The 111,623-nt window shown below is 71.7% G+C and carries 109 protein-coding genes (2 of these 109 only partly in view); 50 read left to right on the forward strand and 59 right to left on the reverse strand.

Annotated features, from left to right (window positions below):
- Both KIK09_RS09180 and KIK09_RS09185 read right to left on the reverse strand, forming a co-directional pair.
- Positions 1-278, reverse strand: partial view of a hypothetical protein gene (locus tag KIK09_RS09180; protein ID WP_214318298.1) — the beginning only. Its footprint begins 1,183 nt before the window's first position; 278 of the gene's 1,461 nt are visible here — the first part of the coding sequence; the start codon lies at positions 276-278; its stop codon lies off the left edge, out of view.
- 25 nt (positions 279-303) lie between these two features.
- Positions 304-2,055 (reverse strand): hypothetical protein, encoded by a 1,752-nt coding sequence (locus KIK09_RS09185; protein WP_214318299.1) that lies wholly within the window; start codon positions 2,053-2,055, stop codon positions 304-306.
- Positions 2,056-2,095: 40 nt separating this feature from the next.
- Between KIK09_RS09185 and KIK09_RS09190 the strand changes: the two genes are divergently transcribed.
- Positions 2,096-2,323, forward strand: coding sequence for a hypothetical protein (locus KIK09_RS09190; protein ID WP_214318300.1), 228 nt, complete (start codon positions 2,096-2,098; stop codon positions 2,321-2,323).
- A 2-nt stretch (positions 2,324-2,325) separates the two neighbouring features.
- Here KIK09_RS09190 and KIK09_RS09195 read toward each other — a convergent pair whose 3' ends face one another.
- Genes KIK09_RS09195 through KIK09_RS09230 form a run of 8 tightly spaced genes read right to left on the reverse strand, consistent with a single transcriptional unit; the run spans position 2,326 to position 9,240 of the window.
- A complete protein-coding gene (locus KIK09_RS09195) occupies positions 2,326-3,135 on the reverse strand; it encodes an MFS transporter (RefSeq protein ID WP_214318301.1) in 810 nt (269 codons plus the stop codon).
- A gap of 32 nt (positions 3,136-3,167) precedes the next feature.
- Entirely contained in the window at positions 3,168-3,623 is a 456-nt protein-coding gene (locus KIK09_RS09200; RefSeq protein ID WP_214318302.1) for a DMT family transporter, read from the reverse strand.
- On the reverse strand, positions 3,617-4,618 hold the full coding sequence (locus KIK09_RS09205; protein ID WP_214318303.1) for a hypothetical protein: 1,002 nt from the start codon (positions 4,616-4,618) through the stop codon (positions 3,617-3,619). The genes KIK09_RS09200 and KIK09_RS09205 overlap by 7 nt, the downstream gene beginning before the upstream one ends.
- Positions 4,619-4,625: 7 nt before the next feature.
- The gene (locus KIK09_RS09210) at positions 4,626-5,141 is read right to left on the reverse strand and encodes a chorismate pyruvate-lyase family protein (protein WP_214318304.1); all 516 of its coding nucleotides are present in this window, start codon (positions 5,139-5,141) and stop codon (positions 4,626-4,628) included.
- A gap of 29 nt (positions 5,142-5,170) precedes the next feature.
- Positions 5,171-6,196, reverse strand: a complete 1,026-nt coding sequence (locus KIK09_RS09215; protein ID WP_214318305.1) for an alpha-hydroxy acid oxidase — start codon at positions 6,194-6,196, stop codon at positions 5,171-5,173.
- A 25-nt stretch (positions 6,197-6,221) separates the two neighbouring features.
- Positions 6,222-6,422, reverse strand: a complete 201-nt coding sequence (locus tag KIK09_RS09220; RefSeq protein WP_214318306.1) for a hypothetical protein — start codon at positions 6,420-6,422, stop codon at positions 6,222-6,224.
- 15 nt (positions 6,423-6,437) lie between these two features.
- The gene (locus KIK09_RS59000) at positions 6,438-8,309 is read right to left on the reverse strand and encodes an MFS transporter (protein WP_214318307.1); all 1,872 of its coding nucleotides are present in this window, start codon (positions 8,307-8,309) and stop codon (positions 6,438-6,440) included.
- 4 nt (positions 8,310-8,313) lie between these two features.
- A complete protein-coding gene (locus tag KIK09_RS09230; protein ID WP_214318308.1) occupies positions 8,314-9,240 on the reverse strand; it encodes a hypothetical protein in 927 nt (308 codons plus the stop codon).
- A gap of 210 nt (positions 9,241-9,450) precedes the next feature.
- Between KIK09_RS09230 and KIK09_RS09235 the strand changes: the two genes are divergently transcribed.
- Positions 9,451-10,365: a terpene synthase family protein gene (locus tag KIK09_RS09235; RefSeq protein ID WP_214318309.1), complete on the forward strand. Its 915-nt coding sequence runs from the start codon at positions 9,451-9,453 to the stop codon at positions 10,363-10,365.
- Positions 10,366-10,454: 89 nt separating this feature from the next.
- Here the strand turns inward: KIK09_RS09235 and KIK09_RS09240 are convergent, their stop codons facing one another.
- A complete protein-coding gene (locus KIK09_RS09240; protein ID WP_214318310.1) occupies positions 10,455-12,647 on the reverse strand; it encodes an ATP-binding protein in 2,193 nt (730 codons plus the stop codon).
- Positions 12,648-12,857: 210 nt separating this feature from the next.
- Between KIK09_RS09240 and KIK09_RS09245 the strand changes: the two genes are divergently transcribed.
- Together KIK09_RS09245 and KIK09_RS09250 are read left to right on the forward strand one after the other, a co-directional pair.
- Complete coding sequence (locus KIK09_RS09245; RefSeq protein ID WP_214318311.1) at positions 12,858-13,322, forward strand: hypothetical protein; 465 nt, start codon at positions 12,858-12,860, stop codon at positions 13,320-13,322.
- A 361-nt stretch (positions 13,323-13,683) separates the two neighbouring features.
- Positions 13,684-14,565 carry a helix-turn-helix domain-containing protein gene (locus tag KIK09_RS09250; protein WP_214318312.1) on the forward strand — a complete coding sequence of 294 codons (882 nt, stop codon included), beginning with the start codon at positions 13,684-13,686 and terminating at the stop codon, positions 14,563-14,565.
- 45 nt (positions 14,566-14,610) lie between these two features.
- Here KIK09_RS09250 and KIK09_RS09255 read toward each other — a convergent pair whose 3' ends face one another.
- Complete coding sequence (locus tag KIK09_RS09255; RefSeq protein ID WP_214318313.1) at positions 14,611-15,429, reverse strand: oxidoreductase; 819 nt, start codon at positions 15,427-15,429, stop codon at positions 14,611-14,613.
- Positions 15,430-15,432: 3 nt separating this feature from the next.
- Positions 15,433-16,617 (reverse strand): cytochrome P450, encoded by a 1,185-nt coding sequence (locus tag KIK09_RS09260; protein ID WP_214318314.1) that lies wholly within the window; start codon positions 16,615-16,617, stop codon positions 15,433-15,435.
- 115 nt (positions 16,618-16,732) lie between these two features.
- Between KIK09_RS09260 and KIK09_RS60550 the strand changes: the two genes are divergently transcribed.
- Positions 16,733-17,437 (forward strand): GbsR/MarR family transcriptional regulator, encoded by a 705-nt coding sequence (locus KIK09_RS60550; protein WP_214318315.1) that lies wholly within the window; start codon positions 16,733-16,735, stop codon positions 17,435-17,437.
- Here KIK09_RS60550 and KIK09_RS09270 read toward each other — a convergent pair.
- Genes KIK09_RS09270 through KIK09_RS09285 form a run of 4 tightly spaced genes read right to left on the reverse strand, consistent with a single transcriptional unit; the run spans position 17,427 to position 21,522 of the window.
- Positions 17,427-18,014, reverse strand: coding sequence for a cytochrome P450 (locus tag KIK09_RS09270; protein WP_250572871.1), 588 nt, complete (start codon positions 18,012-18,014; stop codon positions 17,427-17,429). The two genes, KIK09_RS60550 and KIK09_RS09270, sit on opposite strands and share 11 nt — an antisense overlap.
- Before the next feature lie 4 nt (positions 18,015-18,018).
- Entirely contained in the window at positions 18,019-18,429 is a 411-nt protein-coding gene (locus KIK09_RS09275; RefSeq protein WP_214318316.1) for a TetR/AcrR family transcriptional regulator, read from the reverse strand.
- 19 nt (positions 18,430-18,448) lie between these two features.
- Complete coding sequence (locus tag KIK09_RS09280) at positions 18,449-20,791, reverse strand: FtsX-like permease family protein (RefSeq protein ID WP_214319577.1); 2,343 nt, start codon at positions 20,789-20,791, stop codon at positions 18,449-18,451.
- Positions 20,791-21,522 carry an ABC transporter ATP-binding protein gene (locus KIK09_RS09285; protein ID WP_214318317.1) on the reverse strand — a complete coding sequence of 244 codons (732 nt, stop codon included), beginning with the start codon at positions 21,520-21,522 and terminating at the stop codon, positions 20,791-20,793. The genes KIK09_RS09280 and KIK09_RS09285 overlap by 1 nt, the downstream gene beginning before the upstream one ends.
- A 91-nt stretch (positions 21,523-21,613) precedes the next feature.
- On the opposite strand from KIK09_RS09285, the gene KIK09_RS09290 reads away from it, so the two are divergent.
- Positions 21,614-22,222, forward strand: a complete 609-nt coding sequence (locus KIK09_RS09290) for a response regulator transcription factor (protein WP_214318318.1) — start codon at positions 21,614-21,616, stop codon at positions 22,220-22,222.
- Here the strand turns inward: KIK09_RS09290 and KIK09_RS59955 are convergent.
- The 8 genes from KIK09_RS59955 to KIK09_RS09330 form a co-directional block, all read right to left on the reverse strand.
- Complete coding sequence (locus tag KIK09_RS59955; RefSeq protein WP_214318319.1) at positions 22,219-24,198, reverse strand: sensor histidine kinase; 1,980 nt, start codon at positions 24,196-24,198, stop codon at positions 22,219-22,221. The two genes, KIK09_RS09290 and KIK09_RS59955, sit on opposite strands and share 4 nt — an antisense overlap.
- 9 nt (positions 24,199-24,207) lie before the next feature.
- Positions 24,208-25,266, reverse strand: coding sequence for a hypothetical protein (locus tag KIK09_RS09300; protein ID WP_214318320.1), 1,059 nt, complete (start codon positions 25,264-25,266; stop codon positions 24,208-24,210).
- Between the two features lie 159 nt (positions 25,267-25,425).
- Positions 25,426-26,574 (reverse strand): type III PLP-dependent enzyme domain-containing protein, encoded by a 1,149-nt coding sequence (locus KIK09_RS09305; RefSeq protein ID WP_214318321.1) that lies wholly within the window; start codon positions 26,572-26,574, stop codon positions 25,426-25,428.
- Positions 26,574-28,274 (reverse strand): endo alpha-1,4 polygalactosaminidase, encoded by a 1,701-nt coding sequence (locus KIK09_RS09310; RefSeq protein WP_214318322.1) that lies wholly within the window; start codon positions 28,272-28,274, stop codon positions 26,574-26,576. The genes KIK09_RS09305 and KIK09_RS09310 overlap by 1 nt, the downstream gene beginning before the upstream one ends.
- A gap of 65 nt (positions 28,275-28,339) precedes the next feature.
- Positions 28,340-29,149: a carbohydrate ABC transporter permease gene (locus KIK09_RS09315; protein WP_214318323.1), complete on the reverse strand. Its 810-nt coding sequence runs from the start codon at positions 29,147-29,149 to the stop codon at positions 28,340-28,342.
- Positions 29,149-30,081, reverse strand: coding sequence for a carbohydrate ABC transporter permease (locus KIK09_RS09320; RefSeq protein WP_214318324.1), 933 nt, complete (start codon positions 30,079-30,081; stop codon positions 29,149-29,151). Before KIK09_RS09320 ends, KIK09_RS09315 begins: the two co-directional genes overlap by 1 nt.
- Positions 30,081-31,370, reverse strand: a complete 1,290-nt coding sequence (locus tag KIK09_RS09325) for an ABC transporter substrate-binding protein (protein WP_214318325.1) — start codon at positions 31,368-31,370, stop codon at positions 30,081-30,083. The genes KIK09_RS09320 and KIK09_RS09325 overlap by 1 nt, the downstream gene beginning before the upstream one ends.
- Before the next feature lie 75 nt (positions 31,371-31,445).
- Positions 31,446-32,219 carry an IclR family transcriptional regulator gene (locus KIK09_RS09330; RefSeq protein ID WP_214318326.1) on the reverse strand — a complete coding sequence of 258 codons (774 nt, stop codon included), beginning with the start codon at positions 32,217-32,219 and terminating at the stop codon, positions 31,446-31,448.
- 74 nt (positions 32,220-32,293) lie between these two features.
- On the opposite strand from KIK09_RS09330, the gene KIK09_RS09335 reads away from it, so the two are divergent.
- The 5 genes from KIK09_RS09335 (at position 32,294) to KIK09_RS09355 (ending at position 37,228) form a co-directional block, all read left to right on the forward strand.
- A complete protein-coding gene (locus tag KIK09_RS09335) occupies positions 32,294-33,049 on the forward strand; it encodes an SDR family NAD(P)-dependent oxidoreductase (protein ID WP_214318327.1) in 756 nt (251 codons plus the stop codon).
- Between the two features lie 79 nt (positions 33,050-33,128).
- Positions 33,129-34,070, forward strand: coding sequence for a zinc-dependent alcohol dehydrogenase (locus tag KIK09_RS09340; RefSeq protein WP_214318328.1), 942 nt, complete (start codon positions 33,129-33,131; stop codon positions 34,068-34,070).
- Positions 34,071-34,081: 11 nt separating this feature from the next.
- Positions 34,082-35,371, forward strand: coding sequence for an alpha-galactosidase (gene melA / locus KIK09_RS09345; protein ID WP_214318329.1), 1,290 nt, complete (start codon positions 34,082-34,084; stop codon positions 35,369-35,371).
- Positions 35,368-36,411, forward strand: coding sequence for an amidohydrolase family protein (locus KIK09_RS09350; RefSeq protein WP_214318330.1), 1,044 nt, complete (start codon positions 35,368-35,370; stop codon positions 36,409-36,411). The genes melA and KIK09_RS09350 overlap by 4 nt, the downstream gene beginning before the upstream one ends.
- On the forward strand, positions 36,401-37,228 hold the full coding sequence (locus KIK09_RS09355) for an SMP-30/gluconolactonase/LRE family protein (RefSeq protein ID WP_214318331.1): 828 nt from the start codon (positions 36,401-36,403) through the stop codon (positions 37,226-37,228). The genes KIK09_RS09350 and KIK09_RS09355 overlap by 11 nt, the downstream gene beginning before the upstream one ends.
- On the opposite strand, the gene KIK09_RS09360 is transcribed toward KIK09_RS09355, so the two are convergent.
- The 3 genes from KIK09_RS09360 to KIK09_RS09370 are packed head-to-tail and all read right to left on the reverse strand — an operon-like array spanning position 37,179 to position 40,578.
- Complete coding sequence (locus tag KIK09_RS09360) at positions 37,179-39,614, reverse strand: ABC transporter permease (RefSeq protein ID WP_214318332.1); 2,436 nt, start codon at positions 39,612-39,614, stop codon at positions 37,179-37,181. The two genes, KIK09_RS09355 and KIK09_RS09360, sit on opposite strands and share 50 nt — an antisense overlap.
- Entirely contained in the window at positions 39,611-40,357 is a 747-nt protein-coding gene (locus KIK09_RS09365; protein WP_214318333.1) for an ABC transporter ATP-binding protein, read from the reverse strand. Before KIK09_RS09365 ends, KIK09_RS09360 begins: the two co-directional genes overlap by 4 nt.
- Complete coding sequence (locus KIK09_RS09370; RefSeq protein WP_214318334.1) at positions 40,354-40,578, reverse strand: hypothetical protein; 225 nt, start codon at positions 40,576-40,578, stop codon at positions 40,354-40,356. Before KIK09_RS09370 ends, KIK09_RS09365 begins: the two co-directional genes overlap by 4 nt.
- 109 nt (positions 40,579-40,687) lie before the next feature.
- Here KIK09_RS09370 and KIK09_RS09375 point away from each other — a divergent pair, with 109 nt between their 5' ends.
- Entirely contained in the window at positions 40,688-41,893 is a 1,206-nt protein-coding gene (locus KIK09_RS09375) for a sensor histidine kinase (RefSeq protein ID WP_308163994.1), read from the forward strand.
- Positions 41,881-42,519: a response regulator gene (locus KIK09_RS09380; protein WP_214318336.1), complete on the forward strand. Its 639-nt coding sequence runs from the start codon at positions 41,881-41,883 to the stop codon at positions 42,517-42,519. Before KIK09_RS09375 ends, KIK09_RS09380 begins: the two co-directional genes overlap by 13 nt.
- Before the next feature lie 2 nt (positions 42,520-42,521).
- Here the strand turns inward: KIK09_RS09380 and KIK09_RS09385 are convergent, their stop codons facing one another.
- Positions 42,522-43,061, reverse strand: a complete 540-nt coding sequence (locus tag KIK09_RS09385) for a DinB family protein (protein WP_214318337.1) — start codon at positions 43,059-43,061, stop codon at positions 42,522-42,524.
- Between the two features lie 11 nt (positions 43,062-43,072).
- Entirely contained in the window at positions 43,073-43,630 is a 558-nt protein-coding gene (locus KIK09_RS09390; protein WP_214318338.1) for a TetR/AcrR family transcriptional regulator, read from the reverse strand.
- 91 nt (positions 43,631-43,721) lie between these two features.
- Between KIK09_RS09390 and KIK09_RS09395 the strand changes: the two genes are divergently transcribed.
- From KIK09_RS09395 to KIK09_RS09435, 9 genes are all read left to right on the forward strand, one after another.
- Positions 43,722-44,711, forward strand: coding sequence for an agmatine deiminase family protein (locus tag KIK09_RS09395; RefSeq protein WP_214318339.1), 990 nt, complete (start codon positions 43,722-43,724; stop codon positions 44,709-44,711).
- An 11-nt stretch (positions 44,712-44,722) separates the two neighbouring features.
- Positions 44,723-46,300 carry an ABC transporter substrate-binding protein gene (locus tag KIK09_RS09400; protein WP_214318340.1) on the forward strand — a complete coding sequence of 526 codons (1,578 nt, stop codon included), beginning with the start codon at positions 44,723-44,725 and terminating at the stop codon, positions 46,298-46,300.
- On the forward strand, positions 46,297-47,229 hold the full coding sequence (locus KIK09_RS09405; RefSeq protein ID WP_214318341.1) for an ABC transporter permease: 933 nt from the start codon (positions 46,297-46,299) through the stop codon (positions 47,227-47,229). Before KIK09_RS09400 ends, KIK09_RS09405 begins: the two co-directional genes overlap by 4 nt.
- Entirely contained in the window at positions 47,226-48,029 is an 804-nt protein-coding gene (locus KIK09_RS09410; protein WP_214318342.1) for an ABC transporter permease, read from the forward strand. The genes KIK09_RS09405 and KIK09_RS09410 overlap by 4 nt, the downstream gene beginning before the upstream one ends.
- On the forward strand, positions 48,026-48,922 hold the full coding sequence (locus KIK09_RS09415) for an ABC transporter ATP-binding protein (RefSeq protein ID WP_214318343.1): 897 nt from the start codon (positions 48,026-48,028) through the stop codon (positions 48,920-48,922). Before KIK09_RS09410 ends, KIK09_RS09415 begins: the two co-directional genes overlap by 4 nt.
- Positions 48,915-49,694: an ABC transporter ATP-binding protein gene (locus tag KIK09_RS09420; protein WP_214318344.1), complete on the forward strand. Its 780-nt coding sequence runs from the start codon at positions 48,915-48,917 to the stop codon at positions 49,692-49,694. Before KIK09_RS09415 ends, KIK09_RS09420 begins: the two co-directional genes overlap by 8 nt.
- 9 nt (positions 49,695-49,703) lie before the next feature.
- Positions 49,704-50,399 carry an urease subunit gamma gene (ureA, locus tag KIK09_RS09425; RefSeq protein WP_214318345.1) on the forward strand — a complete coding sequence of 232 codons (696 nt, stop codon included), beginning with the start codon at positions 49,704-49,706 and terminating at the stop codon, positions 50,397-50,399.
- Positions 50,396-52,051: an urease subunit alpha gene (locus KIK09_RS09430; RefSeq protein WP_214318346.1), complete on the forward strand. Its 1,656-nt coding sequence runs from the start codon at positions 50,396-50,398 to the stop codon at positions 52,049-52,051. The genes ureA and KIK09_RS09430 overlap by 4 nt, the downstream gene beginning before the upstream one ends.
- Before the next feature lie 150 nt (positions 52,052-52,201).
- Positions 52,202-53,635 (forward strand): serine/threonine-protein kinase, encoded by a 1,434-nt coding sequence (locus KIK09_RS09435; protein ID WP_214318347.1) that lies wholly within the window; start codon positions 52,202-52,204, stop codon positions 53,633-53,635.
- 147 nt (positions 53,636-53,782) lie between these two features.
- Here the strand turns inward: KIK09_RS09435 and KIK09_RS09440 are convergent, their stop codons facing one another.
- Positions 53,783-54,982 (reverse strand): RNA-guided endonuclease InsQ/TnpB family protein, encoded by a 1,200-nt coding sequence (locus tag KIK09_RS09440; protein WP_214318348.1) that lies wholly within the window; start codon positions 54,980-54,982, stop codon positions 53,783-53,785.
- A 22-nt stretch (positions 54,983-55,004) separates the two neighbouring features.
- Between KIK09_RS09440 and tnpA the strand changes: the two genes are divergently transcribed.
- The 4 genes from tnpA (at position 55,005) to KIK09_RS09460 (ending at position 57,965) form a co-directional block, all read left to right on the forward strand.
- Positions 55,005-55,421, forward strand: a complete 417-nt coding sequence (gene tnpA, locus KIK09_RS09445) for an IS200/IS605 family transposase (protein ID WP_214318349.1) — start codon at positions 55,005-55,007, stop codon at positions 55,419-55,421.
- Between the two features lie 278 nt (positions 55,422-55,699).
- Positions 55,700-56,977, forward strand: a complete 1,278-nt coding sequence (locus tag KIK09_RS09450; protein WP_214318350.1) for an alpha/beta hydrolase — start codon at positions 55,700-55,702, stop codon at positions 56,975-56,977.
- A gap of 8 nt (positions 56,978-56,985) precedes the next feature.
- Positions 56,986-57,489 (forward strand): RNA polymerase sigma factor, encoded by a 504-nt coding sequence (locus KIK09_RS09455; protein ID WP_214318351.1) that lies wholly within the window; start codon positions 56,986-56,988, stop codon positions 57,487-57,489.
- Positions 57,486-57,965 carry an SRPBCC family protein gene (locus KIK09_RS09460; RefSeq protein ID WP_214318352.1) on the forward strand — a complete coding sequence of 160 codons (480 nt, stop codon included), beginning with the start codon at positions 57,486-57,488 and terminating at the stop codon, positions 57,963-57,965. The genes KIK09_RS09455 and KIK09_RS09460 overlap by 4 nt, the downstream gene beginning before the upstream one ends.
- On the opposite strand, the gene KIK09_RS09465 is transcribed toward KIK09_RS09460, so the two are convergent.
- On the reverse strand, positions 57,937-59,844 hold the full coding sequence (locus tag KIK09_RS09465; RefSeq protein WP_214318353.1) for a fumarylacetoacetate hydrolase family protein: 1,908 nt from the start codon (positions 59,842-59,844) through the stop codon (positions 57,937-57,939). The two genes, KIK09_RS09460 and KIK09_RS09465, sit on opposite strands and share 29 nt — an antisense overlap.
- A gap of 71 nt (positions 59,845-59,915) precedes the next feature.
- On the opposite strand from KIK09_RS09465, the gene KIK09_RS09470 reads away from it, so the two are divergent.
- Both KIK09_RS09470 and KIK09_RS09475 read left to right on the forward strand, forming a co-directional pair.
- Entirely contained in the window at positions 59,916-60,467 is a 552-nt protein-coding gene (locus KIK09_RS09470; RefSeq protein ID WP_214318354.1) for a TetR/AcrR family transcriptional regulator, read from the forward strand.
- A gap of 88 nt (positions 60,468-60,555) precedes the next feature.
- Positions 60,556-61,716, forward strand: a complete 1,161-nt coding sequence (locus tag KIK09_RS09475; RefSeq protein ID WP_214318355.1) for a cytochrome P450 — start codon at positions 60,556-60,558, stop codon at positions 61,714-61,716.
- Here KIK09_RS09475 and KIK09_RS09480 read toward each other — a convergent pair.
- Both KIK09_RS09480 and ilvE read right to left on the reverse strand, forming a co-directional pair.
- Entirely contained in the window at positions 61,699-62,073 is a 375-nt protein-coding gene (locus KIK09_RS09480) for a cupin domain-containing protein (protein WP_214318356.1), read from the reverse strand. The two genes, KIK09_RS09475 and KIK09_RS09480, sit on opposite strands and share 18 nt — an antisense overlap.
- Positions 62,073-63,011, reverse strand: coding sequence for a branched-chain-amino-acid transaminase (gene ilvE, locus KIK09_RS09485; RefSeq protein WP_214318357.1), 939 nt, complete (start codon positions 63,009-63,011; stop codon positions 62,073-62,075). The genes KIK09_RS09480 and ilvE overlap by 1 nt, the downstream gene beginning before the upstream one ends.
- A 99-nt stretch (positions 63,012-63,110) precedes the next feature.
- Between ilvE and KIK09_RS09490 the strand changes: the two genes are divergently transcribed.
- The 3 genes from KIK09_RS09490 to KIK09_RS09500 are packed head-to-tail and all read left to right on the forward strand — an operon-like array spanning position 63,111 to position 66,526.
- Entirely contained in the window at positions 63,111-64,022 is a 912-nt protein-coding gene (locus tag KIK09_RS09490) for a LysR family transcriptional regulator (RefSeq protein ID WP_214318358.1), read from the forward strand.
- Positions 64,023-64,061: 39 nt separating this feature from the next.
- A complete protein-coding gene (locus KIK09_RS09495) occupies positions 64,062-65,369 on the forward strand; it encodes an ATP-binding protein (protein WP_214318359.1) in 1,308 nt (435 codons plus the stop codon).
- Positions 65,366-66,526: a tetratricopeptide repeat protein gene (locus KIK09_RS09500; RefSeq protein ID WP_214318360.1), complete on the forward strand. Its 1,161-nt coding sequence runs from the start codon at positions 65,366-65,368 to the stop codon at positions 66,524-66,526. The genes KIK09_RS09495 and KIK09_RS09500 overlap by 4 nt, the downstream gene beginning before the upstream one ends.
- Here KIK09_RS09500 and KIK09_RS09505 read toward each other — a convergent pair.
- From KIK09_RS09505 to KIK09_RS09515, 3 genes are all read right to left on the reverse strand, one after another.
- Positions 66,523-67,980, reverse strand: a complete 1,458-nt coding sequence (locus KIK09_RS09505; protein ID WP_308163995.1) for a serine/threonine-protein kinase — start codon at positions 67,978-67,980, stop codon at positions 66,523-66,525. The two genes, KIK09_RS09500 and KIK09_RS09505, sit on opposite strands and share 4 nt — an antisense overlap.
- A 170-nt stretch (positions 67,981-68,150) precedes the next feature.
- Positions 68,151-69,392 (reverse strand): MFS transporter, encoded by a 1,242-nt coding sequence (locus KIK09_RS09510; RefSeq protein ID WP_214318361.1) that lies wholly within the window; start codon positions 69,390-69,392, stop codon positions 68,151-68,153.
- 514 nt (positions 69,393-69,906) lie between these two features.
- On the reverse strand, positions 69,907-70,512 hold the full coding sequence (locus KIK09_RS09515) for a TetR/AcrR family transcriptional regulator (RefSeq protein ID WP_214318362.1): 606 nt from the start codon (positions 70,510-70,512) through the stop codon (positions 69,907-69,909).
- A 45-nt stretch (positions 70,513-70,557) separates the two neighbouring features.
- Between KIK09_RS09515 and KIK09_RS09520 the strand changes: the two genes are divergently transcribed.
- Positions 70,558-70,860, forward strand: a complete 303-nt coding sequence (locus tag KIK09_RS09520) for an antibiotic biosynthesis monooxygenase family protein (protein ID WP_214318363.1) — start codon at positions 70,558-70,560, stop codon at positions 70,858-70,860.
- Here KIK09_RS09520 and KIK09_RS09525 read toward each other — a convergent pair.
- From KIK09_RS09525 to KIK09_RS09540, 4 genes are read right to left on the reverse strand one after another with little or no spacing between them, the layout of a single operon-like run.
- Positions 70,846-72,018: an ABC transporter permease gene (locus KIK09_RS09525; RefSeq protein ID WP_214318364.1), complete on the reverse strand. Its 1,173-nt coding sequence runs from the start codon at positions 72,016-72,018 to the stop codon at positions 70,846-70,848. The genes KIK09_RS09520 and KIK09_RS09525 overlap by 15 nt on opposite strands.
- Positions 72,015-72,677: an ABC transporter ATP-binding protein gene (locus KIK09_RS09530; RefSeq protein WP_214318365.1), complete on the reverse strand. Its 663-nt coding sequence runs from the start codon at positions 72,675-72,677 to the stop codon at positions 72,015-72,017. The genes KIK09_RS09525 and KIK09_RS09530 overlap by 4 nt, the downstream gene beginning before the upstream one ends.
- Positions 72,674-73,675: an efflux RND transporter periplasmic adaptor subunit gene (locus KIK09_RS09535; protein ID WP_214318366.1), complete on the reverse strand. Its 1,002-nt coding sequence runs from the start codon at positions 73,673-73,675 to the stop codon at positions 72,674-72,676. The genes KIK09_RS09530 and KIK09_RS09535 overlap by 4 nt, the downstream gene beginning before the upstream one ends.
- Positions 73,672-74,124, reverse strand: a complete 453-nt coding sequence (locus tag KIK09_RS09540) for a hypothetical protein (protein ID WP_214318367.1) — start codon at positions 74,122-74,124, stop codon at positions 73,672-73,674. The genes KIK09_RS09535 and KIK09_RS09540 overlap by 4 nt, the downstream gene beginning before the upstream one ends.
- 89 nt (positions 74,125-74,213) lie before the next feature.
- Between KIK09_RS09540 and KIK09_RS09545 the strand changes: the two genes are divergently transcribed.
- A complete protein-coding gene (locus KIK09_RS09545) occupies positions 74,214-74,867 on the forward strand; it encodes a response regulator transcription factor (RefSeq protein ID WP_214318368.1) in 654 nt (217 codons plus the stop codon).
- The gene (locus KIK09_RS09550; RefSeq protein WP_214318369.1) at positions 74,867-76,015 is read left to right on the forward strand and encodes a sensor histidine kinase; all 1,149 of its coding nucleotides are present in this window, start codon (positions 74,867-74,869) and stop codon (positions 76,013-76,015) included. Before KIK09_RS09545 ends, KIK09_RS09550 begins: the two co-directional genes overlap by 1 nt.
- On the opposite strand, the gene KIK09_RS09555 is transcribed toward KIK09_RS09550, so the two are convergent.
- Genes KIK09_RS09555 through gadC form a run of 4 tightly spaced genes read right to left on the reverse strand, consistent with a single transcriptional unit; the run spans position 75,942 to position 80,388 of the window.
- Positions 75,942-77,201 (reverse strand): ion channel protein, encoded by a 1,260-nt coding sequence (locus tag KIK09_RS09555; RefSeq protein ID WP_308163996.1) that lies wholly within the window; start codon positions 77,199-77,201, stop codon positions 75,942-75,944. The genes KIK09_RS09550 and KIK09_RS09555 overlap by 74 nt on opposite strands.
- Positions 77,198-78,532 carry a dipeptidase gene (locus tag KIK09_RS09560; protein ID WP_214318370.1) on the reverse strand — a complete coding sequence of 445 codons (1,335 nt, stop codon included), beginning with the start codon at positions 78,530-78,532 and terminating at the stop codon, positions 77,198-77,200. Before KIK09_RS09560 ends, KIK09_RS09555 begins: the two co-directional genes overlap by 4 nt.
- Positions 78,533-78,535: 3 nt before the next feature.
- A complete protein-coding gene (locus KIK09_RS09565; RefSeq protein WP_214318371.1) occupies positions 78,536-78,979 on the reverse strand; it encodes a hypothetical protein in 444 nt (147 codons plus the stop codon).
- The gene (gene gadC, locus KIK09_RS09570; protein WP_214318372.1) at positions 78,976-80,388 is read right to left on the reverse strand and encodes a glutamate/gamma-aminobutyrate antiporter GadC; all 1,413 of its coding nucleotides are present in this window, start codon (positions 80,386-80,388) and stop codon (positions 78,976-78,978) included. Before gadC ends, KIK09_RS09565 begins: the two co-directional genes overlap by 4 nt.
- A gap of 137 nt (positions 80,389-80,525) precedes the next feature.
- On the opposite strand from gadC, the gene KIK09_RS09575 reads away from it, so the two are divergent.
- The 3 genes from KIK09_RS09575 to KIK09_RS09585 are packed head-to-tail and all read left to right on the forward strand — an operon-like array spanning position 80,526 to position 83,781.
- Positions 80,526-81,374, forward strand: coding sequence for a fumarylacetoacetate hydrolase family protein (locus KIK09_RS09575; RefSeq protein ID WP_214318373.1), 849 nt, complete (start codon positions 80,526-80,528; stop codon positions 81,372-81,374).
- Positions 81,374-82,291 carry a VOC family protein gene (locus KIK09_RS09580; RefSeq protein WP_214318374.1) on the forward strand — a complete coding sequence of 306 codons (918 nt, stop codon included), beginning with the start codon at positions 81,374-81,376 and terminating at the stop codon, positions 82,289-82,291. Before KIK09_RS09575 ends, KIK09_RS09580 begins: the two co-directional genes overlap by 1 nt.
- Before the next feature lie 5 nt (positions 82,292-82,296).
- Positions 82,297-83,781 (forward strand): FAD-dependent monooxygenase, encoded by a 1,485-nt coding sequence (locus KIK09_RS09585; protein WP_308163997.1) that lies wholly within the window; start codon positions 82,297-82,299, stop codon positions 83,779-83,781.
- On the opposite strand, the gene KIK09_RS09590 is transcribed toward KIK09_RS09585, so the two are convergent.
- Together KIK09_RS09590 and KIK09_RS57545 are read right to left on the reverse strand one after the other, a co-directional pair.
- The gene (locus tag KIK09_RS09590) at positions 83,735-84,169 is read right to left on the reverse strand and encodes a hypothetical protein (protein WP_214318376.1); all 435 of its coding nucleotides are present in this window, start codon (positions 84,167-84,169) and stop codon (positions 83,735-83,737) included. The genes KIK09_RS09585 and KIK09_RS09590 overlap by 47 nt on opposite strands.
- A gap of 153 nt (positions 84,170-84,322) precedes the next feature.
- Positions 84,323-85,588, reverse strand: a complete 1,266-nt coding sequence (locus KIK09_RS57545) for a TetR/AcrR family transcriptional regulator (protein ID WP_250572873.1) — start codon at positions 85,586-85,588, stop codon at positions 84,323-84,325.
- Between the two features lie 82 nt (positions 85,589-85,670).
- Here KIK09_RS57545 and KIK09_RS09600 point away from each other — a divergent pair, with 82 nt between their 5' ends.
- The 4 genes from KIK09_RS09600 (at position 85,671) to KIK09_RS09615 (ending at position 93,212) form a co-directional block, all read left to right on the forward strand.
- Positions 85,671-86,858 (forward strand): cytochrome P450 family protein, encoded by a 1,188-nt coding sequence (locus KIK09_RS09600; protein ID WP_250572874.1) that lies wholly within the window; start codon positions 85,671-85,673, stop codon positions 86,856-86,858.
- A complete protein-coding gene (gene clpX / locus KIK09_RS09605) occupies positions 86,855-88,024 on the forward strand; it encodes an ATP-dependent Clp protease ATP-binding subunit ClpX (RefSeq protein WP_214318377.1) in 1,170 nt (389 codons plus the stop codon). Before KIK09_RS09600 ends, clpX begins: the two co-directional genes overlap by 4 nt.
- 129 nt (positions 88,025-88,153) lie before the next feature.
- The gene (locus KIK09_RS09610) at positions 88,154-91,930 is read left to right on the forward strand and encodes a Pls/PosA family non-ribosomal peptide synthetase (RefSeq protein WP_214318378.1); all 3,777 of its coding nucleotides are present in this window, start codon (positions 88,154-88,156) and stop codon (positions 91,928-91,930) included.
- A gap of 4 nt (positions 91,931-91,934) precedes the next feature.
- The gene (locus tag KIK09_RS09615; RefSeq protein ID WP_214318379.1) at positions 91,935-93,212 is read left to right on the forward strand and encodes a M1 family metallopeptidase; all 1,278 of its coding nucleotides are present in this window, start codon (positions 91,935-91,937) and stop codon (positions 93,210-93,212) included.
- Here the strand turns inward: KIK09_RS09615 and KIK09_RS09620 are convergent.
- Entirely contained in the window at positions 93,206-93,580 is a 375-nt protein-coding gene (locus tag KIK09_RS09620; RefSeq protein ID WP_214318380.1) for an SgcJ/EcaC family oxidoreductase, read from the reverse strand. The two genes, KIK09_RS09615 and KIK09_RS09620, sit on opposite strands and share 7 nt — an antisense overlap.
- Before the next feature lie 70 nt (positions 93,581-93,650).
- Positions 93,651-94,064 carry a MarR family winged helix-turn-helix transcriptional regulator gene (locus KIK09_RS09625; RefSeq protein ID WP_214318381.1) on the reverse strand — a complete coding sequence of 138 codons (414 nt, stop codon included), beginning with the start codon at positions 94,062-94,064 and terminating at the stop codon, positions 93,651-93,653.
- Between the two features lie 56 nt (positions 94,065-94,120).
- On the opposite strand from KIK09_RS09625, the gene KIK09_RS09630 reads away from it, so the two are divergent.
- From KIK09_RS09630 to KIK09_RS09645, 4 genes are all read left to right on the forward strand, one after another.
- Positions 94,121-94,447, forward strand: coding sequence for an antibiotic biosynthesis monooxygenase family protein (locus tag KIK09_RS09630; protein ID WP_214318382.1), 327 nt, complete (start codon positions 94,121-94,123; stop codon positions 94,445-94,447).
- A 52-nt stretch (positions 94,448-94,499) separates the two neighbouring features.
- Positions 94,500-95,786 carry an MFS transporter gene (locus KIK09_RS09635; protein ID WP_214318383.1) on the forward strand — a complete coding sequence of 429 codons (1,287 nt, stop codon included), beginning with the start codon at positions 94,500-94,502 and terminating at the stop codon, positions 95,784-95,786.
- The gene (locus KIK09_RS09640; RefSeq protein WP_214318384.1) at positions 95,783-96,766 is read left to right on the forward strand and encodes a hypothetical protein; all 984 of its coding nucleotides are present in this window, start codon (positions 95,783-95,785) and stop codon (positions 96,764-96,766) included. The genes KIK09_RS09635 and KIK09_RS09640 overlap by 4 nt, the downstream gene beginning before the upstream one ends.
- A 144-nt stretch (positions 96,767-96,910) precedes the next feature.
- Positions 96,911-98,440 (forward strand): alkaline phosphatase family protein, encoded by a 1,530-nt coding sequence (locus KIK09_RS09645; protein WP_214318385.1) that lies wholly within the window; start codon positions 96,911-96,913, stop codon positions 98,438-98,440.
- Here the strand turns inward: KIK09_RS09645 and KIK09_RS09650 are convergent.
- The 7 genes from KIK09_RS09650 to KIK09_RS09680 all read right to left on the reverse strand — a co-directional run bounded on the left by KIK09_RS09650 (position 98,394) and on the right by KIK09_RS09680 (position 106,261).
- Complete coding sequence (locus KIK09_RS09650; protein WP_214318386.1) at positions 98,394-99,557, reverse strand: Cmx/CmrA family chloramphenicol efflux MFS transporter; 1,164 nt, start codon at positions 99,555-99,557, stop codon at positions 98,394-98,396. The two genes, KIK09_RS09645 and KIK09_RS09650, sit on opposite strands and share 47 nt — an antisense overlap.
- 50 nt (positions 99,558-99,607) lie before the next feature.
- Positions 99,608-100,168 (reverse strand): TetR/AcrR family transcriptional regulator, encoded by a 561-nt coding sequence (locus tag KIK09_RS09655; RefSeq protein ID WP_214318387.1) that lies wholly within the window; start codon positions 100,166-100,168, stop codon positions 99,608-99,610.
- 39 nt (positions 100,169-100,207) lie between these two features.
- Positions 100,208-102,121 (reverse strand): CBM35 domain-containing protein, encoded by a 1,914-nt coding sequence (locus tag KIK09_RS09660; RefSeq protein ID WP_214318388.1) that lies wholly within the window; start codon positions 102,119-102,121, stop codon positions 100,208-100,210.
- A 115-nt stretch (positions 102,122-102,236) separates the two neighbouring features.
- Entirely contained in the window at positions 102,237-103,250 is a 1,014-nt protein-coding gene (locus KIK09_RS09665; protein WP_250572875.1) for a fatty acid desaturase family protein, read from the reverse strand.
- Positions 103,251-103,356: 106 nt separating this feature from the next.
- Positions 103,357-104,517, reverse strand: coding sequence for a glycosyltransferase family 4 protein (locus KIK09_RS09670; RefSeq protein WP_214318389.1), 1,161 nt, complete (start codon positions 104,515-104,517; stop codon positions 103,357-103,359).
- Between the two features lie 31 nt (positions 104,518-104,548).
- Positions 104,549-104,926: a nuclear transport factor 2 family protein gene (locus tag KIK09_RS09675; protein ID WP_214318390.1), complete on the reverse strand. Its 378-nt coding sequence runs from the start codon at positions 104,924-104,926 to the stop codon at positions 104,549-104,551.
- A 48-nt stretch (positions 104,927-104,974) separates the two neighbouring features.
- Positions 104,975-106,261: an FAD-binding oxidoreductase gene (locus tag KIK09_RS09680; RefSeq protein WP_214318391.1), complete on the reverse strand. Its 1,287-nt coding sequence runs from the start codon at positions 106,259-106,261 to the stop codon at positions 104,975-104,977.
- 134 nt (positions 106,262-106,395) lie between these two features.
- Here KIK09_RS09680 and KIK09_RS09685 point away from each other — a divergent pair, with 134 nt between their 5' ends.
- Both KIK09_RS09685 and KIK09_RS09690 read left to right on the forward strand, forming a co-directional pair.
- The gene (locus KIK09_RS09685; protein WP_214318392.1) at positions 106,396-106,863 is read left to right on the forward strand and encodes a hypothetical protein; all 468 of its coding nucleotides are present in this window, start codon (positions 106,396-106,398) and stop codon (positions 106,861-106,863) included.
- Positions 106,860-107,414 carry an O-methyltransferase gene (locus KIK09_RS09690; RefSeq protein WP_214318393.1) on the forward strand — a complete coding sequence of 185 codons (555 nt, stop codon included), beginning with the start codon at positions 106,860-106,862 and terminating at the stop codon, positions 107,412-107,414. Before KIK09_RS09685 ends, KIK09_RS09690 begins: the two co-directional genes overlap by 4 nt.
- On the opposite strand, the gene KIK09_RS09695 is transcribed toward KIK09_RS09690, so the two are convergent.
- The 3 genes from KIK09_RS09695 to KIK09_RS09705 are packed head-to-tail and all read right to left on the reverse strand — an operon-like array spanning position 107,411 to position 109,568.
- The gene (locus KIK09_RS09695; RefSeq protein WP_214318394.1) at positions 107,411-108,415 is read right to left on the reverse strand and encodes an RICIN domain-containing protein; all 1,005 of its coding nucleotides are present in this window, start codon (positions 108,413-108,415) and stop codon (positions 107,411-107,413) included. The two genes, KIK09_RS09690 and KIK09_RS09695, sit on opposite strands and share 4 nt — an antisense overlap.
- Before the next feature lie 46 nt (positions 108,416-108,461).
- The gene (locus KIK09_RS09700; protein WP_214318395.1) at positions 108,462-108,914 is read right to left on the reverse strand and encodes a MarR family winged helix-turn-helix transcriptional regulator; all 453 of its coding nucleotides are present in this window, start codon (positions 108,912-108,914) and stop codon (positions 108,462-108,464) included.
- 27 nt (positions 108,915-108,941) lie between these two features.
- Complete coding sequence (locus KIK09_RS09705; RefSeq protein WP_214318396.1) at positions 108,942-109,568, reverse strand: DJ-1/PfpI family protein; 627 nt, start codon at positions 109,566-109,568, stop codon at positions 108,942-108,944.
- 60 nt (positions 109,569-109,628) lie between these two features.
- Between KIK09_RS09705 and mads6 the strand changes: the two genes are divergently transcribed.
- The 3 genes from mads6 to KIK09_RS09720 all read left to right on the forward strand — a co-directional run.
- A complete protein-coding gene (gene mads6, locus KIK09_RS09710) occupies positions 109,629-110,972 on the forward strand; it encodes a methylation-associated defense system protein kinase MAD6 (protein WP_214318397.1) in 1,344 nt (447 codons plus the stop codon).
- A gap of 2 nt (positions 110,973-110,974) precedes the next feature.
- Positions 110,975-111,487, forward strand: coding sequence for a GNAT family N-acetyltransferase (locus KIK09_RS09715; protein WP_214318398.1), 513 nt, complete (start codon positions 110,975-110,977; stop codon positions 111,485-111,487).
- An 83-nt stretch (positions 111,488-111,570) separates the two neighbouring features.
- On the forward strand, positions 111,571-111,623 hold the start of the coding sequence (locus KIK09_RS09720) for a cupin domain-containing protein (protein WP_250572876.1). The gene runs 715 nt beyond the window's last position; only the first 53 of its 768 coding nucleotides appear in the window; it begins with the start codon at positions 111,571-111,573; its stop codon lies beyond the right edge, outside the window.

A 111,623-nucleotide genomic window follows, 5' to 3' on the forward strand; every position in this document is an offset into this window, starting at 1 on the left:
AGGCACGTGATCGCCTGCGAGCAACCCGTCCCCAGCCGGTACTTCTCATCCACGTACATACCGGCCTCCTTGCAGAACCGCACCGGGGCCACCCGGTCGGGCGCCTTCAGGCCCGAGGAGGGAGGAGCGGGCGGAACCACGTCCGCGCCGGGTATCAGGTTCTCCGCGCTGGCCAGGAACGGCGTGAAGATCAGGGCGCAGACGATGACGGCTCCCGCGGCGATCTTCTCCTTGCGGGACAGGCGTAGCCTGCGGAGCCGTTCGACGATCCTTTTCATGGTGAACCTCATCTCGACTCGTGGGCTAGCACTTGCCGGTGCCGGAGTTGTTAATGGGCGAACCGTCGTAGACCCGGTAGCCGCCGGTGGCCGGGTTGACCGCCTTGTAGGTGACCGTGAGCGTCAGCGTTCCCGAACCGCTGGTGGTCCCCTGCGTGGTCTTGCCGTCGCCCGTCGCGGTGCCCGTCCAGCTGACCGTCACCGTCCCCTGCTGCGTGACGAAGGAGCAGTCGGGCGCGGGAGCCTTGGCGGAGACGGAGACGCTCGTCCCCGACACCGAGACCCCGTCCGTGCCCGAGGACGAGGTCACCTGGCAGCTGGCGCCCGGGCACTCCAGCGAGAACGAACCCGAGCGGCTCAGGCCGAGGTCCAGGTGGGAGGGTGACAGGCTCGCCTCGGGCGCCGCCGGTTTGGGCAGCGCGGCCACGGCCAGCGGCTTGGAGCTCGCGCGCTTGGCGCTGGACTGGGGAGGCTCACTCGGGCCCTGGCGTACGGGCTGGTCGGACACGGGCTGCTTGGTCGGGGCGGGAGGCGGGCTCGAGGGGTGCTTGGTCGGCCGGGCGGTGCTCGGCGGCGTGGTGGGCCGTGCGGTGTTCTGCGGTGAGGCGGCGGGCGTGGTGGGCGGGTCGTCCAGGCCCACCGGCGTGGTCGTGGCGGGCAGCGTGACGACGGGCTGGCCGACCGGGAGCGTGGGCTGGCCGACCGGGACGCTGGGCTGCGGGTCGAGCGGACCGGTGGCAGTGCGGGACGGATCGAGTGGCACGCCCGTGCCGGACGGTGCCAGGCCCGCGCCGTCGCGTTCGGGGCCCGCGAGCGACGTCGGCCGCACGGCCTCCCGTCCCGACCAGGCGACGGCCACCCCGAGCACGACGGTCACCACCGTGCCCGCGATCAGGATCACCTTCACCGCCGGGCCGAGCCGCCTGGCCATGCCCATCAGCCAGAGCGGCGACAGGCGTGCCTCGGGATCGCTCTCGTCCGGGCGCTTGTCCCAGACCTCCTCCCAGGCGCGGAACGGCATGTCCTGGCGTACCTCGGTGAGCGCGTCGTCCTGCCGGGGAAAGCCGTCAGGCCGCCACTGCAGCTCGACCTCCTCGGCCTCGGCCAGGTGACCGGTCAGCGAACCGGGCGCCTCCTCGATCGGCAGGCCCTGCAGCAGCTCGGCGGCCGAGCGCTCCCGTGGCGCGGCCTGGCAGGTGGAGCAGCCCTCGATGTGGTGGCCGATCTGGGTCCTGGCCAGGCGTCTTGGCGCTCTCTCCCAGGCGGACACGAGCTCGGCAAGCACGTGGCACCCGCGGCCACCGCGGGCGAAGCTGACGGCGGCGTACCACCGTTCCAGGCTCGCGGCCGCGTCGTCGACCAGGATCTCGACCTCCACGAGCCCCGCGTCGAAGATCAGCGCGAGCTCGGGGAGTGTCAGCCCGTGCCGGTGCACCAGGTCGAGCGCCTCCCGCTGCGGTTTGCGCAGGCTCGCCAGTCCCTCGGGCAGCAGCTCGAGCGCGGCGTCCTGGCCGGGACGCACCCACGACCCGGTGCTCGTCGCGCAGGCCGCCGCGCTGCGGTGCGCGCGCAGCAGCCCGTACAGCCACGGCCGCAGGTTGTCCAGGTCGGTGAGCCTGGCGGCGTGGATGACGGCCGCGACCAGCGTGGCCGCGACCACGCGTTCGGCCTCCCCCTGCGGGAGCGTCGTGCGGGCGTAGTCGTACAGGAGGGAGCCGTACTCGCGGCCCGCGTCTTCGACGAAGTCGATCGCCTCATCGGGTAACGATTGCCACATGTGTCGGATACCTTCCGGTGGAAGCGGACAGAATCATCGGGTGGCGGACGATCGGGAACGAAACGACGGCTACCGGCCCCGGCATGGCCGCGAACTGCCGCCGCCTGACGAGACGGACGACGACGAGCCCACGCTGCGGCTGCCGGCCGTACCCGATGCCGTGCCGTTCCTGGAACAGCAGGTGGCGGCGCTGCGCAAGGTCGCGCAGGCGGCCAGGCACAGCGCCGACGTGCTGGGCGAGAAGCTCGACGAGACAAGCGACCACTGACCTCACCGCCTCCCCCGCCGCAGCGCACGGAAGGCCTCCGCCGCGTGCCCGTCCGCCCGCTCGTACGGCCGGCGTCGCACCTGCCCGCTCGCCCCGGCCAACGCCAGCCGGGGCTCCCGCTCGGTCACGGCGGGAAGGCTCGGCTGGGCGGCGAGCCCGGCAGGCCCTGAAGGGAGCGCGGGCGGACGGCCGGTGAGGGTGGCGATCGCCTGTTCGGTGCAGTCGGCGGCGATGTCGATGCCGTCGGCGAGTTCGACCAGTCGCCGCTGGACGAGCACGACCAGCGCGCGCGGCAGCAGGATCATGCGCTCACCGGACGCGAGCCGCAGGGGCACGCCCAGGCTGAGCACCGCCGAGCACGCCGCGAGCACCAGGCCGGGAGCAAGCAGCACCCGCCAGCCCACCACGGGGACCAGCCCCGCGGCCAGGGTGTGCGCCAGCAGCGCCCCGGCCAGCGCGGCCCCGCTGTTGGCCCGCAACGCGGCACCGCGCCGCGGGCCGTGGTGCAGCAGCAGCCCGAGCGCGAACGTCAGCATCACCGCGCAGCAGCACCCCTGCACCGCCCGCGCCGCCAGCAGCAGCGGCCAGGAGCCGGTGAACATCACCACGCCACAGGCGAGCGCGAACACGGCCTGCGCGAGCGCGGTGAGCACCCGCCACGACGCCACCCGGGCCAGCGGGCGGCACAGCAGCATGGCCGCCGCCCAGGATCCGACATAGGCCAGGCTCGCCCACGGCAGATCCTCGGATCGCAGCATGGGCAGCGCCGCGGTGAAGCCGACCAGGTCCGACAGCGCGGCGCCCTGAGCCATCAGGCTCACGCTCAACGCCGGCCCGGGACCGTTCATGCGACCCGCCGAACCCGCGCGGGATCGAGCCTGGCCAGCTCGTCCAGCGCCGTGTCGAGCCCGGACAGCGCCTCGACCAGCCGGTAGGTGGACGAGTGCGGGCGTCTCAGCGCGGCGGTCTGCGGGTCGGGGGCGAGGTTGAGCATCGCCACGCCCACGATGATCAGCGCGATCCCGATCATCTTCGCCGGGTGAAGCGACTCGCCGAACCCGAGGGCCCCGATGATCGCGATCGCCGTGGTCCCGACGCCCGACCACACCGCGTACGCCACCGACGCCTCCAGCTGCAGGCGCAGCGCCCCGTCCATCAGCAGGTAGGAGACGATCACCCCGGCCAGCGCCGTCGCCGTCCACCCCAGGTGGGAGTCGCTGCTCGCGGCGGCCTTGAGCGCGGTCGTGGAGGCCACCTCGACCGCGATCGCGGCGCACATCAGCAGCCAGGCCGTCACCATGGCTCGGACTCCACCAGGACGTGCCGCGCGTGGTCGATCCAGCGCTCGCACTGCTCGGCGTCGCCGCCGACGACGATCACCTCCGCCTCGCCGTCGTGCCAGATGACCGAGTCCACCCAGGCCATGCCACGCAGCCGGTCCCGGGATTCCGGCCGGTCCGGGGCCGGGACCCAGGCACGGCGGGCCGTCGTGCACCTGGTGGAGATCAGCTCCCGCGGCCCGCGTACCCCGTAGGCGAGCCAGGCGGCCTCGCGGACCAGGTCGAGCCCGGTGGCCAGGCGGACCGTCCTGCCCAGGTCGTCGCCGAGTCCCGGGCTCGCGCCGGTGATCGCGTGGGAGCGGCCGAGGTGCAGCCGGGTGATCCCGCTCTGCACGCCGAGCGCGCGGATGGCCTCGGCCGCCAGCCGGTGCACCTCCGGGTCCGCCGGCGCCGGGTCCTCCACGTCCACCAGCTCGTCGGCCCGCAGCCCCGGATGGGGCAGGAACCTCGTGACGGCCGCGACGACCGTGTGGTGCGGCGGCGCGGTCACGCACCAGGCGACCAGCTCGGCCGGTTCGCCCGGCGCGATCGGGAGGCCCGCGTTTCCCAGCCGGTCGAAGGTGCGGATCGGGTGGGCGACCACGTCGGCCGCGGCCATGCCGTACCCGGGCAGGCCCAGCTCGCTGGCCAGGCGCGTGGCCACCGCGCACAGGCGCGACTCCGGCGCCAGCACCGCGCGCACCGGCGGCAGGAACTCGCAGGTGGCCAGCGCTGCCATGATGGCCTGCCTGGTCATCGTCTCCGGCCTGATCTGCCGGTGCACGACGGTACGGCCGGCGGGTTCCGCACCGGCGAGCAGCAGCGGCCAGCGTTCCGCCAGCTCGGCCACGGCGGCCTGCTGGTGCTGGGTGAGTGTGCGGCCTGCCGTACCGATCAGCACGAGCAGTCCGCCCGGCGTGGCCGTGGCGCGGCGGCTGCGGCCCCAGGCGGCCGGTGATGCGGCGGTCGGATACATGGGAGCCTCACAGCGCCAGGGGTTCGACAGGACGCACGTCCACGGGGGCGATCTCGGGGTGGAAGGTCTCGCGGATGTAGAGCGCGGGCCTGCCGGAGACCGTGATCAGGTAGTCGCGCCAGCAGCTGGGCAGATGGCCGTGACCCGGCCAGTACCAGGAGGTGGTGCCCGCGGCGAGCTGATCGCGGTGCTGCTCCAGCCGGTGCGCGCGCAGCACCAGGCCGAGCGGCCGGTCCTGGGCGGCGAGCGCGAGCTGGGCGGCGGGGTGGAGGGGATTTCCGACCACCTTGTTGGAGGTGACGATCCAGCCGGAGCCGGTGACGAGCTGCGAGCGCCGCAGCACGACGAGGTCGGCGGGGTCGACCTGTAACCGCGCCTGCAGGCGCCTGGGCAGCACGGCGTGCGCCTCCCTGAGCGTCTGCAGCGTGGTGCGCAACGCCAGCGGCTCACGCAGCAGCTCTTCCAGCAGGCGGGTCGTGGACCCGTCATGCGACAAGATCATGCGCGTGATGGGGTGTTCCATGATCGGGCGATCCTTCCTGGTTACTGCGGTCACCCCGGAGCACCGTTGGCCGGGGTGATGAGACTGCGGTCGATGGCGGCGAGCGCCGGGCGGCCACACTGGCCCATCGCGTCGTGCAACTCGTCGGCGAGGATGCCCAGCACCTGCTCCACCCCCTGGCGGCCCGCGTACGCCAGCCCGCACAGGACCGGCCGGCCCACCAGCACCGCCCGCGCCCCGAGAGCCAGCGCGACGAGCACGTCGCGGCCGGTGCGGATGCCGCCGTCCACCAGCACGGGGACCCTGCCGGCGACCGCGTCGACCACCTCTGGCAGGGCGTCCAGGCTGGCCAGGGCGCCGTCGAGCTGGCGTCCGCCGTGGTTGGAGACGATCACCGCGGCGGCGCCCGCCTCGATCGCCTTGTCCGCGTCGCCGCCGGTGCCGATGCCCTTGCAGATGACGGGCAGATCCGTCTGCTCGGCCAGCCAGGCCACGTCGCGCCAGGTGACGGGGACGACGTCGCCCACGTTCCCCGATCTGAGGTGGTCAGGGATCCGGAAGCCGCTGCGCATGTCGCCGAGCCGGCGTCCCGTCCACGGCACGTCCATGGTGAGCACCAGGGCGGTGGCCCCCGCGGCCTGGGCGCGCCGCGCCACCGACGCGGTCACCGTGCGGTCGCGCAGCAGGTAGAGCTGCTGCCACAGCACGCCTTGCGGGCCTGCGACCGCCTCGATGGAGTAGGAGGCCAGCATGCCGAGCGTCATCGGCACCCCGGCCGCCGTCGCCGCCGCGGCGCACGCCACCTCGCCATCGCGGTGACACAGCCGCATCGGCGCCAGGGGCGCGACCGCGACCGGCATCCGCCAGTGCGAGCCGAGCAGCTTCATCTCCAGGTCGATCGCGGAGACGTCCACGCCGACGGACGGCCGTAGCCGCCACCTCGCGAACGCCGCCGTGTTGGCCCGCACGGTGTCGCCCGCTCCGCCCTGCACGAAGTCCCACACGGCACGGTCCAACCGGGCGCCGGCAGCGGTCTCGACGTCCGCCAGGGTCAGCGGCTGCATCCTGGTGTCCATGGCGGGCCTGGTGCTCGTGCGCATCTCAGCCGGCCCGCCCGAGCGCTTCGTCGATCTTCGTCATCGCCTGCGCAGACAGGTGGCGCATCCGCTGCAGCTGGTAGACGGTGCGGGCCGAGGCCGCGGGGATCCGCGGCAGCGGAGTGGTCAGCACCTCGTTCGGGTCGTTCCGCGCCTCCGCCGCGGCGTACGGGCGCCGATGCATCGGTCTGCGCGTGTCGGGCATGCTCGTCCTCCTTTGCTACGAACGCTCGAAGAGATCGCGGTTGGCCCACCCCTCGGGCAGGCGGGGCCGCGGCAGATCCACCTGCAGGCGGGCCAGCTCCAGCTCGGCCCCGTCGCGCACCTGGGCGAAGGCCTCGCGCAGCTCCACCAGCAGCCGCCGCAACACCACCACCTCCTGCTCCGCCGACATGCCCGCCTCGACTGCTCTGTCGGGCGTACGGCGGGCCGGCTCGACCGCGCTGCCGGGTGTTCGGCGTGCGGACTCGGCCGGTCTGTCGGGCGTACGGCGGGCCATCCCCTTCCGGCCGGGTGGCTCGATCGGGGTGCGGCGTGGCGCCGCCGTACTCATCGGCGTGCGGTGGGGGCGACCGCGAATGAGTACGGCGGCGCAGATCAGGGCGGCCACCGCCAGGAGCCCGGCGGCGACCGTGGCGAAGGCGGGCGTGGGGCCGATCGGCAGCGGGCGCTCCATCGCGGCGGAGGCCGCCGCGACGCCGAGCGCGCCGCCCAGCATGCGGGCGGTCGTCACCGCCCCCACCGCGGCGCCGTACTGCGCGGGCTCGGCCGCCAGCGTGCCCATCATCGACGTCGAGGCGGCCAGCGCGCCGAGCCCCAGCCCCATCACTGTGGCCACCAGCACGCTGCGCGCCCCCGGCTCGCGCTCGCCGAGCATCAGCAGCGCGGCCACACCCACGATCACCCCGCTGAGCAGGATGACCGGCGCGGGCCCGCGCCTGCGGGCGAGCATCGCCGACAGCGGCGCGGCCACGATCACGGCCAGCGACATCGGCGCGAGTCCCAGCCCTGCCTGGCGGGCGTCCAACCCGTGCGCGCGCAGGTACAGGGGCGCGACCATCAGCACGGTGAAGCTCTCCACCCCGTAGAACAGCGTCGTCAACCACCCGAACCCGAACCCGGGCCGCCGCCACAACCGCAGATCGATCGCTCCAACGCCACCGTGACGGACCGACGTGGCCACCGCCCCGCCCAGCGCGACCACGGCGAACCCGGCCAACGCCAGCGTCCGCGGCGCCGTCCACCCCCACCGTCCCCCCAGCGAGAGCACCAGCACCGCCCCACCGATCGCCGCCACCAGCAGCAACGCCCCCGCCAGATCGGGCCGGGCCGCACGCGAGCGCGCCCCCACCAGATCGGCGCGCGGGTGGCACGAGCGGGGGACTTCGGCGGTCAGGAGGAGGACGGCCAGGGCGCCTATCGCGCAGGGGATGTAGACCGCTCGCCAGCCGGCGGCCGCCAGGATCGTGCCGCCGCCCGCCTGGGCCAGGACGGCGCCGATCCCTGAGGCGGCGCTCCACCAGGCCAGCGCGCCCGTGCGGCGTCCGGGAGGAAGTTCGGCCAGCAGGAGGGCCAGTGAGGCGGGCACCATCATGGCCGAGCCCACGCTCTGCGCGAGCCGCCCCGCCAGCAGCACGGGGAACGTCGGCGCCGCGATCACCGCGCACGCGCCGAGCCCGAAGGCCGCCATCCCGAGCGCCAGCACGGCCCGCCGCCCCACCAGGTCCGCGAGCCGCCCGGCCGTGGCCAGCAGCGCCGCGATGGTGGCGAAGGAGATCGTGCTCATCCAGCTCAGCTCGGTCACCGGCAGCGCGCTGCCGATCCTGTCGTCGGCCAGCGCGGGCACGACCAGCGTGGTGGCGGTGCTGTCGGCCATCCACAGCGCCATGGTCGCCGCGGCCACCACCTTCACCAGCCCGGGCCGCCCGGAATTCCGATGCCGTGCCCCAGCCCGCCCGGGGACCGCGGGCTGAGCCCCGCCACGAACAGCGGGGGCGTGCCGTACTGAGGGCTGGGTCTGGTGGAAGAGGGTGGGGGCGTCAGGACGCAGGGCGGGCCAGGTGGTGGGCGAGGGGAGGCCGGCGGCGGTCACGCGATCACCGTCCGGGCTGCGGCAGGTCCGCCGGGTCGCGATGGGCCGTTATGGCGTGGTTCGGGGTGCTGGCGGCCACCCGCCGTTCGGTCAGGTTCATCGGCCCGATCGACGGCGGCTCAGCCTCCGAACCTGCTCCCGTCGCCGGTCTGGTGTCCGCGCCGTGCGTGGGCCACCCCTGGGCCTCGGCCAGCGCGCGTAACCGGGCACGTTCCAGCGAACCGCCGTCGGCGGCGTGCTCGCAGACCGCGCGGCTGACCCGGGCGGCCAGCGCCAGGTGCTCCTGGCAGGCGTCGGCGAGCCTGCGCTCGAGCCCGGCGATCTGGGCCAGCACCAGCTGCATGCGCTGCACCTGGGAGGTGCGCTCGTAGCGGGCGATCTCGGCCAGCCAGGCGGGCCAGCGCAGGGATCGCGCGACCAGGGCGCAGGTGCGGTCGACGACGAAGTCGCGTTCGAACTCGCTGGGCGAGGTGCACAGCCCGGCGAGCAGATCGCCGGTGAGGGTGGCCGCCCGGTACGCGGTGGGTCCGAAGCAGGCCAGCCGGCCCAGCGCGGCCTGCAGCATGCGGGCGCGATGCTTCAGCGCGGACAGGCTCCACCCGAGCACGAGCACGCGGCGCGCGTCCACCTCGGTGTGCCAGCCGACCAGGGCGAGCTGGCGGGCCATCTTGTGGTGCAGCACCCAGGCGGCGGCCTCGTCCAGCGGCCTGCCGCTGCCGGGTTCCCTGGTCCAGATCTCCACGCCGCCGAGCGGCCAGTTGCCGCTGGCGACGTCCGCGGCGGAGCCGGCGATGCGGCGGCAGATCGCGGCGATGAGCGCCTGCTGAGCGCGCGGGAAGCAGCCCTCGCAGGTGTCGTCCTGGTCGGTGTCGGGAGGGGTGATGGGCGGCGGCGCGGGGTTGAAAGCCCAGTGCCGAGGGCTTGTGGTCATCGGTACCACCACCTCCGGTGCGGCGTGGGACTCATGAGGTGGAACACGAACGCAGAGATCAGCGTGGTGGACGAGCACGCCAACTGTCAAGCCTTTGACAGTTGGCAACTAGATATTTTCTAAATAGAGAGAATGCCTGGTCAGTGGCCATTCACTTGGTCGTCGTCAAATGTTTGACATGCAGGACGATCATCCGATTCAATCGCCCCTGTGATCCCCCCGCTCAGCTCGCCCTTCCCCTCGGAGATCAGCCCCCACGTCGAGGAGATCCAGGCGGCGACGATGGCCTGGGCAGCGGCGCACCGGCTGCTCGACCCGCACCACACCCGGCAGTTCCTGCGGGCCCGCTACGGCGAACTCGCCGCCCGGGTCTACCCCTACGCCACGCGCGAGCGCCTGCAGATCGGCGCCGACCTGTGCACGTGGCTGTTCGCCGCCGACGACGTGATCTTCGAGACCTCGTGCGGGGTCTCCGACACCGCGCGGCTGATCCCCGACATGTGGCGCGTGCTCGAGGGCGGGCAGGCCCGCGAGCCGACGCCGTTCACCGGCGCGCTGGCCGACCTGCGCGAGCGCATCGACCGGCACGACCAGGGCTCCGGCGCGCTGCGCAGATGGGCCGACGCCATGATCACCTACGCGCTTTCGCAGGTGTGGGAGGCGGCCAACAGGGAGCTGGCCCTGGTGCCGAGCCTGGACGACTACCGGTGCATGCGGCGCGACACCGGCGCCATGTTCACCGTGTTCGCGATCATCCCGCTGGCCACCGGGCTGCCCCTGACCGAACGGCAGTGGACCGATCCCGACGTGCGCGCCGCCACCGAGGCGGCCGTCGACGTGGTCGTCTACGACAACGACCTGTTCTCCTACGCCAAGGAGCGCCTCAGCCCGAACGCGCCCAACAACCTGATCGCCGTGCTCGTCGCCGCGGGCCGCACCTTACGCCAGGCCATCGACGAGACCGTGGCCATGCGGGAGGCAGCCCTGGCCCGCATGGGCGAGGCGTGCGGGCGCAGCCGCGACGGCGCCCCGGAGGTCGTGGCCTACCTACGCGGGCTCGGTTGCTGGATCAGTGGATCGGTCGACTACTCAGCCTCCAGTTCCCGATATGCGGTGACGACCTAGGTGTACTACCCAGGCGGGTTCCGGCCCCATACCGCAACCGGCGGCAACCCACCCATCACCAGGTTGACCAACGTCCCTGGGCAGTACACCTAGAAGGTGCTCCCCGCCAGGTCGTCGGACATGGTTCCCAGGTCGGCGCTGTCGCCTGTGGCGTAGGCGACGGCATCGGGCAGGCTCATCGTCTTGCCGCGGGCCAGCGCCGCCTGGTAGGCGTCCTCGCCGATCAGGCGGCGTATCTCGGCCGCGCACCGGTCGTGGTCGTCGCTGAAGAACGGGCTGCCCATCAACGGCAGACCGTACTCCGTCCAGTTGACCATGGCAGCGCCCTGCAGCTGGGCCGCCATCTCCGGTGGGAAGCCCGCAGTAATCACCATCTGTGACAGGGCCTCCAGATCCAGGACTATGCCGAGCACGTCGCGGAAGTGGCGCTTGATGCGCAGTGAGGCCCTGATCGACTCGATCGCCTCGGTGATGCGGCCCAGCTGCCGGTAGGCCATCGCCCGCACGTACTCGGCGTAGGAGCGCAGCCACTGCTCCCCCGCCGCGTCACAGGTCGCAAGGCAGTCCTCCAGCGTCGGCAGCGCCTCGGCGGCCTGTCCCTGCATGACGTGGACGAGCGCCAGCTCCACGATGGCCGGCATCAGCACCGGCTCGAGCGTGGCCGGGTCCTGGCGCAGGCTCCTGATGGCCAGGCCCAGCAGCGTGTTGGCCTTGTCCAGCTGGGCGGTCAGTACCGCGGCCGTGCCGAGCATCTTCGTGCCGATGATCACCGCGTCACTGTCGCCGATCTCGGCGCCCTCCCTGCGGCACTCCTTGGCGCGTGCCACCGCGGCAGGGATGTCGCCCTGCGCACAGGCCAGGTACGCCTCCACCCACAGCGCCTTGCACCTGGCCGAGGAGGGCAGCTGGTTGGCGTGCAGGGCCCGCACCAGGTAGTGGCGGCCCTCGGCGGAGAACCCGCAGGCCACCCAGAGGAACCACAGAGATGTCACCAGCTCCAGGCCGAGCGCCGCCTGGTCGGGATGGGACAGGCTGTAGTCGATGGCGGTGCGGATGTTGGCGTTCTCGGCGCGCATGCGGTGCCACCAGCGCACCTGGCCCGGCCCCCACCAGGCCTCCTGGCCGCGCTGTGCCAGGCGCAGGTAGTAGTCGCGGTGCCGGATCCGCATCGTCTCGGTACCGGCCAGCTGCTCGAGCCAGCCCGCGCCGTACTCGCGCAGCGTGTCGAGCATGCGGTAGCGGATCGTGCGGGTGTTCTGCTGCACGGTCAGGATCGACTTGTGCACCAGCCCGTCGAGCAGGTCGTCGATCTCGTCGGGCAGCAGCCCGTCGCCCGCGCAGGCCTCGCGGGCGGCCACGCCGTCGAAGTCGGCGGCGAAGACCGACAGCCTGGCCCACAGCAGCCGTTCCGCGGGCTCGCACAGCTGGTGGCTCCAGCCGATGGCCGCGCGCAGGGTGTGATGCCGCGTGACGCCGCTGGTCTCGAAGAGTACGGCCGGCGTCCGCGGCGGCAGGATCCCGTCGGTGATGTCGTCCACGGCCCCCTGCTGGGTCAGGTGGTCGGTGGTCTGCGCGACGAGGTCCAGGATCTGGTCCACCGACAGGCCGCGTAACCGTACCGCCGCCAGCTCCAGGGCCAGCGGGATCCCCTCCAGCCTGCGGCACAGCCTGGCCACGCCGGCGGCGTTGTGCGGGCCGAGCTCGTACTGCGGCAGCACGTCCCTGGCGCGGCTGACGAACAGCTCGACCGCCTCGGCCTCGCGCTCGCCGTCGCGGGTGACGCTCATCGGCGGCACGACGATCACCAGCTCGTCGGGCAGGTTCAACGTCTCGCGGCTGGTGGCCATGATCGTCATCCCCGGCGCGGCCTGCAGCAGTGTCGTGACGAGCTTGCGCACCGCGCCGATCATGTGCTCGCAGGTGTCCAGGACCAGCAGCAGGTGCTTGTCGGCGAGGAACTCGACGAGCACCTCGACGTCGGGCCGCGCCGACACGTCCGCCAGCCCGAACGACGAGCTGATCGCGCTGGCCAGCACGTCGGGGTCATCGAGCGCCCACAGCTCCGCCAGCCACACCCCGTCCGGATAGCGGCCCGCGGCCTGCAACTGCCGGGCGGCCTGTAACGCCACGCGCGTCTTGCCTACTCCCCCTGTGCCCAGGGCGGTGACCAACCGCGCCTGCCCCACCGCGGCCGAGATGCGGGCCACCAGCTCCCGCCGTCCTACGAAGCTCGTCCTCTCGGGCGGGAGGTTGCCCTCCCGACGCCAACGAAGAGATCCCAAAGTGGCACCCTTCCTACCCGAACCTGCACGTCACGGCGATGGGTGCGGTGATCGTCCTGCCGATCACACACACCGGTGAACTGTTCGTTCGCCGAGGAGGTGCGTCCGGCGAAAGTGGTGCATTCTTATTACCTTCGATCGACGAGCGATCACGGCCGGCCCTAGAGTGGGAACGGCCAGGCGGATCATCCACGGGCTGAAGGGACGTTCATGGCGCTGTCGCCGCTCGCCCAGCAGGTGGCAGGCACCCTGCGGGCGTTGATGGAGCGGACGCTCGCGCCGAACGGCCTGCCCTGGGCGGACAAGGGAAACGGCAGCAGGCGCCTGGCCGCGGCCATCAAGGAGCACAACGGCGGTACGGGACCCAGCTACCAGACGTTGCTCAACCTGCTCGATGGCACGATCATGACGCCCCTGCCGGGCACGCTGTTGCCGATCGCGCGTTTCTTCGGCGTCACCCTGGCCGATTTCGGCCTCGAAGAGGACTCCGACACCAAGCTGCTGCAGTTGCTCGATCGCGCTCCCCATCTGCGCGCGATCGCGCTGAAATTGGCCGACCTGCCTGACGAGGTCGTCGACAGGTTCGAGCAGCAGCTTCTCCACGTGGATCTCGCCGCTTCTCAGCTCGACGGTCCCGTCTCCCCACCGGCGTACGAAGAAGTCTCTGACAGCTGAGTGCTGATTGCCGGGTACGGCGTGCCGCGCCATTGAAAATGAGGCAAAAGACCAGGTCAGAGCGATTTCCAGCACGTCGCTCCATACCTCCTTCCGCCTCGAACCCCCACCTGCTGTACCCATTTTCACAAGATGACCATCGTCAATGATCCGAGTCATAGTCCACCAAAGGTGGCAAGCATCGCAATAGACGCATTTCAAAGCGGTACTTTCGTTATCAGGTCAGCGCGCTGACCCATTTATTCAAGATCACGACTTGTACCCATTTCCCGGGAATGCCTCGCCGTGGGGCGGGTCGCTCCTTACCGTGGAGCATGATCGGAGCTACGGGACAGCATCGTGGTCGAAAGGCGAGGGACCGATGCTTGAACAGCAGCCCGCGCACTTCGTGCTGGCCACCCGGCTCGCACGATTGCGTCAACAGATCGGGCTCCCCATCCGGGCTGCGGCCGCGGCGGCGGGGGTCAGCCCCACGACGATCGCTCGGATCGAGAACGGACAGGTGGTGCCCAGGCGATCCACGGTGGAAACGCTGTTGACGCAGTACGGCGTGCGCGAGCGACGTCATCGCGACCATCTGCTCAGCCTGCTGAGCGGTGAGCGGCACGCCGGCTGGTTCGACGCCGCGGAGATCCCGGTGTGGCTGTCGACGGTGCTCGCGCTGGAGGACCAGGCCAGCCAGCTGATGACCTATTCCCCCACCATCCTGCCGCCGCTGTTGCAGACGCCGGCCTACGCGCGGGCCACGATGCCGGGCGCGCAGCCGGCGCAGGTGCCCGGGGGCGTCGACGTCATCCGCAGCCGCCAGCAGGCACTGGAGCGGGAGGGCAGGCCGGCGTTGTGGGCGGTGATCGATCCCAGGGCGCTGCTCGATCCGCCGCTGGCCAGGCCCGAGGATCGGCTGGAGCAGATCGACTGGCTGATCGCGGCGGCCGAGCAGCCGTACATCACGATCCAGATCATGCGCCCGGCCTCCCAGACGGAGTTCGTGCCCGACGCGCCCCGCTTCACGATCGTGCGCCTGCCGGACCCCGAACGCTCGGACCTGCTGCTCCTGCACCTGCTGCACGGCCCGAGCCTCATCGACGACCCGCTGGTGGTGGAGAGCCACCAGCTGGCCCTGGCCAGGCTCTACTCCCGGGCCTTCATGCCGAGCGAGACGGTCGAGATCCTCCAGCAGTTCCGCGCCGTCATCGACAGGTGCGACCCCTTCGAGGCGCTGGCTACGAGACCGTCCCCGTAGCTCACCGGCGGTCCATCACAGCAGCGCGGCCTGCGCATGGGCCCCCTACTTGGTCGCGCTGGTGGCGAGGCGGTCGAAGGCGCGGTCGGTCAGGTGCCTGTCCAGGAACAGCAGCAGCTTGGCCAGGTAGCCGACCGCGTAGCGGGCCTTGGGCGCGGGCGAGTCGACGGCCTGCCTGATCGCCCGCGCGACGACCGCGGGATCGGAGGCCTTGCTGCCGGCTCCCAGCTCGGTCTCGGCCCGCTTGGCCATCAACTCGGCCATCCGGCGGTAGGCGCCGTGTCCGGAGATGTCGCGCAGCTCCTGCGCCGTGCCGTTCTCGAACTCGGTCTTGATGATGCCGGGCTGGATGATCACGACGTGGACGCCGAACCGCCCGAGCTCCTGCCGCAGCGAGTCGGAGTAGGCCTCGAGCGCGTGCTTGGAGGAGTAGTACCAGGCGCCGAGCGGCAACGCGATCTCGCCGCCGATGGACGAGACGTTGACGATCGTGCCGGACTTCTGCTCGCGCATGTACGGCAGGCAGAGCTGGATCAGCCGCGCCGGGGCGAAGAGGTTGACCTCGAACTGGTCGCGGGCCCGGTCGAGCGGCACGTCCTCGACCGCGCCGTGCAGGCCGATCCCGGCATTGTTGACCAGGACGTCGATCCTCCCCTGCTCGTCGACGACGGTGCGGACGGCGCGTTCGAGGTCGTCTTCCTTGCGGGCGTCCATCTCCATGACGTGGCCGCCGGCGGCGCGCAGGAGCTCCATCTTGGGCACGCGGCGCGCCGCGCCGTACACGGTGTGGCCGGCCCGCCGCAGCTCGAGCGCGGCGGCCAGGCCGATGCCCGAGGACGCGCCGGTGACAAGGCAGACCTTCATGGGTCACACCTCCCAGGCGACGGGCAGCGCGTGCACGCCGTAAATGATCATGTCGGTGCGCATGGCGATGTCCTGCGGCTCCGCCGCCAGGCGCAGCGTGGGGAAGCGGGTGACCAGCGCGGGCAGCGCGACCTGCAACTCCACCCGGGCGAGCTGCTGGCCCAGGCACTGGTGGATGCCGTGGCCGAAGGCGACGTGCCCGCCGGTGGCGCGCAGCAGGTCGAGCGTGTCGGGGTCGGCGAAGTGGGCGGAGTCGCGGTTGGCCGCGGGGACCGAGAGCGTGATGGACTCGCCCGCCTTGATCGTCCGGCCGTCCAGCTCGACGTCCTCGAGCGCGGTGCGGACCGTGAACGGGATGACGCTCAGGTAGCGCAGCAGTTCCTCGACCGCGTGGTCGGCGAGGCCCGGGTCGGAGCGCAGGAGCGCGAGCTGATCGGGGTGGGTCAGCAGGGCGTAGGTGCCGAGCGCGAGCATGTTGGCCGTGGTGTCCAGGCCGGCTCCGAGCAGCACGAAGCCGATGTTGATCAGTTCCTCGTCGGTGAGGTCGGTAGCCGTCAGCCCGCTGAGCAGGTCGTCGCCCGGCTGGGCGCGCTTGGCGGGCACAAGCTCGGCGATGAACCCCTGCACCGCCGTGTAGGCGGCGATCATCTCCTCCTGCGCGGTCCCCAGGCGGAACAGCTTCAGCGCGTCGGCCTGGAAGCGCGCCCTGTCGGCGTACGGCACGCCGAGCAGCTCGCAGATGACCTGGGCGGGAACCGGCTGTGCCAGCTCGGTGACCAGGTCGGCGGGCGAGCCGTGGCGCGCCATGGCGTCCAGGTGCTCGGTCGTGATCGCCTGGACCTGCTCGGTGAGCCGCCGCATGCGGCGGACGGTGAACTGGCCGGTGAGCAGGCGCCGGTAGCGCGTGTGCTCGGGCGCGTCCATCGCGGTGAAGATGCCGGGAGGGGCGGGCCTGTCGCTGCCCGGGGTGCCGGGGATGGGCACGTGCCTGATCTCGGGCCGGACGCTGAAGCGCGGGTCGGCCAGCACCTCCCTGACCAGGGCGTGGCTGGTGGCCAGCCAGCCGAGGTGGCCGTCGGGGTACTGCAGCCTGCTCAGCGGGCCCAGTTCTGCCAGACCCGCCGGCGGATCGAACGGGCGACCCGCGGGCCGCTCGGTGGGCAGCGAAGGGATCGTGTCGTTTGCCATGAACGAAACGGTAGGAATCCGTTTCTCACACTGCCAACGCTCAAAATAGGCTTCCCCTGGTAGCAGCGATATCGTCGGTGCAATGACATTGACACTGAATGCACCAGGGGTCTGAATGCCGGGAGATCGCCTCACCTACGAGGACCGCCAGCACATCGCCGCCGGGCTGTCGGCCGGGCTCGGCTACGCCGAGATCGCCCGCCGCCTGGGCAGGCCCAGGTCCACGATCAGCCGCGAGATCACCCGTAACGGCGGGCCGGGTCACTACCGCGCCAACCACGCGCAGCAGGCGACCAGCTGGCGGGCCCGGCGCAAGCCCGGCCTGCCGCACGCCGCGCCGGTCACCGCCGACACCCACGGGCGTGATCCCGAGGCGGTGCGCGCGTTCGAGGACGGCTTCGCCGAGATGATGATCCAGACGGGCGTCCCGGCGATGATGGCCAGGATCCTCGTCTGCCTGTTCACCAACGACAGCGGCGGCTTCACCGCGGCCGAGCTCGTCACCCGGCTGCAGGTCAGCCCCGCCTCCATCTCCAAGGCGGTGAACTGGCTGGAACAGCGCGGCCTGCTCAGGCGCGAGCGCGGCGACCGGCGGGAACGCTACCTCGTCGAGGACCACGTCTGGTACATGGCCTGGCAGGCCAGCGTCCGGTCGATGTCGATGTGGAGCGAGTACGCCCAGCGGGGAGCCGCGGTCCTCGGGACCACGACCCCCGCCGGAGCCCGGATGCACACGGCCGGCCAGTTCTTCCAGTTCCTCGTCCACGACATGGCCCAAGCCGCGGAACACTGGCGCCTGACCCTGTCGGCTACCAGATGACGGGCAGCCGGTGCACGCCGTAGATGCTCATGTCCGTGCGCAGCGGAATCTCCTCGTCGTGCACGGCCACCCGCAGCCCGGGGAAGCGCTCGAACAGCGCCCGGTAGCCGATGCGCAGCTCCACCCTGGCCAGCTGGTGGCCCAGGCACTGGTGGACGCCGTGGCCGAAGGCCAGCTGTCCGCCGGCCGCCCCGCCGACCAGGTCCAGGTGCTCAGGGTCGGGGAAGCGCTCGGGGTCACGGTTGGCGGCCGGGATGGAGATCGTCACCACCTGACCCTTCTTGATCGTCTGCCCGGCGATCTCCACATCCTCCAGCGCCGCGCGCAGCGGGCCGAGATGCGGGACCGACAGATACCGCAGCAGCTCCTCGACCACCGGTTCCGTCATCGTGACGTGCTGCTGCCCCATCCGCATGAGCACATAGGCGCCGAGGCCGAGCATGTTGGCGGTCGTCTCGTGCCCGGCGACCAGCAGCAAGAGGGCCATTCCCGCGATCTCGGCCGCGTCCAGCCCGCCGTCGGCCCACAGACCGCTGAGCAGGTCGTCGGCGGGCTCGGCCCGCTTGCTCGCGACCAATGGATCAGGTCGGCGGGGCGGTCACGACGGCCCGTACCCCGGCCGCGCTGTCCAGCAGGACCCTGCGCAGCTCGGGCCGCCTGGTGGCCTCCAGCGACAGCTCGTACCTGGCCAGCTGGCGGTCGCGGGTGGTGGTCAGCCACTCCCCGAGCACTTCGGCCACGGCCTCGACCTGCCCGTCGCGGCCGGGCTCGGCCTCCACTCGCGCCCGCAGCGCGGTCAGGTCGGCGGTGGTGTGCTCGGCCAGCCGTTCCACCGCCGCCTGCAGCAGCGACTGGCGGGTCCTGAAGTAGTAGGAGGTCGAGCCCTCGGCCAGCCCTGCCACCCGGTCGACCGCCCGGTGCGTCAGCCCGCGCATGCCCTCGGCCGCGAGGAGCGAGATCGCCGCGTCGGCGATCTCCTGTCGTCTGGACATCCGCCAAGTCTAGGGAGCGCTACTCGCGGGTGCCGAGGGCGTCGGCCGGGCGGGCGCGGAGGGCGAATCTGGCCGGGATCAGCGTCGCCGCCAGGGCCAGGGCCGCCACCGTGGCGATGACCGCGAGGTAGGCCTGGGGCGGCACGTAGGGCAGGAGCGAGCCGGTCATGCCCTTGCCGAAGGCGCCCAGCGTCACCAGCGCGATGGCCGTCCCGATGAGCACCGCGACCACGGTGGCCGTCACCGTCTCGGTGCACAGCATCCGCATCGCCTGCCTGCGGGTGGTGCCCACCACGCGCAGCAGGGCGAGCTCCCTGACCCTGCCCAGCGTCGACATGGCCAGCGTGTTGACCACCGCGATCGCGCTGAAGGCGATGATCAGGCCCATGGCCACGAAGGCGACCGCCGCGTTGGCCGAACCCGCCTGGGCCGCGCCCGCCTCGTCGGCCACGGTCACGCCGGGCACGCGCCGCAGCGCCTCCCGCTCGCCGCCGGAGACCAGGACGGTCCCCCGGGGATCGTCGACGTGGGCGGCCACGAGCCCGCGCGCCAGGGTCAGGTCGCCGAAGCCGAGACCCCGCGAGTAGATCGCCACCACCCGGACGGTGGCGGGCGTGCCGTCGCCGAGCACCAGCGCGATCTCGTCGCCGAGCCCGACGCCCAGCCGGTCGGCCGCGGTACGGCTGACGGCCGCCGTCGTGTCGCCGAACCCGCGCAGCGAGCCCGCCTCCACGCCCAGGTCCATCGTCCGGTCCAGGCCCTCGGGCGTGACCGCCTGCGCGCCGTACTTGTCCAGGTCGATCCTGACCGAGGTGCGCAGCACCTCGGTGACGGCGCGCACCCCCGGCACCTGGCGCACGGCCGCCGCGGGCGAGCCGGCGACGAGCACGTGGTCGGCCTTGACGCCCGCGTTCGCCTGGCCCTGCGCGGCGTGGCCCATGGTGGTCTGCGAGAACAGGATCGTGCACGTCATCGCCGTCATCAGGCTCAGCGGCACGATCACCGAAGCCAGCCGGGTCTCCCCCGCGCGCAGGTTCTTGCTCGCCAGGTAGCCACCCGCGCCGGGCGCCCGCAGCGGCAGCGCCGTCACCGCCCGCGCGATCGGCGGCCCGAGCAGCGCGACCGCCGTCGTCCACACCAGCGCGGTGAGCATGGTCACGGGGCTGGCGGCCGCCTCGGTCGACAGCGACGACAGCGACGACAGCACCACCGTCAGCCCGGCGCCTCCGGCCACCGCCACCAGCCCGGCGACCAGCCGCATCCGCGGCAGTGTGGCGGTGGGCAGCGCCATCTCACCCAGCGCCTCCACCGGTCTGATCCGCGCGGTACGGCGGGCCGAGACGCGAGCCGACACCCACGCCGCCCCCAGCGTGGCCACCACCGCGGCGATCGCCGGGAACGGGCTGACCACCAGCGGCAGGTTGGCGGGCATGGCGCCCAGCGCGACGAACCTGGTCCGCAGCCAGAACGCCAGCAGGAGCCCGGCTCCGGACCCGACCAGACCGGCGGCCACGCCGATGAGCAGGGCCTCGCCGCCGATGAGCTTCCTGGCCTGCCGCGGCGTGGCGCCCACGGCGCGCAGCAGGGCGATCTCGCGCCTGCGCTGCTGCGCGGACAGCGCGAACGTACCCACCACCACGAGGATCGCCACCAGCAGCGAGGTGCCGCCGAGCGCGCCGCCCAGGCTGATGAGCCTGGCCCGAGAGCCTTCCGCCTCGGGGAACTCGGCCGTGCCGCGCTCGTCGCCGGTGTAGGCGACGGCGCCCTTGACGCTGACGTCGACGCGCGGCCAGACGCCGATCGCGGTCAGCAGGCCGTCGTGCCCGGCCAGCCGGCGGGCCTCGGCGGTGGCGAAGAAGAGCGTGTCCTGGGTGGGCAACGCCTGCCGGGTCACGCCGACCACGCGGTAGCCGGGGATCGTCTGGCCCGCGTGGCGGGCGTCCACCACGACCTCGCCCGCGGCCCTGGGCGGGCGGCCCGAGGCGAGCGTGAAGGGGGTGAGCGCGGCCGACTCCCAGCCGTGCCCGGTGAACCCGGCGAAGCGGAAGCTCACCTCGGTGACCACCTTCGTCACGCCGGGGACGCGCTGGACCTCTCCGGCCACGGAGGCGGGGATCCACCTGCGCTCCGACAGCGGCTTGGCCTTCTGCTTGCCGCTGTCCTTGGTCTGCCTGACGAACTGGTCGCCCGCCACGATCACCGGGGCTCCGGCGTACCGCTCGGGTGCGACCGTGCCGCGCAGGCCGGTGTCCAGCAGCATGCCGCAGGCGGTCACCAGCGCGGCGGCGCACAGCAGAGCCACGAACGCGCCGGCGAAGGCGGCCTTGCGGTGCCGCAGCGTCTTCAGTGCGAAGGAGATCATCACGTCCACGCCCCCAGCCGGGTCATCCGCTCGGCCACCTTCTCGGCGGTCGGGCTCGTCATCGCGTCCACGATCCGGCCGTCGGCCAGGAACAGCACGGTGTCGGCGTAGGCGGCGGCCAGCGGGTCGTGGGTGACCATGACCACCGTCTGACCCAGCGCCGAGACCACCTCGCGCAGCAGGGTCAGCACGTCGCGGGCGGTCATGGTGTCGAGCGCGCCGGTCGGCTCGTCGCCGAACACCACCTCCGGCCTGGTCACCAGCGCCCTGGCGATCGCCACGCGCTGCTGCTGCCCGCCCGACAGCTGCGCCGGGCGGTGCCCGGTGCGACCGGCCAGGCCCACCCGGTGCACGACCTCGTCCAGCCACGCCCGGTCCACCTTGGCGCCTGCCAGCATCAGCGGCAGGGTGATGTTCTCCGTCACGGTCAACGCCGAGACCAGGTTGAAGGCCTGGAAGACGAAGCCCACGCGGCGCCGCCTGAGGTCGGTCAGGGCGTTCTCGCCCAGGCCCGTCAGGTCCGTGCCGCCCAGCCGTACCGCTCCCGAGCTGGGCACGTCCAGGCCCGCGGCGCAGTGCAGGAACGTGCTCTTGCCCGAGCCCGACGGGCCCATGACGGCGGTGAAGCTCCCCTTCGGGATGCCCACCGACACCTCGCGCAGGGCCGCGACCGCGCTCTGGCCTCTGCCGTACACCTTGCTCACCTGGTCCAACCGGACTGCTTCCGTCATGGGTACAAGCCTGCTGATCTGCGGTTTCCGTCACCAGAGAGCCGGTCACGAGCCGAACGTGACATCCTCATGATCCGGACATAATGGTCAGGTGATTCGCTTGCTGCTTGCAGAGGACCAGCACGTCATCAGGGAAGCGCTCGTGACGCTGCTCGGCCTCGAGCCCGACCTCGAGGTCGTCGAGGCGGTCGACTCGGGGGACAAGGTGGTGGCCGCCGCGCTGGTGCACCGGCCGGACGTGGCCGTGCTCGACGTCGACATGCCGGGCACCATCGACGGGCTGGACGCGGCCGGAGAGCTGCGCGTCAAGCTGCCGGACTGCCGCACGCTCATGCTCACCGGCCACGGCAGGCCGGGGCATCTGCGCCGCGCGCTGGCCTCCCAGGTGGACGGCTTCATGCTGAAGACCGCTTCGCCGGAGGAGCTGTCGGCCGCGATCAGGAAGGTGGCGCGGGGCGAGCGGGTGCTCGACCCGTCGCTGGCCGCCACCGCGTGGAACCTGGCCGACAACCCGCTCACGCCCCGCGAGGCCGACGTCCTGCGGCTGGTCGCCGGGGGCGCGGAGGCCTCCGAGATCGCCGGCGAGCTGTTCCTGAGCGCGGGAACCGTGCGCAACTACCTGACCGCGATCGTCGCCAAGCTCAACGCCCGCAACCGCACCGACGCCGTGCGCATCGCCGCCGAGGCGGGCTGGATCTAGGCGGGGACCCAGGCCCGCGTCGGGACGGTCGCCGTCAGCTCGAACCAGCCGTCCTCCAGGCCGACCTCCAGGTGCCCGTCCAGCGCCGCCAGCCGGGTGGTCAGGTTGCCGATCCCGGCCGAGCCGTGGCGTCCCTTCGACGCGCCCGCCCCGTCGTTGCGCACGCTCAGCCGTCCGGTGCCGTCGCGCGTGGTCGTGGTGATCGCGCACCGGCGGGCCGAGCTGTGCCGCAGCACGTTGGTGACGGCCTCCCTGAGCACGATGCCGAGCGTGGTGTCCACGTCGCCGCCGAGGGTGTCGTGGCCCAGGTCGAGCTCGACCTCGATCCCGGCGGCTGCCAGCAGCGAGCCCGCCGAGCGGGCCTCCGCGGTCAGCGACAGCTCCCCCTGCTCGCCCGAGACGGTGCGCAGGTCGCGCATCGCCCGTTCGGTCATGGCCAGCACGTCGTCGAGTTCCTTGCGCGCCCTGTCCTGGTCGAGCCTGCGGGCCAGCTCGCACTTGAGCAGGATCGCGGCCAGGCTGTGGCCGAGCAGGTCGTGCAGGTCGCGGGCGGCGCGCAGCCGCTCCTCGACCACGGCCGCGCGGGCCAGGCCGTCCCTGGACTCGCGCAGTTCCCTGGCCAGCTGGGCCAGCCTGAGCAGGCCGTACATGACCAGACCCGTCACCACCGTGCTGATCGCGTAGTTCAGCGTCACGGGGAACGGCAGGCCGAGCAGCACCGCGGCGGCCACGACCACGCCCACGACGGCCGCCACCAGGGGCAGCGCGAGCGCCAGCGGAAAGGCGAGCAGGATCGGCCCCGCCAGGAACCCAGCAACACCCAGCCAGGGCTGCCCGAACAGCGGGATCGGCGCGAACGTCAGTACCGCCATGATCGCCAGCGCCCACGGGTGGCGGCCCTCGACCGAGCGCAGCTGCATGAAGACGATGACGGCCAGCGGTAGGGCCGGCCACGGCGAACCGGCCATCAGCAGCGCCTTCGCCGAGAACCCGATCAGCACGGCCGCCAGCAGCGCCATCGACAGCGCGCCGTCGTGCGCCGGCTGCACGTGCGGGCGGACGGCGGGCAGTCTCGCCTCCACGGTCATCGAGGCGTCGTCCGCCAGGCCGACGGTCAGCGTGCCCCCTGCGGCTTCGACCTGGGCGGGCAGGTCGCCGAGGCTCTCGTCGCCGGCGGTGCGGGCGCCGTCGTTGGTCACGCGCAGCCGGACCGTGGCGCCCTCGGCGGAGGTCTCGATGCGGCAGGTGGTGGCGGTGCGCCGCCGTACGATCTCCGTGACCGACTCCCTGAGCACCGCCGCCAGCAGCGCGCCGGCCGGGCCGAGCGGTTCCGTGTGCCCGGCGCGGACCTCCACGGTGACGCCGGCGGCGGCCAGCATGGCCTTGGCGGTGGTGATCTCGGGGGCCAGCGACATGGCCCGGTAGTTCGCCGCCGCGGCCCTGGCCTCGGCCAGCGAGCGGCGCGCGGTCTCCACGTCGGGGGTGCCTTCTCTGGCTCCGCCGGCGATCGCGGCCAGCGCCTTGCCCAGGCCGGTGCTGAGCTCCGCGGCGATGCGGAGCCGTTCCTCCGCCGCGGCCGTCATCGCCAGGGACAGCCTGGCCGCGTTCACCTCTTCGATCCGGTCGAGCATCCTGGTCAGGCCGTAGACGACCAGGGAGATCAGGATCATGCTGATCACCGGGTCGACGGGGCCGAGCAGGACGGCGCTGACCGCCACCGCCGCGGCGAGCGGCCAGAGCCTGGTCAGCAGCAGCGACCCGCCGACGAACCCGAGAATGCCGACCGAAGTGCCTGTATTAAGCACAAGCCCGTAGACCAGGGCGGCCTGGAGGACGACCAGCCACCAGATCCGCCATCGGATGAAGGCCACCTGGACCACGAACACGACCACCGCCAGGGGCGAACCCGCTCCCACGTAGATGCTCGCGAAGCCCGCGAACGCCGCGAGAACTATGAGATTCGCCCGGTTGTGCACCCGAGCAGCCTAGACGCGGACCCGCCGCTCGCCCGCACCGGCCACCCGCTCCGACCGGCCATGACGGTCGCCGCCGCGCTCCTCGCTCCGCGCGAGCCGGCCGCTTGCGCTCCTGCGAGCCCGTGCGCGGGCCGTGACGAGCACCAGCACGGCGGCCGCCGTCACCAGCCCGGCGAGACCGGCCGCGGCCTGCAGCGTCAGGGCGTCGGGGTGGATGAGGGCCTGACCGCGCCGTGCCTGCCAGAGCGTCAGCGCGATGAGCCCGGCGTAACCGGCCGCGGCGACGACCACGAGCAGGGTGCGGGTGACCGTACCCGCGAGCAGGGTGAAGCGGCGCGACAGCAGGCGCAGGCCGATCGCGAGCAGCGGGATCACCTGCAGGGCGTGCAGGCCGACGAAGTGCGCCACCCGCAGGTCGCCGGCGCCGGTCTCCCAGCCGGTGACCGGCATCCCCGGGCCGCCGTCGGGCGCGCCGACGCTGTGCGCGCCGATCGTGGTCAGGCGCAGCCCGGCGGCCAGGCCGTGCGCCTGGTCGGGGGTGGGCGCGGTCATCAGGTAGCCGATGGACATGCCCGCCAGCGAGATGGCGAGCCCGAGCGGGATCGCCCAGGACATCGCCCGGTCCACCCGCCGCTGCGCCACCAGCAGGATCCCCATCCCGAACGTCAGCAGCCAGCCCAGGTAGGCGGCCCCGCCCATGACCATGAACACGGTCTGGTCGAACCCGGTCTCGAAGTTGAAGTGGCTGCGCACGCCGCGCGCCGCCTGGAGTGTGATGGACGCGATCTCCGGCGTGACGAACCCCGCCACGGTCACGGTCCCCAGCCACCACAGCGTCCGGCGCCACCGCCCGGCCTGCCCGATCATCCACGCCAGCGTCGCCGCGTAGAGGCCGAGCGAGACGGCGAACTTGAACGGCTTGAGCCACACGCCCTGCCCCAGCACCTCCCGCCCGTCGACCACCAGCCCGACAAGGCTGACGAGGGCCAGCACCCCCATCACCGCCGCACACCCGACAAGCGGCCCATGCCACGCCCCCGTGGCCTTCCTGCGTACCCAGGCACCCATGACGCCTCCTTCACATCGCCTGGGCACAACCCTCCCGCCCACCGGCAACGCGAACCAGAGACCCGATCACCACCCACCCATGACGTCGTCACGAACCAGACAGAAGGGGAGGGCCGGGATCTCGCACCGTCCCGGAAAAGCGGTGCGGGATCCCGGGTGTTAGAAGTATGTCCGGATTAGGTCGACGACGGTGTCGTTCTCGTCTGCCACCAGGAGGGTTCGCCATTTGTCGAAGGCGGTGCAGGGGTGGGAGACGCCGAAGCGGAGCAGGTCTCCGGGGGTGAGGGTGATTCCAGGAGGGACGTCCAGTTGGGCGTGGTGGTCGTTGACCGTTCGGACTTTGAGGTCGGGGTGGTCCAGTGAGACGGGGAGGTCGATGTCGTAGGGGGCCTCTCGTTTGCCCATGAGGGCGTAGGCGACGCCCGGTTCGGGGACCGACAGGACGGGCGCCCAGAGTTCGAGGGCCGCGTGGATCGGGCCGTGCGCGGTCAGGCGCTGGAAGGGCGTGAGGCGCTGGTAGTAGCCGTGGTCGTGGCTGACGTAGGCGCCACTGCGGATGACGAGCTGACCGTCGCCCGCGAGGTGGTCGGCCACCAGGTCGAACCAGATGCTGCCGCCCGCGCTGATGACGAACTCGTCCTCGGCGTGGGGCGCGACCGCCCTGGCCGCCTCGCGGAGCGATTTGAGGTAGCAGATCACCTCCTCGGCGTCCGCGATGCCGCCCTCGTAGCCGGAGATGCCCGCTACCCTGACCCGGCCGGCCGCGTAGGCGGCCAGGGCGGCTGCCTCCTCGACGGACCTGACGCCGGTACGGCCGCCCGGGTACCCGACGTCGATCAGCACCCGGATCCCGGTGCCCGCGAGCAGGTCGACGCCCGCCCGCGAGTCCACCAGGCACAGGAAGTCGACGGGCTCGCCGGCGATCCACGCCGCCAGGCGCCGGTCCACCAGCTCGTTGGCCAGCAGGATCCGCTCGACGCCGAAGCTGCGGCAGGCCCTGACCTGGCTGGGCGTGGCCGCGGTGATGCCCCAGGCGCCCGCCTCCAGCTGCTGCTTGAACAGGGCGGGCGCCATCGTGGTCTTGCCGTGCGGGGCGAGCAGCACGCCGCGCCGGGCGCAGAAGTCGGCCAGCGCGGCGATGTTGGCCGAGACCGCCGCCCGCCGCAGCACCATGAACGGCGGCGTGAAGGGGCCGTCGTGCAGGCTGTGGCGGGCGGCGGCGAACTCGGCGAAGCTCACCGGTTCACCCGGCCAGTGGATGCCGGTGGTCCTGGCATCCACATACTCGGTCGGGATCGTCAGTGGCATCAGCGGCAGGGGCGGTAGGGCTGGGAGAACAGGGTGGCGTCCTTGTTCTTGTGGATGGAGTTGAAGTTGAGGCCGTTGGCGGTGGCGCAGCGCCCGGAGGCGGTGTCGTTGGTGTTGCTGCTCATGGTGTACTCCACCTGGAGGACGGCCTTGCCCGCGCCGGTGAACTGGCTGTAGTCGCCGCACTCGCTGTACTGGACGCACTGCTCGTTGATCGCGAAGTCGAAGTCGCCGACCAGGTCCGAGATCTGCGAGATGTCGTTCTTCAGCGCCACGGACATGCCGTGCCGGTGCGCCATGGCCGCGAGCGCCTTGTTGTAGATCAGCTGGGTGGCGGCGGTGATGTTCCAGCCGGTCGTGTTCTGGCCGTCCTCGTAGGTGTTGACGACGTCGAACTCGACCGCGTCGAAGCCGGCCTGCTCGCAGAGCGTCACGCGCTTCTCCATGCGCTGGAGCATGAAGTCACGCTGACCGACGTTGTTGTTGATGTTGGCGTAGGACTCGTTCGTGAACCCGGGGTACGGCTTGCCGATGAGCTGGTGGTTGTGCGCGTTGTCCCAGTCGACGGCTTCCTGGTAGTCGGGGCGGAAGTTCTCGATACCCCCGGCGTCGACGTAGCAGATCGCGTGCCCGCCGTTGGCGTGGATCGCGTTGACCGCGGCCGTGTCGACGGTGTGGTTGTTGCCGGAGACCAGCTCGTCGACGTACAGGTCGATGTCGAAGACGCTCGGCTTGACGCACGAGCCCCCCGTGTACGGCACGGCACAGATGTTGACGTCGATGCCGCCGGTCGAGGCGAAGGCGGTGTCGCCCTGGAGCTGGTACTGCCAGCGGCTGTTGAGCGCCGGCTTCCACATGGTGCCGCCACCGCCGCCGGAGGTGGTGGTCGCAGTCACGGCGCTCGAGGCGGCCGACTCGTTGCCCGCGGCGTCCAGCGCCTTGACGGTGAAGCTGTAGGAGGTGGAGGCGGCCAGGCCGGTCACGGTGGCGCTGGTCGAGGTGACCGTGGCGGCCACGGCCCCGTCCTTGAGCACCTCGTAGCCGGTGACGCCCACGTTGTCGGTGGAGGCGTTCCACGACAGCGAGGCCGAGCTCGCGGTCGTGCCGGTGACGGCCAGGCCGGTCGGCGTCGAGGGCGGCGTGGTGTCGCTGGAGGACCCGCTCGTGACCGTGACGGCCTCGTAGTCCACGTCGGCGCTGTCGGAGGTGTTGTTGGCCGCCAGCCGGACCCGGATCGAGCCGGTGCTGGAGACGAACCCACCGCCGGCGCTGAACGTCAGCAGCTTCCACGAGCCCCAGGAGGGCGCGCCGGCGTTCGTGCCGATCTGCGTCCAGCTGCTGGTCGCCCAGTCGTACAGCGACCAGGTCCACGTCTGCTGGGCCGCGGCGGGGCCGAGGTAGTTGGCGTCCACCTGGATCCCGGTGACGCTCGACGGCGGCACGGAGGCGGGCACCGTGTAGGTGCGGTAACCGGCATAGGCGCTGCTGCCGGAGGGCGAGAACTCCACGTACTTGGCGTAGGTGTTCTGCGTTCCGCTCTGGTCCCTGACCGCCAGGTTGGAGACCGGTTGCCCGCTCCCGGTGACCCCCGAGGTGGTGGTCATCGAGACGGGCGCGAGCGTGGTGGTGGCGGCCTGTGCGGGGGTCGCCGAGGATAACCAGGCCGCGAGTACGGCTGCCGCTACCAGGGCGGCCTTCATCCGGGTATGGTTCACCATTGTCCTTCCATTGTGCGGAATCGGTTTCCATACAGATGGCACGGGAATCACCCCTTGAGGCCGCTGAAGGTCATGGTGGCCACGAACTGGCGCTGGGCCAGCACGAACCCGAGGATCAGCGGCATGGTGGCCACCACGTTCCCCGCCATCAGCAGCGACCAGCTGGTCCGCCGAGCGCCGTGGAAGGTGGTCAGGCCGACCTGCAGGGTGAAGGAGTCCTGGTCGCTGATGGCGATCAGCGGCCAGATCAGGTCGTTCCACGACCCGAGCAGAGTGAAGACGGCCAGCGTGGCCAGTGCGGGCTTGGCCAGCGGCAGCACGATCCGCCAGAAAACCCCGAACCGCCCGCACCCGTCGATGCGCCCGGCGTCCTCCAGCTCGGCGGGCAGCGACAGGAAGAACTGCCGCATCAGGAAGATGCCGAAGGCCGAGGCCAGCCACGGCACGAACGCGGCGGCCAGCGTGTCGACGATGCCGATCCGGGCGAACATCAGGTAGGTCGGGATCATCAGCAGCTGCGGCGGGATCATGATCGTGGCCAGGATCCCGAAGAAGCCCAGGTTGCGACCGGGGAACTTGAGCCGGGCGAACCCGTAGCCGGCCAGCGAGCACAGCACCAGGTGCGACACGATCGAGATCGTCGACACGATCACGGTGTTCAGCAGCCAGTGCAGGATCGGCGTCTCCTGGAACAGGCCGATGTACCCCTCCAGGTGCAGGCTGGTCGGGATCAGCCCCGGCGGGAAGCGGTTGATCTCCGCGTCGCTCATGAACCCGGTCAGCAGCATCTGCACCAGCGGGAACAGGAAAAGCAGCGCCAAGGGCATCAGCAGCAGGTGCCACCGGCTGAAGCGCATCAGAACGCACCCACCTTGCTCCGCCGGGAGTACAGCACCATGCCGCCCGTGATCAGCAGTGTGATCACGAACAGCGTGTAGGCCACGGCCGAGCCGTACCCGTAGCGCTGGCCCTGGAAGGCGGTCTTGTAGATGTAGTAGACGATGGTCTGGGTCGCGCTGAGCGGCCCGCCGCGGGTGGTGGTGTACACCAGGTCGAACAGTTGCAGCGCGGTGATCGTCTGCCACACGGCGGTGAAGACGGTGACGGGGCCGAGCTGGGGCAGCGTGACGTGGCGGAAGACCCGCAAGGGGGTGGCGCCGTCGACCACGGCGGCCTCGACCAGCGTCTTGGGGATGTCCTGCAGCGCGGCCAGGTAGACGACCGCGGTGAAGCCGATCTGGCCCCACAGCGCGATCACCACGATGACCGGCATGGCCTGTGCGGGACTCTCCAGGTACTGCTGGGCCGGCAGGCCGACCCTGCGCAGGACCTCGTTGGCGGCGCCGAACTGCGGGTTGAACACGAAGCTGGCCAGGATGCCGGTGGCGGCGGCCGAGGCGACGAACGGCACGAAGATGGCCGTGCGGTAGAAGCCGATCAGCCGGATCTTCCTGTTCAGCGCGACCGCCACGACCATGCCGATGATGATCGAGGCGGGCACGAACAGCGCGGTGAACAGCAGCGTGTGCTGGACCGACGAGATCACGTTGGGGTCCTGGAGCATGCGCTCGTAGTTGCCCCAGCCCACGTCGACGGGGTCGGTGATGCCGTTCCACTTCGTGCGCGAGATGAAGAACGCCCAGACCGCGGGGAACAGCGACAGCCCGGCGATGACCAGGCAGGCGGGGCCGATGAAGGCCCAGCCGGTGAGCGCGTTCCTGCCGCGCTTGCCCGTGGCCTTCCTGTGGCCGCGGACGGCGGTGCGGACGATGGTCTCCGAGGTCGCCATCACTGTGCCAGCGCTTCCGTCGACTTCTTGGCCGCCGTGTCCAGCGCCGCCTTCGGGTCGGCCGCGCCCTGCAGCACCTGGGAGACCGCGTCGCCGACGTACTGCGACAGCTCGACGTAACCGGGGACCGTCGGCCTGGGCTGCTTGGCGTTGGCCAGGTTCTCGACGAACTTCTGGGCGCCGGGGAAGTCCTTGACGAACTTCTGGTAGGCCTGGGTGGTCTTCTCCGAGTCTCGCAGCGGCAGGTTGCCGTTGACCAGGCTGTTGCGGCCGTCGGTGTCCTTGCCGGTCAGCCAGATCACGAAGTCGCGGGCGGCCTTGGCGCGGTTGGGGTCGTCGTGGTCGTACAGGGTCCACAGGTCGGGGCCCGAGATGGTCTGGTGGTCGCCGTTGACGCCGGGCAGGAAGGCCACGCCGTAGTCGAGCTTGCGCTGCTTGATGTCGTACATCTGCCAGGGCCCGGTGATCAGCATGCCTACCCTGCCGTCGAGGAACAGCGGGCCGAACTTCTCGTCGGTCTGGTCGAGGTACATGGACTTGTCGGTGACGGCCATGTCGCGCAGGAACGTCAGCGCCTGGACTCCCGCGTCGGAGTTGAACTGCGGGGTCTTGCTGTCCTTGCTGAGGATGGCGCCGCCGTGCTGCCACAGCAGCGGCCACAGCATCCACGTGGTGTTTTCGCTGCCGGAGACCGGGTAGGCCGTGCCGTACACATTGGTCGCGTGGTTGGTCAGCTTCTTGGCCGCCGCGCGGAAGTCGTCCCAGGTCCAGTCGTCCGTGGGGTAGGCGAGCTTGGCCTGGTCGAACAGCTTCTTGTTGTAGATGATCCCGAGGTTGTCCACGACCGCGGGCAGGCCGATGACCTTGCCGTCGACCGTGGCGGTGGCCCTTGCGGCCGCGGGGAACTCCTGCCAGCCGAGCTTGGGGTCGGCGACCTCGGAGCTGATGTCCTGAGTCCTGCCGCTCTGGGCGAGCTGGGTGGCCCAGCTGCCGTAGGCGTAGGAGATGTCGGGATGCGTGCCGCTGACGAAGGCCGCGGACAGCTTGGTGAGCAACTCGTCCGTGGTGGGCGCGCCCGCCGAGACCTTGATGGTCACGTTCGGGTGGGCCTTCTGGTAGTCGGCGGCGAGGGCTTCCAGCAGCTTCTCCGCGTCCTCTGCCTGCCCGGTCCACCAGGTGATGGTCACCGGGGCGTTGGGGTCCGCCGCTTTCTTCCCGCTCGAACAGCCGGCGAGAACCAGGGCGGCCACGGTCATGACGGCCAGGGGCCGCGGAAATGCCAAGGCCATTGTTCGACCTTTCCGTATGCCGGAAACCAATTCCAGTCATTAGGAAAGCAGGGCCGGATCCGCGGTGTCAAGGTGTCACTCGCCGGAGGCCAGCGGATCGTCCTGCTCGGCGACCACCCTGGCCAGGGTCTCGGCGGCGGCGGCCAGCTTCTCGGTGGGGAAGCGGCTCTTCGGCGCGGTGACGCTGATCGCGGCCAGCGGCGTGGGACGCCCGAGGAACACCGGTACGGCGGCGCAGCGCACGCCCTCCTCGTTCTCCTCCATGTCGAGGGAGTAGCCCGCGGCGCGGATGCGGCGCATCTCCTCGGCCAGCTTGGCCGGCGAGGTGATGGAGTGGCGGGTCCTGCCCTGCAGCGGCTGGTAGCTGCGCGCCCACAGGGCGATGGCCTCGTCCGTCGGGTACGTCCAGGCCAGCAGCGCCTTGCCGACGCCGGTGGTGTGCGCGGGGTTGCGCCCGCCGATCACCGAGGTCATCCGGATCGGGTGGTTGGCCTCGACCTTGTCGACGTAGACGACCTCGCCGCCGTCGAGCACGGCCATGTGCACGGTCTCCTGCAGCTCCTTGCGCAGGCGCAGCAGCAGCGGGTGGACCAGGGCGCGCAGGTCGAGGTTCTCGCTGTAGCGGAAGGCGATCGCGAGCATCTCGGTGCCCAGGAAGTAGGGCCCGTTCGGCTCCGGCTGCGCGGCGAAACCGCGATGGCGCAGCGCGCTGAGCAGGCGGTGCAGCGAGCTGCGCGGGATGCCGGAGCTGGTGGCCAGCTCCTCCAGGGTGACACCCTGGCCGTTGCCCGCCAGCAGCTTGAGGATGCGTAGAGCTCGGTCGACGCTTTCGACCGGCGAGGACTTCATCCGACTCTCCTGGTAGGGGATTTCGCTAGGCGGAATCCTATCCACGGACGGGGGAGGGTTGCTACGGTCGCGCAATGCGTGGACTGACTGGCAAGGCAGTGCTGATCTCCGGCGGGAGCAGCGGCATCGGTGAGGCGGCCGCGGCGCGCTTCATCGCCGAGGGCGCCCGGGTCTATCTGTGCGGGGTGGACGCCGAGCAGGTGGCCGAGGTGGTCGACCGGCTGGGCGTGGCGGGCGGCACGGTCTGCGACGTAAGCCTTCCCGAGGACGTCGAACGGCTGGTCGAGGCGGCCGAGGCCGCGCTCGGCGGGATCGACGTGCTCATCAACAACGCCGGCGTGGCCTGGCGCGAGCCGTTCCTGGAGATCACCGCCGAGCACTGGGACCGGCTGATGGCGGTCAACCTGCGCGGGATGTTCCTGGTCGCCCAGGCGGTGAGCAGGCGCATGGTGGACCGCGGCACGGGCGGCGCGATCGTCAACATGGCCTCGACCAACGGGTTGAAGGGCGAGGGCGACTACGCCCACTACAACGCCTCCAAGGGCGGGGTGCTGCAGCTGACCAGGACGATGGCGGTCGAGCTCGGACGGCACGGCATCCGGGTGAACGCCGTGTGCCCCGGCTACATCAGCACGCCGCTCAACGCCCAGATCGCCGCCTCGCTCGGCGAGGACTTCGTGGCCGCCTACGCCCGCGACCAGATCCCGCTCGGGCGCACGGGCCTGGCCGAGGAGGTGGCCGCGGCCTATGCCTTCCTGGCCTCCGACGAGGCCTCCTTCGTGCACGGCGCCGAGCTCGTCATCGACGGCGGGCAGCTGGCGGTCATGTAGCTCGCACCTTTGGGACACCCCTTGACCCGTTCCAATCCGTAGCCATAATACGGAATAGCATTCCGTATGATGGAAGGTGATGATGAGAGCTCTGGTCTTCACCGGTCCGGGCGTCGTCGAGCTCGACGACGTGGCCGATCCGGTGGTCGGGTCCGATGAGGTTCTCCTGCACGTGGCCGCCGCCGGGATCTGCGGCAGCGAGCTGCACGGCGTCAAGACACCCGGCTTCCGCGTCCCGCCGCTGATCATGGGGCACGAGCTGGCGGGCACGACCGACGCCGGCGATCCCGTCGTGGTCAACCCGATCCTGTCGTGCGGGCGGTGCGACCTGTGCCTGCGCGGGCTGCGCCAGATCTGCCGGGAGCGGCAGATCATCGGCGTGCACCGTTCCGGCGGGTTCGCCGAGCGGGTGTCCGTGCCCGCGACAGCCGTACGGCCGCTGCCGTCCGCCCTCGACTGGGAGCGGGCGGCGATCGTGGAGCCCGCGGCGAACGGCGTGCACGCGTGGTCGCTGTCCGGCCGGCCCGAGGGCGGCACGGTGGGCATCATCGGCGCGGGCGCGATCGGCCTGGTGTGCCTGGCGGTGGCCCTGGCCAAGGGGGCGGCCAGGGTGGAGGTCGCCGACCGGGCGGCCTCGCGCCTTGAGGCGGCCGCCCGGCTCGGCGCGCACGCGACGGGCCCCGCGCTGACCGGCGAGTACGACGTGGTCTTCGACGCCGTGGGCACGCCGGAGACCCACCGGCAGGCCGTCGAACGGCTGCGGCCGGGCGGCACCACGGTCTGGCTGGGCCTGGCGAACCCGGAGGCGGGATTCGACGCCTCGGGACTGGTGCGGACCGAGAAGCGGATCATCGGTTCGTTCGCCTACACCGACGAGGAGTTCGAGGAGGCGGTCGGCCTCGTCGCAGACTGGGAGCTGCACTGGGTGCGCAGCTATCCGCTGGACGAGGGCGCGAAGATCTTCACGAACCTGATGGAGGGCGGCGACAGTCCCATCCGGGCACTGCTTCGCCCGAATTGAGAGGAGAGGGCATGCCGAGGATTGTGTTCATGGGCGCGGGGAGCGTGGAGTTCACCAAGAACCTCCTCTCTGACCTGCTGTCGATGGAGTTCGCCGACTCCGCGACGATCGTCTTGCACGACATCGACGCCGAACGGCTCGAGACCGCCACGGCCATGGCGCGCTGGATGGTGGACAAGCTGGGCAGAGGGACGCGGATCGAGTCCCGCACCGACCGCAGGGCCGCCGTGGAGGGCTCCGACTATGTGATCAACGAGATCGCGGTGGGCGGGTTCAACGCCACGAAGACCGACTTCGACGTGCCCGCGCGGTTCGGGGTGCGGCAGACGATCGCCGACACGCTCGGCATCGGCGGGATCTTCCGTGCCCTGCGCACGATCCCGGTGATGGTCGCCCTGGGTCACGACCTGGCCGAGCTGGCGCCCTCCAGCATGCTGATCAACTACACCAACCCGATGTCGATGATCCCGCGCGCGGTCTATGAGGGCTCGCCGTTCAAGCGGGTCGTGGGCGTGTGCCACTCGGTGCGTGACACGCAGGCCCGCCTGGCGGGCCTGGTCGGGCTGCCGGTGGAGGAGGTCGCCTTCCAGACGGCCGGCGTCAACCACCAGGCGTTCGTGCTGCGCTTCGAGCACCGCGGCGAGAACCTCTACCGGCGGCTTGACGAGGTGATCGAGGCCGACCCCGAGCTGCGCCGAACGGTCCGCGTCGCGGTCTACCAGGCCTTCGGCCACTTCCCGACCGAGTCAAGCGAGCACGGCTCGGAGTACCTGCCCTGGTTCCTGCACCGTGACGACCAGATCGCCGAGCACCGCATCCCGGTGGGCGTCTACCTGGAGTGGTCGCAGGAGAACCTGGACACCTACGACGAGGCCAAGCGCGCCCTGGCGGCGGGCGAGGGCGTCGAGATCGAGCCCACCTCCGAGCTGGCCTCGGAGATCATCCACTCGATCGAGACGGGCACCCCGCGCGTGCTGCACGCCAACCTGCGCAACGGCGGCCTGATCACCAACCTGCCCGCCGACGCGTGCGTCGAGGTGCCGTGCCTGGTGGACAGGGCGGGCGTGCAGCCCACCCGCATCGGCGACATGCCCGCGCAGCTGGCCGCGCTGAACCGCAACTTCCTCAACGTCGGCGAGCTGACGCTCAGGGCGGCGCTGGAGGGACGCCGTGACCACGTCTACCACGCGGCCATGCTCGACCCGAACACCGCGGCGACGCTGTCGCTGACGGAGATCAGGCAGCTGGTCGACGCCATGATCGAGGCGCACGGCGACCTCCTGCCCGCGGGAATCCGATGAGGCTCGCCGACTACCGTCCCATCGCCCAGGTGGTGACCGAGGTCCACGAGGTGGCGCGCGCCGCGCACCCGGTCGTGGACGCGCACACCCACCTGGGCCGCTGGCTGACCGGTGACGGCCGCTGGATGGTCCCGTCGGTGGGCGACCTGCTCGCCATGCTGGACGCCGCGGGCGTCACCGCGATGGTCAACCTGGACGGCCGCTGGGGTGGCGAGCTCGAGGCCAACCTCGACCGCTACGACCGCGCCCACCCGGGCCGGTTCGTCACCTTCTGCCACGTCGACCTGACCGAGCTGAAGGTGCCCGGCTTCGGCGAGCGGATGGCCGCCTCGCTGGCCGCCTCGGCCCGCGCCGGGGCGGCGGGACTGAAGGTGTGGAAGGACCTGGGCCTGCACGCCCGCGACCACCGCGACGAGCTGGTCCTGCCCGACGACGTACGGCTGGCGCCGGTGTGGCGGGCGGCGGCCGAGCTCGGCCTGCCCGTCTGGATCCACACCGCGGACCCGGTGGCCTTCTTCGAGCCGGCCGACCAGCGCAACGAGCGTTTCGAGCAGCTGGTCGCGCACCCGGAGTGGTCCTTCGCCGACCCCCGCTTCCCGCGCTTCGAGCGGCTCATCGCCGCGCTCGAGGGCCTGGTGGCCGCCAACCCGGACACCACGTTCGTGGGCGTGCACGCCGGCTGCTACCCGGAGAACCTGGGCTGGGTCGGCCGGATGCTCGACACGTATCCCAACTTCCACATCGACATCGCCGCCCGCCTGGCCGAGCTCGGCCGCGTCCCGCGCGCCACCAGGGCCTTGATCCTCCGGCACCCGGACCGGGTACTGTTCGGGACGGACGACTTCCCGCCCGCAGCGGACACGTACGCCACCCACTTCCGCTTCCTGGAGACCGCCGATGAGGCCTTCCCTCACTCCGCCGAGGACCCTCCGCTGATGGGCCGCTGGACGATCAGCGGCCTCGACCTGCCCGCCGCGGAGCTGCGCGCGCTCTACCGCGACAACGCCGTCCGCCTGATCCCCAAGCTCCATGCGTACTGAGGTCGCCTACGAGCTCGGCGCGGAGCTCGGTGAGGGCCCGACCTGGGACGCGCGCACCGGGCGGCTGATCGTCGTGGACATCCTGCGCAGCCGGGTGCACCAGCTCTCCCCCGGCGGCGACCAGGTGCTGCAGACCGGGCAGCACGTGGGCGCCGCCAAGCCGCGCGCCGGCGGCGGGCTGGTGGTCAACCTGCGCGACGGCGTCGGCTGCTACTCGCCCGACGGCGTGTTCAGCTGGCTGGCCGAGTGGCCGGTGCCCGGCAGGCGCGGCAACGACGCGGCCGTGGACCCCTGGGGCCGGCTGTGGGCCGGGACCATGCGCTACGACGAGGGCGAGAACGGCGGCTGCCTGTACCGGGTGGGCGAGACGATCGACCTCATCACCGGCGCCACGGTCAGCAACGGCATCGCGTGGAGCCCGGACAACCGGCTGATGTACTACATCGACAGCCACACCCGGCGCATCGACGTCTTCGACGTGGACGCCGACACGGGGCTGGTGCGTGATCGCCGTACCTTCGCCACGGTGGACACCGGCTTCCCCGACGGGATGACGGTCGACGCCGACGGCTGCCCGTGGGTGGCGGTGTGGGACGGCTCCGCCGTACACCGCTACACCCCGGACGGGCGGCTCGACCGGGTGGTGGAGGTGCCCTGCGCCCGTCCGACGGCCTGCACGTTCGGTGGCGCCGACCTGCGCGACCTGTACATCACCACGGCCACGATCGGCCTGGACGATCCCGGCCCTTACGCCGGGTCGGTGCTGGTCATCCCAGGCGCGGGCCAGGGCCTGCCATCCCCCGCCTTCGCGTGGTGAGCGCGTAGGCGAGCCAGACCACCGCGGCGACCATCAGCGTGAAGGCGGGCGCCGCCCACCAGGGGCCCGCCGGCCAGGGGCGGCCGAGGAAGCCGACGCTCAGCATGCCGAGCGGCACCGCGGACAGCGCCAGGCCCGAGCCCGCCGCCAGGACCGCGATCACCAGGGCCTCCCAGCGGACCATCCGGGCCAGCTGGCCCGGGGTGGCGCCCAGGCGGCGCAGCGCGCGGAACTCCGCGCGCCTGGCCATGGTGGTCACCACCAGCCGGTTGGCCACCGCGACCAGCACGTATCCGAGCAGCACGAACAGCACGACCAGGTTGACCACGACCTCGGCGGGCACCGTCCCCGCCGACGCCCACGGCAGCCCGGGTGACGGCCGCGTGCCCGGCCAGCGGGCCAGCACGGCGTCCACGTTCGCGCCGGCCGGCCGTACCAGGATCGCGGAGGCCAGCCCGGTCGTCGTGTGGCCCGCGGCGAGGTCGCGGGAGACCACCACGGGGCCGAAGCCCAGCGCGCGCCGGTAGGTGGCCACCACGCGCGCCTTGACCGGCAGGCCGTCGCCCATGACCAGCTCGCGGGTCTCGCCGACCTGACCCAGCCGCGCGTCCAGCGCGATCGCCGGCCCGCGCAGCGCGCCCAGCGAACCGCCCGCGAGGTCCAGGCCGACCAGGCCGTCCGCGTCGGGGCCGAGCACCAGCGCCGACCGCGCGTCCAGCCCCGGCTCGTCGCCGAAGGCGAGCCCGCGCGTGAGCACGCTGGTCGTCGCCACCTCGGCCACCCCCGACACGCCAGGTACGGCCCGCAGCTCGGCGGCCAGCCCGTGCGGGATGCCGCCGAGCCCGGCGGCGGTGACGACCCGCAGCCCGCGCAGCCCCGCCGCCACCTCGTCGGCCTTGGCCGCCATCACGGTGGTCTGGCTGTAGGTGAAGCTGACGCCCAGCGAGACCACCATCCCCAGCGCGGCGATCGCCCCCGCCGTCCTGAGCGCGTAGCCACGCGTGTTCCGTACTGCCAGCCACAGCATCGCCGAGACCCGGTCGGGCAGCCGTTCGGCGAGCAGGCCGGTCAGCACCTGGACGAGCCGGGGCCCGGCGAGCGCCAGACCGATCACCGCGAGCAGCGCCGCGTTGGCCGGCCCGATCACGGCCACCTCCGCGCGCAGCAGCAGCGGCACCACCGACAGCACCCCGGCGGCCAGCATCAGCAGCAGCCCGGCCCCGGTCCGCGCCCGGGACGGCTCGCGCGGCTCGCTGCGCGACTCGGCCACGCTCGCCACCGGCGACATGCGCGAGACGCGCAGCGCGGCGGTCCACGCCGCCACCCGCACCACGCCGGCCAGCAGCAGCACGGCCGCCACGGCGGGCAGCGGGCCGTAGGTCAGCGGCAGCTCAGCGGGCAGCACGCCCTTGGCGACGAGCAGGTCGCCGAACCGTCCTGCCAGGTAGTAGCCGAGCAAGGCGCCGGGGATCATCCCGGCCCCTGCGGCCACGAACCCCTGGATCGCGACCAGCCGCCTGACCTGGCGCGGGGTGGCACCGGCCGCGCGCAGCAGGGCCAGGTCGCGGCGTTGCCCGTTGACGGCCAGCGACAGCGTGCCGCCGACCACGAAGCCGACGACCAGCAGGCTGATGCCGCCGATGGAGCCCGCCAGCGCGATCAGCAGCCCGCGCGCCGCGGCCGTGCCCGGCGCCTCGGCGTCGCCCTTGAACCGCCCCGCGGCCACCTGGTAGCGCTCGCCGAGCAGCCCGGCCAGCCGCCCGGTCACCGTCTCGACGCTCGTGCCCGGGGCGAGGCGCAGCGCGACGAGGTCGACCGTGTTCGCCCTGCCTCTCAGCTCGGCGGCGACGGCGTCGGCGAAGTACATGCCGGGCGCGTCCACCAGTGCGGTCACCCGGTAGGTGCCGGGGCGACCCGCCACGACCAGGCGCACCTCGTCGCCGACCCTGCCGCGCGGGAGTGCCACCTCACCGGGTCCACCGGGTGGCCGCCCTTCCCGTACGCGTCCGGCGAGTCCGGCCGACGACCAGCCGTGTCCGGCCGAGGCGGGATCGCCTGTCGAGGGCCCGGTGATGGCGGCGGCGGGGAAGCTGAGGTCGCCCACCGCGCTCGCCACCCCTGGCACCCGGGCCAGCCGGGTGACCAGGGACGCGGGCACCGTGGCCCGTTCGGGCAGCGCCACCGGCAGGTCCTCCTTGCGCGGCACGGACTGCCGGGCGGCGACCACGAGGTCGGCATGCTCCAGGCGCTGGGCGGTCACGCTTGACCGCAGCCCTGACTCCACGATCACGCCGGTGCCCGTGACCAGCGCCATTCCGCCCAGCAGGGCGAGGAACACCGCCACCAGCCCGCCGATCCTGGCCAGGGCGAGCGAGGTCCTGATCATGCCGGGTCCCCGAGCAGGCGCATCCCGGCCTCGCCGGTGAGGTGGGCCAGCCGTACCGCCAGTTCGTCGGCGGAGGGCTCGTGCAGGAGGTCCACCACCCTGCCGTCCACCATGACCAGCGTCTGGTGGGCGCGTGCGGCGGCGAGCGGGTCGTGCGTGACCATGATCACGGTCTGGCCCAGCTCGTCGACCAGTTCGCGCAGCAGGTCGAGCACCCGGGAGGCGCTGGCGCGGTCGAGGGCGCCGGTGGGCTCGTCGGCGAAGACGACGTCCGGGCGGGCGGCCAGGGCGCGGGCGATCGCGGCGCGCTGCTCCTGGCCGCCCGACAGCTCGGCGGGCCGGTGGTGGAGCCTGTCGCGCAGGCCCACCCGGTCGATCAGCTCCCCCAGCCAGGCCCGGTCAGGGCGGATGCCGGCCAGGCGGAGGGTCAGCGTGATGTTCTCCTGGACGTCGAGGGCGGGCAGCAGGTTGTAGGACTGGAAGACGAACCCGACGTGCCGCCTGCGCAGCTCGGTCCGTCTGGTCTCCGACAGGCGGGCCAGGTCCACGCCGCCGATCACGACCGAGCCCGAGGTGGGCGGGTCGAACCCGGCGGCGCAGTTGAGCAGCGTGCTCTTGCCCGATCCTGACGGGCCCATCACGGCCACGAACCGGCCGCGCGGGAAGTCGAGCGTGACCTCGTCGAGCGCGCGGACCCCGCCGAAGATCCTGGTGACCTTGTCCAGGGTGACGGCGGCCGTCATGGTCGGCCCGACCTGACGTGGTGGACGATGAGGCTCACGACGCAGGCGACCGCGACCAGCCCCGAGCCGAGGCCCACGAACAGGCCGCCACCGCCGATCGTGTTGGCCACGACGTTGATCGCCACGGCGACCACAAGAACGGTCCACAGCAGCGCGCGCAGCGCCCAGGGCTTGCGCGCCGGCTCCGGGCGGCGGGCTTCGATACGGTACGGGTCATTCATACCGAGCACCCTAGAAAGCCCTTCTACCTGGGGAAATCCCGTCACCTGGCCAACGGTGGTAGTGCTGGCTGGAATGTCGAGGACCTGGTCAGCCACCTACAGTGTGGGCGTGACTCGTGACGCCTTCGAGGCGCTGGACCGCCTCGCGGGCGGGCTCGGCACCGCTCTGCTCGCCCTGGGGATGCTGCTGTTGTGGCCGATCGTCGGGGCCGCGTGCCTGATCGGCGTCGGCCTGCCGATGCTGCCGCCGATGCTGTCCATGACACGTTCCCTGGCCGAGCGGGAGCGGGCCAGGCTGGGCCGCTGGGGCGATCCGGTGGTCAGCCCGTATCCGGAGGCCTGGCCGGCCAAGGGCTGGCACGCCGACCCGGCGACCTGGCGGGATCTGAGCTGGCTCGCCGTGCACGGCCTGGCCGGGCTGGTGCTCGGCCTGGTGGGGATCGCGCTGCCGATCACCGGGCTCCGCGACGTGACGTTCCCGCTGTGGTGGCGGCTGCTGCCCGCCGGGGAGGCGGGCTCGTCGCTGGGCATCCCGGTGTCCGGCTGGCCGGGGGTGCTGGCGGTGTGCCTGTCCGGGGTGGGGTGGTTGGTGGCGGCCGCCCTGCTCGGGCCGCCGATGGCGCGGCTGCAGTCGCTGCCCGGGCGGCGGCTGCTCGCCCCGCATCCCTCCGTCGACCTTTCCGAGCGGGTCGCCAGGCTGACGGCCACCCGGGCGGGCGCCCTCCGGGCACACGCGGCCGAGCTGCGCAGGATCGAGCGCGCGCTGCACGACGGGTCGCAGAACCGGCTGGTGGCGGTCGTGGTGATGGTCGCGGCGGCCAGGCGGGCGCTCGAGCGCGAACCGGCCGGCGCCGCGCCGGCGCTGGATCGGGCGCAGGCCGCGGCCGAGCAGGCGCTGGCCGAGCTGCGCGGTGTGGTGCGCGGCATCCTGCCGCCGATCCTGGAGGACCGCGGCCTGCCCGGGGCGCTGAGCGCGCTGGCGGCCGGATGCACGGTCCCCTGCGAGCTGCGCGTCGGCGAGCTCGGGCACCTGCCGCTGTCGTTGGAGACGACCGCCTATTTCGCCGTGGCCGAGGCGCTGACCAACCTGGCCAGGCACAGCGACGCCACGCGGGCGCTGGTCGAGCTGTCCAGGCGCGGCGAACTGCTGCGGATCGTGGTGGAGGACGACGGCCGCGGCGGAGCGCGCGAAGGTGAGGGGTCGGGGCTGGCCGGGATCCGCCGCCGCGTCGAAGCGCACGACGGCGCCCTCACCGTGACCAGCCCGGAAGGCGGGCCGACCAGGATCGAGGTGGAACTACCGTGCGCATCGTGATCGCCGAGGACGACGCCCTGCTCCGCGAGGGGCTGGCGCTGCTGCTCGGGGGCGAGGGGTTCGAGGTGGCCGCGGCCGTGGCCGGGCCCGCGGAGTTCCTGGCCGCCGTGACCGAGCACCGGCCCGACGTGGCGGTGGTGGACGTGCGGATGCCGCCGACCCACACCGACGAGGGGATCAAAGCGGCGGTGGAGGCCAGGAGGGTGCACCCTGAGCTGGCCGTACTGGTGCTGTCGGCCTATGTCGAGCAGGCCTTCGCCACCGAGTTGCTGGCCGACGGCGTGCAGGGGGTGGGTTACCTGCTCAAGGAGCGGGTGGGACGGGTCAAGGAGTTCATGGACGCGCTCGAGCGCGTGGCGGCCGGTGGCGTGGCGATCGATCCCGAGGTGATCGCGCAGCTGTTCACCCGCCGCCAGGGGCCGCTCGACCGGCTGACTCCGCGGGAGCGGGAGGTGCTCGCGCTGATGGCCGAGGGGCTGGGCAACGCCGTGATCGCCGAACGGCTGGTGATCACCGAGGGGGCGGTGCACAAGCACATCAGGAGCATCTTCGACAAGCTGGACCTGGCGCCGACCGACCGGGTGAGCCGCCGGGTGACCGCGGTGCTGCGGTATCTGGAGGGGTGAGGCTACTCCCCCGTCCGGCCGTCGACGGATTCACGGATGAGGTCGGCGTGGCCGTTGTGGCGGGCGTACTCCTCGATCATGTGCAGCAGGATCCAGCGCAGGCTGGGTGAGCGGCCGTCGGGCCAGCCGCGGCGCGCGAGCCGGTCGAGGCCGCCGTCGGCCAGGGCCTCGGCGACCAGGGCGCGGGAGCGTTCGACGGTGTCCTGCCAGAGCGTGAACAGCTCCTCGGGCGAATCGTCGGCGGCCGAATTCCAGTCCCAGTCGGGGTCGGACTTCCAGTCGACGGTGTCCCACGGCGGCTGGGGGTCGTGCCCGTGCAGCCACTCGGAGAACCAGTCCTCCTCGACGAGCGCCAGGTGCTTGAGCATCCCGCCGAGGGTCATCGTCGAGGCTCCGACCGTCGCCCTGAGGCCTTCGGCGTCCAGCCCCGAGCACTTCCACGCCAGGGTGGCGCGCTGGTAGTCGAGGAAGCTCAGGATGCTGTCGACCTCGCCGGCCGCCAGCGGCGGCTCGGGACGGCCGTGCTCATCCACGTCGGTCATGACCAGCGAGTCTAGCCCGCGTCTCCCAGCTCGAGCGCGATGCCGCCGCGCAGCAGCTCGCGTGCCCGCTCCAGCGTGATCGAACCGCTGAGCCAGCGCTCGCTCAGCCCCTCCACCAGCGCGGTGAGCCGCTCCGCCGCATCGGCGGAGGCATCGGGGCGCACCCCCTTGACCAGCTCCGCGATGTCCTCGACCCATCGCCGGGTGGACAGGCTCAGCTGCTCGCGCAGGTCGGGATCGAAGATGGCGCTGGCCCGCAGCTCCCCCCAGGCGGTGCTGTTCTCCCGCACGGACGGCTCGTCCTGCAGCTCGAGCAGCAGCGTCTGCTCCAGGATCGCGCGCGGCTCCCCCGCGGGGGTCACGCCCGCGGCCGTGTAACGGTCGGCGCGGTCGTTGATGAACTCCAACGTACGGCGCAGCAGCCCGGCCCTGTCGCCGAAGTGGTAGTAGATCAGCGCCGTGGAAACGCCGGCCTCCGCGGCCAGCTCCTCGACCCGGAGCCCGCGCACGCCCTTGCGGGCGATGCACCGGGTGGCCGCTTCGAGGATCGCCGTCTGTCGATCTGACACATCGCCCCCTTGACCAAATCTTCAGTCAGCCCTCACCATAGCAGGCACGCGAGACTGACTGAAATTTCAGTCAGGAGGAGGTGCAGGAAAGATGCGAATGCCCGCAGAGTGGTCCGCGCACGAGCGCTGCCTGATGGCCTGGCCCACCCGTGAGGACCTGTGGGGAGACGTCCTGGCCGAGGCCAGGGCCGAGTACGCCGCCGTCGCCAGAGCGGTCGCCGCCTTCGAGCCGGTCACCATGGTGGCCCTGCCCGACCAGGTCGAGCAGGCACGCGCGGCCTGCGGCGAGGGCGTCGAGGTGATCACCCTGCCCATCGACGACTCCTGGCTGCGCGACTCGGGCCCGATCATCATCCGGGGCGACGACGGCCGGCGGGCCGGCGTGGACTTCCGCTTCAACTCCTGGGGCGAGAAGCACTCCCCCTGGGACGCCGACGACCGCGTCACCGCGGCCCTGCTGGACCGGCTCGGCATCGAGGCCGTCCGCTCCGAGATGGTGCTGGAGGGCGGCTCGATCACCGTCGACGGCGAGGGGACCCTGATCACCACCGAGCAGTGCCTGCTCCACCCCAACCGCAACCCCGGCTGGACCCGCGAGGAGATCGAGCGCGAGCTGAAGACCAGGCTCGGCGTGGAGAAGGTGATCTGGCTGCCGTACGGCGGCCTGGAGGACCGCGAGACCGACGGCCACGTGGACGGCGTCTGCGCCTTCACCGCGCCGGGCTCGGTGCTGGTCTCGGTCCCGTCCGACCCCGACCACCCCGACTACGCCAGGATGCGGGCCAACCTGGCCGTGCTCGAGGCCTCGACCGACGCCCGCGGCCGCGGGCTGCGGATCACGCAGCTGCCGCAGAGCGCGTTCGTGCCCGTGGACGGCGTGCGGACCGAGGTCGGCTACCTGAACTTCTACGTCGCCAACGGCGGCGTGGTCGTGCCGGTGGCCGGAGTGCCCGACGACGAGGGCGCGCTGGCCGTGATCGCCGAGGCGTTCCCCGACCGCAAGGTCGTCGGGGTCCGCACGCCCACCATCGCCTTCGGCGGAGGCGGCGTGCACTGCATCACCCAGCAAGTTCCCGCGTAAGGGGGCCAGCCGTGCGCAGATACCTGGTCGTCCCGCTCGCCGTCCTGCTGACGGCCTGCGCCGGTACGGCGGCGCCGCCCACCCCCGCCTACACGCTGTCGGCGAGCACGCCACCGCCCAAGGGGGACATCGACTCCTTCACCTGGGCGATGTACGCCGAGCCGCCCACGCTCGACTACATCTACGCCTTCGACTACCCGCAGAACATGATCCTGTCCAACGTCTGCGAGAGCCTGATGCGCTGGACGCCGCAGCTCACGATGGAACCGGGTCTGGCCTCCGGCGTGTCGAACCCCGATCCCAAGACGTTCGTCTACACGATCCGGTCCGGCGTGCGCTTCCACCGCGGCGGCGAGATGACCGCCGACGACGTGGTCTACAGCCTGCGCCGCCAGCTCGATCCGGCCCTGGGCTCGTACTGGAACAAGGCGGTCGGCAACGTCCAGTCGGTCACCAAGACAGGACCGATGCAGGTCACCGTCAAGCTGAAGCGGCCCGACGCGCTGTTCCCGCAGTGGATGGCCACCTCGGCCGGCACCGTGGTGAGCGCCAGGTCCGCCAAGGCCATGGGCAAGGCGTTCGGCGCCGCCGACGGCGGGCTTGACTGCACCGGGCCGTTCAAGCTGGGCACCTGGACCAAGGGCGAGTCGATCGAGGTGGACCGCTTCGACGGCTACTGGGGCAGGCGGGCCAGGTCAGGCAAGGTGATCTTCCGGTTCGTGCCCGACCTCAACGCCAGGACCACCACCATGGTCACCGGCGAGGCCGACGGCGGCTACCTGATCACGCCCGACAGCTACGCCAGGCTGCAGTCCAGCGGTAAGGGCAGGCTCTACTTCGGCAAGAGCCTGACGACGATCAACCTGAGCGTGACCAACCTCAAGGGCGCCATCGGCGACATCCGGGTCCGCAAGGCGCTCATGCTGGCCCTGGACCGGCAGGGCTTCATGAAGACCGGCCTGGCCGGGATCGGCTCGCTGTCGGCCGCCCCCGCGCCCCGCGACGCCTGGCAGGGCGCCACTCCCGGCGTCACGACGCCCGTCGCGCCGGACCTCGCCAAGGCCAAGCAGCTGATCAAGGAGGCGGGCGCCACCGGCAAGAAGGTCGTCGTGGCCACCAGCCCGATCGGGCCCGACGTGTCGCTGCTGGCCACCGCCGTCCAGGCGGCGGGCACCCAGATCGGCCTGCGCGTGGAGCTGAAGACCATCGCGCCCGACGCCTACACCGCGCTGTTCTCCGATCCGCAGGCGCGCGCGGCGGTGGACCTGTTCCCCAACACCTACTACCTGTCCGTCACCGACCCGCTGGCCGGATACGCGCTGTTCCGCACCGGCGACTTCGAGAACTACACCGGGTTCAGCGACCCCGCCTACGACAAGCTGGTCGACCGGGCGCTGGCCGAGTACGACCCGGCCAAGCGGGCCGCGCTGACCGCCGAGCTGGAGCGCAAGGAGGTCGACCAGGCCCTGTGGATCCCGGTGGCCGAATGGCCCACCACCATGTTCCTCGGCAACCGGATCACCGGCGCGCCGACCACGATCTCCTACATGTACTACCCGTGGGCGGCCGACGTGGGTGCGGCGGGATGAGGCTCCTGCTGCGGCGCCTGGCCTGGCTGGCGGGGACCCTGCTGGCGGCCTCGTTCCTGGTGTTCGGCGCGATCTACCTGGCTCCGGGCAGGCCGGAGACGCTGCTGCTCGGCGGGCGGGCGGCCAGCCCAGAGGCGCTGGCCGCCATCCGCGCCCGCTACCACCTGGACGATCCGTTCCTGCTGCAGTACGCCAAGTGGCTGGGCCGGGTGCTGACCGGCGACCTGGGCCAGTCCACGCAGTACCGCAGCCCGGTGCTCGGCCTGATCGAGGCGCGCCTGCCCACCACCCTGCTGCTGATCGCGATGGCCGCCGCGCTGGTCGTCGTGCTCGGGGTGGCGCTCGGCTGCGTCAGCGCGGTCCGCGGCGGCGGCGTCGACTCCACCGTGCTGGTCGTGACGACCGTCGCGCTGGGCACGCCGTCGTTCGTCGCGGCGATCGTGCTGCTGTGGCTGTTCTCCGTGCGGCTCGGCTGGTTCCCGACCATCGGCAGCGGGCGGGGCCTGGGCGACATGCTCTACCACCTGACCCTGCCAGCCGTCGCGCTGTCGCTGTACTGGACCGGTGTGCTGGCCCGGGTGACCAGGTCGTCGATGCTGGACGAGCTCGGGCGCGACCATGTCGAGGTGGCCCGCGCCCGCGGCGTCCGCGAGCGCACGGTGATCCGCAGGCACGTGCTGCGCAACGCGCTCGGCCCGATCGTCACGATGAGCGGCCTGACCGTCTCAGGGCTGGTGATCAGCACCGTACTGGTGGAGTCCGCCTTCGGCCTGGGCGGGCTGGGCGAGTTCCTGGCCCGCTCGGTGGCGGTCAAGGACTTCCCCGTCGTGCAGGCCGTCAGCCTGCTCGTCGTGGGGCTGTTCGTGCTGGTCAACCTGATCGTCGACCTGCTGTACCCGCTGATCGACCCTCGGGTGAGGCCCTCATGAGGACGCTCAACGTGGTCTGCCTGACGATCGCCTGTCTCGTGGTCGCCGTCGCCGTCGCCGCTCCGTGGCTGGCGCCCGCCGATCCCAACGCCACCGACCTGGGGGCCGCGCTGTCCGACCCGTCGCCCGCCCACCTGCTCGGCGTGGACGGCTCCGGCCGCGACACCCTGTCACGGCTGCTGCTCGGCGCGCGCACCTCGCTGCTCGGGCCGCTCGGCGTGGTCGCCTGCTCCACGGTGCTCGGCCTGGCCGTCGGGGTGACCGCCGGCTGGCGCGGCGGCTGGCTCGACTCGCTGCTCTCGCGCAGCGGCGAGCTGCTGCTGGCCTTTCCAGGCCTGCTGCTGGCCATCCTGTTCGTCGCCCTGTACGGCGAGGGCCTGGCCGCCCCGGTCATCGCCCTTTCCCTGGCGTACGCGCCGTTCGTCAGCCGCCTGGCCCGCAGCCTCACGGTGAGCGAGCGGCAGCGGCCCTACCTGGCGGCCTACCGGGTCCAGGGGTTCTCCGGGCTGGCGATCTGCCTGCGCCACCTGATCCCGAACATCGCCCCTGTCGTGCTGGCGCAGTCCACGGTCAACTTCGGCTACGCGCTGCTCGACCTGGCGGCGCTGTCGTACCTCGGCCTGGGCGTGCCGCCGCTGACGCCGGACTGGGGGGCCATGGTCAACGCGGGGCAGACCGCCCTGCTGCAGGGCAGGCCGCTGTCGGCCATCCTGCCGTGCGTCGCGATCGTGCTGACCGTGGTCGCCTTCAACGTCGTCGGCGAGCACTGGGCCGACCGGGTCGCCAGGAGGCGGTCGTGAACGTCCTGGAGATCGAGGGCCTCACCCTGCGCCTGCCCCGTACGGCACGCCCCGTCCTGGACGGGGTGGACCTGACCGTCGGCGCCGCCGAGATCGTGGCGCTGGTCGGCGAGTCGGGATCGGGCAAGTCGCTCACCCTGCGGACCGCGCTCGGGCTGCTGCCGCGCGGGGCCGTCGCGGGCGGCTCGGTACGGGTGACCGGCGACGACGTGCTGGCCATGCCGCCCGCCCGGCTGCGCGACCTGCGCTCCCACACGGTTTCGATGATCTTCCAGGATCCGCGGGCGGGCATCAACCCGGTGCGGCGGCTGGGCGACTTCCTCACCGAGGGCGGGCCGGTGGAGCGGGCCAGGGAGATGCTCTCGGCCGTCGGGCTGACCGAGCGCGTGCTGCGCCAGTATCCGCACGAGCTGTCCGGCGGCATGCTGCAGCGCGTCATGATCGCCGCCGCGCTGATGGGCGATCCCCGGCTGCTGCTGTGCGACGAGCCGACCACCGCGCTCGACGTCACCATCCAGGCCGAGATCGTGGCCCTGCTCGCCGAGGTGCGCGGCCGGTTCGGCACCGGGATGCTCTTCGTCACCCACGACCTGGAGCTGGCCGCCGCCATCAGCGACCGCGTCGCGGTCATGTACGCCGGGCGGATCGTCGAGCACGGCCAGGCCGAGACGCTGTTCGCCGCTCCACGCCATCCCTACACGGCCGCGCTGCTCGCCGCCACGCCGCGGGTGGACCTGCCGGACCAGCTGCCCGCCGCGATCCAGGGGCAGCCGCCCGGACTGGACCGCGAGCTGCCCGGCTGCCCGTTCGCCGACCGGTGCCCGCGGGTGATCGAACGCTGCCGCACCGAACGGCCGCACCTGCTCGAGGGGGTCGCCTGCCACCATGGATGAAGTCCTCAACGTGGAAGGCCTGGTCAAGTCCTACGGGACCGTTCGCGCCGTCGACGGCGTGTCCTTCACGCTGGCCCGCGGCCGGTCGCTGGGCGTGGTGGGCGAGTCGGGCTCCGGCAAGACCACCACCGCCCGCATCATCGTCGGCCTGGAACGTGCCGACGCCGGCCGGGTGACCGTCGAAGGACGCGACCGCGCCACGGCACGGCTGCGGCGGGCCCGCGAGGTGCAGATGGTGTTCCAGGACCCGTTCCTGTCCCTGGATCCCCGGATCCCGGTCGGCTCCGCGCTGCGCGAGACCCTCCGGCTGCACTTCCCCCGGCGCGACCACCGGGCCCGCGTCGCCGAGCTGCTCGACCTGGTCGGGCTGGGCGAGCGGGCCGCGGCCGCGCTGCCCCGCGAGCTGTCCGGCGGGCAGCGGCAGCGGGTGGCCATCGCCCGCGCCCTGGCCGTCGAACCCGCGGTGCTCGTGCTCGACGAGGCGGTCGCCGCGCTCGACGTGTCGGTGCAGGCGCAGATCCTGTCCCTGCTGGCCGCGATCCGCGCCGAGACCGGCATCGGATACCTGTTCATCACCCACGACCTGGGCGTCGTCCGCGCCGTCACCGACGACCTCGTCGTCATGCGGCACGGCGCCGTCGTCGAACGCGGGCCCACCGGCAAGGTGCTGACCTCGCCCGAACACCCCTACACCCGGCTGCTGCTCGACTCGGTGCCCCGGCCAGGCTGGGACCCGGGCCGTATCGCCGCAGCTCGCCGTACTCTCACCTAGGAAGAACAGATGCGTCTGACCCCGACAGAGCAGGACCGGCTGCTGCTGTTCACCGCCGCGCAGCTGGCCAGGGCCCGGCTGGCGCGCGGGCTGCGCCTGAACGTGCCCGAGGCCACCGCGGTCGTCGCCGACACCGTGTGCGAGGCCGCCAGGGACGGCGCCCGGCTGGCCGAGGCGATCGCCGCAGGCCGGGCCGTGCTCGGCGCCGCGGACGTGCTGCCCGGGGTGGCGGACATCGTCACCGAGGTGCAGGTGGAGGCGGTGTTCGACGACGGGACGCGGCTGGCCGTGGTGACCGATCCGATCGGCTCCGGCTCGCTCGGCCAGGACGCGCCGGGGGCGGTCGTTCCCCTTTCTGATGAGGAGCACGTGCCTGAGGCGGTGGCGACCGTGCGGGTCACCAACACCGCGACCGTGCCCGTCAGCGTCACCTCGCACTTCCACTTCTTCGAGGTCAACCCGCGCCTGCGCTTCGACAGGGCGGCCGCCTACGGGCTGCGCGCCGCCATCCCGGCCGGGTCCACCATGCGCTTCGACCCGGGCGCCGTCGTCGACGTGCCGCTCGCCCCGATCGGCGGCGGGCGCGTGGCCATCGGGTTCGCCGGGCTGGTCGACGGCCCGCTCGACGCGCCAGGAGCCCGCGAACGGGCGCTGCACCGCGCCCGCGAGTGCGGCTATCTGGACTCCGAGGAGAGCACCTCATGACCTACGCCGCCGTTCACGGCCCCACCACAGGCGACCTGGTACGGCTGGGCGACTCCGGGCTCGTGGTCCGGGTCGAGCACGACGCCCAGCGGCCCGGGGACGAGTTCCTGACCGGGTTCGGCAAGACCGCGCGCGACGGGCTGCACCTCAAGGCCGCCTCCGTCCGCGAGACCTGCGACCTGGTCGTCAGCAACGTGCTGGTGATCGACGCCGTGCTCGGGATCCACAAGGTCTCCATCGGCATCAGGAACGGCCGGATCAGCGCGATCGGCCGGGCCGGCAACCCCGACACCCTCGACGGCGTGGACGTGGTGGTCGGCACCGGCACCACGATCGTCTCCGGTGAAGGGCTCATCGCCACCGCCGGCGCGATCGACACCCACGTGCACCTGATGTCGCCCCGGATCATGGAGGCGTCCCTGGCCTCCGGCGTCACCACGATCATCGGGCAGGAGTTCGGGCCCGTGTGGGGCGTCGGGGTGAACTCGCCGTGGGCGCTCAGGCACGCCTTCGACGCCTTCGACGCCTGGCCCGTGAACGTCGGGTTCCTGGCCCGCGGCTCGTCCTCCGAGCCCGCGCCGCTGGTCGAGGCGCTGGCCGAGGGCGGCGCCTGCGGGTTCAAGGTGCACGAGGACCTGGGCGCCCACACCCGCGCCCTGGACACTGCGCTGAACGTGGCCGAGGAGTACGACGTGCAGGTCGCCCTGCACACCGACGGGCTCAACGAGTGCCTGTCGGTCTCCGACACCCTGGCCGTGCTTGACGGGCGGACCATCCACGCCTTCCACATCGAAGGATGCGGCGGCGGGCACGTGCCCGACGTGCTGCGGATGGCGGGCGTGCCGTACGTCATCGGGTCGTCGACCAACCCGACGCTGCCCTTCGGGCGGGACGCGCTGGACGAGCACTTCGGGATGATCGTCTCGGCGCACGGGCTCAAGGTCGACCTGCCCGGTGACGCCGCGATCGCCCGCGACCGGATCAGGGCCGGGACCATGGGCGCCGAGGACGTCCTGCACGACCTGGGCGTCATCCCCATCACCTCCTCCGACGCGCAGGGCATGGGGCGGGCAGGGGAGACCGTGCGGCGGACCCTGGCGATGGCCGCCAAGATGAAGGGCGAGCGGGGCGCCGAGGGTGCCGACGACAACGTGCGGGTGCTGCGCTACATCGCCAAGCTGACCATCAACCCGGCGATCGCGCACGGGCTCGCGCACGAGGTCGGCTCTCTGGAGGTCGGCAAGCTGGCCGACATCGTGCTGTGGCGGCCCGCCTTCTTCGGGACCAAGCCGCAGCTCGTGCTGAAGGCCGGGTTCCCCGCCTACGGCGTGACCGGCGATCCCAACGCCTCGACCGACGCGTGCGAGCCGCTCGTCCTGGGCCGCCAGTTCGGCGCCTACGGCGCCACCGCGGCCGACCTGTCGGTCGCCTTCGTCAGCCAGGCCGCGGCGGCCTCGGGCAACCTGCGCACGCGCCGCCGCGCGGTCGGCATCCGCAACACGCGCGGCATCGGCGGCGCGGCGATGGTCCGCAACACCCGCACCGGCGAGGTCCGCGTCGACGCCGCCACCGGCAGGGTCACCCTCGACGACCGCCCCCTCTCCTCCCCACCCGCCCAGACCGTCACCCTCAACCGCCTCTACTTCCTGTAGAAATCGTCCTCTCCCAGCCCCGGAGCGTCTCGTGGTCGGGCTCCGGGGCCCGATAGTGGTACGCCGCCAAGACGAGCTCTTCCCGAGGCGCTGATGGGGATCCCTGCCGAACAGGCCACCGGGGCGCGAAATGGGTCATAAGGTCGTCACGTGCATCAACTGGCGACCGAGGACCCCCGGCGGCTCGGTGACTACGTGGTGACCGGTGTGCTCGGGCGGGGCGGGCAGGGGTCGGTCTACCTGGGGGAAGGCAGCGGCGGCAGGGTCGCGATCAAGGTGCTGCACACCGCCGACCCGCAGGCTCACCGGCGGTTCCTGCGGGAGGCCGACGCGGCGCGGCGGGTGGCGGCCTTCTGCACGGCCAGGGTGCTGGACGTGGGCGTGCGGGACGGCAGGCCGTACATCATCAGCGAGCACATCCCTGGGCCGTCGCTCGACCTGCTGGTGAAGAACGAGGGGCCGCGCTCGGGGAGCGGGCTGGAGCGGCTGGCGGTGGCGACGCTGACCGCGCTGGCGGCGATCCACCGGGCCGGGGTCGTGCACCGGGACTTCAAGCCGACCAACGTGATCATGGGGCCCGAAGGGCCTGTGGTGATCGACTTCGGGATCGCCAGGGCGCTCGAACACACGGCGACCAGCACGGTGATGGGCACGCCGGCGTACATGGCGCCCGAGCAGTTCGAGGGCGGCACCGTGACGGCCGCGGCCGACATGTTCAGCTGGGCCAGCGCGATGGTCTTCGCCTCGACCGGGAGGCAGGCGTTCCGCGGCGAGACGATGCCCGCGCTCATGCACGCCATCCTCACCAACGAACCCGACCTGGCGGGCGTGCCGGAGAACCTCCGCCCGCTGCTCGCCGCCTGCCTGACCAAGAACCCGGCCGCCCGCCCGACCGCCGCCGACCTGCTCGCCACGATGACGGGAGACGTTCCTCAGACGCAGACCCGGCGGCTGCCGGAGCCGGCCACGGGACCCGTGAAGCCGCGGCAGAACCCCGTGACCACCGTGACCACCGTGGCCGCGGGGGTCGGGCTGGTGTTCGCCGTCCTGGCGGGGATCATCGCGCTGGTACAGACGGGCGCGAACCTCATGTTCCACTACAGCTGGCCGCAGTCCAGCGCCTGGGGCGCGACGCAGCTCCTACGCGACGCGGTCCTCGCCGTCGCCGCCCCCGCCCTCATCACCGCCCTGTGGCCGGTACGGCGGCCCGCGGCGATCACCATGGCGCTCCTCGCTCCCCCGGCCCTGGCCTACCTGGCCTGGGACTGGCTGGACCTCTCGCTTCGGATCGGCATCCCCGCCCTGGCCCTGGCAGGCCTGGTGATCTTCGTGGCCGGGATCCTGACCTGGCAGGCCGGCAAGGCCGCCTCCGCCGTGGGAGCCGTGGCGGGCGCGCTGGTGGGCCTGGACGCCGTGCTCTGGGCGGTGGAGAGGTCAGGCGGGTTCCGGTTCGACACGCCGAGAGGGATCGTCGACAACGCGAGCCGCGTGATGGTCGCCGCCTGGCTGATCACCCTGGCTGTCACGCTGCTGCGGCAGGCCGTACTCGCCAGAGGAGGTGGCCGGTCAAGGCCAGGAGGCTGAAAGACGCACCGAGCAGGCAGACGGCGCCCCAGCCCGCAGCCGCGTACAGGGCGGTGGAGGCCACGGCGCCGATGGCGCTGCCGGAGTAGAACATCATTTGACGCGCTCCCCGGCCTGAAGGCCGGGGATTCTGGCCTGTGCCGCTGTTCACGCGGCGGCACTTCCTCGGCTTCCTGTTTCGTCGGGCTGTGCCGGGCGTGTGTCCGGTCTTACCGGCCCTCCGCAGGCGTTTAGTCTCTCCGCCCGTCCGGCGGCGAGAATGTTGATCGCGGCGTTGACGTCCCGGTCATGGGCCGCGCCGCAGGCACACACCCAGTCCCGGACGTGGAGCGGCATGGCCACGGCTACGGCCCCGCACTCCGAGCACAGTTTGGACGACGGGAACCACCTGCTGACTTTGGCGAAGGTCCGCCCGTAAAGTTTCGCCTTGTACTCCAGCATGCCGACGAAGGATGACCATCCGGCGTCGTGCACGCTCTTGGCCAGCCTGGTACGCGCCAGTCCCTTGACCGCCAGGTCTTCCACGTACACCGCTTGGTTCTCGCGGATGATCTGCGTGGAGAGCCGGTGGTGGAACTCGCGGCGGGCGTCGGCGACCTTACCGTGCTGGCGAGCGACCTTGAGCCGGGCCTTGGCCCGGTTGTTCGATCCCTTCTCCTTACGCGATAGGGCGCGTTGAAGCTTCCTGAGCTTCTTCTGCGCCCGGCGCAGGAATCGGGGCGAGGCGACCTTCCGGCCGTCGGCGAGCACAGCGAAGTGACCAAGTCCCAGGTCGATACCGGTCTCGGCCTCCGCCGCCGGGAGTGGCTGCCCGGCGACCTCTACCACGAACGAGGCGAAGTATCGGTCACCGGCATCCTTGATGACCGTGACCGAGGACGGTTGCGCGGGCAGGTCCCGCGACCAGCGCACGGCCACATCGCCGATCTTCGGCAGCCGCAGTTGTCCGCTGCGGGTGATCGAGAACCGGGCGTTCTTGGTGAATCTGATCGCCTGCCGGTTGTCCTTGCGGGACCTGTACCGGGGCGGGGCGATCTTCGGGCCTTTCCGTGTGCCGGACACCGAGGTGAAGAAGTTGCGGAACGCGGTCGTGCAGTCCGCGAGGGCTTGTTGGAGCACGACCGCCGACACCTCGCCCAGCCAAGCCCGTTCCGGGGTCGTCTTGGCCTGGGTGATGATCTGGCGGGATAGTTCGGCGTCGTTAACGAACGGCAGCCCCGCCGCGTGGGCGTCGTTGCGCAGGCGCAGCGCGTCGTTGAACACCACGCGGGCGCACCCGAACGCCCGCGCCAGTGCGATTTGCTGGCCGGGTGTCGGGTCGATCCGGAAGGAGTACCGCAACTGCACGGGATCATCCTACGGTTGGTTTATGGCCCAGTACCGCGATATCAGAACCGGCAGGCATTGTGTTTTCGTCCTCCACGCCCATTTGGTGTTCGTGACGAAGTTCCGGCACAAGGTATTCACCGACACCCACCTGAACCGCCTGGAAGAGATCATGAGATCGGTGTGCGCCGACTTCGAGACCACCCTGGCCGAGTTCAACGGTGAGGCCAACCATGTCCACCTGCTGGTCAGCTTCCCTCCCAAAATCGCTGTGTCCAAGCTGGTCAACTCGTTGAAGGGGGTCTCCTCCCGCCGCATGCGCCAGGAGTTCCCCGAACTGGCCGCCCACTACTACCGGGCCAACAAGCTCTGGTCGGGCTCCTACTTCGCCGGGAGTGTCGGTGGCGCACCGTTGTCGATCGTGCGCCAGTACATCGAGCAGCAGAACCGGCCTGTCTGAGCTGGGTGTACGCCGGTTCGCCTGGCGGCGAATCGGCTGTTCCTGCCCCGCTACGCGGGACGGCCCGCTTCACCCCGGTCTGAAGGCCGGGGCACTGCGGGCATTTCCGGTAGCTGCCGATGATGCGACTGCCCGCTGGCCCCGTTGCGAACGCACGCGAAGGACGGCCGCCCCGTCGACCCCGACGACACCGTCGTGATCAAGGTGGATGTGAGCTGAATCACAGGAACCTCTGGGCGTCCCGGGTGCTCTTCCTGGCGTCACAAGGGAGGTTCCTGATGAACAAGAAGCTGCTCGCCGCCGCAATCGCCGGGGTGCTGGCTTTCGGGGTCGCACCGGCGGCCCACGCCGCGGGGACGGCCGAGCCGTACGTCTCGATCGGCGACGCGCACGTGCTGAAGGTGGGCGATCCCGCGGCCAGGAGGGTGGTGGTGCTGGTCTCGGGCTGGTACGGCGCGGCCAACGGGTTCCGCGAGCTGGCCAGGGATCTGGCGGCCAGGACGCCGGGCACGCAGGTGTGGGCGGTGGACCGCAGGGAGCAGCGGCTGGCCGACTTCACCGGGTTCCGGACCAAGGACCCGGCCACCTACTACCTGGACGGCCGCTACCAAAGCCCGAAAAATCCGGAAAAGGGACCGGGGCTGCGCGAGACGCTGGACGACCTGCGCACGGTGGTGTTGAAGGCCTCCGATCATGGCAGGCGGCAGGTCGTGCTCGGCGGGCACTCGTGGGGCGCGACGACCGCCCTGGCCTACGCCGCGTGGGACTTCCACGGCAGGCCCGGCTATCGGGACCTGGACGGGCTGGTGCTGATCGACGGCGGCGTGCACGGCGCGTTCGCGGGCGAGGGCGGCGAGATCCACAACTCCCCCGAGGAGATCAAGGCCCGCCTGGCCGAGCTGGACCAGGGCGAGCCGTTCGAGACCCTCCTGTCGCTGGGCACCGGTCTGGGCGCCAAGCCCGAGTCGGCGGCCATCTGGTACCAGCTGATCGCCTGGTACGCCCACCACGCCCCGCACGAGCCGTCGGTACTGGTGAACAGGCTCCCCGAGAAGCTGCGCCCGCCGCGCCCGGTGACGAACGCGGGCCTGCTCGGCTGGCTGGTCCAGGCGGCGCCCGGCACCTCGCCCGCGCTGGCCGTGGTGTCCGGGCGGCTGGGCGAGGACGGCGACTGGATCGACGACGGGATGACCCCGCTGTCGCGGGTCGCGGAGGCGATGGCGGGTCCGAAGCCGGGCACGTTCGAGTGGTACTGGCCCAAGCGGCTCACCATCGATCTGGACGCCGTCGACCCGTACGCCGACACCGAGTCCGCCAAGCTGCTGGACCTGCGGCTGTGGCACGCGCGCGAGGTGAACGTGCCGCTGTACGCCTTCGAGACCGGGCTCGACAAGGGCACCGAGCTGACGGCGGCCCGCTGGGTGGTCGAGCACTCGCGGATCAAGCGCGCCACCTACGCCGGTGACAGGACGATGAACCACCTGGACCCGCTGTTCGCCGCGCCGGACCGCAACGAGCTGACCCGGACGCTGGTCCCGTTCCTGCGCGATCTCTAATGGTCTACGTGACAGCCGATCCGGACGTCGCCACGCTGGTGCACAGCGCCCAGCGTGGCGACGCGCTGGCCATGCAGGAGCTGCTCGCCGTGCTGGCCCCCTACGTGGGGCGGCTGGCGGGCCCGATCGCGCTGGACGACGGGCAGGACGCCGCCCAGGAGGCGCTGATCGCCATCTTCACCAACCTCAAGCAGCTCAAGGAGCCCGCGGCGCTGTTCGGCTGGGCGCGGGCGATCACCGTGCGGGAGGCCGTGAAGGTGGCGCGCAAGGCGGGCCGGGCCAGGCCCGCCGAGCTGCACGAGGTGCCCGACCGCGGCGATCCGCAGCTGTCGGCCGACGTGCGCGACGTGCTCGAACGCCTCTCGCCCGAGCACCGCTGCGTGCTGGTGCTGCGCGAGCTGGAGGGGCTGGACGAGGAGACCATCGGCGCGCTGCTGGCGGTGCCCGCGGGCACCGTGAAGTCCCGGCTGTTCCGGGCCCGGCGGCGCTTCAGGAAGGAGTGGGAACGATGACGTGGCCGATCGCCGAGGTCGACAACGTCGCCCGGCTGCGCGTCCTGGCGGCGGCCCAGCCCAGCGCGCTGTTCGTGGAGGAGGTGGTGGACGCCCCCTTCGACGCGGTGTGGGCGGTGGCCGCCGACCTGGAGCGAGAGCTGCCCGAGCTGCTGCCGGACGTGCGCTCGCTCCAGATCACCAAGGAGCACGGCGAGCGCCTGGAGGCCCGCGCGCGCGGGTACGTCGGCCTGCGTGCCCGCTTCGACATCGTGCTGAGCCCCGGCTGGTGCGTCATGCAGAGCCGGTTCCTGCTCGGCGGGATGGCCGCCGTGCCGCAGGGGGATCGCACGCGGTTCGCCTTCCTCGGCGCCTTCCGGTTTCCCGGGATGAGGATCCTGGGTCCGATGATGGAGCCGCTGGTCGGTGCTTACGCGCCGAAGGTGGTGGACAGGCTGCGTGCCCGCGTCAGTGGCGGGCCGCCCACTCGGCCATGAGCGCCATCAGGGCGATCCGGTCGACCGCGGGCTGTGCGGGGTCCAGCTCCCGGTAACGCTGGTAGACGTTGACCACCACGCGCTCGGCGTCCAGCCAGGCGGCGTACTCGCCGAGGTCGATGCCGAAGGCCGCCTCCTTGAAGTCCAGCCCCTTGGCGTGCGCCGCCTCGGCCTGCTCGCTGACGTGGGCCAGGTAGCCGCGCACGTCGCGGATGCCGTCCTGGCCGGTGACGGGCCCGTGCCCGGGCACGACCACGGCCGGGTCCAGCGCCAGCATGCGGTCGCAGGCCTCGAGCCAGCCGGCGATCGGTCCCGCCCAGACGATCGGGGTGCACCCGATGAACAGCAGGTCCCCGGCGAAAAGCACCCCGGCATCGGGCACGTGCACCACCGAGTCGGCCTCGGTGTGCGCGGGCCCCAGGTCGAGTACGCGCACCTCGCGGCCGCCGACGTCCAGCGTGAGCCGTCCCCGGAAGGTCTGGTCGGGGGTGCGCAGGCGGATGCCGCTGAAGTCGAAGGGGGCGAAGCGCTCGCGCAGGTAGGGCGACATGACCGGTCCCAGGTCGGCCACCTGCAGCATCCGGGTCATCTCCGGCGGGATCTCGGTGCGCATCTCGTGCGCGGTGCCCTCGGCGGCCACCACCCGCACGTCCTCGCCCAGCAGCTGGCCGCCGTGGGTGTGGTCGCCGTTGGCGTGGGTGAGGACGGCGTGCGTGAGCGGGTCCGCCCCGGTGATGCCGCTCATCGCGGCCAGCATCTCGGCGGTGAGCGGCAGGTCGTAGAGCGTGTCGACCAGCAGCGACGCACCGCCGCCCGCGACCAGCCCGGCGTTGCTCAGCCCGTAGCCGCCGTCGGGCAGCAGCCACGCCCACACCCGGTCGCCGACCTCGTGCAGTCCCCGGGTGTACGGCACGGCGGCCCGTGCCCGGTTCACCCGCTCAGCCCGGGGCTTGGCGCCGGGGCGCGGGCGGGGTTCGAGCCGCAGGGGCGGGGCGGAAGCGCGTACGGCCTGCCGTATCTCGCCCAGGCCCGTCACGCCGAGCGTGACGACGTCGCCGTCGTGCAGCCACCCGGGGAAGTGCGACGGGTCGGCGAGGTCGAGGTGCTCGATGAGGCAGCAGCCGGGCACGGTGCCGGAGGCGATGACGTCGCCGGGACGCAGGTCGACGCCGCGCGAGGCGTAGGAGATGACCTCGCCGAAGGACCAGTCCATGGCGGCGGTGCTGCCGGAGCCGATGAGCCGGCCGTTCACCTTGGCCTCGACCCGCAGCGGCAGCTCCAGCTCGTCGGGCGTGACCAGCCAGGGGCCGAGCGTGGTCGCGCAGTCCTTGCCCTTGGCCTGTCCGATCTTGAGCTGGCCTTCCAGTGCCTGCAGGTCGCGGGCGCTCCAGTCGCAGTAGATCATGTATCCGGCGATGTGCCGCTCGGCTTCCTCGGGGCTCAGGTCCCTGCCGCCCTCGCCGATGACGGCGGCGATCTCCAGCTCGAAGTCGAACCAGACGCTTCCGGGAGCGATGTGCACGTCGTCGTAGGGGCTGATGATCGAGGAGGGACCGGCGAAGTAGAAGGCGGGGATCTGGTACCAGACCTCGTCCAGCTCGCCCGTGCCTCCGGCGGCGCGCAGGCAGTTGCGCATGTGGTCCAGGAAGCACAGGCAGTCGCGCATGGACGGCGGCTCGGGGAGCGGGGCGCGCAGCGTGGCCGCGGACAGGGGGACGGTCTCGGCGGGCTCGGCCAGGGCCCGCGCGCCCGCCTCGGCGAGCGTGCCGGACGACAGCAGGCCGAGCAGGGATTCACCGGCGGGCAGGGCGTGGATCCGGTCGCTGTTGAGGACTCCGACCCGGTCTCCGTCGACCGAGGCATAGGTGACCCAACGCATGACACCTCCAGAAGAGAGAAGTCTCTGTGTTGGCCAACATATAAGATGGTGTTGAGCATAGGAGTTTCGGTATGGGTGCGAGACGAGAACAGACCAGCCGCGAGAGCCGGGACCTGATCCTGGCGGCGGCCGCGGAGCTGTTCGCGGAGAAGGGATACCGGCAGACCACGTTCGCGGACGTGGCCGAGCGGTCGCAGATCAGCAGGGGGTCGATCCCCTGGCATTTCGGCAGCAAGGAGGGCCTGCTGCTCGCCGTGCTCGAGCATTCGGTGGAGCAGCTCAACGACCGGATGCACGAGGATTCCGCCGGGCTCGACGAGATGCTCGACGGTGCGATGGGCTACCTGCGGCTGCCCATCTCCAAGCTCTTCGTCACGCTGCTGGTGGAGGCGCTCGAGCCGGACTCACCGATCCACGACCGCTACGTGGCGATCCAGGACGCCCTGCGCGAGCGCATCAGGGTGTGGGCGGAGCAGCGCCCGCTGCCCGAGGGCGTCACGGCGGACGCGCTGTCGGTCGCGGTCATGGGCGCGCTGATCGGCATCCATCAGCAGTGGCGACTCTCCCCCGACAAGATCGACCTCGGTGAGGCGTTCGGCGCCCTTCGCGTGCTGCTGCGCTAGGCGCACACTGTGCGCTCTTGCGCACATTAATCCTCACGCGTACGCTGTTCGCATTCGAGAACTTCGTGCGCGTGAGAGGAATGCCGACATGGTGAAGCTGCCCACGGAACGCTCCGCTGGATGCCCCTTCGACCCGCCCGCCGAACTGCGCGGCTTTCCGCCGATCACGCGGATGAGCTACCCCGACGGGCACGAGGGCTGGCTGGTGACCGGGCACGCCCTGGCCCGCGCGGTGCTGGCCGACCGGCGCTTCAGCTCCAGGTACGAGCTGATGCACTACCCGCTGGCCGACATCGGCGAGATGCCGCCGGCGCCCGTGGGCGACCTGACCGGCATGGACGCGCCCGAGCACACCCGCTATCGCAAGCTGCTCACCGGCAAGTTCACCGTCCGCCGGATGAACCTGCTCACCGAGCGGGCCGAGCAGATCACCGCCGAGCACCTGGACGCGATGGAGCGCGGCGGCGGACCCGTCGACCTGGTCCAGGTCTTCGCCCAGCCCATCCCGGCGCTGATGATCTGCGAGCTGCTCGGCGTGCCGTACGCCGACCGCGAGAGCTTCCACCGCCACGTGAAGGCCCTCAGCGGGGCCGACGCCACCCAGGAGGAGCAGTTCGCCGCCTACACCGCGATCCGGGACTACGTCCGCGAGCTGGTCGAGGCCAAGCGCGCGCAGCCGACCGACGACCTGCTCAGCGACCTGACCACGACCGATCTCACCGACGAGGAGCTGGCCGGGGTCGGCGGCTTCCTGCTCGGCGCCGGGCTCGACACCACCGCCAACATGCTCGCGCTCGGCACGTTCGCCCTGCTGCGGCACCCCGACCAGCTGGCCATGCTGCGCGCCGACCCCGGGCTGACCGAGCAGGCAGTCGAGGAGTTGCTGCGGTACCTGACGATCGCCCACACCGGCGCCCGCTCGGCGCTGGAGGACGTCGAGCTCGACGGCCACCTGATCAGGGCCGGAGAGACCGTGACGGTCTCCATCCAGGCCGCCGACCGCGACCCCGCCAAGTTCCCCGACCCCGACCGGCTCGACCTGCGCCGCCAGGCCACCGGCCACCTCGGCTTCGGCCACGGCATCCACCAGTGCCTGGGCCAGCAGCTGGCCCGCGTCGAGATGCGGGTGGCCTTCCCCGCGCTGCTGAGCCGCTTCCCGACGCTGCGGCTTGCCGTGCCGGCCGAGGAGGTGCCGATGCGCCACGGCCTGGACGTCTACGGCGTCTACCGGCTACCGGTCACCTGGTGACGGCCAGCGCGGCGGCGCGTGCGGGGCGAGCTCGAACCCGTCCCAGTCGTCGCGGATCGGGGAGAACGCCTCCACCACCACCGCGCCGTGCGGCCCCGCCTCCACCTCGTGCGGCACGTCGGCCAGGATCCGCCACGTGCCGCCCGGCCCGAGCTCGCGCTTGTCGTCGCCGACGCGGAACGTCAGGCTGCCCTGCAGGCACAGCCCCAGCTGCTCGTTGGGGTGGCGGTGCTCGGGCACCACGCCGCCCGGCGGGATCTCCACCACCGACAGCGTGAGCTTCTCACCGTGCACGACGCGGGCCAGCACGTCGTTCCAGATCCGGGTGGGCTGGATGTCCTCGAGCTTGCGCAGCATTACCGTCCTCCGTACACAGGGATGGTCCATTCGTGATGCCGCCCGTCCCGGCGGCACGAGATCGCTCGCAGGGCGTCCTGTACGGCGAGCGTCACCGCACCCGCCTCCCCGCCGCCCACCGGCCGCCCGTCGACCTCCACGACGGGCGCGACCAGCGCGGCGGTGCCGCACAGCAGGGCCTCGTCGCAGGAGTACAGCTCGGAGCGCTGGACGCGCCGCTCCACGGTCGGCATGCCGTGTTCCTCCATCAGCAGCCGCATGACCTGGCCCCGGGTGATCCCGGCCAGGATGTCGTCGCTCGGCAGCGGGGTGATCCACTGCTCGCCGTACCTGAGCAGGATGTTGGACGTGGTGGCCTCGGCCACGTGGCCGTCGGCGGTCAGCATGATCGCCTCGTCGTAGCCGGCCCGGATGGCCTCGGTCTTGGCCAGGGCCGGGCCCACGTAACCGCCGATCACCTTGGCCCTGTTGGGCATCGTGGCGTCCGGGGTGCGGCGCCAGGAGCTGACCATGCAGCGCACGCCGCGCTGGTCGATGTAGTCGGCGGGCATCGGGGTGGCGGCCACGCACAGCCGGACGCCCGAGTCGTGCATCCGCACGCCGAGCTGCTCGCCCGCCTGGAGCAGCAGCGGGCGCACGTAGGCGTCGCCGCGCACCTGGTTGCGGCGCAGCAGCTCCGCCGTCACCTCGACCAGGCGTGCAGGGGTGTGGTCGAGCGCCAGTCCGAGGATGCGGGCCGAGCGGGCCAGCCTCTCGTAGTGCGCGAGCGCCTCAAGCAGGTAGAGCTCCCCCTGGACGGCGTTCCAGCCGGCCCTGATGCCCTCGAACGTGCCGGTGCCGTAGGAGACGACGTTGGCCAGCACGCTGAGCCGCGCCTCCTTCTCGGGGACGAAGGCGTCGTCGAGGTAGACCTCTTCGTAGGGTGTGCCGAATCGCATGCCGTTGACCTCGGCTTTCTTGTGATCCAAGGCCAATCTAGGAATCGCGAGCATTAAGCACAATCGACACCTTCTTAAGGCAGGATTTAGCGTCGCCGTATGCTCGACGTCTCCAGGCTCCGGGTGCTGCGCGAAGTCGCCAGGCACGGCTCGCTCACCCACGCCGCCACCGCGCTGTCCTACACGACCTCCGCGCTGTCACAGCAGATCTCGGTCCTGGAGCGCGAGGCGGGCACGCGCCTGCTCGAGCGGCACGCCCGCGGCGTGCGCCTGACGGAGGCGGGCCGCGCCCTGGTACGGCATGCCGAGCGGATCCTGGCCGAGCTGCGCGCCGCCGAGACCACCCTGGCCGCGATCTCCGCGGCGGAGGGCGGGCGGCTCAGGTTCGGCTCGTTCACCACGGCCAACGCCACGCTCATGCCGCAGGCCGTACGGGCGTTCGTGCGCGCGCACCCCCGGGTGGAGGTGGAGCTCGTCGAGGCCGACAGGGACGAGGCGATCGCCGCGGTGCAGGCGCACGAGCTGGACCTGGCGCTCGTCTACGAGTTCCCCGTCGTCCCCATGGACGTCCCCGACGGCGTCGAGGTCGTCCCGCTGATGACCGACCCCCTGCACATCGCCCTCCCGCCCGGCCACCGCCTGGCCTCACGCAGCCGGATCCGCCTGCGCGACCTGGCCGAGGAACGCTGGATCCAGGGCGTCCACCACGGCTCCACCATGGACGTCCTCCCGCGGGCGTGCAGGGAGGCGGGCTTCGAGCCCAGGATCGCCTTCAGGACCGACGACCAGATGACCGTCCGCGGCCTGGTCGCCGCCGGACTCGGCGTCGCCCTCGCCCCGTTCCTCACCCTCTCGGCGACCGGCCCCGACCTGGTCGTACGACCCCTGAGCGAAAGATCGCTGACCAGAACCGTGATGACCGCCACCCCCGCGGGCACCTACCGCCTGCCCGCCGCGCTCGCGATGATCGAACAACTCGAGGCAACCGCGCGCGATCTCCAGGACGCGTAGTTTAGGTTCGACCGAAACCGCGACAGAAGGGACGGGCACGTGCTGGACGATGCCGGCCTCCAGGCGCTCCGCGAGGCGGCCCGCCTGTCTCCCGACAACCTCCCGCTGCGCCGGCACCTCGCCCAGCAGCTGCTCGGCAAGGGGTACCTGGCCGAGGCCGAGGCTGAATACCGGGCCGCGCTCGTGCTGGCGCCCAAGGATCCCGACATCATCGCCGGGCTGGCCGAGGCGTTCGTCCGGCAGAGCGCGCACGGCGCCGCGCTGTCGGCGCTCGAGCCGTTCCTGTCCGAGCCGGGCCACCCGCCCGTGCTGGGGCTGCTGGCCGCGCGGGCGCTGCTCGGCGAGGGCGACACCGCCAGGGCCGCGCAGCGCTACCAGGACGCCGTGACCCGCGACCCGTCCCTGGCCGACCCCGACCTGGCCGCCCGCCTCACGCTGATCCCCCAGGCGGCCCCCGCACCCGTGGTCGACGACAACGTCGAGCACTCCGGCGTCCGCTTCTCCGACGTGGCGGGGATGGACGCCGTCAAGGAGTCCCTGCGGATCAAGCTGCTGCTCCCGCTCCAGCAGCCCGAGCTGTTCAAGGCGTACGGCAAGCGGGCCGGCGGCGGCGTGCTCCTCTACGGCCCGCCGGGAGCGGGCAAGACCCACCTGGCCAGGGCCGCCGCGGGCGAGCTCGGCGCCTCGTTCGTGAACGTCGGCCTGGCCGACATCCTGGACATGTACGTCGGCTCCAGCGAGCGGAACCTGCATGCCACGTTCGACCTGGCCCGCCGTAACCGCCCGTGCGTGCTGTTCTTCGACGAGGTGGACGCGCTGGCGGCCCGCCGTTCCGACATGCGGCAGGCGCACAGCCGGCAGCTGGTCAACCAGTTCCTGGCCGAGCTGGACGGCGTGGACCAGGACGCCAACGAGGGCGTGCTGGTGCTGGCCGCCACGAACGCGCCCTGGTACATCGACGTGGCCTTCCGCCGTCCCGGGCGCTTCGACCAGCTGGTGTTCGTGCCGCCGCCCGACGCCGCCGCCCGCTCGGCGATCCTGCGGATCCTGTGCCGCGACAAGCCGCTGGCCGAGATGGACTTCGACGCCGTGGCCAAGATCACCGAGGCTTTCGTCGGCGCCGACCTGAAGGGCGTGGTGGACCGCGCGGTGGAGGCCAAGCTGCAGCAGTCCATCGCCGCCGGCCGCCCGATCCCGCTGTCGACGGGCGACCTGCTGGCCGCCGCCAAAGCCGTCAAGCCCACCGCGGTCCGCGAATGGCTGGCCACGGCCCGCAACTACGTGCTGCACGCCAACGACTCCGGCGCCTGGGACGAGCTGATGCCCTGGATCAAGGGCAAGTGGTGAGCGATGCGATCCAGCGGGCCAGGGCCCTCCTGGAGATGCGCCGCCCGGCCGACGCCGAACGGGAGGCGCGCGGGGTCCTGGCCACGGAACCGCACCACGTCACCGGGCACGCGTTCCTGGCGCTCGCCCTGGTGGAGCAGGGACGCGCGGCCGAGGCGATAACGGAGGCCGACGAGGCGGTCCGGCTGGCGCCTGACGCCTGGTTCCCGCACTACGTGGCCGGGCAGGTGCTCTACCGTGCCCGCCAGACCGATCGGGCGCTCGGCGCGCTGGAGATCGCGCTGTCGCTGTCTCCCGAGTACGCGCCGACGTGGGAGTTGCTGGCTCGCACGCAGTTGCTGCGCGGTGAGTGGCCGCGGGTGGTCGAGGCCGCAGGGCGCGGGCTCGCCCTCGACCCGGAGGACAGCGACCTGGCCGGGCTGCTGGCCCAGGGCTTGATCATGCTGAGGGACCCGGGTTCGCTGGAGGCGGCGGCGCGAGCCGTACGGCTCGATCCTGAGAGCGCGACCGCGCACCTGGTCCTCGGGCGGGCACAACTCGCCTTCGGCGATGCGCGGCTCGCGGCCGACGCCTTCCGCGAGGTGCTGCGGCTGGATCCCGGGTTCGACCCGGCCAGGGATCTGCTGGTGACGGCGCTCAAGCGGCGTAACCCGGTCTACCGGGGGCTCGAGCGGCTGGCGGCCAAGTACCGGGGCGGGTGGCGGATGGTGTTCCTGCTGCCGGCGATCCCGCCGCTCATCGCGGTCTTCGTGCTGATCGCGGTGCTGCACTGGGCGGCGTGGGTGGCCGAGGGCCTGACCACGCTTCGGCTGGCCCGCAGCCACCTGCTGGAGCGCGCGGAGTCTCGCCTGGCGCTGACCTGCTGCGCCCTGCTCGCGGCGGGCGTGTCCGTGCTCGTGCTGGGCATCGCGCTCGGCCTGCCCGCCCTCGGCACCGCGGGCGTGGCGCTCATGGCCCTGGTGACGCCCGTGCAGGAGGCGGCCCACACCAGCGCCCCCGCGGGCCGCGCGATCCTGTACGCCTGGGCCGCTCTGGTGCTCCTCACGCTGACTCTGGCGGCGGTGCGCTCCTGGCCGAGCATCGCCCTGCTGGCGGTCTACGCGGCGCTGGCCACGATCTGGCCGGCGGCCGGCGTACGGCGAGCTCTGCGAGCCTAGGACGGATAGGTCCTGATCACCTTGCCGTGCGCGTCCGCGACGAGATAGCCCGTGCGGTGGTCGTCGCCCACGTAGACCATCATGAACGGGCTCTTGCCGAACAGCGGAGCGAACCCGGGATCGATGACCAGGTAGTGGGCGGTGGGCTTGCGCACGCCGAGTATCTTGTCGGCCTTGCGGAACAACGCGGGGACCGTGTTCCAGTCGAAACTGTTCAGATCCACCAGCGGATCGGTGATCTTGCCGCCGTTGCTCTGCTTGTTTGCCGTGCCGTCCCTGAAGAAGAAGGTGTCGTAGACCTCCTTGTCGGTCTTGACCGGTGCCTCGAAGGAGGCGTAGGTGGGGTAGGCGGTCAGGCTGACGACCTTGGTGCTGCCGGTGAGCCGCTTCACCTGGGCCGTCAAGGCCTGCATCCCCGCAGCCGTGTGCAGGTTGACCTGCTGCGGTTGCTCTGTCGGCTGCTCTGTCGGCTCGTCGGACGCCGACTGCTTGGGGACCGAGGCCGACGGCGGGGTGAAGGTCGGGCCGGGGTCGTGGGCCTGCGTGCGCGGGATGAAGTTCCAGCCGAGCACGCCCAGCGCCACGACCGCCGCCACACCCGCCGTGCTCACTCCGATCGCCAGCCCGCGCTTGGGCCGCGGCCGCATCGGCATGGTCACGGAGCCGGTGAGCACCCCGGCGAGCATCCGGTCCAGGCTGTCGGGATCGGGACGCTCGGCCGGGTCGCGGCGCAGCAGCGCGGCCAGCACCGGCGCCAGCGGGCCCGCCCGCTCCGGCTGCGGGATCTCGCCCTGCAGCACCGCGGCCAGCGTCGCCATCATGGTCTGCCGGCGCATCGGGTTGCGGCCTTCCACGGCCACGTACAGCAGCATCCCCAGCGACCACAGGTCGGAGGCGGGGTTGCCCTCGTAGCCGTTGACCCGCTCGGGCGCCATGTACTCGGGCGACCCGATGAACGAGCCGGTCGCCGTCAGGCTCGGCGTCTCTCGCACCGCCGCGATCCCGAAGTCGGTCAGCACCGACGAACCGTCAGGACGAAGCAGCACGTTGGCCGGTTTCACGTCGCGGTGCAGGATGCCCATGGCGTGCGCGGCCCGCAGCGCCGACAGCACCTCCCTGCCCAGCCTGGCCACCTCGTGCGGCGGCATCGGTCCGTAGCCGAGCCTGTCCTGCAGCGAACCGCCCTGCACCAGCTCCATGACGATCCACGGGAACTGGTCGTCCACGATGTGATGGATCGTCACCACATGCGGGTGGTTCAGCCGCGCCAGCGCCTGCGCCTCGCGCAGCACCCGCCCCCTGATCTGCTCGGCCATGCCGTCGGAGTCGGGCGGCCGCACTTCCTTGATCGCGACCTCACGGTGCAACGCGAGGTCGCGGGCCCGCCACACGAGCCCCATCCCGCCGCCCCCGAGCCTTTCGACCAGCTCGAACCGGCCGTCAATGATGCGCACCGGACGAGGCTACTGGTGGGGATATTTGTCAGGAAATCAATCCTGTACGGCAAGCCACCCCACCGGCCGCCCGCCGCCGTTCGCTGAGGACCCGCCCCCGGCGCTCCCGGCGAGTCGGTGCCGCTGACCCGCCGTCACGGCGCCCGATCGTCGTGGCTCCCGGGCTCCGGTCAAGGCGTTGTCATGATCCGTGGGCGCCGGGGAAGCAGGAACGGGGTCGCCAGGATGAGCACGCCGGCGATCGCGACGGCGATGCGGGGGCCGGTCACTCCGGCCAGCAGTCCCCAGAGGGCGGTCAGCGCGGCGACGGTGGCCCTGCTGGTGACCGTCCAGGCGGACAGCGTCCTGGCGACCCGGTCCGTGGCCGTCTGCTCGAGCCGGTAGGTGGCCAGGATCGGGTTGAACACGCCCGCGCAGGTGATCAGCCCGAGCTCAATGGCCATGACGAGCACCAGCCCCGAGGTGCCCGGGTGGACGAAGGCCAGCCCAAGCGACCAGCAGGCGCGCAGCGACCCGGCGACGAGCATCACCCTGTGCTGCCCGAACCGCGCGACGAGCCTGCTGGACAGCCGGGACCCGACGAGCCCACCGACACAGGGCGCCGCGAAGGCCAGGCCGTACTGCCAGGGGGTGAACCCGAGCGGGCCGAGCATCATGACCGCCAGCAGCGGCGCGGTCGCCATGATCAGCCCGTTGACCAGGATGTTGTTGAACAGCAACAGCCGCAGCGCCGGGTGGGTGAGGATGTAGCGCCATCCTTCGAGCAGTTCCCCGGCCCTCATCCGCTGCCCTGGTGCGGTGGCTCGCTCGGGGCGGGGCTCGCTTCCGCCGATCGCGCGGATCCCGATCGCCGAGAGCAGGTAGCTGAGCGCGTTGGCGACCACCGTCGTCACCGGGCCGAGCAGACCGATCGCGGCACCTCCCAGCGGCGGGCCGATCACGCTGGCCGTCCACATCGTGCTCTCGAACCGCCCGTTCGCGACGAGCAGGTTCTCAGACCGCACGAGCACCTTCAGGTACGCGCCACTGGCCGCGCTGAACGCGATGTCGCACGCGGCGACGATCACCGACACGACCAGGAGCTGGGCGAAGCTGAGCCGGCCGAGCACGTACGCGGCCGGGATCGTCATCAACGCCGCGAACCTCGCCACGTCCATCGAGACCATCACCGGCCGCTTGCGCCGGAACTCCACCCACGGCCCGAGCGGCACCGCCACCACGGCCCCCACCGCCAGCCCCACCGCCGCCAGCGCCGACACCTCGGCCGGCCCCGCACGCAGCACCAGAACCGCGATCAGGGGAAACGAGTCGAACGCCAGCCACGTCCCCAACGTGCTGACCGCGAACGCCGCCCACAACCACGCGAAGTCCCGCCCCAGCCCCCGCCGCACTGCCTGCCGTGTGTCCCCCATGCCCGCCCTTCGCCACAACCCCGCGTAGACCAGCGGCCATCAAAGCGAGCCACGAGCACCGAATCAAACAACCACCACCCCCCACCCCACAACCACACGTTGTAGCCCCACCCAACACGCCCTTGAACACCTCCCCCCGCCCCACAGTCAGGGCGCGGGCACACTCCCAGACGCCGGGCCCGGGGTTACCCGCAGGCGCACTCCCAGGCACAGGGATCACGCGCTCCCAGGCGCAGGACCGGGGCTACCACGCTCCCGAGCGCAGGAACGCGGCTACCACGGGCATGCCTTCAGGCGTAGCCGCGGGCACGCCTCCAGGCGCCGGGTCGGCGGGATGGTGTGCGGCGGAGGTCGGCGCCGTGTACGGCGGAGCAGCCGGGACCGTGGTGCCTGGGTTACGAAACGCCGTTGCGGCGAGGTAGTGGCATCGACTCGCCGGACGCGCCGGTCGCGGCCCCTCAGCGCACGACGGCGGGCGGCCGTTGGCGGAGGCCCGCCGTACAACAGCCAGAAGTTAGCGGAGATCAGAGAGAGAGGGTGGGACGTCGCCGCCGAGGGCGCGCCAGACCAGGGCGGCGGTGCGTTCGGGCCAGTGGGGTGGGACTTCGGCGCCGGCCAGGGCGCGGCCGTACCAGGCGCCCGTGCACATCGTCAGGGCGACCTCCAGGTCGGCGTCCGGGGAGATGCGGCCGAGCTGGCGGGCGCGTTCGAGGATGGCGAGCAGGCGGCGGCGGCGCGGGGCGATGACGCGGGCGCGGTAGCGGGCCAGGACGTCGGGGTCGGTGGTCTCCTGGAGCATCGTGCCGACCAGCGACAGGCGGCCCGGCCTGGAGACGCCCTGCTGGAAGTCCGTGAGCTCGGCGACGAGGGCGGTGAAGGGGTCGTCGGCGGGCTCGGCCTGGCGTTTGTCCTCCATGGCGGCGACCGCGGCGGCGGCGAGCTCGGCCTTGCCCGGCCAGCGGCGGTAGAGGGCCTGGCGGGTGGTGCCCGCCTCCTCGGCGACCGCGGCCAGGGAGACGCCGACGTAGCCGTACAGGGACAGGTGGCGGCTCACCACGTCGAGGATCCGGGCGTCGATGGCGGAGTCCCTCGCCCGGCCCTTCCGTGCATTAGCATCCACATCTGTATTGTATTGAAAACCGACCCCTCAGGAAAGGGACCCACCGTGGTCGTCGAATACATCCGTTACACCGTAACCGCGGACCGTGCCGCGGAGTTCGAGCAGGCCTACAAGGCGGCCTCCGCCGTGCTCGACGATGACGAGCACTGCCTGGCCTACGAGATCTCCCGGGGCGTGGAGGAGCCGGAGCACTTCGTGGTGCGCATCGAGTGGGACTCCGTGGAGGGCCACGAGCAGGGTTTCCGCCGCAGCCCTCGCTTCGGTGAGTTCTTCCAGGCCGTCAGGCCCTTTTTCGACCAGATCGACGAGATGAAGCACTACGAGGTGCGCCAGTCACACCGTCCGTAGCGCCTCGGTGGGCGACAGCCGCGCGGCCCTGATCGCGGGCAGCAGCCCCGCGATCGCGCCGATGGCGACCGCGGCGCCCAGGCCGCCCGCCCAGGCCTGGGCGGGCACCATGACGTCCCACTGCTTGGCGCTGGCGTAGGCGACGGTGGCCAGCACGCCGGCGGCGACGCCCGCCGTACCGCCGAGCACGGCCAGCACGATCGCCTCCGCGAGGAACTGCGCGCGGATCTGGCCGCGGGTGGCGCCGAGCGCGCGCCGCAGGCCGATCTCCGAGCGCCGCTCCAGCACCGAGATGATCATGATATTGGCCACGCCGACGGCGCCCACGACCAGCGCGACGGCGCCGAGCCCGAGGAAGAGGCTGTTGAAGGCGCCGCTGGCCGCCGCGCGGGCGGTCAGGGCGGCCGAGGGGCGGCTCACGTCGACCTCGTTCGGCGACTCGGGGTTGACCGCCCGCGCGAGCACCTGCTGGACCTCGCGCACCCGGCTGGTGTCCGATCGTACGTAGATCGTGGTCGGCGGCGCGTGGGTGAAGTACCGGCGCGCCGCCGGGTAGCCGATCAGCACGCTCGCGTCGATCTCCGGCGCGAGCGTCGCGGGCCGCAGGATCCCCGCGACGTAGAACCACTGGCCGCCGAGCCAGACGCGCTGGCCCGGGTGGACGCGCGCGATGCCCAGCCGCTCGGCAGCGGCCGAACCCAGGACCGCGACCGGCTGGGTGGCCGTGGCGGGGTTGAGCCAGCGGCCCTGCGCCACGGAGGTGGCCACGACCGGCGGCAGGTTCAGGCTGACGGCCCTGACCTGCAGCGCGTTGGTGTTGGCGGTCGGGATCAGCGGGCTGCGGTAGACCTTGGCCGAGCTGATCGTGCCCGTGTCGGCCACCTGCTCGACGGCCTCCACCCGCGACAGCCGCGCGGGCGCGGCGGCGGGCAGTTCGGCGCTCTCGCCGGTGATCGTGCGTCCGGTGCTCGCGGTCAGCAGGTTGGTGCCCAGCCGGTCGATCTCGGCGAGCAGCCCGGCCTGCGAGGAGGACGACAGTCCGAGCACGGCCACGATGGCCGCCACCCCGATGGCGATGCCCAGCGCGGACAGCGAGGCCCGCAGCGGCCGTGCCCGCAGCCCGACGCCTGCCACGCGGGCGTGATCGGTGAGCCTCATGACGGCATGATCCTTCCGTCGAGGACGTGCACCTGCCTGGGCAGCCCGGCGGCCAGCCCGGCGTCGTGGGTGATCATGACGATGGTGGCGCCGCCGGCGTTCAGCTCGCGCAGCAGCCGCATGATCGAGGCGCCGGTCTCGCTGTCGAGATTGCCGGTCGGCTCGTCGGCCAGCACGATCGCCGGCCGGCCCACCAGGGCCCTGGCGATCGCCACCCGCTGCCGCTGCCCGCCCGACAGCTTGCCGGGGCGGGAGCCCGCCCGGTCGGCGAGCCCGACCCGTTCCAGCGCCTCGGCGGCCCTGACTCGCCGTTCCCTGACGTGGACGCCGGCGTACAGCAGCCCGTCGGCCACGTTCTCCAGCACGCTCGAGTGCTCGGCCAGGAAGAACTGCTGGAAGACGAAACCGATCCGCCGGGCACGCAGCCCGGCCAGCGCCCGGTCGTCCAAGGCCGCCACATCGACCCCGCCGACCCGCACGGTGCCGCCACTCGGCCGTTCCAGCGTGCCCATCACGTGCAGCAGTGTGGTCTTGCCCGACCCGGACGGGCCCACGATCGCGACCAGCTCGCCCTCCTCGACCGAGAAGCTCACCCCGCGCAGCGCGGCCACCAGCCCGTAGGTCTTGGTCACCTGTTCCAGCTGAAGGACCGTGCTCATGTCGCCGGCACCACCACGCGCTGCCCGGGAGCCAGGCTCCCGATCACCTGGACGAGCCCTTCGGCGTCGTCGAAGAGGCCCAGCCGTACGGGGACGAGCCGGTGGTCGTCAGTCTCCACCGCGTATCCGCCGCCCGCCCGCACCACCAGCGCCGTCACCGGCACGATCAGCGCGTCCTTCACCCCGCCCGTGGTGATCTCCACCTGCACCGGCGCGTGGTCGAGCGCCCGCGCGTCCCGCGGTCGCCGCAGGGTGACGTACACCGGCACGGTCGAGGTCGAGGCGGCCACCGTGCCGATCCCGCTGACCGTGCCCGGCGTGACGCGACCGGACGGCAGCGTGATCCGTACCTTGTTCCCGGTCCTGACCTCGGCCTGCTGTGCCGGGTTGAGGTTCACGGTGACCTGCCGCCCCGTCGAGGTGGCCGTCGCGATCGGCGTGCCGGGCGCCGCGGTCATGCCGAGCTTGACGCTCACGGTGCCGATCCGCAGCGGCCCCGGCATGATCACCGCCTCGCCCAGCTTCAGCGTCCCGGTCACCTCCGCGCCCACGCGGTCCTGCAGCTTCCGCACCGCTGCGCGGGTCCGCCGGCCGAAGTACCCGGACGAGCCGCCCAGCAGCGCCCGGTTGAGCTGCCGCACGTCCCGCCCGCTGTCGCCCTCCGACAGGTCCCGGTACGGCGGGGCCGTCCCGCACAGCAGCACGACCGGGGTGTCGCCGACCCGGTAGAGCGGCTTGCCGCAGCCGACCTCCTGACCCGGCTCGGGCAGCTTGGTGTAGATCCCGGAGGCCCGGTTCACCACCGACCGCGGCGCGGCGTAGGACAGCGTGCCGGTCTGGTTGACCTGCGACGACAACTGCCCCTTGCGCACGGTGGCCAGCCCGGTCCGCACGCTCGCCACCGGCTGCGGCCTGGCCCGGGCGCGGAACGGGTCGGCGACGACGACCGCGGCGGCCCCCGCGATCACCACGGCCAGCACGACGAGCAGGGCCTTCACGGCCCGCCGCCCGGCATGTACTGCTTGCAGGCCGTCATCGCGGCCTTGAACTGCGGCGTGTTCGGATCGACGCCGTCGATGAGCAGGTTGCCGTCCTTGGGGTCGGGGAAGTTCTTCACGCCGTGCTCGCGCATGCAGGCGGCGAACTTCAGCATCTGCTTGACCTGCTGGTTGTCGGCCGATCCCTGCTGGGTCCCGGCGGGGGCGAGGTTCTTGCATGCCGCCTGGGCGGACTTGAACTGCGGCGAGTTCGGATCCACGCCGTCCTTGCCGTAGCGGATCTCCAGGCGGCCGTTGACCGGGTCGGGGAAGTTGGCCACGCCGTTGGAGCGCATGCACTGGGCGTACTTGACCTGCGGGTCCTCCGTGTCGCCGGATTTCGCGGCAGGTGGCGTGCCGCAGGCCGTGGCCAGGATCGCGACGGCCGCGAGCGTTCGTGTCAGGTTCATGCCGCCGTTTCTACGGATCCGGGCGTCACAGCCGGGTCCGGGATTCTGTGACCAGGGTGTGACCGGTGTCCGGCATATCCTCGTCAGGCATGAGGGTGCTGGTGGTCGAGGATCACCCGGAGCTGGCCCAGTCGGTGGCCAGGGTGCTGCGCAGGGAGGGGATGGCGGTCGACCTGGCGGGCGACGGCCGGGCCGCGCTCGACCGCACCGGGCTCATGGACTACGACGTCGTGGTGCTGGATCGGGATCTGCCCGGCGTGCACGGCGACGAGGTCTGCGCCCACCTGGTCGAGCACGCCCCGCGTACCCGGGTGCTGATGCTGACCGCGTCGGGCACGCTGGCGGAGCGGGTCGAAGGGCTCAGCCTCGGCGCCGACGACTACCTGGCCAAGCCGTTCGCCTACGCCGAGCTGGTGGCCAGGATCCGGGCACTGGGCAGGCGCTCGCAGCCCGCGCAGCCGCCCGTGCTGGTCCACGGCGACCTGCGGCTGGATCCCGCGCAGCGCTCCGCCACCCGGGCAGGGATGCGGCTGGCGCTGACACCGAAAGAGCTGGCCGTGCTGGAGTACCTGCTGGCGGCGCGCGGACGGGCGGTGCCGGCCGAGGAACTGCTCGAACGGGTGTGGGACGAGGCGGCCGACCCGTTCACCACGACGGTCAAGGCGACGATCAACCGGCTGCGGGCCAAGCTGGGCGAGCCGCCGCTGATCGAGACCGTGCCGCGCGGCGGCTACCGCATCTGATGCGCCGCAGCATCCGCCTGCGCCTGACCGCGCTCTACAGCGCCGTGTTCGCCGCCTCGAGCGCGGTGCTGCTGGGCATCACCTACCTGCTGGTGAGCCGCACGGCCGGGGTGGTGCTGTTCGGCGTCGGCGCGCCGGACCGAATGGGCGGCCCCGGCGACACCTTCCATCGGCAGGCGCCCGCGCTTACCGGCGTGGCGCAGCGGCTGCAGGCCGAGGCCGAGCGGCTGCGCGAGGCGGTGCTGCACGAGGTGGTCACGCAGTCGGGGATCGCGCTGGCCATCATGATGGTCGTCTCGGTGGCGCTCGGCTGGCTGGTGGCAGGGCGGGCGCTGCGGCCGATGCGCGCGATGGCCTCGGCCGTCCGCGACATCTCCGCGCGCAACCTGCACGAACGGCTGGCCGTACGGGCGCCGCACGACGAGGTGAAGGACCTGGCCGACACCGTGGACGGGCTGCTGGGCAGGCTGGAGGCGGCCTTCGACGCGCAGAAGCACTTCGTCGCCAACGCCGCGCACGAGCTGCGCACGCCGCTGACGCTGGAGCGGGCACTGCTGGAGGAGACCCTCACCGACCCGGGGGCCACGCCCGCCGCGCTGCGCGCCACCTGCGAGCGGCTGCTGGCGCTCAGCCAGGAGCAGGACCGGCGGCTGGAGGCGCTGCTCGCGCTGGCCGCCGGCGAGCGCGGGCTGGAGCGCAGGGAGCCGTTCGACCTGCGGGCGCTGGTGGAGCGGGTGGTGCTGGCCCGTCCCGATCCCCGGATCACGGCCGAGCTCGCCCCGGCGGCGGCCGCGGGCGACCCTGCGCAGGTGGAGCGGCTGGTGGCCAACCTGGTGGACAACGCCGTGCAGTACAACGTGCCCGGCGGCCGCGTCGAGATCGCCACCGGGACCGCGGACGGGCGCGCGGTCCTGTCGGTGGCCAACACCGGTCCGGTGATCCCGGCGGATCAGGTCGGGCGGCTCTTCGAGCCGTTCCAGCGGCTGGACACCGAGCGGACCTCGCGTGACGGCGGGCACCACGGGCTCGGGCTGTCGATCGTGCGGGCCGTCGCGGTGGCGCACGACGCGGTGATCACGGCCCGGCCTGGCCCGGAGGGTGGTCTGGTGGTGGAGGTCCTCTTCCCGGGGCAGGCGCGTGCTCGATGACCTGCATCGGGGGCTTGCCGCTCACCAGCAGCCAGGCGGGCAGGATCATGATGATGGCCAGCGGCAGCAGCTCGATCTGGCCCACGACCGCCACCGCGGTGAACAGGCTGAGCCAGCCCTGCTGCGTGATCACCAGGACGAACCCGAGCACGCCCGCCGTGGCCCCGACCGCCGACGGGATCGCCGGCACCAGCGCGTGGGCCAGCAGCCCGAACGCGACCCCCAGGAAGACCGAGGGGAAGATCCGCCCGCCGCGGAACCCGGAGGTGGCGGCCACGATCAGGGCCACCAGCTTCACCAGGACGATGAGTGTCAGCTGCCCGGCCGAGTGGGAGCTTGCCGCCAGTTCCTTGGCCTGCTCCAGCCCCTTGAACAGGGTGATCGGCCCGCCGATCACCCCGAGGACGCCCAGCACCAGCCCGCCGAGCCCGGCCATGAGCACCGGGTTGGGCACGGCGTGGAAGAAGCGGTGCAGGTGCGGGAACGCGTACACGCCCGCGAGGGCCAGCAGCACGGCCACGACCGCGACCGCCGACCCCGTCACCAGGTCGAGCACCTGGAACCCGGGGTAGGCGGGCAGCCCGATCACGAGATCCTCGCCGGCGAGCGCCTTGGTGGTCAGCGACCCGGCGCCGGCGGCCACCAATGGCGCGAACAGCCGGTCCCACAGCGGGATGTCCTGATCGCCCGTCCGCACCTCCGACAGCATGAGCGCCGCCGCGACCGGCGTGCCGAACAGCGCCCCGACGGTGCCCGATACGGCCATGCTCACCCAGAGCGGGGTCGCCAGCTTCGGCAGCAGGCGGGCGCCGAGCCCGGCCGCGAGCCCGTTGTTGATCGCGACGATCGGGTTCTCCGGGCCGAGGCTGACGCCACCGGCCAGCGTGATGATCGCCGCCAGCGCCACGCTGGGCAGCATGGGCATCGGGTCGGGCGGCGCGACCAGCGACTGGGTCGCCGGGTCGGGGCCCGCGTGCCCGGGCACCTTCCACAGCACCAGGCCGGTCAGCACGCCGGCCGCGGTGAGGACGACGATCGTCCACCACCAGGCGGTCGGCTGCCACACCACGTGCTCGATGAACGTGGACACCTTGGTCAGCGCCATCAGGATCAGGGAGGCGGCGATGCCCACCACCAGGGCGGGCACCACCAGTGGCAGCAGCCTCTTGGCCGGGGGCGAGATCACGATCCGTATCGCCGTAGGAAGAGGGCCTGGGTGAGCGCCATGTCGGCGATCTCGCCGGGATCCACGCTCTCGTTGGGCGCGTGGATGAGCGTCTGCGGTTCCTCCACGCCCATCAGGATGATCTCGGCATCCGGATAGGTATCGGCGAAGATGTTGCACAGCGGGATCGACCCGCCCTGCCCCAGTTCGGCGGCCTCCACCCCGTAGGCCTCCTTCATCGCCTCGAACAGCATCCGGTAGGCGGGCCCGTCGGTCTTGGCCAGGAACGGCTGGCCGGTCTGCTCGGGCTCCACCGTGACGCGCACGCCCCACGGCGCCACCGAGGTCAGCTGCGCGCTGAGCGCCCGCATGGCGGTTTTGGCTTCGATGCCGGGCGGGACCCGCAGGTTGAGCCTGGCCCTGGCTCTGGGCTGGATGGCCGCGGCGGAGCCGACCACCGGCGGGCAGTCGATGCCGAGAACGGTCAGCGCGGGCCTGGCCCACAGCATGTCCGACACGCTGCCCGAGCCGAGCAGCCGCTCGCCGTCCAGGACGTGGGCGTCGGTGAAGAAGGCCCGCTCGGGGTACGGCGCGCCGTCCCAGACCTGGGTGTTGTCCAGCCCCTTGATCGTGGTGTTCCCCTGCTCGTCGCGCAGCGTGGACAGCATGTGGATGAGCGCGGCCAGGGCGTCGGGGGCGGCCCCGCCGTACATGCCTGAGTGGATCTCGGTGCTCAGGGCCTCCACGGTGACGACCACGTTGGCGATGCCGCGCAGGCTGACGGTGACGGCGGGCTTGCCGACGGCGGCGTTGCCCGTGTCGCAGACCAGGATGGTGTCGGCGCGCAGCAGGTCGGCGTGCTTCGGGACGAAGTCCTCCAGGCCGCCCGTGCCCTGCTCCTCCGAGCCCTCCACGATCAGCTTGAGGTTGACCGGCACGTCGTCGCCGAGGGCGCGCAGCGCGGTCAGGTGCACGAGGATGTTGCCCTTGCAGTCGGCGGCGCCCCTGCCGTACCAGCGGTCGTTCTTCTCGGTCAGCTCGAAGGGCGGGGTGTGCCAGGCCTGCTCGTCCAGCGGCGGCTGCACGTCGTAGTGGGCGTACAGCAGCACGGTCCTGGCGCCGGCGGGTCCTTGGCGCCTGCCGTACACGGCCTTGCTGCCGTCGGAGGTCTCGTGCAGGTCCAGGTCGGTGAAGCCGACGTCGGCGAAGGCGTTGAGCACCCACTGGGCGGCCTTCTCGCACTCCTGGGGCGGGAACTGGCGCGCGTCCGCGACCGACCTGAAGGACACCAGCTCGGTCAGGTCGCGTTTGGCCCGCGGCATCAGCCCGGCGATCCGTTCACGCAACTCCATGGCTCACCCCTCGAGCTTCAGCGTGCTGACGAACTGGGCGAACTTCTGGGCCTCGTCCGGGCAGTAGACCTGCAGGACCAGTTGCTCGGCCTTGACGACGTTCGGGTGGGCGATGATCGGCCGGACGCCGGGTCCTGCGGCCCCGTTGACGAGGCCGGCCCGGAGCAGGCCGTAGGCCAGCGCCGCGTTCGGCGACGCGCAGACCGGGCCGCCGTCCTCGCCGAGCACCCGGACGATCTGGTCCTCCTGCGGCACGGGCAGCCCGGCCGCCTGCAGCGCGCTCTGCAGTTCCTTGGCCTTCTGCTCGGCGCGGAAGGTGGCGTTGGCCTTGTGCGTCCCCCACATGATCAACATGATGAGCAGCCCGATCAGGATCAGCAACGCGGTGCACCCGTAGATCAGCCATCTCCTGCCAGGGTTGTAGTCGGCCGATGCCCGGTGCGTCATGGCTGGGTCCTCCACGACGGTTTGCTCAGCTTGATCAGCAGGTACGGCACGGCCAGCCCGACCAGCACCAGCCCGCCTCCCACGATCAGCACGTACACCAGCGGGCTGCCGGACCCGAACTGCGAGGGCGGCACGAACCCGATGAGCATGGCCGCCAGCGAGGCGGCGAACCCGACCACGCACAGCAGGGTCAGCGCCGGGGCGCGGTAGCCGCGCGGGTGGTCGGGCCGCTCGCGGCGCAGCTTGACCGCTGCCACGAACATCAGCAGGTAGACCACCAGGTAGATCTGCGTGGTGATCACCGACAGGATCCAGTACGCGCTGGAGACGTTCGGGATCAGCGCGTAGAGCAGCGCGATGATCGTGGTGACCACGCCCTGCGCGACCAGGATGTTCTGCTGGACGCCGTGCCTGTTCAGTTTCTGCAGGACCGGCGGCAGGTAGCCGCCCTCCCGGCTGATCAGCAGCACACCCTTGGAGGGCCCGGCCAGCCACGTCAGCATGCCGCCGAGCGAGGCCGTGATCAGCATCAGCCCGAAGACCGGCGTCAGCCACTGCACGTCGAAGTGCGCGAAGACGGTGTCGAAGGCCTGCATCACGCCCGCGGTCAAGCTCACGCTGCCGGCGGGCACCACCCAGCTGATCGCCAGCGCGGGCAGGATGAAGATCAGCAGGACCAGGCCCGTGGCCAGGAACATCGTCTTGGGGAACTCCCGCGCGGGGTTCTTGAGGCTGGAGACGTGCACGGCGTTCATCTCCATGCCCGAGTAGGACAGGAAGTTGTTCACGATCAGCACCAGGCTCGCGATGCCCGTCCACGGCGGCAGGAGGTGCGCGGCGTTCATCGGCGCGGCCGACGGGTTGCCCTGGGCCAGGAACACGATGCCCAGCAGCACCAGGACGGCGCCCGGCACGAGGGTCCCGATCACCAGGCCCGCGCTGGACAGCCCGGCGACGGTCTTGGTGCCCTGGCTGGAGACCCAGACCCCGGCCCAGTAGAGCACGACGATCACGATGGCCGTGTAGACGCCGCTGGCGGCCAGCTGGGGATTGATGACATAGGCGAGCGTGCTTGCCACGTAGGCCAGCAGCGTCGGGTAGTAGAAGATCGTCATGGCGAACTGGCACCAGACGGCCAGGAAGCCGAGCGGCTTGGAGCTGAGCCCCTCGGCCACCCAGTTGTAGACGCCGCCGGACCAGCCCGAGGCCAGCTCCGCGGAGACCAGCGCGGTGGGCAGCAGGAACAGGATGGCCGGGACCACGTACAGGAAGATGCAGGCCAGGCCGTAGATGGCCATGCTCGGGGATGAGCGCAGGCTGGCGACCGAGCTCGTCGTCATGAATGCCAGGGCGACCCAGGAGATCCAGGCGGTGGTCGTCGGCTTGGCCTTCATGTCGGTAGAGCTCACGCATACCTCCCGTATCGGGAAGAACATCCCCCTTCGTCTTCCATGGGAGCCGCGCGAGTAGGCAAAGGTTCTTGACGCTCCAAGCCACGGAGGAGCATTATCACCGTAATCATCATACTGAATTAGGGAGGCTTGTCGTGCGCGTGGCGAATCTGAAGGGGCGGTTGGTTCTGGTCCAGGACGGCCTGGCCGTGGACGTGGAGCAGGCGAGCCAGGGCCTCTTCGGTGCCGATCCGCAGGCCATCTACGAGCGCTGGGCCGAGTTCCGCGCCTGGGCCGCCGAGGCCGCGCTGCCCGGCGGGGAGCCGATCGATCCCGAGGATCTGGGGGCTCCGGTGCCCACGCCGCGCCAGGTGTTCGCCATCGGGCTGAACTACCGGGACCACGCGGCCGAGTCGGGCTTCGCGGTGCCCGAGGGGCTGCCGCCGGTGTTCACCAAGTTCGTCTCGGCGATCACCGGGCCGGTCAGCGAGGTGAGGCTGCCGCCGGGCGGGAACACCGACTGGGAGGTGGAGCTGGTCGCCGTGGTCGGCTCCCTGGCCAGGAACGTCGCCGAGGAGGACGTCTGGGGGCACATCGCCGGGCTCACCGTGGGCCAGGACCTGTCCGAGCGCATCTCGCAGTTTGCCGGGGTCGCGCCGCAGTTCAGCATGGGCAAGTCGTTCCCCGGGTTCGCGCCGACCGGGCCGTGGGTGGTCACGCCCGACGAGTTCGCCGACCCCGACGACCTGACGCTCGGCTCGGCCATCAACGGCGAGGAGGTCCAGAAGGGGCACACCCGGGACCTGATCTTCTCGATCCCGGCGCTCGTGGCGCGGCTGTCGGCCCGGCTGCCGCTGCTGCCCGGCGACCTGATCTTCACCGGCACCCCGGCGGGCGTCGGCATGGGACGTACCCCGCAGCGGTGGCTGGCGCCCGGCGACGAGCTGGTCAGCCACGTCGAAGGGATCGGCGAGCTCCGTCAGAGGTTCGTGGAAGGACAGTGATGGCCCTGCACCGGCTGATCTCCGTCACGATGGGCGTGCCCGACGTGGCGGAGACCGCGGCCTACTACACCGACTTCGGCCTGCGCCCCGACGGCGACGGCTGGTTCGCCACCCGGGACGCCGGGCGCCAGCTGCGCGTCGTCGCGGCGCCCACCCGGCGCCTGGTCGAGCTGCGCGTCGCGGCCGACAGCGCCGACGACCTGTCCGCCGCCGCCTCCCGGCTGTCCCGGCTCAGCGTCCCGCACGAGCTGGGCGAGACCCTCACGGCGGTCGAGCGGGTCACGGGCGTGCGGGCGGTGCTGGAGGTCGCGCCTCGGCTGGTGCAGGACACCGTGGCGGCCACCACCTACAACGGGCCAGGCAGGATCGAGCGGACGGGCGCCCGCGCGCCCGGAATCCTGCGGGCCGAGCCGGTGCGGCCGCGCAAGCTGGGCCACGCCGTGGTCGGCACGACCGACTTCGCGACCACGACAGCGTTCTTCCGCGACGGGCTCGGGTTCCTCACCAGCGACCTGATCAAGGACGCCGGAGTCTTCCTGCGCTGCTCGACCGACCACCACAACCTGCTGGTCCTGGCCGCGCCCGTCAGCTTCCTGCACCACACCTCGTGGCAGGTCGACGACATCGACGACATCGGCAGGGGCGCCCGGGCCATGCTCGAGGACCACCCCGAACGGCACGTGTGGGGGCTGGGCAGGCACCACGCCGGGTCCAACTTCTTCTGGTACCTGAAAGACCCGGCGGGCAACTTCTCCGAGTACTACTCGGACATGGACTGCGTCCTCGACGACCAGCTCTGGACGCCCGAGACGCTGGAGGGCGCCAAGGGCCTGTTCAACTGGGGTCCACCGCCGCCTCCCTCGTTCCTGCGCCCGGACGACCTGGCGGCGCTGATGTCCGGGGCGCACAGCCGGTGACGCCCGTGCTGATCGCCGGGGGCAGCCCCGTCGGGCTGGCGACCGCCCTCGAACTGGCCCACCACGGCGTGCCGAGCCTGGTCGTGGAGCCGCGCGAGGAGGTGTCCTGGCTGCGCCCGCGCGCCAAGACCACCTCGGCGCGGAGCATGGAGCTGTTCCGCCGCTGGGGCGTGGCGGCCACCATCCGCGAGCGCGCCCCGCTGCCCGTGGCCTGGTCGGACGAGGCGGTGTTCGTCACCGGCCTGCTCGGCCAGGAGATCACCCGGTTCGACCGCTGCTTCGGGCTCGACCTCGCCGGCGACGACCGGGCCGCCGAGCCCGGGCAGCAGGTGTCGCAGCCGCTGGTCGAGCAGATGCTGCGGGAGGCGGTGCACGCCTCGCCGCACGCCCGCCTGCTGACCGGGCGGCGGGTCACCGGGATGCGCGAGGACGCCTTCGGGGTGTCCGTCACGCTCGACTCCGCCGAGGTGATCCGGGCGTCCTACGTGGTGGGGTGCGACGGGTCGCGCAGCGTGACCAGGGAGGCCATCGGCGCCCGCTATCTCGGGCGGGCCGACTCGCGTCCCAACCTCAACATCGTCTTCCGCGCGCCGGGGCTGGCCGAGCGGGTTCCGTTCGGGCCCGCCGTCCATTACTGGGTCCTGCATCCGTCGCAGCCGGGGCTCGCGGGCAGGCTGGACCTGGAGGAGACCTGGTGGTGCATCGCGCAGGGGGTGACCTCAGGCGACCCGCTGGAGATCATCCGCAACCTGGCCAGGGCCTCCTTGGACGTGGAGGTGCTGGCCACCGATCCGTGGACGGCGCGGATGCTGCTCGTCGACCGCTACTCCAGCGAGCGGATCTTCCTGGCGGGCGACTCCGCGCACCAGAACCCGCCCTGGGGCGGGCACGGCTTCACCACCGGCATCGGCGACGCGGTCAACCTCGGCTGGAAGCTCGCCGCGGTGATCAACGGGTGGGCGCCGCGCTCGCTGACGGCCACCTACGCGCTGGAACGGCGGCCGATCGCCGAACGGACCATCGCCGAGGCCGCACGCAACATGGCCACTCTCGCGCCGGAACTGTCCCATCCCCGGCTGGACTCCCCCTCCGTACGGCAGAGCGTCGCGGAGGCCGTGCAGCGGGCCAAGGACTCCGAGTTCCACAGCCTGGACCTGGTGCTCGGCTACACCTACGACGGTTCGCCGATCGTGTCAGGCGACGGTGCGCGGCTGCCGCATCGCTGGCTCGGGCCGGGTGACTCCCTCTACGACCACCTCGGGCCGGAGTTCACCATCCTCGGCCGCGAGGTGGACGGGTTCGTCAAGGCCGCCGCGGACGAGGGCGTCCCGCTCACGTCCTACGACGACGGCCTGCCCGGGCTGCGGCTCGTCCGGCCCGACCAGCACGTGGCCTGGTCGGGACCGGACGACTCGCATGCCCTCGAGATCCTGCGGATGGCGATCAGTCGGGCGCCCAGTACTTCTGCAGGACCTTCTCCATCCGCCTGACCACCGGGCTCCACGTCTGCGTCAGCGTGTACCGGCTGACGTGGCGCCCGCGGTAGGTCAGCGTGTACTTCAGGAAGTCGGCCCCCTGCGGCTGCGCCTCGTCCTTGCCGAGCTTCAGCTGCTTCAGGCTCCCGCGCAGCCCGCGCCACTCGGCCCCGGTCAGACACTTGTCGATCACGGGACCCGTCCTGCGGCTCAGCCGCACACACCCGTTGGTGTACACGACCACCCGGTCCTGCAGCCCTGCGAACCCACCCTGCTCCCGCAGCTCAACCAACACCTTCTTCCGTACGGCTACCGCCGCGCCATCCGCCTGCGCCGGTGCTCCTACGCCGATGCTCAGCGCGACCACGCCGACCGCGAGCACTCCGATCCGCCACGTCTTCATACTCCTTTGGACGCATGAGATCGCCGATCCGCTCACGGATCGGGCAATCTCCCGCATTTACCCTGGTGAGACGTTGTGGGCGATCTCACGCTCCTAGCCTCGCGAAGCGGACGGGACCGCGGCGGTCGCGGCGGCGTGGTGGATCTCGCGCGTCTAGCCTCGCGAGGCGGACGGAACCGCGGCGGTCGCGGCGGCGTGGGCGGCGCCGCGGCCTTCGGCTCTGGCCACGATCCGGCCGTCGCGGACGCGGACCGCGACCTCCGTCTCGTCGCTCACCGCAGCCACCCCAGCGGCCGCCGCCACGGACCCGGGCTCGTCGAACACGACCTGCAGGCCCGGCCACGCCTCCTGCGGGAACGCCTCCCGTACCCCCGTGCACAGCTCGCCGACCACCAGCCGCGCCAGCGGCCCGAGCTCAGCCGGATCCGACGTGACCAGCACCGCCGTCACCCCGACCCCCGCAGGCGCCGCCCGGACGGCCTCCTCCACCGCCTCGGCCCGCTGCAGCCCCACCACGACCACGACCCCCTCGCCGCCGCCGAGCCGGGCGGATGCGCCGCGCACGGCATCGACGGCCGGCGGCGGCGACCACGGCTCATCGACCGGACGGGCGGGAGGCGCCCACGGCAGGTGCGCCGGAGCCCATCCGGTGTCGAGCTCGGCCCCCGCCAACCGCTCACACACCTTGATCACGTCGAACGGCTCCACGAACCCGGCCGCGGCGGCCGCCAGCTGCCGGGCCCCGTGCAACGTGGTCAGCACCGCCTCGGCCACCGGCACCAGCCGCCCATGCGGCACGGCCGGCTGCCGGATCCGCTCCAGCCGCTCGGCCTGCGTCCCCACCACCCGAACCCGCTCCATCGCCAGCCCGAGCAGCAACGCGTCCAGCTTCAGCAGTTGCCCGTAGACCCGCCGAGTCCGCTCATCACCCAGGACCTCCCCCACCAGGTCGACCCCCAGCCACGCCTCCGACTCCGCGCTGGCCAGCGGCAACCCCCCGACCCACCACCGAGCGAACGCCCCCACCGGGTCCCCACCTCTGACCGCGGGTGCGGCGTGCCCTGCCACCTCCACGTACCCCGCGCCGGCACTCGTCCCGGCCCGCGCACCACGCGTACCGCCGAACGCCGCCTCGGCGTCGGGTGAAACACCGCCGAGCGCCCTCCCGGTCTCGGTGCCTCGGTTGGTTGTGAACGTGTCCTCGGCGGCGGGGGACGCGAGGTGGGCGAGGACGGCGAAGTAGAGGGCGCGTTTGCTGGGGAAGTTGGAGTAGACGGCGCCGCGGGTCAGGCCGGCGGCCTCGGCGATGGCGTCGATCTTGGCGTCGCGGTAGCCGCGGGCGGCGAACTCCTCCTTGGCGGCGGCTAGCACCCTGGCCCGGTTGCGCTCCTGCGTCTCCGCTCTGGTGAGGCGTGCCATCGATCCCCTCGCTGCGCGTTTGCCGGGCGGTGGGTTCAAGGATACTGTCACCATCCAGATGATGAGACCATGTGATCTGAACATGCGGGAGGAACTCATGACCGGAGTACCCGAGATCGACCTCACGGACATGGCCGTGATCCAGGACCCGTTCGGGACATACGGCGCGGCCCGCGAGCAGGGCCCCGTGGCCCGGCTGCTGATCCCCGGGATGGCGCCGATGTGGGTCGTCACGCGGCACGCCGAGGCTCGGGCGATGCTCGGCGACCCCAGGTTCGAGATCAACGCGGGCAGCTTCATGCGCCCGGACGTGCCCGACGACTGCCTGCCGTACATGAGCACCATGAGCGAGATGAACGGCCAGGAGCACGCGCGCCTGCGCCGCCTGGTCGCCCCCGCGTTCACCCCCCGCCGCGCCAACGACTTCCGCCCCCGCATCCAGACCCTCGTCGACCACCTGCTCGACGCCCTCGACACCGAGCCGGTGGACCTGCTGACGGGGTTCGCTCGGGTGTTGCCGATGGAGGTGATCTGTGAGCTCGTCGGGATTCCCGACCAGGACAGGCCGCGCTGGCGGGAGTACGGCGCGACCGTGGCGGCGGGGGTGGGCGAGGCGTTCGGGAAGGCGATCCCGGGGATCATGGAGGGCGCCAAGGCGGCCGTGGCACGGCGGCGGGAGGAGCCTGGCGACGACCTGGTGACCGATCTGGTGCAGGCGGTCGACGGCGGGGACCGGCTGAGCGAGACCGAGCTGGTCACGATGATCTGGCAACTGGTCCTGTCCGGCCAGACCCCGACGAACCTGATCGCGAACTCCGTCGCGACCCTGCTCACCCACCCCGACCAGCTCCAGGCCCTCCGTGACGACCCCGCGAAGATGCCGCAGGCCGTGGAGGAGCTGATCCGCTGGTGCGGTCCGGCCTTGCTGTCGATCCCGCGCTACGCCCGCGAGGATCTCGACCTGTATGGCGTGCCGGTGAACAAGGGCGAGGCCGTCTGCGTGTCCGTGGCCGCGGCCAACCACGACCCGCGGGCCTTCCCCGCCCCCGACAGGTTCGACATCGCCAACGGCCAGCAGAACCACCTGGGCTTCTCGTTCGGACCGCACTTCTGCGTGGGCGCGTCCGTGGCCAGGGTGGTGACCGAGGTGGCGCTCACGTCGCTGTTCCAGCGCTTCCCCGGCCTGGCACTGGCCGCCGAGCTGGACGAGATCCGCGCCCCCGACCCGGGCACGTGGCGCCTGACGTCGCTGCCGGTGACGCTGCGATGAGCGAGCTCGCCTGCGCCTTCTGCGGCAAGCCCCAGAGGCAGGTCAGGAAGCTCATCGCGGGCCCCGGCAGGATCTGCATCTGCGACGGCTGCGTGGCCGTCTCCAACGAGCTGATCGCCGACGAAAGCCCCGAACTGCCCCCGCTGCCCAAGCCGAGGGAGATCCACACCTTCCTCGACGACTACGTGATCGGCCAGGATCACGCCAAGCGGACGCTGGCCGTGGCCGTCTACAACCACTACAAACGGGTCAGGTCGGGGGCCGGGGAGCTCGGCAAGTCCAACATCCTGCTGGTCGGCCCGACGGGGTCGGGCAAGACGTACCTGGCCCAGACGCTGGCCAGAATGCTGGACGTCCCGTTCGCGATGGCCGACGCCACCGCGCTGACCGAGGCCGGGTACGTCGGGGAGGACGTCGAGACCGTCCTGGTCAAGCTGCTGCGGGCCGCCGACCACGACGTGCGGCGGGCCGAGCAGGGCATCGTCTACCTCGACGAGGTCGACAAGCTCACCCGCAAGAGCGAGAACCCGTCGATCATCCGCGACGTCTCCGGCGAGGGCGTCCAGCAGGCGCTGCTGAAGATCATGGAGGGCACGGTCGCGGAGGTCCCGCCGGAAGGCGGCCGCAAGCACCCGCAGCAGGACACCGTCAAGCTCGACACCACGAACGTGCTGTTCATCGCCGGCGGCGCGTTCGAGGGCCTGGAGCTGCCCGACGAGCGCCACGCCGGGTTCCTCCCCCGCGCCCGGCAGGCCAGGAACCTCCCCCGCGAGCTCATGGCCTACGGGCTCATCCCGGAGTTCGTCGGCCGCCTGCCCGTCATCGCCACGCTCGAGCAGCTCGACCTCGAGGCCCTGGTCCGCATCCTGACCGAGCCGCGCAACGCGCTGATCAAGCAGTACCGCAGGCTGTTCGAGCTGGACGGCGTGGACCTGGAGTTCACCGACGACGCCGTGACCGCGATCGCCGAGCAGGCGCTGCTGCGCCGCACCGGCGCCAGGGCCACCAAGGCGATCATGGAAGAGGTCCTGCTCAACCTCATGTACGAGGTGCCGAGCCGCGACGACGTAGCCCGTGTGGTGATAGATCGGGACACGGTGCGGAACAGAGTGAACCCGACTCTGATCCCCCGAGAACACGAGGGACCCACCGAGAAATCAGCCTAATCCGGAATACACTCGCCGAGCGGAGCCGTTAGCCACCGGGAGGCGCGACAGGCGCCGAACCGGCGGCCAAGTACGCACTCAGCAACACCAGCGCTGTGGCTGCCCACCCCTCGTAACAGGGAGCCACGCATGCCGCAGTCCGTGATCGATACCGCCGACCTGCTCAAACGTGAGTGGTCGAGCGCCGTCTACCTCTCGGACGAGCCCGCACTCCCGCCGCGCACGCTGATCGACGTGCTGGCCGCCACCGCCCACCGCCACCCCGGCGACCCCGCGCTGGACGACGGCGTGACCGTTCTCACATACGAGCAGCTGCTCGCCGAGGTCGGCACCCTCGCCGGCAGCCTCAAGCAGCACGGCGTGGGCCGCGGCGACCGGGTCGGCATCCGCATCGCGTCCGGGAGCGTCCGGCTGTACGTGGCGATCCTCGCGGTCCTGCACGCGGGCGCCGCCTACGTCCCCGTGGACGCCGACGACCCCGACGAGCGCGCCGAGACGGTGTTCACCGAGGCCGGCGTGTGCGTGGTCATCGAAGACGACATCATCGTGCGCGGCCCCGCGCTCGGCGTCGAAGGACCGCCCGAGCTCGACGACGACGCGTGGATCATCTTCACCTCCGGCTCCACCGGCAAGCCCAAGGGCGTGGCCGTCAGCCACCGCAGCGCCGCCGCGTTCGTCGACGCCGAGGCCCGCATGTTCCTGGCCGAGGAGCCGATCGGCCCCGGCGACCGCGTCCTGGCCGGCCTGTCGGTCGCCTTCGACGCCTCCTGCGAGGAGATGTGGCTGGCCTGGCGCCACGCCGCCTGCCTGGTCCCGGCGCCGCGCGCGCTGGTGCGCACCGGGATGGACCTGGGCCCGTGGCTGGTCGAGCGCGGCATCACGATCGTCTCGACGGTCCCCACGCTGGCCGCGCTGTGGCCCGCGGAGACGCTGGACGACGTCCGGCTGCTGATCTTCGGCGGCGAGGCCTGCCCGCCCGAGCTCGCCGACCGGCTCGCCGTACCGGGTCGGGAGGTGTGGAACACCTACGGGCCGACCGAGGCGACCGTGGTCGCCTGCGCCGCGCAGCTGACCGGCGAGGGCCCCGTCAGGATCGGCCTGCCGCTGCGCGGCTGGGAACTCGCCGTCGTGGACAAGCAGGGCGAGCCGGTGGCCATGGGCGAGACGGGCGAGCTGGTGATCGGCGGTGTCGGCCTGGCCCGCTACCTCGACCCGGACAAGGACGCCGAGAAGTACGCCCCGCTTCCCTCGCTCGGCTGGGCGCGCGCCTACCGCAGCGGCGACCTGGTCAAGGCCGAGCCCGAGGGCCTGATCTTCGTGGGCCGCGCCGACGAGCAGATCAAGCTCGGCGGCCGCCGCATCGAGCTGGGCGAGGTGGACGCCGCGCTGCAGGCCCTGCCCGGCGTGGCCGGCGCCGCGGCCGCGGTCCGCGGCCAGCTCCTGGTCGGCTACGTCGTGGTGTCGGATGACTTCGACCAGTCCACGGCCCGCGAACGGCTGGCCGAGGCGCTGCCCGCCGCGCTGGTGCCCAGGCTGGCGATCGTGGACGAGCTGCCGACCCGCACCTCCGGCAAGATCGACAGGGACGCTCTGCCGTGGCCGCTGACTACCGAGGTGTCCGGCGACCTGACCGGCGTGGAGCGGTGGCTGGCCGAGTGCTGGCAGCAGGTCCTGGGCCAGGGCGTCGGCGACGCCAAGGCCGACTTCTTCACCGAGGGCGGCGGCAGCCTGGCCGCGGCCCGCCTGGTGACGCTGCTGCGCGAGCGCTACCCGTCGGCGGCCGTGGCCGACATCTACGAGCACCCGACGCTCGGCGCGCTGGCCGCCCACCTCAAGGAGACGACCCCCGCGGCCGACACCGGGCGCACCGTCGAACCGATGCCGCGCCGCGTCGCGTTCGTCCAGACGCTGCTCATGCTGCCCCTGCTCACGGTCACCGCGGTGCGCTGGCTGGCCGTGGTCGCCGCGATCGTCGGCCTGCTGACGGGCAGCCCGGCGGCGCTGCTGTGGGGCGTGGCGGGGATCGCGCTCTTCTTCACCCCGTTCGGGCGGATCGGTCTGTCCGCGGGCGCCGCCCGCCTGCTCCTGCGCGGTCTGGAGCCCGGCACGTATCCGCGCGGCGGAGCCGTACATCTCAAACTGTGGTTCGCCGAGCAGCTGACCGTCAGGCTGGGCATCCAGGACCTGTCGGTCGCGCCGTGGATCACGCACTACGCCAGGGCGCTGGGCGCGCAGGTGGGCGCGGACGCCGACCTGCACAGCATGCCGCCGGTCACCGGCCTGCTCCGGCTGGGCCGCAACGCGGCCGTGGAGCCCGAGGTCGACCTGTCCGGTTACTGGCTGGACGGCGATCTGCTGCACGTGGGCGAGATCAGGATCGGCGCGGGCGCCCGGGTGGGCGCGCGGGCCACGCTGCTCCCCGGGGCGCGCATCGGCAAGAACGCCCAGGTCATGCCCGGCTCCTCGGTGGCGGGGGCGGTGCCGTCCGGGCAGCGGTGGGCGGGCGCGCCCGCCGTACGGAGCGGTAAGGCGAGCAAGCGGGGCGAGCGGCCGGCGCGCAAGCGGCGCTGGACGGCCGCGTACGCCGCCTCGGCGCTGTTCCTGAGCCTGGTGCCGGTGCTGGCGGCCGTCCCCGGGCTGCTGATCATCAGGTCCGGCTGGCAGTGGACGCCGGTGGCGGTCGTGGTGTCGATGGCGGCGTTCGCGCTGATCGTGCTGGTCTGCGTGCGGCTGCTCGGCATCGGGCTGCGGGCCGGCAGCCATCCGGTGCACAGCGCGATGGCCTGGCGGGCGTGGGCGACCGGGCGGCTGATGGAGATGGCCAGGGTGTGGCTGTTCCCGGTGTACGCCAGCACGTTCACCCCGGCCTGGCTGCGGGCGCTCGGCATGAAGGTCGGCAGGGACGTGGAGCTGTCGACGGTGCTGGCGCTGCCGGCGATGACATCCGTCGGCGACGGCGCGTTCCTGGCCGACGACACCATGGTCGCGCCCTACGAGCTGGACGGCGGCTGGCTGCGCATCGACCACGTGCGCATCGGCAAGCGCGCCTTCCTCGGCAACTCCGGCATGACCGCGCCGGGCCGCAAGGTCCCCAAGGACGGGCTGGTCGGCGTGCTGTCGGCGGCGCCGAAGAAGACCAGGGCGGGCTCGTCGTACCTGGGCATGCCCCCGGTCGAGCTGCGCAGGACCGTCCAGGACGCCGACCGCAGCCGCACCTACGACCCGCCCGCGCGGCTCAAGCTGGCCAGGGCGCTGGTAGAGGTGTGCAGGCTCCTGGCCGCGATGGCGAGCGGTTCGCTGGCCGTCCTCGTCGCAGCCACGCTCGGGTGGCTGCTGATCCAGTACGGCCCGGCCGCGGCGATCCTGCTCGGCGGCCTGGTGATCGGCGGCGCCGGGATCGTGGCGGCCCTGGTGACCTGCCTGGCCAAGTGGGCGCTGCTGGGCCGGATCCGCGCCGGTGACAGGCCGCTGTGGAGCTCGTTCGTGTGGCGCAACGAGCTGGCGGACAACTTCGTCGAGGTGCTGGGAGCGCCCTGGTTCGCCCAGCCGTGGCTGGGCACGGCGCCGCTGAACCTGTGGCTGCGCGCGATGGGCGCCAGGATCGGGCGCGGCGCGTGGTGCCAGACGTACTGGCTGCCCGAGATCGACCTGGTGCGGCTGGGCGACGGCGTCTCGGTCAACCGGGGGTGCGTGCTGCAGACGCACCTGTTCCATGACAGGGTGATGAGCATCGACACGGTCGAGCTGGCCGAGGGCGCCACCCTCGGTCCGCACGGAGTCATCCTGCCGGCCGCGGGCATCGGCCGGCACACCACGGTCGGGCCCGCGTCGCTCGTGATGCGCGGCGAGTCGCTGCCCGCGCGGACGCGCTGGTTCGGCAACCCGATCGCGGCGTGGCTGGAGTGAACATTTGGCGCAGTACTTCCCGACGCACGGCAACGACGGTTACCGGGTCGGGCACTATGACCTCGAGCTCGACTACCGGGTCGCGGCCAACCGGCTGAGCGGCGTCGCGGTGCTGACCGCGCACGCCCTCGACCCGCTGGAGCGCTTCGAGCTCGACCTGGGGACCTTCCGCGTGGGGCAGGTGCTCGTGGACGGCGAGCGGGTCCGTCACACGCACCGGGCGGACAAGCTGCAGATCACGCCGCGCCACTGGATCCAGGAGGGCAGGCGCTTCACCGTCGAGGTGCGCTACGCGGGCACCCCGCGGCCGGTGCCGTCCGTGTGGGGCGGGCTCGGCTGGGAGCAGCTGACCGACGGGGTGATCGTGGCCAGCCAGCCCATCGGGGCGCCGTCCTGGTATCCGTGCAACGACCGGCCCGACAACAAGGCCACCTACCGGATCACGGTCAGGACGGCCTCGCCGTACCAGGTGGTCGCGAACGGCGAGCTGGCGGCCAAGACGCACGCAGGCGGCACCACCACCTGGGTCTACGAGCAGGCCGAGCCCATGGCCGCCTACCTGGCCAGCGTGCAGATCGGCCGCTACCGGCGCGTGGAGCAGCACGGGCCGGTGCCGATCCGACTGCTGTACCCGACGCGGCTGGCCACCCGGGTCCAGTACGACTTCGGGCGGCAGCGGCAGATGCTTGACGCCTTCACCGAGTTCTTCGGCCCGTACCCTTTTCGCGCCTACACCGCCGTGGTGACCGACGACCCGCTGGAGATCCCGATCGAGGCGCAGGGCGTCTCGATCTTCGGGTCCAACCAGGTCGACGGGCGGCGCGGCAACGAGCGGCTGGTCGCGCACGAGCTGGCGCACCAGTGGTTCGGCAACAGCCTGACGCTGGGCCACTGGCGCGACATCTGGCTGCACGAGGGGTTCGCCTGCTACGCCGAGTGGCTGTGGTCGGAGGCGTCCGGCGGCAAGCGGGCCGACGAGCACGCCGCCCGCTGGTATCGCAGGCTGGCCGCCCAGCCGGGCGACTTCGTGCTCGCCGACCCGGGGATCAGGCGGCTGTTCGACGACCGGGTCTACAAGCGCGGCGCGCTCACGCTGCACGCGCTACGCGACGCGCTCGGCGACCCGGCGTTCTTCTCGATGCTGCGCGAGTGGACGGCCGACTACCGGCACGGCACGGTCTCCACCGGCCGGTTCACCGAGCTCGCCCGCCACTACACCGACCAGCCGCTCGACGCCCTCTTCGACGCCTGGCTGTACAGCCCCGCCGTACCCGATCAGTGAGCCGGGGCGTTGGCGTAGGCCGCGATGCGCCATTCGCCGTCCTGGCGGTGCAGCACCCAGGTGGCGCGCACCTCCAGTTCGGCGGGCATCTGCTCCTGCCCGGCCATCAGGATGCCGGCCTTGCTGACCACGACCGCGCAGTCGTCACCGAGCATGCGGATCTCGATCGGGTCGTCGACGCCGCGCGAGCCCTTCAGCGGCCCTTCGAAGGCGCCCTTGAAGTACGCGCGCAGGGTCTCCCTGCCCTGGCGGAGCACCCCGGGCAGGACCGCGGAGGCGTCCTCGGTGTAGAGCGCCGCGATCGCGTCGGCGTCCTGGTCGGCCCAGGCCTGGTAAAAGCGGTCGAGAGTGGCCTTGACGTCGTTCATCGTGTTGTCCTTCCGTATCGGTCGGCTTGCGGAAGGATGTACTTCGCCGGCCCGCCGTACTCATCGCCCGCTAGGCGAGATTTTTCGCGCAGGCCTTGAGCAGCCGCTCCAGCTCGCCCGTGGGGACTCCCGCGATCATGCGCTCATCCACGTCGAGCACGATCCGCTCGGCCCGCTCCAGCAGGACCCTGCCCTCGTCGGTCAGCCTCACCGGCAGCGCCCGCCCCGTCGTCGGCTCGCTGGCCACCGACGCCAGCCCCGCCGCCGTCAGCCCGGCCAGCACGTCGCGCAGTGACTGACGGGTGACGAAGGTACGGCGGGCCAGCTCGGCGGCCGGGGCCTCCGGCACGTCGGCCAGCGCCCGCAGCACCGCGTACTGCGCCATCGACAGCCCCAGCTCGCGCAGCCGCGGCTCGCTGGCCCGGCGGAAAGCGTGGGCGACCTGCTTGACCAGGTAGCCGATCCGCTGCTCGATTTGACTCATGACAGGAACCTTACACACAATGGGCCATGTAAGGAACCTGACATAGGAGGCATCCCATGACGACGACCATCTCCACCGAGGCCCGGCTCGCCACGCTGATCAACGTCTTCACCGTCCGTCCCGAGCGCCAGCGCGAGCTCGTGGACCTGCTGGTCACGGCGACCGAGGAGGTCATACGGCACCGGCCGGGGTTCATCTCGGCCAACATCCACGCCGCCCTCGAGGGCGACCGGGTGGTCAACTACGCCCAGTGGGAGAGCCCCGAGGCCCTCCAGGCGATGCGCGACGACCCCGAGGCCCAGGTGCACATGCGCCAGGCGGCGGCCGTCGCCGAGAGCTTCGAGCCGCGGCTGCACACCGTCGCGTCCGTGCACCATCGCTAGCCAGAGATCGTTTGACGATCTACTCTGACCGGGAGCAACCGGAGGAGTGGCGATGTACGAGCCCGACCCCAGGCAGCTACGACGAGTCGCCGTCGCGAGCGCGGTCGGCACGACGATCGAGTGGTACGACTACTTCATCTACTCCACGGCCGCCGCGCTCATCTTCGCCTCCCAGTTCTTCTCCACGCTGTCACCCGCCTCGGGCACGCTGGCCTCCTTCGCCACCCTCGGCGTCGGATTCCTGGCCAGGCCCGTGGGCGGGATTCTGTGGGGGCACTTCGGCGACCGGGTCGGCCGCAAGGCCATGCTGATCGCGTCGCTGCTGCTGATGGGCCTGGCCACGGTCGGGGTCGGGCTGCTGCCCACCTACTCCTCGATCGGCGTGCTGGCGCCCGTGCTGTTGCTGGTGCTGCGGCTGCTGCAGGGCATCAGCGCGGGCGGCGAGTGGGGCGGCGCCGCGCTGATGGCCGTCGAGCACGCCCCCGACGGCCGCCGCGGGCGTTACGGCCTGTACTCCCAGGTCGGCGTGCCCGCCGGGCTGATCCTGGCCCAGCTGGTGTTCTTCCTGGTCAACACCGGCTTGTCGGAGGAGCAGTTCAAGAGCTGGGGCTGGCGCCTGCCGTTCCTGTTCAGCATCGTGCTGGTGGTGGTCGGGCTGTTCATCCGGCTGCGGGTGCAGGAGACGCCGGTGTTCCGCGCGCTGGCCGACGAGCAGGCGCAGAGCCGGCGGCCCGTCCTGGAGGTCTTCCGCAACCGGCCGCGCGAGCTCGTGATCGCCTCGGCCAGCTTCATCGCCAACACCGCGGTGGGCTACATCTTCCTGGCCTACCTGCTGTCGTACGGCACGACGGTGCTCAAGGTGAGCCGCAACCTCATGCTGATGGTGGTGATCGTGGGCAGCCTGACCTGGCTGGTCTCGATCGTGGCGGCGGCCATCTGGTCCGACAGGGTCGGGCGCAAACCGGTCTATCTCGTGGGCTCGGTTCTGCTCGTGGTGTGGGCGATCCCGTTCTTCCTCCTGGTGGACACCAAATCCCCCGCTCTGCTCATCGTGGCCGTCGTCGTGCTCAACGTCGGCCTGGGAGCCAGCTACGGCCCGCAGTCGGCCCTGTTCGCCGAGCTCTTCGAACCCCGCTACCGCTACAGCGGCGCCTCCTTCTCCTACGCGGCGGGCGCCGTCCTCGGCGGCGGCTTCGCCCCCCTGATCGCCACCGCCCTCCAGAGCTCGACGGGCACGTCCCTCTCGGTGTCGGTCTACATGATCGTCGTAGGCCTCATCAGCCTGGCGGCCGTCGTGGCCCTGCGCGAAACCCACGTCCCCGCCACGGTCAGCCGATGAAGCGCGCCGACGTCCACGTCCAGTACAACCAGATCCTCGTCGGCGAGCCCGGCGCGGCCCATCCGAACCGGGTCCCCAACGGCCTGACCGCGGCGGCCCCCGGCGCGGCCGTCATCCTCACCGGCATCCACACGGGCACGGTCGACGTCACCGTCCACCTCACGGACTCCGCACCGCCTGACGCCCGCGACGGGTGGGACGAGGTACAGGAGGTCGAGCTGATCACCCTCACCGGCGAGACGCGCCTGTCGGGCCTCATGAGCAGCCCGCCCGACGCCCTGCCCAACCTCACCCCCCAGGGCCCCGGCAGGTACGGCATGCGCGTCCACGCCCGCGGCCGGGATATCGACCCCACCGCGGTCCCCCGTGTCCCGTTCGAGTTCTACCTGGTGACGGTGTGGCCGATCGACGTAGGCCCCGACGCGGCCGGCAGGCTCGGTGTGGGCGTGGCGGAGGCACTCGGCCTGCCCGGCAAGACCACCGGGATCCGCCAGGACCCGGCCGACGAGCCCGGCCGCGCAGAGCGACAGCTGCGAGAGCCATGGCTCCTGCCTCAAACGCTGCGCGGCACGGTCGAGGTGGCCGATCACCGGTTCCGCATCGTGAATCCCTTCCAGGACACCGCTGAGTCTCCGCCCCTGCCGCAGGATCTGGTCTCCGCGCTGCCCGACTCGCTGCTCGTGCGGACCCTCGGCAAGGGAGGGAGGGTCGGCATCTGGATCTCCTGGGTGGCCGGACCTACGGAGGTGCCCACGAGCTGGGAGTCCTTCCAGGAGATCGAGTTCGTCACCCGGACCGGTGTCATGCACGTGGAGGGTCTGATCACAACTGACCAGGAACGGCCGAATGTGACCCCGCAGGGGGCGGGGCGCTACGGCCTGCGTGTTCACGGCAGGAAGCGGAGGAATCCGGCCGGGAACGCGCCGAGGGAGAGCTACCGGTTGGAGGTGTGGCCGGTTTCGCTCGGGTTCACCGGCTAGTCAACCGGGGATCACGTTCGAGGTCTAGCGTCCGCGTTTGGCCGCCGTCTCGTACGACGACTGATACGGCTTGCCCCGCCCCCTGGTGGGCGAGGAGAGTCGAATTGCAGTCATTTCCGGAAAGGACCCACAGTGCGACGGCAGATGCTTCTCGTGCTGGTGATCATCGCCAGCCTGTTATCGGCCGGTTCCCCGGCCCAGGCCTCCCACGCGAACACGCCGCGTGTGGCGGGCCGCTTCACCCATCTCGTGGTGCTGTACCAGGAGAACCACAGCTTCGACAACCTCTACGGCACCTGGGACCGCGTCGGCTGGGAGCCGGTGGACGGGCTGCGCTTCGCCCGGCACACCACGCAGGTCGGCCAGGACGGCACGCCGTACAAGTGCCTGCCGCAGATGGACGTGAACCTGACCTCGCCGCCGCTGCCGGCGACCTGCGACAGCAGCGCGTTCGCCAACAGGCCTTTCCTGATCGACGACTACATCAAGCCCGCCGACAAGACCTGCCCCGCGCCGGGGGTCTTCGCGCCGAACGGGGTGCTGAAGGACAGCCCGGGCGCCGAGCCCGGCGGCTGCACGCGGGACCTGGTGCACCGCTTCTACCAGGAGCAGTACCAGCTCGACGGCGGCAAGCAGGACCGGTACGTGACCGGCAGCGACGCGACCGGCCTCACCATGGGCCACTACGACAGCAAGGGCCTGCCGATCTACCGCTACCTGCACGAGCGGGGACACCCGAACTACGTGATCGCCGACCGGTTCTTCCAGGGGGCCTTCGGCGGGTCGTTCCTCAACCACCAGTACCTGATCGCGGCCAGGGCGCCGATCCACACCGCACCCGACGGGCTGCACTCGATCGTGGACGCCAACGGCTTCCCCAACGCGAACTACCCGCTCTACCACCCGGCCACCGCGGTCAAGGACGCCCAGCTCACGCAGGCCTGCGGGCCTGAGGCGAACCCGAACGTGGCCTGCGGCGACTACGCCGTCAACACCATCCAGCCGACGAGCACGCCGCACGGCGGCGGCCTGCAGCTGCCGCTCATCGATGACACGAAATATCCGAACATCGGGGACCGGCTGAGCGACGTAGGCGTCTCCTGGGCCTGGTACGCCGGCGGCTGGAACGACGCCGACTCCGGGCACCCCGGGCCGCTGTTCCAGTACCACCACCAGCCCTTCAACTACTTCGCCGCCTACGCCCCCGGCCAGCCGGGCCGCGCCCACCTCAAGGACGAGACCGAGTTCATCGCCTCGGCCAAGAACGGCACGCTCCCCGCGGTCAGCTTCGTCAAGCCGTACGGCGCGGAGAACGAGCACCCCGGCTACGCCAGCGAGCCCAACGGCAGCGACCACCTGGTCGAGCTGCTGAAGGCGGTCGAGAACGGCCCGCAGGCCAGGGACACCCTCGTCGTGGTGACCTACGACGAGAACGGCGGGCAGTGGGACCACGTCTCGCCGCCCGTCGTCGACAAGTTCGGCCCCGGCACCCGGCTGCCCACGCTGCTGGTGAGCAAGGCCTTCTTCAGGTCCGGCGTCGACCACACCGTCTACGACACGACCTCGATCATGGCGACCTTGGAGCGCAGCCTCCGGCTCGACCCGGTGGACACACGCGACGCCAGGGTCAACGACCTGTCACGAGCGCTACACGGGTTCGCGCTGCCGTTCTAGCGGCGACCGCCACCGTGGCCAGGGCGGCCAGGGCGAGCGCGGCGCCGAGCCAGGCCACCGACCGGTAGCCGAGCCCGGCGCCGATCGCCAGGCCGCCCAGCCACGGGCCGGCGGTGATGCCGACGTTGAAGGCCGAGAAGTTGGTGGCCGTGGCCAGCGTCGGCGCCGCCCCCGCCTCGGCGAACACCCGTGTGTTCAGCGCCGGGTTGATGGCGAACCCGAAGCCGCCGAGCAGCACCACGAGCGGTACGGCCAGCAGCGGCACCCCGGCGAACAGCGCGATGGCCACGGAGATGACCACCAGCGCCACGGCCCCCGCGTACAGCGTGGGGAACGGCCGCGTGTCCGAGGTCCGCCCGCCGATGGTGATTCCGACCAGCGACCCCACCCCGTACAGGGCGAGCACCCCGGGCACCCAGGCGGCGGGCAGCCCGGTGACGTCGGTCAGCAGCGGCGCCAGGTAGCTGAAGGTCGCCAGGGTCGCCCCGGTGGTCAGCGCGGTCGTCGCATAGGAGAGCCACAGCCTGGGGTTGGCCATGGCCCGCAGCTCATGCTTGATGCGCGGCACCGCCCCGGAGACCTGGCGCGGGATCGTGGCGAACACCCCGATCATCACCAGCGCCGACATCGCCGCCACCGCCCAGAACGCGGCCCGCCAGCCGAGGTGCTGCCCGATCACGGTCCCCGCGGGCAGCCCGACGATCGTGGCCACGGTCAGCCCGCCGGCCACGATGCCCATGGCCTTGCCCTTCAGCTCGGTCAGGCCGATCGCGGTGGTCGCCGCCACGGCCCAGAACCCGGCGTAGACGAAGGCGCCCACCACCCGGGTCGCGAACAGCACGCCGTAGCTGGGTGTCAGCGCCGCCACCACGTGGGTCAGCGCGAAGATCGCCAGGAACACCAGCAGGGCGGTACGGCGCGGCCACCGCAACGTGACCACCGCCAGGACCGGCGCGCCGACCAGCATGCCCAGCGCAAAGGCGGAGATCAGCAACCCGGCGCCCGGGATCGACACCCCGAGGTCGGCCGCCAGCTCGGGCAACAGCCCCGCCAGCATCAGCTCGGACGTGCCCTGAGCGAAGATCGCCAAGCCCAGGACGTAGACGGCGAGAGGCATAGGAATCCTTCATTTTAGATTGATCAGTTCAAAATGAGAGCACGAAAAACTCAGATCGCGCCCAGCGCGGTTTCCGCGATCTGCTCGAGCTCTTCCCTGGCGGCGCCCGACCTGGCGGCGACCCGCATGCCGCCGATCGTGGCGATCACGAACCGGGCCAGCGCCCGGGGATCCTTGCCCCGGTCGATCTCGCCGGCCCTGATGCCGGACTCGATCGCCGCGGTGAGCGCCGTGAGGCGCACCTCGTGGTCGCGCTGGAGCATCCCGGCCACCACCGGGTCGCGCGGCGCCAGCTCGACCAGGGTGTTGACCACCAGGCAGCCGCGCGCGTCCTCGATCGCCTGCCACAGCAGGGTGCGCACCTTCTGCCTGGCGGGCGCCTCGCCGTCGAGGATGTCGGCCAGCTCGGCGTTCTTGCCCGTCATGTAGTGGCGCAGCGCCCGCTCGAACAGGTCATGCTTGCTGGCGAAGGTGTTGTAGATGCTGCTGCGGCCCAGGCCGGTCGCGGCACAGAGGTCGGCGGTCGAGGTGGCCTCGTAGCCCGCGTCCCAGAACGCGCGCATCGCCGCCTCGACCGCCCGGTCCTCGTCGAACTGCCTCGGTCGCGCCATGGCAGGGACACTACCAGGTTTTGGACCAATCGTTTCAAATCACTGGATACTGATCTTGTCCACGTTCGGCCCGCCGGTCGCGCCGGTCCCCGTCGCGCGGATCTTGTTGGCCCCGGCGGCCAGCTGTACGGTCACCGACTTCGTCGCCCAGGTGTCCCAGTTCGCCGTCGGCGTGAACACGACCGACGACACCGTCGCGCCGTTGACCGCGATGTCCACCGGCCGATCGGCCGTGGTCCCGTTGGCATAGCGGACCGCCAGCGTGTACGAGCCCGCCGTCGCCGCGTTGACGGTCCACTCGATGTAGCCGCCCGCCGCGTTGACGTAGTCCACGAACCCGGTGCCGGTGAAGCCGGTGTGGTTGGAGAACACCCCGGCTGCCGACAGCACCGCGTCCTCGGCCTGGTAGTCCGTGGCCGCCACGACGGGCGTCACCGTGATCTTGTCCACGTTCGGCCCGCCGGTGGAGCCGGTGCCGGTCGCCCGGATCTTGTTGGTTCCGGCCGCCAGCTGAACGGTCACCGACTTCGTCGCCCAGGTGTCCCAGTTCGCCGTCGGCGTGAAGACTGCCGACGACGCCGTCGCGCCGTTGACCGCGATGTCCATCGGCCGGTCGGTCGTGGTCCCGTTGGCGTAACGGACCGCCACGCTGTAGGAGCCCGCGGTGGCGGCGTTCACGGTCCACTCGATGTAGCCGCCCGCCGCGTTGACGTAGTCCACGAACCCGGTGCCGGTGAAGCCGGTGTGGTTGGAGAACACCCCTGCCTGGGACAGCACGGCGTCCTCAGCCTGATAGTCAGGCGTCGAGCCGGTGACCGTGAGCGTGTGGACGGCCGTGGCGCCCGCTCCGCTGATCGTCACCGGGTAGGTCCCCGGCGGCGTCGCGTCGGTCGTGGCGATCGTCAGCGTCGAGTTGCCGGGCACGGTCACCGACGCCGGGTCGAAGGCGGCGCTCGCCCCGGCGGGCAGGCCCGAGGCCGACAGCGTGACCTGCTGCGCCGCGCCGGTGGCCGCCACGGTCGCGGTCACCGAGCCGCCCGGCGCGGTCGATCCCGAGGTCGGCGTCACGCCCAGCGAGACGTCGGAGGCGGGGGTGAAGGTCCACTGGCTGGCCGTACCCGAGCAGCTGCCCGCCACCGCGTTCGAGCCCGACTGGCGGATGCACTTCTGGCCCGTCTGGATGTCGGAGATCGTGCCGTTCGGGTTGACCGACCACTGCTGCGACGGGCCTCCGGTGCAGGTGTTGAGCACGATGCTGCTGCCCGACATGGCCGCGCACAGGTTGTTGATGACCAGGAACGCGCCGTGGAAGGTGAAGCGCTGGTTCGCGGCGCCGGTGCAGGCGGCCACCTTCAGCGCGGTGCCCGAGGTGGAGCTGTTGTTCGGGTCGTCGAGGCACTGGCCGGACGAGCCGTTCTTGTAGGAGCCGACCGTGGTGTTCGGCTTGGCGCCGCCGTAGCACTCGCCGGTCGAGGTGTTGAAGATCGGCGTGGGGTCGTAGGTCTCGTTCGAGCCGGGGTTGATGATGACCGGCTCCATGGTCGGGGTGCTGTCGGCGTTGTAGTGGGTCAGGGCGTCCTCGCAGTCGATGGCGTTCATCGCGTTGCCGCCCTTGCCGCCCAGCCACAGGTCGAAGTGCCAGAGCCCGGGCCCGCCGTTGGGGCCGTGGCCGCTCCAGTCCTCGCCGCACTCCTGGCAGGAGTCCTCCATGATGAAGTACTTCTTCACGCGGGGGACGTAGATCTTCGTGCCGGGTCTGGCCTCGGCCGAGGAGGTGGCGAACGTGATCGGGTCGGCATAAGTGCCCTTGCCGCCCGCCGTGCTGTGGATCTGGGGATAGGAGATGTCTCCGCCGGGCGGCGTGTTGTCCCACCACCCGTAGAACGTCAGGAACGTCTGCTGCGTCGTGGCCGCGTAGGCATGCGTGGTGCCACCTAAGAGCAGAGCGATCATCGATAACAGGACCAGAGCGGCGCGGCGGCCCATGGTTCCTCCACAGATCGAATCCGGTGAACGCAGCGTCACCGGACGCGCCCGCTCGGGTCAAGGGGTTCGTTAGGAAAATTTCCTAACGAACCCGAATTTCCGCGCCGACGTCGTGGAGATGCCTGAGCGCCTGACCCCAGGAGGCCAGCAGCCCGCTCTCGGCGTACGGCACGCCGATCTCCGCGCAGTAGGCCTTGACCATCGGCCGGGCGCGGCGCAGGTTCGGCGACGGCATGCTCGGGAACAGGTGGTGCTCGATCTGGTAGTTCAGCCCGCCGAGCGCCGTGGTGATCAGGTGGCCACCGCGCACGTTGCGCGAGGTGAGCACCTGGCGGCGCAGGTAGTCCAGCTCGTCCTCTTCCGTCAGCACCGGCATGCCCTTGTGGTTGGGCGCGAACGTGCATCCCAGGTAGACCCCGAAGCAGGCCTGGTGCACGGCCAGGAAGACCAGCGCCCTGCCGAAGGGCAGCACCGCGAAGATCACGCCCAGGTAGGCGGCGAAGTGCGCGAACAGCAGCGAGCCCTCCAGCACGCGGTTCTTCACCTTGCCGCGCACGACCGCGCGCACGCTGGAGATGTGCAGGTTGAGGCCCTCGAGCGTGAGCAGCGGGAAGAACAGGAACGCCTGGTGCCGGCCGATGAACCTGGGCAGGCCGCTGCTGGCCGCCGCCTGCCGGCGCGACCAGAGCAGGACGTCGGGCGCGACGTCGGGGTCGCGCTCCTCGTGGTTGGGGTTGGCGTGGTGGCGGGTGTGCTTGTCCTGCCACCAGCCGTAGCCCAGCCCGATCAGCAGGTTCCCCGCCACCTGCCCGGCCGCCGCGCTCGCCCGCCTGGTCCTGAACACCTGGCCGTGCGCCAGGTCGTGAGCCAGCAGCGCGACCTGGGCGAACATCACGGCCAGGAAGACGGCCACGGGCAGCTGCGCCCAGGAGTCGCCGATCATGACGAAGGCCGCCCAGCCCGCCGCGAACAGCCCGCCGACCAGACCGATCCTGACGGCGTAGTAGCCGGGCCGGCGCTTGAGCAGCCCTGCCTCGGTGATCCTGCGTGACAGGCGGGCGAAGTCGCTTCCTCTGGTGGGAGCGGACGTGACCAAGGGGGCCTCCAGGGCTCGGTTTTCCGATCTTCCTTAGCATCCCGAGCACTGCCCGCGCACGGACCCTGGCCACCACCCATCTTCAAGGTAGTGCAGGCCCTACTTGTCAGCGGTTGGTCCAGTAGCTGTCCACGATGGGCTCGCGGGCCAGCAGCTCGGCGAACAGGTCCTCGTACAGCGGCATGACGACCTCGGCGGCGTAGTTGCCGGCGGTCTGCGCTGCCGCATCTCCCATCCGCCTGCGCAGCCCGTCGTCCGACATTAGCCGCTCCAGCGCCGTGGCCATCCCGCCAGTGTCGCCCGGCGGCACCAGCAGCCCGTCGACCTCGTGCGCGAGCACCTCGCGCGGCCCCGACGGGCAGTCGAAGGCGGCCACGGGCAGCCCGTGTCCCATCGCCTCCAGCATCGCCAGCGGCAGCCCTTCCGAGCGGGAGCTGAGCGCGTAGATCGAGGCGCCCTCCAGCTCCTCGTCCAGCCGGTCGCTGTGCCCCATGAGCGTGACGTTCTTGGCCAGCCCCAGGTCGTCGGCCAGCCCGGCCAGCCGGTCACGGTCGGGTCCCGTGCCGAAGAGGCGCAGCTCCCACTCCGAGTGCCGCCGCGCCGCCTGCCCGAACGCCGGGATCAGCAGGTCGAACCCCTTGCGCGTGACCAGCCTGCCCGCCGCCACCACGACGGGCTCCCGCCGCTCGCGCCGCGCCCGCTCGGCCGGATGCACCGCGTTGGGGATGCGCACGATCGGCGCGCCGGGCAGGATCCGCCGGTAGTCCTCCTGGTTGGCCCTGGTCAGCACCACCACCGCGTCCAGCCGCCGGTAGTAACGGGCGATCTTGTCCCGCACCGCCTGCGGGTAGTCGCCCAGGTTCAGGTGATCCTGCGCCACCCTGACCACGTCCTTGGGCGTACGGCGCGCCGAGATGAGGTTGAGCGACGGCCGGGTCGTCACCAGGATGCCGCCCGTCCGCGTCGAGACGTAGTCGACGACCGCCCGCTCCTCGCGCTCGCTCAGCGACCCGTCGCCGAGCCGGCCGCCCAGCCGTGGCCACCGTCCGCGCCCGGCGGGACCGGGCCGCCCGCCGTCCCTGCGGTCGATCAGGTCGATCACCTGGACGTCGGGCCGGATCCTGTAGGCCGGCTCGTCGCGGTCGCGGGTCACGCCGGCGAGCTCCACCCGGTGCCCTACCTCGGCCATGGCGTTGGCCTGGTCGATGACCGCCCGGGCGGTGCCGCCCTGCCCGTAGGCGTCAGGCAGGAGATACCGGATCCTCATGCCGGTCCACGCTAACGAGCCTTCCTGGTAATTAACTGGGAGCCGTCACGTCCCTGGTGATGCCGTGCACCTGGCGGATGCGGCCGTCCTGGCCGTAGTCGGCGAACAGGTGGACCTGGGTCGACAGCCGCCTGCCCTTGCGCAGCACCGCGTGCAGGGTGAACCTGGCGGCGGCCCTGTGGCCGTCCACCAGCACCTCGTGTACGTCGATCTCGCAGCTCACGGTGTTCTTGCGGGTGGGCTTGACGTGGTCGACGAGGCGCTGCCGGTCGAGCAGGACGCCGTCGTTGAGGTACTGGAAGTCCGGCTCGTAGTAGCGGTCCAGAACGCCGCCCGGGTCGCGCTCCTCGTCGAGCAGTTCGAAGGGCAGCTCGACGAGGTAGTCGGCGAAACGCTGTCGGATGTCCATACCGGCAGGATCGTCCATCGGGGGGCGGCGGGTCGTCGCCCCGCGGGACTACTCCGCCGGGAGTATGTTGACGTTGCCGCGGAAGAGGTTGGCCGGGTCGTAGGCGGCCTTGACCGCGGCCAGGCGGGCGCGGGTGGCCGCCGGGTAGGCGGCCTCCAGGTCGGCCTGGGTGGGCTCGGAGAAGAAGTTCACGTAGGCGCCGGAGGTGTGCGGCTCGAGCACCCGCCAGACGGCCTCGAACTCCTCGCGGACCGGCACGTGGTCGGCCGGGCTGCCCAGCACCACGGTCAGCAGCATGATCTCCGCGTCGCGGTGCGCGAACGCGGTGGCCTCCGCGGGCACCCGCGCCATCGCGCCACCCACGGCCCGCAGCTCCACGTACATCATCGGCACCCGGTCCTTCCACGCCAGGAGGTCGTCCACCAGCTCGTCGGTGAGCTCGTCGGCGAAGCGGTTGCGCACGATGGGCAGCCAGCCCGGCACCAGCGCGGCCTCCTCGAGCACCTCGGCGTACGGCTTGACCGTGACCTCGGAGTCCAGCAGCTTGCCCAGGCCGAGCAGCGGCTCGACGGCCGCGGGGTCGGCGCCGGCGTAGGCGGCCAGGATCCCCACCGTGGGCGGCATGTCCTCGCCGAAGGCCGGATACAGCTGGAGGGTGGTGGTGAGCCCGTCGTCGGCGGTGCGCATCAGGTCGCGCCAGCCCTTGATCACGGCCTCGGTGTCGGCGGCGTCGTAGGTGGCCCTGGCGAAGGTGATGTCGCTCTCCCGGGTGGCGCGCAGCTCGAAGGAGGTCACGATGCCGAGGTTGCCGCCCCCGCCGCGGATCGCCCAGAACAGGTCCGGGTTCTCCTCGGCGCTGGCCCTGACGATGTCGCCGGCGGCGGTCACGACCTCGGCGGCGACCACGTGGTCCAGTGCCAGGCCGTGCTTGCGCACCATCCAGCCGATGCCGCCGCCGAGCAGCAGCCCGCCGACGCCCACCGAGACCGTGTCGCCGGAGGAGACGGCCAGCCCGTGCGGGGCCAGGGCGGCGGCCACGTCGCCCCAGTGCGCTCCGGTGCCGACCCGGACGAGGTCGTCGCCGAGCAGCTCGACGGCGTTCATCGGGGACAGGTCGATCACCAGCCCGCCGTCGTTGGTGCTGAGTCCGGCGGCGCTGTGCCCGCCGCTGCGCACCGCGATCGGCAGGCCTTCCCGCCCGGCCAGCGCGATCGCCTCGGCCACGTCCGCGGCGGTCGCGGCCCGCGCGATCCGCGCGGGACTGCCCTGGTGGGCGAAGGTGTCGCGCAGCTGCTCGTAGCCCTCGTCGCCGGGGCGGATCATCTGCAGAGCCATCTCACAGTCCTTCCTCAGAGTGCAGGTTCACCCCTGGTCGGAGCCGCGCGCGGTTTCTCTACATCGGCGGGCGCAGCCGGACAATGGCCCGCGGTCGGATTCCCGGCGGGCCGGCGGTGCCGACGATGGAGGGCATGCGACTGAGACCTCCGCTCCGCAAGACCGTCCTGGTGGTGCACATCGGCGCCTCCGTCGCCCTGCTCGGCGAGGTGTGGGCGCTGGTGTTGCTCAACACGCTGGCCGCCACCGGCGAGCCCGCGCTCGCGCGCGGCGCCTACGGGCTGATGCCGACGCTGGTGTTCGCGGGCGGGATCCCGCTCAGCATGACCGCGCTGATCACCGGGGTCCTGCTGGCCGTCACCGGCCCGTGGGGGCTGACCCGGCACTACTGGGTGCTGGGCAAGCTCGGGCTGCTGGTCATGACGATCTGCGTGGGCATGTTCCTGTTCGATCCCGAGGGCATGGCCGTGGCGGCGCTGCCCGCGCCGGGACGGCAGTGGGGCCAGGTGGCGGCGCTGAGCCTGCAGGTGGTGCTGCTGCTGACGGCGACGGCTTTCTCGGTCTTCAAGCCCTTCGGCAGACGTAAGATCATGAATCCATGAATCTCGTCATGGCCGCGGAGGCCCGCGCACAGGCCGTCGACTTCCCCTACTCCTGCGATCCCGAGGTCGGGCGGCTGCTGGCCACGCTGGCCGCCCAGGTGCCCGTGGGCGGGTCCGTGCTGGAGATCGGCACCGGCGTGGGCGCCGGGCTGGCCTGGCTGGTGAGCGGCCTGCTGCCGCGTACCGACGTCACGGTGACCACGATCGAGAGCGATCGGGAGCGGGCGGCGCTGGCCGCGCAGGGCGACTGGCCGGCGTTCGTGGACCTGCGGGTGGGCGACGCGCTCGAGCTGCGCGGCGAGGGCTTCGACCTGATCTTCGCCGACGCGGCGGGCGGCAAGCACGAGGGCCTGGACGCCACGATCGGCATGCTGCGGCCGCGCGGCGTGCTCGTGGTGGACGACATGGTGCCGCAGCCCGGGGTCACCTGGGATCCGGAGTTCACGGACAAGCAGGAGGCCGTGCGCAGGCGGCTGCTGACCGACGAGCGGCTGGTGGCAGTCGAGCTGGCGCACGGCTCCGGCGTGATCATGGCGACCCGGAGGCCTTAGGACAGCGTCCAGGTCTGCTTGTCCGGCTGGTTGCAGTCCAGCGCCCACAGGCTGCCGTCGCCGTTGACGGTCAGGCATCCGCCCTGCGGGTAGCCGTGCTCGGTGTTGTACCTGTTGACGATCTGGTACCTGCCGCCGCCGATCTCGCGGAAGCGCCACAGCTGCGCCGCGCCGTGGTTGACCGCTCCGTACTGGACGTTCCACCTGTTCGGCACGACCTCGAAGACCTTGCCGGTGGCGGTGGGCTCGATCTCCCAGAAGCCGCCGCCCTTGTCCCAGACGGTGAGGTTGGACAGCTCCCTGCCGCCGCCGTGCAGGGTGATCCGCTTGCCGTGCGCGGGTGCGGCACCGCCCGGGTCACGGGGCTGGTCGCCCTGGTCGTGCTCGGCCTTGGCGGGCGAGGGGTGGAAGGTGACGCGCACTGCGCCGTTGCCGTCGTGGCGGTCGGCCTGCGTGCCCTTGGCCGGGATGTAGGCCCAGTTCACGTAGCCGCCGTCGTGGTAGTAGTTGAAGTCGCCGCCCTCGTCGCTGATGACCAGGCGGTAGCACATGGCCTTGGCGTAAGCGCTGCCGGAGCTCTTCTCGTCCATGAACTCGACGTATGTGCCGTTCCTGTCGTCGTCGTTGAAGTCGGCGCCGTTGAGGAGCGATCCTTCGTACCTGTGGTCGTAGTCGCCGCTCAGCGACTTGGGCTGGTCGCAGTGCCGGTCGCGCGGGTAGTTGTTCTGCCTGCGCTCGCTCTCGAGGAAGACCAGGACGTTGGCCTCCCCGCCGAGGTCCTGCCACGCCTCGCGCGCCACGTCCTGGGTGAACTGGGACCGCTCCTCGTGGCCCTCCTTGCTCTGCTCCACCAGCTTCATGATGGCCTTGAAGACCTCGACCAGCGCGTTGCCCACCTTGGCGCCCCAGCCGCTCATGGCCATGGCGGGCGCCGGGGCGGCCACGAGCAGCATGCTCAGCACGGCGAGGCCGGCGGCCATTCCTGTGAGTGTCCGTTTCATGGCCGACAGGGTGAGAGAACCGCATTGACGTGACGTTGACGAATGCTCACCGCGCCTGATCGGACTCCATCTTCTCCAGCGCGTCCGACAGCTTGCGCAGCGCCGCGACCACCTCGCGGAGCTCCTGGACGCCGAGTTGATCGGTCAGCCGCGCGGCGGCCTCGGCGTGCCCTGGGACGATCTTGCCGACGGCGGCCCTGCCCTCCTCGGTCGGCTGGAGCAGCTTGGCCCTGCGGTGGGCGGGGTTGGGCTTGTACTCGGCCAGCCCCTTCTCCACCAGCAGGTCGGCGATGCGCTGCACGCCCTGCCTGGTCATGCCCATCACCCTGGCGATCCCGGCCACGGGCAGCGGCTCGTACAGCACCGCGCCCAGCACCTGCCACCAGGCGGCGGTCAGGCCCGCCGGGCGGGCCAGCCCCTCGGCCAGGTCGAGGACCTGGCCGTTGAGGCGGAACACCGTCATCGCCGTCGCGGACAACAGATCGGCCTCTTCACTCATCACGTACTCCTCGCCAGGTGCGGCCTCCTAGGGCGCCATCAGCACGAAGAAGGCCTCCGGGTCGCTCTCACCGTAGAGCCTGCACCACGCCTGGAGCTTCTCAGGGGTGTACAGGTCGAGCTTGGCGAAGATCTCACGGGCGAACGCGACCGGCTCGCTGGGTCCTGCCGAGATGAGGTCGCCGCCGGTCACCGCGTCGGCGTCGACGTAGTGTTCGGCGCCCTTGTAGGCCTCCTGAGCCTGCAGGAACTCCACGACGGCCGAGGTGTGCGGGCGGTCGTTGAACAGGCCCTGCCTGGCCATCCCCGCCGTCGCCCCGCAGATGGCCGCGACAGGCGTGCCCACCTGGAGGAACTCGGCGGCCTTGCGCCCGAAGTCGTCCAGCTCACCGGTGATCCAGTCGTCGGAGCCCGCCAGGATCAGCATCGCGCTGTCGGCCGGGTCGAGGTCGGCGAGCGTCAGGTCGGGGACGATCCGGTTGCCACCCAGCGTGGTGATCGGGTCGAACGTGCGGCCGACGGTGACGACCCGGTAGGTGCCGGGGTGCTGCTGCCACAGGTCGCGGTTGATGTGCGCGGTGGCATGTCCGGTCTCCCAGTCGGCCAGCCCGTCGTAGATGGCCGCGTGCACCGTCTTCTTCATCGTTTCGCTCATGACAGTATCTTGTCATAACGACAGCATGTTGTCAATGAATTTCGTGCGAGGATAGGCGACATGGCAGAGATCGTCGGGGGCGGACGTCCGGTCAACGACGCGGAGCGGCGCGTGATCGCCCACCTGCGCGACCACGCGCCGGCCGACTGGCTGCTGCTGCACAACATCGAGATCCCCCGCGGCGACGACGTCTTCGAGGTCGACCTGATCGTGCTGACAGGCCACTCCGTGGTGGTCCTCGACGTCAAGGGCACCCGCGGCCGCATCGAGGTCTCGGGCACGCGCTGGTTCCCGCCACGCAGGGAGGCGTTCGGCTCGCCGGTCGCCAAGATCAGGGGCACCGCCAAGGCGCTGAAGGGGCTGCTGGTCGCCCACGACACCCGCCTCGAGCGGGTCTACGCCGACAGCCTGGTCGTGCTCACCTCGCCCGACGCCGAGCTGCTCGACCCGGCCGGCCGCGACTCGGTCAACGCCACCAGGTTCGACCGGCTGCTCGAGGTCCTCGGCGACGTCTCGCGGGTGCGCCGCGGCTGCAGCCCTGACGCCCGGCCGTACCGCACCGCGATCATCGACGCGCTCAACCACGCCGTACGGCGCAGCACCGCGCCGCCCAGGTTCGGCAACTGGGAGGTCGAGGAGCGCCTGGGCGGCGACGCCAAGGTGGACGAGTACCGGGCCTTCAACGTGACGCTGCCCGGCAGCGAGACCGTACTGCTGCGCGTCTACCGCGCCGACCCGCTGGCCGACCAGGAGGCCAGGGTGGCCGAGCGGCAGCGCATCGCCAACGCCTACGCCTCGCTGGCCAGGATCCCGCCGCACCCGTGCGTGGTACGGCCGCGCGACTTCTTCGCCATCGACGACGAGAGCCGCTTCGTGCTCGTGCTCGACGACGTGCACGGCGAGGCCCTGCACCGGCGGATGGGGCGCGGCGCCCGGCTCGTCGTGATCCAGGACCTGCTGGCCGGGCTGGCCCACGCGCACGCCCACGGCGTGATCCATCGGGCGCTGAGCCCGGCCTGCGTGCTGGTCACCGACGACGGGCACGCCGTGCTGACCGGCTTCGACTACGCCAAGCCGGGCAAGCGCACCTACACCGTCGCGCATGAGCTGGGCAACGTGCTGGACGCGCACTACGTGGCGCCGGAGTGCCAGGAGCGGCCGGAGCGGATGACGCCCGCCTCCGACGTGTACGCCGCCGGGGCGATCGCCTACCAGTTACTCACCGGCGAGCTGCCGACGAGCCCCGACGCCCACGGGCCCGACGTGCCCGAGGTGGTGCGCCGCATGCTCGACGCGACGCCGGCCAAGCGCCCCTCGGCCGCCGAGTCGCTGGCCGCACTGCAGGGCGCCGCCGCGCGGCCGGAGTCCCGGCTCAGGCGGCTGCTCCGTCGCATAGTGTCCTGATCATGGAGATCTCCCTGCGCGCGGTCGCGGAAGACGACCTGGCGTTCCTCAACCGCCTGACCAACGACCCCGAGGGCGCCGGCGCGTTCGAGTGGTACGGCTGGCACGACCCGCACCGCCACCGCAGGCGCTGGGAGGACAACGGCATGCTCTCCGACGACGGCGGCGTGCTGCTGATCGTGCGCGGCGTCGAGCGGGTGGGCTTCCTGTCCTTCCGCAAGCAGGTCACCTCGCGGGTGGCCTACTGCTGGGAGATCGGGCTGATCCTGGCGCCGGAGTTCCGCGGCCAGGGGTACGGCACGCGGGCCCAGCAGCTGATGGTCCGCTACCTGTTCGACCACTCGCCGGCCAACCGGGTCCAGGCGGCCACGGAGCTGTCCAACGTGGCCGAGCAGCGGGCGCTGGAGAAGGCCGGCTTCACCCGCGAGGGCGTGATGCGCGGCGGCGGCTTCCGCGCCGGTCAGTGGCAGGACGGGGTGCTCTACGGCATCGTCCGGTCGGACCTGGACGGCTAGAGGGCTTTTGACAGGGCTTCCGGCCTTCTGCTAGTCATGAAACGGAATCGGATTCCGCATCCGTTTAAGCCAGAGGAGATCTGATGGACCGCTTCTATCTGCTGGACGAGGGACTGGGGCGCAAAGCCGGTGCGGA

It is taken from the genome of Nonomuraea sediminis (genome assembly GCF_018531495.1).
GTDB lineage: Bacteria > Actinomycetota > Actinomycetes > Streptosporangiales > Streptosporangiaceae > Nonomuraea > Nonomuraea sediminis.

Bases quoted from the DNA above. Each gene is read 5' to 3' on its own strand.
- KIK09_RS09185 (WP_214318299.1), bottom strand. From the start codon at position 2,055: ATGTGGCAATCGTTACCCGATGAGGCGATCGACTTCGTCGAAGACGCG.
- KIK09_RS09195 (WP_214318301.1), bottom strand. From the start codon at position 3,135: ATGGCTCAGGGCGCCGCGCTGTCGGACCTGGTCGGCTTCACCGCGGCG.
- KIK09_RS09200 (WP_214318302.1), bottom strand. From the start codon at position 3,623: ATGGTGACGGCCTGGCTGCTGATGTGCGCCGCGATCGCGGTCGAGGTG.
- KIK09_RS09205 (WP_214318303.1), bottom strand. From the start codon at position 4,618: ATGTATCCGACCGCCGCATCACCGGCCGCCTGGGGCCGCAGCCGCCGC.
- KIK09_RS09210 (WP_214318304.1), bottom strand. From the start codon at position 5,141: ATGGAACACCCCATCACGCGCATGATCTTGTCGCATGACGGGTCCACG.
- KIK09_RS09215 (WP_214318305.1), bottom strand. From the start codon at position 6,196: ATGGACACCAGGATGCAGCCGCTGACCCTGGCGGACGTCGAGACCGCT.
- KIK09_RS09220 (WP_214318306.1), bottom strand. From the start codon at position 6,422: ATGCCCGACACGCGCAGACCGATGCATCGGCGCCCGTACGCCGCGGCG.
- KIK09_RS09230 (WP_214318308.1), bottom strand. From the start codon at position 9,240: ATGACCACAAGCCCTCGGCACTGGGCTTTCAACCCCGCGCCGCCGCCC.
- KIK09_RS09245 (WP_214318311.1), top strand. From the start codon at position 12,858: ATGGCGCTGTCGCCGCTCGCCCAGCAGGTGGCAGGCACCCTGCGGGCG.
- KIK09_RS09250 (WP_214318312.1), top strand. From the start codon at position 13,684: ATGCTTGAACAGCAGCCCGCGCACTTCGTGCTGGCCACCCGGCTCGCA.
- KIK09_RS09255 (WP_214318313.1), bottom strand. From the start codon at position 15,429: ATGAAGGTCTGCCTTGTCACCGGCGCGTCCTCGGGCATCGGCCTGGCC.
- KIK09_RS09260 (WP_214318314.1), bottom strand. From the start codon at position 16,617: ATGGCAAACGACACGATCCCTTCGCTGCCCACCGAGCGGCCCGCGGGT.
- KIK09_RS60550 (WP_214318315.1), top strand. From the start codon at position 16,733: ATGCCGGGAGATCGCCTCACCTACGAGGACCGCCAGCACATCGCCGCC.
- KIK09_RS09275 (WP_214318316.1), bottom strand. From the start codon at position 18,429: ATGTCCAGACGACAGGAGATCGCCGACGCGGCGATCTCGCTCCTCGCG.
- KIK09_RS09280 (WP_214319577.1), bottom strand. From the start codon at position 20,791: ATGATCTCCTTCGCACTGAAGACGCTGCGGCACCGCAAGGCCGCCTTC.
- KIK09_RS09285 (WP_214318317.1), bottom strand. From the start codon at position 21,522: ATGACGGAAGCAGTCCGGTTGGACCAGGTGAGCAAGGTGTACGGCAGA.
- KIK09_RS09300 (WP_214318320.1), bottom strand. From the start codon at position 25,266: ATGGGTGCCTGGGTACGCAGGAAGGCCACGGGGGCGTGGCATGGGCCG.
- KIK09_RS09305 (WP_214318321.1), bottom strand. From the start codon at position 26,574: ATGCCACTGACGATCCCGACCGAGTATGTGGATGCCAGGACCACCGGC.
- KIK09_RS09310 (WP_214318322.1), bottom strand. From the start codon at position 28,274: ATGAAGGCCGCCCTGGTAGCGGCAGCCGTACTCGCGGCCTGGTTATCC.
- KIK09_RS09315 (WP_214318323.1), bottom strand. From the start codon at position 29,149: ATGCGCTTCAGCCGGTGGCACCTGCTGCTGATGCCCTTGGCGCTGCTT.
- KIK09_RS09320 (WP_214318324.1), bottom strand. From the start codon at position 30,081: ATGGCGACCTCGGAGACCATCGTCCGCACCGCCGTCCGCGGCCACAGG.
- KIK09_RS09325 (WP_214318325.1), bottom strand. From the start codon at position 31,370: ATGGCCTTGGCATTTCCGCGGCCCCTGGCCGTCATGACCGTGGCCGCC.
- KIK09_RS09330 (WP_214318326.1), bottom strand. From the start codon at position 32,219: ATGAAGTCCTCGCCGGTCGAAAGCGTCGACCGAGCTCTACGCATCCTC.
- KIK09_RS09335 (WP_214318327.1), top strand. From the start codon at position 32,294: ATGCGTGGACTGACTGGCAAGGCAGTGCTGATCTCCGGCGGGAGCAGC.
- KIK09_RS09340 (WP_214318328.1), top strand. From the start codon at position 33,129: ATGATGAGAGCTCTGGTCTTCACCGGTCCGGGCGTCGTCGAGCTCGAC.
- melA (WP_214318329.1), top strand. From the start codon at position 34,082: ATGCCGAGGATTGTGTTCATGGGCGCGGGGAGCGTGGAGTTCACCAAG.
- KIK09_RS09350 (WP_214318330.1), top strand. From the start codon at position 35,368: ATGAGGCTCGCCGACTACCGTCCCATCGCCCAGGTGGTGACCGAGGTC.
- KIK09_RS09355 (WP_214318331.1), top strand. From the start codon at position 36,401: ATGCGTACTGAGGTCGCCTACGAGCTCGGCGCGGAGCTCGGTGAGGGC.
- KIK09_RS09360 (WP_214318332.1), bottom strand. From the start codon at position 39,614: ATGATCAGGACCTCGCTCGCCCTGGCCAGGATCGGCGGGCTGGTGGCG.
- KIK09_RS09365 (WP_214318333.1), bottom strand. From the start codon at position 40,357: ATGACGGCCGCCGTCACCCTGGACAAGGTCACCAGGATCTTCGGCGGG.
- KIK09_RS09370 (WP_214318334.1), bottom strand. From the start codon at position 40,578: ATGAATGACCCGTACCGTATCGAAGCCCGCCGCCCGGAGCCGGCGCGC.
- KIK09_RS09385 (WP_214318337.1), bottom strand. From the start codon at position 43,061: ATGACCGACGTGGATGAGCACGGCCGTCCCGAGCCGCCGCTGGCGGCC.
- KIK09_RS09395 (WP_214318339.1), top strand. From the start codon at position 43,722: ATGCGAATGCCCGCAGAGTGGTCCGCGCACGAGCGCTGCCTGATGGCC.
- KIK09_RS09405 (WP_214318341.1), top strand. From the start codon at position 46,297: ATGAGGCTCCTGCTGCGGCGCCTGGCCTGGCTGGCGGGGACCCTGCTG.
- KIK09_RS09410 (WP_214318342.1), top strand. From the start codon at position 47,226: ATGAGGACGCTCAACGTGGTCTGCCTGACGATCGCCTGTCTCGTGGTC.
- KIK09_RS09420 (WP_214318344.1), top strand. From the start codon at position 48,915: ATGGATGAAGTCCTCAACGTGGAAGGCCTGGTCAAGTCCTACGGGACC.
- ureA (WP_214318345.1), top strand. From the start codon at position 49,704: ATGCGTCTGACCCCGACAGAGCAGGACCGGCTGCTGCTGTTCACCGCC.
- KIK09_RS09430 (WP_214318346.1), top strand. From the start codon at position 50,396: ATGACCTACGCCGCCGTTCACGGCCCCACCACAGGCGACCTGGTACGG.
- tnpA (WP_214318349.1), top strand. From the start codon at position 55,005: ATGGCCCAGTACCGCGATATCAGAACCGGCAGGCATTGTGTTTTCGTC.
- KIK09_RS09450 (WP_214318350.1), top strand. From the start codon at position 55,700: ATGAACAAGAAGCTGCTCGCCGCCGCAATCGCCGGGGTGCTGGCTTTC.
- KIK09_RS09460 (WP_214318352.1), top strand. From the start codon at position 57,486: ATGACGTGGCCGATCGCCGAGGTCGACAACGTCGCCCGGCTGCGCGTC.
- KIK09_RS09465 (WP_214318353.1), bottom strand. From the start codon at position 59,844: ATGCGTTGGGTCACCTATGCCTCGGTCGACGGAGACCGGGTCGGAGTC.
- KIK09_RS09470 (WP_214318354.1), top strand. From the start codon at position 59,916: ATGGGTGCGAGACGAGAACAGACCAGCCGCGAGAGCCGGGACCTGATC.
- KIK09_RS09475 (WP_214318355.1), top strand. From the start codon at position 60,556: ATGGTGAAGCTGCCCACGGAACGCTCCGCTGGATGCCCCTTCGACCCG.
- KIK09_RS09480 (WP_214318356.1), bottom strand. From the start codon at position 62,073: ATGCTGCGCAAGCTCGAGGACATCCAGCCCACCCGGATCTGGAACGAC.
- ilvE (WP_214318357.1), bottom strand. From the start codon at position 63,011: ATGCGATTCGGCACACCCTACGAAGAGGTCTACCTCGACGACGCCTTC.
- KIK09_RS09490 (WP_214318358.1), top strand. From the start codon at position 63,111: ATGCTCGACGTCTCCAGGCTCCGGGTGCTGCGCGAAGTCGCCAGGCAC.
- KIK09_RS09510 (WP_214318361.1), bottom strand. From the start codon at position 69,392: ATGGGGGACACACGGCAGGCAGTGCGGCGGGGGCTGGGGCGGGACTTC.
- KIK09_RS09525 (WP_214318364.1), bottom strand. From the start codon at position 72,018: ATGAGGCTCACCGATCACGCCCGCGTGGCAGGCGTCGGGCTGCGGGCA.
- KIK09_RS09530 (WP_214318365.1), bottom strand. From the start codon at position 72,677: ATGAGCACGGTCCTTCAGCTGGAACAGGTGACCAAGACCTACGGGCTG.
- KIK09_RS09540 (WP_214318367.1), bottom strand. From the start codon at position 74,124: ATGAACCTGACACGAACGCTCGCGGCCGTCGCGATCCTGGCCACGGCC.
- KIK09_RS09545 (WP_214318368.1), top strand. From the start codon at position 74,214: ATGAGGGTGCTGGTGGTCGAGGATCACCCGGAGCTGGCCCAGTCGGTG.
- KIK09_RS09550 (WP_214318369.1), top strand. From the start codon at position 74,867: ATGCGCCGCAGCATCCGCCTGCGCCTGACCGCGCTCTACAGCGCCGTG.
- KIK09_RS09560 (WP_214318370.1), bottom strand. From the start codon at position 78,532: ATGGAGTTGCGTGAACGGATCGCCGGGCTGATGCCGCGGGCCAAACGC.
- KIK09_RS09565 (WP_214318371.1), bottom strand. From the start codon at position 78,979: ATGACGCACCGGGCATCGGCCGACTACAACCCTGGCAGGAGATGGCTG.
- KIK09_RS09580 (WP_214318374.1), top strand. From the start codon at position 81,374: ATGGCCCTGCACCGGCTGATCTCCGTCACGATGGGCGTGCCCGACGTG.
- KIK09_RS09590 (WP_214318376.1), bottom strand. From the start codon at position 84,169: ATGAAGACGTGGCGGATCGGAGTGCTCGCGGTCGGCGTGGTCGCGCTG.
- KIK09_RS57545 (WP_250572873.1), bottom strand. From the start codon at position 85,588: ATGGCACGCCTCACCAGAGCGGAGACGCAGGAGCGCAACCGGGCCAGG.
- KIK09_RS09600 (WP_250572874.1), top strand. From the start codon at position 85,671: ATGCGGGAGGAACTCATGACCGGAGTACCCGAGATCGACCTCACGGAC.
- clpX (WP_214318377.1), top strand. From the start codon at position 86,855: ATGAGCGAGCTCGCCTGCGCCTTCTGCGGCAAGCCCCAGAGGCAGGTC.
- KIK09_RS09610 (WP_214318378.1), top strand. From the start codon at position 88,154: ATGCCGCAGTCCGTGATCGATACCGCCGACCTGCTCAAACGTGAGTGG.
- KIK09_RS09620 (WP_214318380.1), bottom strand. From the start codon at position 93,580: ATGAACGACGTCAAGGCCACTCTCGACCGCTTTTACCAGGCCTGGGCC.
- KIK09_RS09625 (WP_214318381.1), bottom strand. From the start codon at position 94,064: ATGAGTCAAATCGAGCAGCGGATCGGCTACCTGGTCAAGCAGGTCGCC.
- KIK09_RS09630 (WP_214318382.1), top strand. From the start codon at position 94,121: ATGACGACGACCATCTCCACCGAGGCCCGGCTCGCCACGCTGATCAAC.
- KIK09_RS09635 (WP_214318383.1), top strand. From the start codon at position 94,500: ATGTACGAGCCCGACCCCAGGCAGCTACGACGAGTCGCCGTCGCGAGC.
- KIK09_RS09640 (WP_214318384.1), top strand. From the start codon at position 95,783: ATGAAGCGCGCCGACGTCCACGTCCAGTACAACCAGATCCTCGTCGGC.
- KIK09_RS09645 (WP_214318385.1), top strand. From the start codon at position 96,911: ATGCTTCTCGTGCTGGTGATCATCGCCAGCCTGTTATCGGCCGGTTCC.
- KIK09_RS09650 (WP_214318386.1), bottom strand. From the start codon at position 99,557: ATGCCTCTCGCCGTCTACGTCCTGGGCTTGGCGATCTTCGCTCAGGGC.
- KIK09_RS09655 (WP_214318387.1), bottom strand. From the start codon at position 100,168: ATGGCGCGACCGAGGCAGTTCGACGAGGACCGGGCGGTCGAGGCGGCG.
- KIK09_RS09660 (WP_214318388.1), bottom strand. From the start codon at position 102,121: ATGATCGCTCTGCTCTTAGGTGGCACCACGCATGCCTACGCGGCCACG.
- KIK09_RS09670 (WP_214318389.1), bottom strand. From the start codon at position 104,517: ATGAGGATCCGGTATCTCCTGCCTGACGCCTACGGGCAGGGCGGCACC.
- KIK09_RS09675 (WP_214318390.1), bottom strand. From the start codon at position 104,926: ATGGACATCCGACAGCGTTTCGCCGACTACCTCGTCGAGCTGCCCTTC.
- KIK09_RS09680 (WP_214318391.1), bottom strand. From the start codon at position 106,261: ATGGCTCTGCAGATGATCCGCCCCGGCGACGAGGGCTACGAGCAGCTG.
- KIK09_RS09685 (WP_214318392.1), top strand. From the start codon at position 106,396: ATGCGACTGAGACCTCCGCTCCGCAAGACCGTCCTGGTGGTGCACATC.
- KIK09_RS09690 (WP_214318393.1), top strand. From the start codon at position 106,860: ATGAATCTCGTCATGGCCGCGGAGGCCCGCGCACAGGCCGTCGACTTC.
- KIK09_RS09695 (WP_214318394.1), bottom strand. From the start codon at position 108,415: ATGAAACGGACACTCACAGGAATGGCCGCCGGCCTCGCCGTGCTGAGC.
- KIK09_RS09700 (WP_214318395.1), bottom strand. From the start codon at position 108,914: ATGAGTGAAGAGGCCGATCTGTTGTCCGCGACGGCGATGACGGTGTTC.
- KIK09_RS09705 (WP_214318396.1), bottom strand. From the start codon at position 109,568: ATGAGCGAAACGATGAAGAAGACGGTGCACGCGGCCATCTACGACGGG.
- mads6 (WP_214318397.1), top strand. From the start codon at position 109,629: ATGGCAGAGATCGTCGGGGGCGGACGTCCGGTCAACGACGCGGAGCGG.
- KIK09_RS09715 (WP_214318398.1), top strand. From the start codon at position 110,975: ATGGAGATCTCCCTGCGCGCGGTCGCGGAAGACGACCTGGCGTTCCTC.